Annotated in this window: 117 protein-coding genes and 2 CRISPR repeat arrays (2 of these 119 cut by a window edge); of the genes, 13 read left to right on the top strand and 104 right to left on the bottom strand. The window is 41.1% G+C overall.

Translation table 11 applies throughout. From position 1 onward, the window contains the following. The 4 genes from ACDE64_RS12685 to trxA all read right to left on the bottom strand — a co-directional run. Window positions 1-734, bottom strand: partial view of a flavin monoamine oxidase family protein gene (locus tag ACDE64_RS12685; protein ID WP_411347009.1) — the 5' portion only. The gene continues 379 nt to the left of window position 1, outside the view; the window shows 734 of its 1113 coding nt (coding positions 1-734); the start codon lies at window positions 732-734; its stop codon lies beyond the left edge, outside the window. Window positions 735-763: 29 nt separating this feature from the next. Further along, a complete protein-coding gene (locus ACDE64_RS12690) occupies window positions 764-1099 on the bottom strand; it encodes an ArsR/SmtB family transcription factor (RefSeq protein WP_411347010.1) in 336 nt (111 codons plus the stop codon). 102 nt (window positions 1100-1201) lie between these two features. Next, window positions 1202-1972: an SDR family NAD(P)-dependent oxidoreductase gene (locus ACDE64_RS12695; RefSeq protein ID WP_411347011.1), complete on the bottom strand. Its 771-nt coding sequence runs from the start codon at window positions 1970-1972 to the stop codon at window positions 1202-1204. A 72-nt stretch (window positions 1973-2044) separates the two neighbouring features. After that, on the bottom strand, window positions 2045-2365 hold the full coding sequence (gene trxA / locus ACDE64_RS12700; protein ID WP_411347012.1) for a thioredoxin: 321 nt from the start codon (window positions 2363-2365) through the stop codon (window positions 2045-2047). 241 nt (window positions 2366-2606) lie between these two features. Here trxA and ACDE64_RS12705 point away from each other — a divergent pair, with 241 nt between their 5' ends. Then, a complete protein-coding gene (locus ACDE64_RS12705) occupies window positions 2607-3275 on the top strand; it encodes an ArsR/SmtB family transcription factor (protein ID WP_411347013.1) in 669 nt (222 codons plus the stop codon). 80 nt (window positions 3276-3355) lie between these two features. Here ACDE64_RS12705 and ACDE64_RS12710 read toward each other — a convergent pair whose 3' ends face one another. From ACDE64_RS12710 to ACDE64_RS12735, 6 genes are all read right to left on the bottom strand, one after another. Further along, the gene (locus ACDE64_RS12710; protein WP_411347014.1) at window positions 3356-4324 is read right to left on the bottom strand and encodes a zinc-binding dehydrogenase; all 969 of its coding nucleotides are present in this window, start codon (window positions 4322-4324) and stop codon (window positions 3356-3358) included. Between the two features lie 153 nt (window positions 4325-4477). Beyond that, window positions 4478-5050, bottom strand: coding sequence for a TetR/AcrR family transcriptional regulator (locus ACDE64_RS12715; protein ID WP_411347015.1), 573 nt, complete (start codon window positions 5048-5050; stop codon window positions 4478-4480). A gap of 500 nt (window positions 5051-5550) precedes the next feature. Further along, a complete protein-coding gene (locus tag ACDE64_RS12720; RefSeq protein ID WP_411347016.1) occupies window positions 5551-6507 on the bottom strand; it encodes an IS30 family transposase in 957 nt (318 codons plus the stop codon). 297 nt (window positions 6508-6804) lie between these two features. Continuing rightward, window positions 6805-7023, bottom strand: a complete 219-nt coding sequence (locus ACDE64_RS12725; protein ID WP_411347017.1) for a YolD-like family protein — start codon at window positions 7021-7023, stop codon at window positions 6805-6807. Beyond that, on the bottom strand, window positions 7020-7724 hold the full coding sequence (locus ACDE64_RS12730; protein ID WP_411347018.1) for a DNA polymerase thumb domain-containing protein: 705 nt from the start codon (window positions 7722-7724) through the stop codon (window positions 7020-7022). The genes ACDE64_RS12725 and ACDE64_RS12730 overlap by 4 nt, the downstream gene beginning before the upstream one ends. A gap of 48 nt (window positions 7725-7772) precedes the next feature. Continuing rightward, window positions 7773-8285: a hypothetical protein gene (locus tag ACDE64_RS12735; RefSeq protein WP_411347019.1), complete on the bottom strand. Its 513-nt coding sequence runs from the start codon at window positions 8283-8285 to the stop codon at window positions 7773-7775. A gap of 311 nt (window positions 8286-8596) precedes the next feature. Between ACDE64_RS12735 and ACDE64_RS12740 the strand changes: the two genes are divergently transcribed. Beyond that, window positions 8597-9193 (top strand): hypothetical protein, encoded by a 597-nt coding sequence (locus tag ACDE64_RS12740; protein ID WP_411347020.1) that lies wholly within the window; start codon window positions 8597-8599, stop codon window positions 9191-9193. A 448-nt stretch (window positions 9194-9641) separates the two neighbouring features. On the opposite strand, the gene ACDE64_RS12745 is transcribed toward ACDE64_RS12740, so the two are convergent. The 5 genes from ACDE64_RS12745 to ACDE64_RS12765 form a co-directional block, all read right to left on the bottom strand. Continuing rightward, window positions 9642-9824: a hypothetical protein gene (locus ACDE64_RS12745; protein ID WP_411347021.1), complete on the bottom strand. Its 183-nt coding sequence runs from the start codon at window positions 9822-9824 to the stop codon at window positions 9642-9644. Between the two features lie 81 nt (window positions 9825-9905). After that, window positions 9906-10286 (bottom strand): hypothetical protein, encoded by a 381-nt coding sequence (locus ACDE64_RS12750; RefSeq protein ID WP_411347022.1) that lies wholly within the window; start codon window positions 10284-10286, stop codon window positions 9906-9908. A gap of 90 nt (window positions 10287-10376) precedes the next feature. Continuing rightward, on the bottom strand, window positions 10377-10616 hold the full coding sequence (locus tag ACDE64_RS12755) for a hypothetical protein (protein WP_411347023.1): 240 nt from the start codon (window positions 10614-10616) through the stop codon (window positions 10377-10379). Between the two features lie 30 nt (window positions 10617-10646). Then, the gene (locus ACDE64_RS12760) at window positions 10647-11201 is read right to left on the bottom strand and encodes a hypothetical protein (RefSeq protein WP_411347024.1); all 555 of its coding nucleotides are present in this window, start codon (window positions 11199-11201) and stop codon (window positions 10647-10649) included. A 491-nt stretch (window positions 11202-11692) separates the two neighbouring features. Beyond that, window positions 11693-12199, bottom strand: coding sequence for a TetR/AcrR family transcriptional regulator (locus ACDE64_RS12765; RefSeq protein ID WP_411347025.1), 507 nt, complete (start codon window positions 12197-12199; stop codon window positions 11693-11695). Between the two features lie 294 nt (window positions 12200-12493). Between ACDE64_RS12765 and ACDE64_RS12770 the strand changes: the two genes are divergently transcribed. Both ACDE64_RS12770 and ACDE64_RS12775 read left to right on the top strand, forming a co-directional pair. Further along, window positions 12494-13468: a prolyl oligopeptidase family serine peptidase gene (locus ACDE64_RS12770; RefSeq protein ID WP_411347026.1), complete on the top strand. Its 975-nt coding sequence runs from the start codon at window positions 12494-12496 to the stop codon at window positions 13466-13468. 134 nt (window positions 13469-13602) lie between these two features. Beyond that, window positions 13603-14571: a prolyl oligopeptidase family serine peptidase gene (locus ACDE64_RS12775; protein ID WP_411347027.1), complete on the top strand. Its 969-nt coding sequence runs from the start codon at window positions 13603-13605 to the stop codon at window positions 14569-14571. A gap of 212 nt (window positions 14572-14783) precedes the next feature. Here ACDE64_RS12775 and ACDE64_RS12780 read toward each other — a convergent pair whose 3' ends face one another. The 13 genes from ACDE64_RS12780 to ACDE64_RS12840 form a co-directional block, all read right to left on the bottom strand. Then, window positions 14784-15098, bottom strand: a complete 315-nt coding sequence (locus tag ACDE64_RS12780; protein ID WP_411347028.1) for a zinc-finger-containing protein — start codon at window positions 15096-15098, stop codon at window positions 14784-14786. Window positions 15099-15316: 218 nt separating this feature from the next. Further along, window positions 15317-15697: a hypothetical protein gene (locus ACDE64_RS12785; RefSeq protein ID WP_411347029.1), complete on the bottom strand. Its 381-nt coding sequence runs from the start codon at window positions 15695-15697 to the stop codon at window positions 15317-15319. A gap of 78 nt (window positions 15698-15775) precedes the next feature. Next, on the bottom strand, window positions 15776-16075 hold the full coding sequence (locus tag ACDE64_RS12790) for a hypothetical protein (protein ID WP_411347030.1): 300 nt from the start codon (window positions 16073-16075) through the stop codon (window positions 15776-15778). Beyond that, window positions 16072-17052: a DUF262 domain-containing protein gene (locus tag ACDE64_RS12795; protein WP_411347031.1), complete on the bottom strand. Its 981-nt coding sequence runs from the start codon at window positions 17050-17052 to the stop codon at window positions 16072-16074. The genes ACDE64_RS12790 and ACDE64_RS12795 overlap by 4 nt, the downstream gene beginning before the upstream one ends. Before the next feature lie 16 nt (window positions 17053-17068). Then, window positions 17069-17440 (bottom strand): hypothetical protein, encoded by a 372-nt coding sequence (locus ACDE64_RS12800; RefSeq protein WP_411347032.1) that lies wholly within the window; start codon window positions 17438-17440, stop codon window positions 17069-17071. Continuing rightward, window positions 17424-18818: a vWA domain-containing protein gene (locus ACDE64_RS12805; protein ID WP_411347033.1), complete on the bottom strand. Its 1395-nt coding sequence runs from the start codon at window positions 18816-18818 to the stop codon at window positions 17424-17426. The genes ACDE64_RS12800 and ACDE64_RS12805 overlap by 17 nt, the downstream gene beginning before the upstream one ends. A 4-nt stretch (window positions 18819-18822) precedes the next feature. Next, the gene (locus ACDE64_RS12810; RefSeq protein WP_411347034.1) at window positions 18823-19917 is read right to left on the bottom strand and encodes an AAA family ATPase; all 1095 of its coding nucleotides are present in this window, start codon (window positions 19915-19917) and stop codon (window positions 18823-18825) included. A gap of 86 nt (window positions 19918-20003) precedes the next feature. Then, complete coding sequence (locus ACDE64_RS12815) at window positions 20004-20294, bottom strand: hypothetical protein (RefSeq protein ID WP_411347035.1); 291 nt, start codon at window positions 20292-20294, stop codon at window positions 20004-20006. Window positions 20295-20387: 93 nt separating this feature from the next. Next, a complete protein-coding gene (locus ACDE64_RS12820) occupies window positions 20388-20747 on the bottom strand; it encodes a DUF4258 domain-containing protein (protein ID WP_411347036.1) in 360 nt (119 codons plus the stop codon). Window positions 20748-20768: 21 nt separating this feature from the next. Continuing rightward, window positions 20769-21671, bottom strand: coding sequence for a DUF6744 family protein (locus tag ACDE64_RS12825; RefSeq protein ID WP_411347037.1), 903 nt, complete (start codon window positions 21669-21671; stop codon window positions 20769-20771). Between the two features lie 201 nt (window positions 21672-21872). Next, a complete protein-coding gene (locus tag ACDE64_RS12830; RefSeq protein ID WP_411347038.1) occupies window positions 21873-22034 on the bottom strand; it encodes a DUF6906 family protein in 162 nt (53 codons plus the stop codon). Between the two features lie 54 nt (window positions 22035-22088). Further along, complete coding sequence (locus tag ACDE64_RS12835) at window positions 22089-22574, bottom strand: hypothetical protein (RefSeq protein ID WP_411347039.1); 486 nt, start codon at window positions 22572-22574, stop codon at window positions 22089-22091. Between the two features lie 335 nt (window positions 22575-22909). Continuing rightward, window positions 22910-23482: a hypothetical protein gene (locus ACDE64_RS12840; RefSeq protein WP_411347040.1), complete on the bottom strand. Its 573-nt coding sequence runs from the start codon at window positions 23480-23482 to the stop codon at window positions 22910-22912. Window positions 23483-23583: 101 nt separating this feature from the next. Here ACDE64_RS12840 and ACDE64_RS12845 point away from each other — a divergent pair, with 101 nt between their 5' ends. Beyond that, the gene (locus ACDE64_RS12845; protein ID WP_411347041.1) at window positions 23584-23769 is read left to right on the top strand and encodes a hypothetical protein; all 186 of its coding nucleotides are present in this window, start codon (window positions 23584-23586) and stop codon (window positions 23767-23769) included. Between the two features lie 55 nt (window positions 23770-23824). Here the strand turns inward: ACDE64_RS12845 and ACDE64_RS12850 are convergent, their stop codons facing one another. From ACDE64_RS12850 to ACDE64_RS12980, 27 genes are all read right to left on the bottom strand, one after another. Next, on the bottom strand, window positions 23825-24346 hold the full coding sequence (locus tag ACDE64_RS12850; protein ID WP_411347042.1) for a hypothetical protein: 522 nt from the start codon (window positions 24344-24346) through the stop codon (window positions 23825-23827). 40 nt (window positions 24347-24386) lie between these two features. Continuing rightward, the gene (locus tag ACDE64_RS12855; RefSeq protein WP_411347043.1) at window positions 24387-24995 is read right to left on the bottom strand and encodes an LPD29 domain-containing protein; all 609 of its coding nucleotides are present in this window, start codon (window positions 24993-24995) and stop codon (window positions 24387-24389) included. Then, window positions 24982-25299, bottom strand: coding sequence for a hypothetical protein (locus ACDE64_RS12860; RefSeq protein WP_411347044.1), 318 nt, complete (start codon window positions 25297-25299; stop codon window positions 24982-24984). Before ACDE64_RS12860 ends, ACDE64_RS12855 begins: the two co-directional genes overlap by 14 nt. A gap of 47 nt (window positions 25300-25346) precedes the next feature. Further along, entirely contained in the window at window positions 25347-26243 is an 897-nt protein-coding gene (locus ACDE64_RS12865) for a hypothetical protein (protein ID WP_411347045.1), read from the bottom strand. Window positions 26244-26354: 111 nt separating this feature from the next. After that, complete coding sequence (locus ACDE64_RS12870) at window positions 26355-27245, bottom strand: hypothetical protein (protein ID WP_411347046.1); 891 nt, start codon at window positions 27243-27245, stop codon at window positions 26355-26357. 119 nt (window positions 27246-27364) lie between these two features. Then, window positions 27365-27820, bottom strand: a complete 456-nt coding sequence (locus ACDE64_RS12875; protein ID WP_411347047.1) for a hypothetical protein — start codon at window positions 27818-27820, stop codon at window positions 27365-27367. A 29-nt stretch (window positions 27821-27849) separates the two neighbouring features. Next, on the bottom strand, window positions 27850-28557 hold the full coding sequence (locus tag ACDE64_RS12880) for an MBL fold metallo-hydrolase (protein ID WP_411347048.1): 708 nt from the start codon (window positions 28555-28557) through the stop codon (window positions 27850-27852). After that, window positions 28557-29642, bottom strand: a complete 1086-nt coding sequence (locus ACDE64_RS12885) for a hypothetical protein (RefSeq protein ID WP_411347049.1) — start codon at window positions 29640-29642, stop codon at window positions 28557-28559. The genes ACDE64_RS12880 and ACDE64_RS12885 overlap by 1 nt, the downstream gene beginning before the upstream one ends. Then, window positions 29639-31624: an AAA family ATPase gene (locus tag ACDE64_RS12890; protein WP_411347050.1), complete on the bottom strand. Its 1986-nt coding sequence runs from the start codon at window positions 31622-31624 to the stop codon at window positions 29639-29641. Before ACDE64_RS12890 ends, ACDE64_RS12885 begins: the two co-directional genes overlap by 4 nt. Beyond that, window positions 31621-31833, bottom strand: coding sequence for a hypothetical protein (locus ACDE64_RS12895; RefSeq protein ID WP_411347051.1), 213 nt, complete (start codon window positions 31831-31833; stop codon window positions 31621-31623). Before ACDE64_RS12895 ends, ACDE64_RS12890 begins: the two co-directional genes overlap by 4 nt. A 105-nt stretch (window positions 31834-31938) precedes the next feature. Beyond that, entirely contained in the window at window positions 31939-32421 is a 483-nt protein-coding gene (gene ssb, locus ACDE64_RS12900; protein WP_411347052.1) for a single-stranded DNA-binding protein, read from the bottom strand. Between the two features lie 12 nt (window positions 32422-32433). Further along, on the bottom strand, window positions 32434-33069 hold the full coding sequence (locus ACDE64_RS12905) for a hypothetical protein (protein WP_411347053.1): 636 nt from the start codon (window positions 33067-33069) through the stop codon (window positions 32434-32436). Then, complete coding sequence (locus ACDE64_RS12910; protein ID WP_411347054.1) at window positions 33059-33409, bottom strand: hypothetical protein; 351 nt, start codon at window positions 33407-33409, stop codon at window positions 33059-33061. The genes ACDE64_RS12905 and ACDE64_RS12910 overlap by 11 nt, the downstream gene beginning before the upstream one ends. Next, on the bottom strand, window positions 33406-33711 hold the full coding sequence (locus ACDE64_RS12915; protein ID WP_411347055.1) for a hypothetical protein: 306 nt from the start codon (window positions 33709-33711) through the stop codon (window positions 33406-33408). Before ACDE64_RS12915 ends, ACDE64_RS12910 begins: the two co-directional genes overlap by 4 nt. A 335-nt stretch (window positions 33712-34046) precedes the next feature. Beyond that, a complete protein-coding gene (locus ACDE64_RS12920; RefSeq protein ID WP_411347056.1) occupies window positions 34047-34769 on the bottom strand; it encodes a hypothetical protein in 723 nt (240 codons plus the stop codon). 11 nt (window positions 34770-34780) lie between these two features. Then, window positions 34781-35602 (bottom strand): S1 RNA-binding domain-containing protein, encoded by an 822-nt coding sequence (locus ACDE64_RS12925; protein WP_411347057.1) that lies wholly within the window; start codon window positions 35600-35602, stop codon window positions 34781-34783. 67 nt (window positions 35603-35669) lie between these two features. Next, window positions 35670-37433: a type IV secretory system conjugative DNA transfer family protein gene (locus ACDE64_RS12930; protein ID WP_411347058.1), complete on the bottom strand. Its 1764-nt coding sequence runs from the start codon at window positions 37431-37433 to the stop codon at window positions 35670-35672. Further along, on the bottom strand, window positions 37430-37918 hold the full coding sequence (locus ACDE64_RS12935) for a hypothetical protein (RefSeq protein ID WP_411347059.1): 489 nt from the start codon (window positions 37916-37918) through the stop codon (window positions 37430-37432). The genes ACDE64_RS12930 and ACDE64_RS12935 overlap by 4 nt, the downstream gene beginning before the upstream one ends. Continuing rightward, window positions 37915-38970 carry a Rha family transcriptional regulator gene (locus ACDE64_RS12940; protein ID WP_411347060.1) on the bottom strand — a complete coding sequence of 352 codons (1056 nt, stop codon included), beginning with the start codon at window positions 38968-38970 and terminating at the stop codon, window positions 37915-37917. Before ACDE64_RS12940 ends, ACDE64_RS12935 begins: the two co-directional genes overlap by 4 nt. Before the next feature lie 90 nt (window positions 38971-39060). Then, window positions 39061-40128 carry a hypothetical protein gene (locus ACDE64_RS12945; protein ID WP_411347061.1) on the bottom strand — a complete coding sequence of 356 codons (1068 nt, stop codon included), beginning with the start codon at window positions 40126-40128 and terminating at the stop codon, window positions 39061-39063. A gap of 242 nt (window positions 40129-40370) precedes the next feature. Beyond that, on the bottom strand, window positions 40371-41003 hold the full coding sequence (locus ACDE64_RS12950; RefSeq protein WP_411347062.1) for a hypothetical protein: 633 nt from the start codon (window positions 41001-41003) through the stop codon (window positions 40371-40373). Window positions 41004-41143: 140 nt separating this feature from the next. Next, complete coding sequence (locus tag ACDE64_RS12955) at window positions 41144-42412, bottom strand: plasmid replication protein (protein ID WP_411347063.1); 1269 nt, start codon at window positions 42410-42412, stop codon at window positions 41144-41146. Next, complete coding sequence (locus ACDE64_RS12960; protein WP_411347064.1) at window positions 42406-42768, bottom strand: hypothetical protein; 363 nt, start codon at window positions 42766-42768, stop codon at window positions 42406-42408. Before ACDE64_RS12960 ends, ACDE64_RS12955 begins: the two co-directional genes overlap by 7 nt. An 88-nt stretch (window positions 42769-42856) precedes the next feature. Continuing rightward, entirely contained in the window at window positions 42857-43483 is a 627-nt protein-coding gene (locus tag ACDE64_RS12965; RefSeq protein ID WP_411347065.1) for an IS3 family transposase, read from the bottom strand. A gap of 197 nt (window positions 43484-43680) precedes the next feature. After that, window positions 43681-43911, bottom strand: a complete 231-nt coding sequence (locus tag ACDE64_RS12970) for a hypothetical protein (protein WP_411350290.1) — start codon at window positions 43909-43911, stop codon at window positions 43681-43683. Between the two features lie 255 nt (window positions 43912-44166). Beyond that, complete coding sequence (locus ACDE64_RS12975) at window positions 44167-45303, bottom strand: hypothetical protein (protein ID WP_411347066.1); 1137 nt, start codon at window positions 45301-45303, stop codon at window positions 44167-44169. Between the two features lie 177 nt (window positions 45304-45480). After that, entirely contained in the window at window positions 45481-49998 is a 4518-nt protein-coding gene (locus ACDE64_RS12980; protein WP_411347067.1) for a fibronectin type III domain-containing protein, read from the bottom strand. A 259-nt stretch (window positions 49999-50257) separates the two neighbouring features. Between ACDE64_RS12980 and ACDE64_RS12985 the strand changes: the two genes are divergently transcribed. Next, a complete protein-coding gene (locus ACDE64_RS12985; RefSeq protein ID WP_411350291.1) occupies window positions 50258-50341 on the top strand; it encodes a putative holin-like toxin in 84 nt (27 codons plus the stop codon). Window positions 50342-50512: 171 nt separating this feature from the next. Here ACDE64_RS12985 and ACDE64_RS12990 read toward each other — a convergent pair whose 3' ends face one another. The 3 genes from ACDE64_RS12990 to ACDE64_RS13000 form a co-directional block, all read right to left on the bottom strand. Then, window positions 50513-50935: a prepilin peptidase gene (locus ACDE64_RS12990; RefSeq protein ID WP_411347068.1), complete on the bottom strand. Its 423-nt coding sequence runs from the start codon at window positions 50933-50935 to the stop codon at window positions 50513-50515. Next, window positions 50935-53262 carry a CARDB domain-containing protein gene (locus ACDE64_RS12995; RefSeq protein WP_411347069.1) on the bottom strand — a complete coding sequence of 776 codons (2328 nt, stop codon included), beginning with the start codon at window positions 53260-53262 and terminating at the stop codon, window positions 50935-50937. Before ACDE64_RS12995 ends, ACDE64_RS12990 begins: the two co-directional genes overlap by 1 nt. 63 nt (window positions 53263-53325) lie before the next feature. Continuing rightward, window positions 53326-54204 carry a copper amine oxidase N-terminal domain-containing protein gene (locus ACDE64_RS13000; protein WP_411347070.1) on the bottom strand — a complete coding sequence of 293 codons (879 nt, stop codon included), beginning with the start codon at window positions 54202-54204 and terminating at the stop codon, window positions 53326-53328. Window positions 54205-54735: 531 nt separating this feature from the next. Here ACDE64_RS13000 and ACDE64_RS13005 point away from each other — a divergent pair. Further along, the gene (locus tag ACDE64_RS13005; protein ID WP_411347071.1) at window positions 54736-55923 is read left to right on the top strand and encodes an AAA family ATPase; all 1188 of its coding nucleotides are present in this window, start codon (window positions 54736-54738) and stop codon (window positions 55921-55923) included. Continuing rightward, a complete protein-coding gene (locus tag ACDE64_RS13010; RefSeq protein ID WP_411347072.1) occupies window positions 55916-56668 on the top strand; it encodes a hypothetical protein in 753 nt (250 codons plus the stop codon). The genes ACDE64_RS13005 and ACDE64_RS13010 overlap by 8 nt, the downstream gene beginning before the upstream one ends. 73 nt (window positions 56669-56741) lie before the next feature. On the opposite strand, the gene ACDE64_RS13015 is transcribed toward ACDE64_RS13010, so the two are convergent. From ACDE64_RS13015 to ACDE64_RS13095, 17 genes are all read right to left on the bottom strand, one after another. Next, window positions 56742-57443: a Flp pilus assembly protein CpaB gene (locus ACDE64_RS13015; RefSeq protein ID WP_411347073.1), complete on the bottom strand. Its 702-nt coding sequence runs from the start codon at window positions 57441-57443 to the stop codon at window positions 56742-56744. A gap of 11 nt (window positions 57444-57454) precedes the next feature. After that, window positions 57455-57883 carry a hypothetical protein gene (locus tag ACDE64_RS13020; RefSeq protein WP_411347074.1) on the bottom strand — a complete coding sequence of 143 codons (429 nt, stop codon included), beginning with the start codon at window positions 57881-57883 and terminating at the stop codon, window positions 57455-57457. Window positions 57884-57887: 4 nt separating this feature from the next. After that, a complete protein-coding gene (locus ACDE64_RS13025) occupies window positions 57888-58334 on the bottom strand; it encodes a hypothetical protein (RefSeq protein WP_411347075.1) in 447 nt (148 codons plus the stop codon). 19 nt (window positions 58335-58353) lie between these two features. Beyond that, on the bottom strand, window positions 58354-58638 hold the full coding sequence (locus tag ACDE64_RS13030) for a hypothetical protein (protein ID WP_411347076.1): 285 nt from the start codon (window positions 58636-58638) through the stop codon (window positions 58354-58356). Between the two features lie 34 nt (window positions 58639-58672). Further along, window positions 58673-59518: a hypothetical protein gene (locus ACDE64_RS13035; RefSeq protein WP_411347077.1), complete on the bottom strand. Its 846-nt coding sequence runs from the start codon at window positions 59516-59518 to the stop codon at window positions 58673-58675. Window positions 59519-59559: 41 nt separating this feature from the next. Continuing rightward, a complete protein-coding gene (locus ACDE64_RS13040) occupies window positions 59560-60447 on the bottom strand; it encodes a hypothetical protein (RefSeq protein ID WP_411347078.1) in 888 nt (295 codons plus the stop codon). Beyond that, a complete protein-coding gene (locus tag ACDE64_RS13045) occupies window positions 60444-62486 on the bottom strand; it encodes an ATPase, T2SS/T4P/T4SS family (RefSeq protein ID WP_411347079.1) in 2043 nt (680 codons plus the stop codon). Before ACDE64_RS13045 ends, ACDE64_RS13040 begins: the two co-directional genes overlap by 4 nt. Before the next feature lie 145 nt (window positions 62487-62631). Further along, entirely contained in the window at window positions 62632-64023 is a 1392-nt protein-coding gene (locus ACDE64_RS13050) for a hypothetical protein (protein ID WP_411347080.1), read from the bottom strand. Continuing rightward, the gene (locus ACDE64_RS13055; RefSeq protein WP_411347081.1) at window positions 64020-64418 is read right to left on the bottom strand and encodes a hypothetical protein; all 399 of its coding nucleotides are present in this window, start codon (window positions 64416-64418) and stop codon (window positions 64020-64022) included. The genes ACDE64_RS13050 and ACDE64_RS13055 overlap by 4 nt, the downstream gene beginning before the upstream one ends. Window positions 64419-64430: 12 nt before the next feature. Continuing rightward, complete coding sequence (locus ACDE64_RS13060) at window positions 64431-66173, bottom strand: M23 family metallopeptidase (protein WP_411347082.1); 1743 nt, start codon at window positions 66171-66173, stop codon at window positions 64431-64433. A 14-nt stretch (window positions 66174-66187) separates the two neighbouring features. Then, the gene (locus tag ACDE64_RS13065) at window positions 66188-68353 is read right to left on the bottom strand and encodes a hypothetical protein (protein ID WP_411347083.1); all 2166 of its coding nucleotides are present in this window, start codon (window positions 68351-68353) and stop codon (window positions 66188-66190) included. Continuing rightward, the gene (locus tag ACDE64_RS13070; protein ID WP_411347084.1) at window positions 68346-70316 is read right to left on the bottom strand and encodes a VirB4 family type IV secretion system protein; all 1971 of its coding nucleotides are present in this window, start codon (window positions 70314-70316) and stop codon (window positions 68346-68348) included. The genes ACDE64_RS13065 and ACDE64_RS13070 overlap by 8 nt, the downstream gene beginning before the upstream one ends. Next, window positions 70313-71122 carry a hypothetical protein gene (locus ACDE64_RS13075; RefSeq protein ID WP_411347085.1) on the bottom strand — a complete coding sequence of 270 codons (810 nt, stop codon included), beginning with the start codon at window positions 71120-71122 and terminating at the stop codon, window positions 70313-70315. The genes ACDE64_RS13070 and ACDE64_RS13075 overlap by 4 nt, the downstream gene beginning before the upstream one ends. 340 nt (window positions 71123-71462) lie before the next feature. Continuing rightward, window positions 71463-71879, bottom strand: coding sequence for a hypothetical protein (locus ACDE64_RS13080; protein ID WP_411347086.1), 417 nt, complete (start codon window positions 71877-71879; stop codon window positions 71463-71465). A gap of 26 nt (window positions 71880-71905) precedes the next feature. Continuing rightward, window positions 71906-72364 carry a metal-dependent hydrolase gene (locus ACDE64_RS13085; protein ID WP_411347087.1) on the bottom strand — a complete coding sequence of 153 codons (459 nt, stop codon included), beginning with the start codon at window positions 72362-72364 and terminating at the stop codon, window positions 71906-71908. Beyond that, window positions 72361-72915, bottom strand: coding sequence for an HD-GYP domain-containing protein (locus ACDE64_RS13090; RefSeq protein WP_411347088.1), 555 nt, complete (start codon window positions 72913-72915; stop codon window positions 72361-72363). Before ACDE64_RS13090 ends, ACDE64_RS13085 begins: the two co-directional genes overlap by 4 nt. A gap of 19 nt (window positions 72916-72934) precedes the next feature. Continuing rightward, complete coding sequence (locus tag ACDE64_RS13095) at window positions 72935-73195, bottom strand: stage V sporulation protein S (protein WP_411350292.1); 261 nt, start codon at window positions 73193-73195, stop codon at window positions 72935-72937. Window positions 73196-73806: 611 nt separating this feature from the next. Here ACDE64_RS13095 and ACDE64_RS13100 point away from each other — a divergent pair. Then, window positions 73807-74847: a beta family protein gene (locus ACDE64_RS13100; RefSeq protein ID WP_411347089.1), complete on the top strand. Its 1041-nt coding sequence runs from the start codon at window positions 73807-73809 to the stop codon at window positions 74845-74847. Here the strand turns inward: ACDE64_RS13100 and ACDE64_RS13105 are convergent. From ACDE64_RS13105 to ACDE64_RS13135, 7 genes are all read right to left on the bottom strand, one after another. Next, window positions 74817-75692: a sce7726 family protein gene (locus ACDE64_RS13105; RefSeq protein WP_411347090.1), complete on the bottom strand. Its 876-nt coding sequence runs from the start codon at window positions 75690-75692 to the stop codon at window positions 74817-74819. The genes ACDE64_RS13100 and ACDE64_RS13105 overlap by 31 nt on opposite strands. Before the next feature lie 326 nt (window positions 75693-76018). Beyond that, a complete protein-coding gene (locus ACDE64_RS13110; RefSeq protein ID WP_411347091.1) occupies window positions 76019-76228 on the bottom strand; it encodes a hypothetical protein in 210 nt (69 codons plus the stop codon). Window positions 76229-76386: 158 nt separating this feature from the next. Further along, on the bottom strand, window positions 76387-77052 hold the full coding sequence (locus ACDE64_RS13115; RefSeq protein ID WP_411347092.1) for a hypothetical protein: 666 nt from the start codon (window positions 77050-77052) through the stop codon (window positions 76387-76389). Window positions 77053-77268: 216 nt separating this feature from the next. Further along, window positions 77269-79509, bottom strand: a complete 2241-nt coding sequence (locus tag ACDE64_RS13120) for an ATP-dependent RecD-like DNA helicase (RefSeq protein ID WP_411347093.1) — start codon at window positions 79507-79509, stop codon at window positions 77269-77271. After that, window positions 79509-80297 (bottom strand): transcription termination/antitermination NusG family protein, encoded by a 789-nt coding sequence (locus tag ACDE64_RS13125; protein ID WP_411347094.1) that lies wholly within the window; start codon window positions 80295-80297, stop codon window positions 79509-79511. The genes ACDE64_RS13120 and ACDE64_RS13125 overlap by 1 nt, the downstream gene beginning before the upstream one ends. Window positions 80298-80365: 68 nt before the next feature. After that, the gene (locus ACDE64_RS13130) at window positions 80366-80638 is read right to left on the bottom strand and encodes a group-specific protein (protein WP_411347095.1); all 273 of its coding nucleotides are present in this window, start codon (window positions 80636-80638) and stop codon (window positions 80366-80368) included. Between the two features lie 37 nt (window positions 80639-80675). Further along, window positions 80676-80822, bottom strand: a complete 147-nt coding sequence (locus ACDE64_RS13135) for a hypothetical protein (protein WP_411347096.1) — start codon at window positions 80820-80822, stop codon at window positions 80676-80678. Between the two features lie 406 nt (window positions 80823-81228). On the opposite strand from ACDE64_RS13135, the gene ACDE64_RS13140 reads away from it, so the two are divergent. Further along, window positions 81229-81555: a helix-turn-helix domain-containing protein gene (locus tag ACDE64_RS13140; protein WP_411347097.1), complete on the top strand. Its 327-nt coding sequence runs from the start codon at window positions 81229-81231 to the stop codon at window positions 81553-81555. A gap of 590 nt (window positions 81556-82145) precedes the next feature. On the opposite strand, the gene ACDE64_RS13145 is transcribed toward ACDE64_RS13140, so the two are convergent. The 17 genes from ACDE64_RS13145 to ACDE64_RS13225 form a co-directional block, all read right to left on the bottom strand. After that, entirely contained in the window at window positions 82146-82625 is a 480-nt protein-coding gene (locus ACDE64_RS13145) for a Pycsar system effector family protein (protein ID WP_411347098.1), read from the bottom strand. A 26-nt stretch (window positions 82626-82651) separates the two neighbouring features. Beyond that, window positions 82652-83914: a nucleotide-binding domain-containing protein gene (locus ACDE64_RS13150; protein ID WP_411347099.1), complete on the bottom strand. Its 1263-nt coding sequence runs from the start codon at window positions 83912-83914 to the stop codon at window positions 82652-82654. 391 nt (window positions 83915-84305) lie between these two features. Next, window positions 84306-84563, bottom strand: a complete 258-nt coding sequence (locus tag ACDE64_RS13155) for a hypothetical protein (RefSeq protein WP_411347100.1) — start codon at window positions 84561-84563, stop codon at window positions 84306-84308. Between the two features lie 603 nt (window positions 84564-85166). Continuing rightward, window positions 85167-86042 carry an Rpn family recombination-promoting nuclease/putative transposase gene (locus ACDE64_RS13160; protein ID WP_411347101.1) on the bottom strand — a complete coding sequence of 292 codons (876 nt, stop codon included), beginning with the start codon at window positions 86040-86042 and terminating at the stop codon, window positions 85167-85169. A gap of 393 nt (window positions 86043-86435) precedes the next feature. Then, window positions 86436-87136: direct repeats of the CRISPR family, unit length 33 nt; unit sequence TCTTTCAATCCACACTCCCGCACGGGGAGTAAC. A gap of 317 nt (window positions 87137-87453) precedes the next feature. Beyond that, window positions 87454-88260, bottom strand: coding sequence for a type III-B CRISPR module RAMP protein Cmr6 (gene cmr6, locus ACDE64_RS13165; RefSeq protein ID WP_411347102.1), 807 nt, complete (start codon window positions 88258-88260; stop codon window positions 87454-87456). After that, entirely contained in the window at window positions 88257-88691 is a 435-nt protein-coding gene (cmr5, locus tag ACDE64_RS13170) for a type III-B CRISPR module-associated protein Cmr5 (RefSeq protein ID WP_411347103.1), read from the bottom strand. Before cmr5 ends, cmr6 begins: the two co-directional genes overlap by 4 nt. Next, window positions 88691-89605 (bottom strand): type III-B CRISPR module RAMP protein Cmr4, encoded by a 915-nt coding sequence (gene cmr4, locus ACDE64_RS13175; RefSeq protein ID WP_411347104.1) that lies wholly within the window; start codon window positions 89603-89605, stop codon window positions 88691-88693. The genes cmr5 and cmr4 overlap by 1 nt, the downstream gene beginning before the upstream one ends. A 59-nt stretch (window positions 89606-89664) precedes the next feature. Then, window positions 89665-91014 carry a type III-B CRISPR module-associated Cmr3 family protein gene (locus ACDE64_RS13180; RefSeq protein WP_411347105.1) on the bottom strand — a complete coding sequence of 450 codons (1350 nt, stop codon included), beginning with the start codon at window positions 91012-91014 and terminating at the stop codon, window positions 89665-89667. Continuing rightward, window positions 90983-92821, bottom strand: coding sequence for a type III-B CRISPR-associated protein Cas10/Cmr2 (gene cas10, locus ACDE64_RS13185; protein WP_411347106.1), 1839 nt, complete (start codon window positions 92819-92821; stop codon window positions 90983-90985). The genes ACDE64_RS13180 and cas10 overlap by 32 nt, the downstream gene beginning before the upstream one ends. Next, window positions 92791-94233 carry a type III-B CRISPR module RAMP protein Cmr1 gene (gene cmr1, locus ACDE64_RS13190; protein WP_411347107.1) on the bottom strand — a complete coding sequence of 481 codons (1443 nt, stop codon included), beginning with the start codon at window positions 94231-94233 and terminating at the stop codon, window positions 92791-92793. The genes cas10 and cmr1 overlap by 31 nt, the downstream gene beginning before the upstream one ends. 44 nt (window positions 94234-94277) lie before the next feature. Continuing rightward, on the bottom strand, window positions 94278-95216 hold the full coding sequence (locus ACDE64_RS13195) for a DUF6602 domain-containing protein (RefSeq protein WP_411347108.1): 939 nt from the start codon (window positions 95214-95216) through the stop codon (window positions 94278-94280). 277 nt (window positions 95217-95493) lie between these two features. Further along, window positions 95494-97075: a CRISPR direct-repeat array (repeat unit 32 nt; unit sequence CTTTCAATCCATACTCCCGCACGGGGAGTAAC). 310 nt (window positions 97076-97385) lie between these two features. Beyond that, complete coding sequence (locus ACDE64_RS13200) at window positions 97386-98114, bottom strand: DUF6602 domain-containing protein (protein WP_411347109.1); 729 nt, start codon at window positions 98112-98114, stop codon at window positions 97386-97388. A 160-nt stretch (window positions 98115-98274) separates the two neighbouring features. Then, window positions 98275-98466, bottom strand: a complete 192-nt coding sequence (locus tag ACDE64_RS13205; RefSeq protein ID WP_411347110.1) for an excalibur calcium-binding domain-containing protein — start codon at window positions 98464-98466, stop codon at window positions 98275-98277. Window positions 98467-98526: 60 nt separating this feature from the next. Then, window positions 98527-98901, bottom strand: coding sequence for a hypothetical protein (locus ACDE64_RS13210; RefSeq protein ID WP_411347111.1), 375 nt, complete (start codon window positions 98899-98901; stop codon window positions 98527-98529). Between the two features lie 498 nt (window positions 98902-99399). Further along, window positions 99400-103194, bottom strand: coding sequence for a 5'-nucleotidase C-terminal domain-containing protein (locus ACDE64_RS13215; protein ID WP_411347112.1), 3795 nt, complete (start codon window positions 103192-103194; stop codon window positions 99400-99402). A 289-nt stretch (window positions 103195-103483) separates the two neighbouring features. After that, on the bottom strand, window positions 103484-104632 hold the full coding sequence (locus ACDE64_RS13220) for a hypothetical protein (RefSeq protein ID WP_411347113.1): 1149 nt from the start codon (window positions 104630-104632) through the stop codon (window positions 103484-103486). A 22-nt stretch (window positions 104633-104654) separates the two neighbouring features. Continuing rightward, window positions 104655-107063 carry an ATP-dependent helicase gene (locus ACDE64_RS13225; RefSeq protein ID WP_411347114.1) on the bottom strand — a complete coding sequence of 803 codons (2409 nt, stop codon included), beginning with the start codon at window positions 107061-107063 and terminating at the stop codon, window positions 104655-104657. 274 nt (window positions 107064-107337) lie between these two features. Between ACDE64_RS13225 and ACDE64_RS13230 the strand changes: the two genes are divergently transcribed. Continuing rightward, on the top strand, window positions 107338-107670 hold the full coding sequence (locus ACDE64_RS13230; RefSeq protein WP_411347115.1) for an N-acetylmuramoyl-L-alanine amidase: 333 nt from the start codon (window positions 107338-107340) through the stop codon (window positions 107668-107670). A 338-nt stretch (window positions 107671-108008) separates the two neighbouring features. On the opposite strand, the gene ACDE64_RS13235 is transcribed toward ACDE64_RS13230, so the two are convergent. Beyond that, complete coding sequence (locus tag ACDE64_RS13235) at window positions 108009-108419, bottom strand: hypothetical protein (protein ID WP_411347116.1); 411 nt, start codon at window positions 108417-108419, stop codon at window positions 108009-108011. Beyond that, a complete protein-coding gene (locus ACDE64_RS13240) occupies window positions 108404-108754 on the bottom strand; it encodes a hypothetical protein (protein WP_411347117.1) in 351 nt (116 codons plus the stop codon). The genes ACDE64_RS13235 and ACDE64_RS13240 overlap by 16 nt, the downstream gene beginning before the upstream one ends. A gap of 463 nt (window positions 108755-109217) precedes the next feature. Between ACDE64_RS13240 and ACDE64_RS13245 the strand changes: the two genes are divergently transcribed. Next, complete coding sequence (locus ACDE64_RS13245; RefSeq protein ID WP_411347118.1) at window positions 109218-109979, top strand: hypothetical protein; 762 nt, start codon at window positions 109218-109220, stop codon at window positions 109977-109979. Between the two features lie 178 nt (window positions 109980-110157). Here the strand turns inward: ACDE64_RS13245 and ACDE64_RS13250 are convergent, their stop codons facing one another. From ACDE64_RS13250 to ACDE64_RS13260, 3 genes are all read right to left on the bottom strand, one after another. Continuing rightward, window positions 110158-110787, bottom strand: coding sequence for a hypothetical protein (locus ACDE64_RS13250; protein WP_411347119.1), 630 nt, complete (start codon window positions 110785-110787; stop codon window positions 110158-110160). 59 nt (window positions 110788-110846) lie between these two features. Beyond that, window positions 110847-111068 carry a hypothetical protein gene (locus tag ACDE64_RS13255; protein WP_411347120.1) on the bottom strand — a complete coding sequence of 74 codons (222 nt, stop codon included), beginning with the start codon at window positions 111066-111068 and terminating at the stop codon, window positions 110847-110849. A 61-nt stretch (window positions 111069-111129) separates the two neighbouring features. Next, a complete protein-coding gene (locus tag ACDE64_RS13260; protein ID WP_411347121.1) occupies window positions 111130-114381 on the bottom strand; it encodes an S-layer homology domain-containing protein in 3252 nt (1083 codons plus the stop codon). 423 nt (window positions 114382-114804) lie between these two features. Between ACDE64_RS13260 and ACDE64_RS13265 the strand changes: the two genes are divergently transcribed. Further along, window positions 114805-115343, top strand: the 5' portion of a protein-coding gene (locus tag ACDE64_RS13265; protein ID WP_411347122.1) for a tyrosine-type recombinase/integrase. 589 nt of this gene lie beyond the right edge of the window; 539 of the gene's 1128 nt are visible here — the first part of the coding sequence; its start codon is at window positions 114805-114807; the stop codon falls past the right edge of the window.

The following is a 115343-nucleotide window of genomic DNA, read 5'->3' on the forward strand; positions in this document are numbered from 1 at the left end:
GCGTCGTGAATTTCCTGTAAGGGTCCTACCCAGCTGGTAGCCAGTCCAGAAAGCCCTTGTTCTCGCCAAAAAGGAGTTTTATACACAGCGACTACTTTTGCCTGTCCTGCCATCCAAGTTGGCTTTGCCATTAAATCTTTCTCCAGCCTAGCTGGAAGTGCTGGAAAAAAAGAAATAGAGCGCGCAGCAACTCTTGGAGGCAAAGCAATCATGACAGCGCCTGCTTGAATAGGTACTTCAAGCCCTTGAACTTCTAGACTGAAACCTTCTATATCTCTTGCAATGGTCTGAACACGATGCTGAAGAGAAATTGTTCCTTTTGGAAGTCTTGCAGCTAAAGCGTTGGTCAAAGTTTCTACCCCACCTGCAAATCGCATAGACAATTCCATTCCAAGTTCAGGTAGCATATGGCGCTGTGGGGGCTGGTTGATTGCTCGCTCTAATACCATATGTCCTGTGCGGAATTGTGGAAAGGTATCCAATCCGAGTTCTTTAGCAAGCTCCGTAATATACGGTTCGGAATGCGGCCAAAACCAGGTCGGTCCTACATCAAAAACACCCAATTCTGGATAATCCGGTACATGTTGACCAAGTATCCTTCCGCCTATTCGTTCTCTCGCTTCGAGAATACGAAAAGGAATTTGGCGTGCTGCAAGTAAAGCTCCAGCTTGTATTCCACTAAGCCCTGCGCCCAAAATCACGACTGGTCGTTCTTTTGTTATCATGAATGTCATGCGTATGCTCCTTCATTATCACACCTTGTTTATAGTTTGCTTGGTTGTATATGTGAACGATTCATCGATTGACTTTGATAGAATATAGAAAATGACAATATAAATCCTGTAATAATTGGATCTTTCAAACTATATAGAGTAGACGTTCCATGTTGATGAACTTTTACAAAATCAGCTTGTATCAATGTCGTTATGTGTTCAGATATCGTAGAAATATCGATATCCAGTTGAGAAGCTAGATGTTCCAATTGCTCCGGGCCATGAGATAAAACGTTCATAATGTTTGCTTTTTCTGTACTTTCTAAGCAGGTTCTCATTCGCTGATAAGGTTGATACAATTCATCTTTTTTGGATAGATTTGGCATCCGATCACCATCATCTTCGCGTTATATCTTTTTACACGAATCTTCTATTTATAATAGAGAAGAGCCAATTGGTAACATTGACTCTTCTGCTTTGTATAGTGATTATCTCAAGCGAGCAGTTACGCCGCCATCCAGTGGCATAATAACACCAGTGATCCAAGCAGCCGAGTCACTTGCTAAGAACAGAATCGCATCGGCAATATCTTTTGGAGCGCCATTGCGACCCAATGGGTGGAATGCATTAAAGCCTGGTAGTACTTCAGCTACTTCTTCTTCGGTAAGAAACGTATTGTAAATTGGTGTTTCTACTACAGCTGGTGCTACTGCATTGACGCGAATACCATCAGCAGCAAATTCAATTGCCATATTGCGAGTAAGTGCATGGCGACCTGCCATTGCTGCAGAGTATGCAGAAGATGGAGTCGCTTCGACAGCTTGAATCGCCCACATCGAACCGGTATTGATAATTGCACCGCCGCCTCTTTTTTTCATTTCAGGAATGACAGCCTGAGATGGGAAGAAAGTACCTTTTACAATCGTATTCAAATACGAATCCAAATCTTCAGCTGTATGGTCCAAAAATGGAGTTGGATTGAATTTACCGGTATTATTGACAAGAATATCGATACCTCCAAAGGCTTCTACAGCTACAGCAACCAGTTTTTTCGCAGTGTCTGGTAAGCTGATATCCCCTACCGCAATACGTACTTTTTGACCAGTTGGGTCGATTTCATTTGCAGTTTGTTTCAACACATCTTCACGACGACCATTAATGACTACATTCGCACCTTCATTAAAGAAACGTTTTGCTGTTTCTTTACCAATACCTGTTCCTCCGCCGGTTACGATTACTGTTTTGTTTTCAAATGTCATAGTTAATATCTCCTTTTTCTTACCTACTAATAGGTAGATTATATAATACAATGTATTACTGATTTATACATTTTAGTTATGCAAAGCATTCACAATTTTACTCGCAAGTACTGATTGTTGTTGAACACCACTCATTTGATCGATGAGCTGTCCGTCTTTAAACAAAAGTAAGGTGGGGATACTTCGTATACCATAATGGGCAGCCAATGTTGAATTTTCATCTACATTTACGGTAGCAATCTGAGCTTGATGATCCATAGTTTGAGCGAGTTGTTCCACAATCGGCAATTGAATTTGACATGGACCACACCATGGTGCCCAAAAATCAACTAAGGAAACACCAGATTGAATGTATGTTTCAAATGTATCATGATTTAATGCTGTCGCACTCATATCCATACTCTCCTTTACTAAGATTCATTTTTAATTCAATATTCAATTGAACGATTGAATAATATCATGTGTAGGAGCATTCGTCAATAGCCTTTTCTCCTTCTTGAAAATTATTCTATTGATTAATTGAATATTGATGTGAATATGGTATGATATATATACTAATCTGAATACGTATATTGCTATTTCTATTATATTGTTACCATGAATGATTATTATCAAAGAATAGAGGTTGACATACATGAATACTGAGTTTGATTCTGCAAAAGCTTTAAAAGATGATCTGTACAAACAATTGGCTCGAATCGGAAAATGTTTATCTAGCGATAAACGATTAGAGATATTAAATATACTAGCAAATAGTCCCAAAACCGTAGAAAATATTGCCACTAGCACAGATATGAATATAGCTAATGTTTCGCGGCATCTTCAGATTCTGCTTGATGCTAAACTAGTAAAATTCAATAAAAAAGGAACATATGCTATCTATTCTCTAGCTGATCCAGAAATTATTCATTTTCTGTCTTCTTTATGGCGCATCAGTGAAAAACAACTACCGGATATTAGCAAGTTAAAAGAAGATTTTTTAAATAATCTAGATGATGTCAAAACACTTTCACTGGAAGAAGTAATGGATAAAAAAAATACATCGTCTATGATTTTGATCGATTTGCGTCCTCAGAAAGAGTATGAAGAAGAACATATTCCTGGTGCAATCTCCATCCCCATAGATGAATTAGACGAATCCATCCGAACATTACCGAAAGATGCAGAAGTAGTTGCATATTGTCGGGGTCCAGTTTGTGCCTACTCTGCTCTTGCTGCACAAAAACTTCAGGCGCAAGGTTATCACGCTTATCGTATGGATGAAGGCATTACAGAATGGAAAGACTATGCTCTCAACCACTGAACAACACAATTCATCCTACACGATATTCAGATGTATATCAAAAACCATGCGAATCGTATCGCATGGTTTTATAATGTGTATTAAGAACCAGATAGTTTTAACACCGCACGAAACTTTGTCTGCGAAGCCATCATTTTATCATAGGCTTCCTGCGCTTGTTCCAGTGTGAATATTTCAATTTGTGGACGTACATCGGTAAGCATACTAAAACGAATCGCTTGTTCAATCTCTTGCGCATGACCTGTAAATGAACCTTTTACCGTATATGGTCCTCGTAAAAAATCCATCGTAGATAATGAAAGAGGCTTACCGGAACCGGCTACGATGATCATCTCTCCTTTTTCGCTTAACCCATGAATAAGCGAAGAAATCAGTGTTGGATTAGGAGCTGTGGCTAATATTACTTTGGCGCCTCCTAATCTTTTTAGCATTCGAGCTGCATCATCCTGTTCAGAGTCGATATAATGATGTGCACCTAGAGTCTGTGCCAATTCTTGCTTCTGCTTACCGCGTGAAATAGCTACTGTCTCATACCCCGCTTTGCGTGCATATTGCACAGCTAAATGTCCCAATCCACCAATACCTGCAATAGCCACTAGATCGCCTGGACGCGCAGAGCTGTTACGCAAGGCACTGAAAGTAGTCTCGCCTGCGCACATCAGTGGAGCTGCTTCTTCAGACGATAATTCATTCGGAATATGGACGAGATGATCTTCAGAAATGATCATATATTCCGCATAACCTCCATCTATTGTTAATCCAGTAACATGATGGTTTCCAGCATGCCATCCTGTACCAACACGTTGCCCACATGTCCAGCGCTCAGACTCTGAACCCAGCTGCTCAATCACACCGATCACTTCATGTCCTGGAATTCGTGGATAATGCGGAGCTCCTCCGCGAATAGTGGTAGAATCACCACTACACACTCCACAAGCTTGTACGCGAACCAACACTTGATTTGTATCAGGCATGGGGATCGGCAGTTCTACCATTTGCATCGATTCCCCTTTACTACCAACCTGCATTGCTCTCATTGTAGTTCTCATCGCTACACGCTCCTGTTCTAAAACTAATCCAAAGCCTTTCAACTATCTACTAGTAGATAGTTGAAATAGTAAATATAATTCATGGTAAAGATGTACGTCCTGCCTTGCATACATACATCTTTCGTTAATTTCTTTTCATCTTAACAAGATTTATTATGTTAGGCTCTGCATATAATGTTGAACAAGAATATTATATTGCTTGATCTCGCCTGTTGATTTTGCTAATATTTGTGCTCCTTGAACAAAAGCAACGATCATTTCCGCTTGTCCTTTAGCACAATTGGAGAATCTAAATTCTCCTTGTTGTTTTCCTTGATCTAGTACAGGTTTCAACCAATCCACGTTATTTTCAAAAAAAGAATTTAATTTATCTCGAATTTCAACAGGAAACGAATAAATCTCTGCTGCCATCATGGAGCATAGGCATAGTTTGCTGTTATCTTCCAATGTAGCTCGATAGAGTCCAAAATAGGCTTCCAACTTTTCCAAAGGTGTTGGATAGTGAATATGAATTGCTCTCAAATTCTCATCAAAATCTCTTTCATATCGATTAAGAATAGCATGAACTAAATCGGTTTTTGTAGCAAAGTGATAATGAATACTCGCTTTTCGAATACCAATTGCTTCCGATATATCTGCATAGCTAAAACCGTTATATCCTCGTTCTTGTATAAGTGCAAGTCCAGTATCCATAATATCTTGTAATGTATTTTTTTTAGTCGTCATAAAATGAAATTTATCATTCGATATTATGAGTGTCAAGTAATAGTTCACTTCCTCTTCTTCTTTATAGATAAACTAAAAGTATGATTCTTCATTTACATATCAGCAAGATTCTAGCGTCGAACAAGTGGAGATAACATTGAGATTTCGTATATTATCTCGATTCAGTAATATGAAATTATTCAAAATTTGTCGATTAGATACAAGGGATTGGATGCAAGATCATATTGATCAAGAGTACAAGTTCGAATCGTGTAAGCAATATCTAAATTCATTGAAAAGTATTTTTCACTTCTTCATTTATAGTCTTAAGATTTTAGAGAAGAACCCTGCTGATTAACGTATGTATTCCGATAAAAAGCGCCCTCAATTCTAAAATAAAAGAACATTCTATCTGTAAAATATGAAATGTTTCCGTAAAGTGATTAAGCCACAGCGTTATAAAACAGGAACGATACCATGATCTCATTTGTTCTATCAATAGGTATATACTAGACGAATTGTCAATCCAAGTGCAACAGTTCGGCTTGAAACGATTCGTGTGCTGATTTCCAGCCTAAACATTTGCGAGGTCGGTTGTTGATCCGAGCAAGAGCTTGTTCAAGTTCAGCATCGCTCACCTGAGCAAAATCATAGCCTTTCGGGAAAAATTCCCGAAGCAGGCCGTTCGCATTCTCATTGGAACCACGTTGCCAAGAGGCATATGGATCGGCAAAATAAACCTCTATGCCATGCAGATGCTCAAGGGCTTCATAACACGCGAATTCTTTTCCTCGATCGACAGTCGCAGTGACAATGGCTGACTCTGGATATTGACCAGCCAGCACACCGAACGCGATTTCCATCGACAAAGCGGTTCGATCGGGCATCTTAATGGCTTGGTAAAAACGTGTTTTCCGCTCCATAAAGGTCGCAACGCATGCTTTGCTTTTTCCTCGGCTGGAGACCATGGTGTCCAGTTCCCAGTGACCAAAGGTTTCCCGGCTACGAATGGCTTGAGGACGCTGCTGAATGGATTTCCCAATCGTAAAACGACCTCGTTTCTCTGCTGACTTTTGACGCTTGCCTTTGTGCCGGAGAACCTGAAATTCACCCCGGCTCAGCCGACCGGCGTAGAGCCAGTTGTACAATGTTTTAAAGGAAACGGTAGGAAGTCCTTTCGCTTGGCGGCTGTATTGGATTTGCTCGGGCGAATAGTTTTTTTCAAAGTCGGTTTCGATTTCATGAGCGAGTTCCGGGTTCCATTTTCCAAGCGGCTTCGCTCTTTGTCTTCGGCATGCGTAGGTATTTTGAGCTTCCTGAGCCTTATAGGTCGAAGTCGCCCCATTACGTTTAAGCTCTCGACTAACGGAACTTGCCGATGTTCCAAGCATCCGACTGATGGCTCGGACACCCGCTCCTTGACAGAGTAGAAGTTCTAGTTTGCTGCGTTCAATTATGCTAAAATGAGTGTAGCTCATGGTCGATTCTCCTTGTAGAAGGTGTTGTGGTGACTTCATTCTACACGAATCTGGCCATGAGCCTCTTGGTATTCAGTTCGAGGTGTTGCACTTCATTTGACAATTCGTCAAATAAAAAGGTAACTACCTTATAAGTAGCTACCTTAATTTCAATATCATCTTGCTATGTCAAATATCTTCTAATAAAATCTCTTCAAATTGAGCATCACTTTTTATATATAGAATATCACTTAGCAAAAGACGCACTGCATACAACCAATACATGAGCAATCAGATCGTAGCTATGGAGAATACCCTTCAATTCACGATTTTTCCGTTTTTGTAATAAGAAATAATTACAGATGAATGATCCAGCAAGTATCGTTCTATCACATAGTTTAATTCCTCAAGTTGATCTGCACTGAGAATAGGACGTTCAACATCTTTTTGTGATAAAGCCCATTCATGTAGCCGATCTCGATGCTCTGATAAAAACATAGATGTCCACTTTTTATTTCCACGATCTTGATAAGTCATTCATAATGTCCTCCTATTTTATGCCCACGATCTAACCAAGTACCAGCAGATGTGTTTGATACAGCGCGATAGATAGCATTGGATCCGTAGCGATGCGTTATATAGTCAATGGTTTTACTCAAGCGAAGTAACTTCATATGTTGCTCTCTATCAAATAAATCAATCTGTATAGCCGACTCGTCAACCAAATTTGTAAATGAGATACCTATGTGTCGTATTGGTGCATCTGTTGCTTGTTCCAGTAGCTGCTCCAGAACACCAACAAATGGGCTGGTTAGGTTATTTGCGGCATACAGGGTATGCGCCTTATGATAACTTTTTAGTGGGGTAACATGACTATAGCGAAGTGACAGCGATACCGTGTACGCAGCAACTTTATAGCGTCGCAACTTTGCTGTCAGATGATCCGTCAATTCAATAATCACGGTACGGGCATCCTGTTTATTGTAGTCACTCATTAATGTAATTCCAGAGCCAATGCCTTTTCTCACTTCCGCGAGTGGATCGACGAAAACAGGACTAAGATCGACGCCCCAAGCATGCATGTAAAGCTGCTCACCCATGATCCCAAAGTGACGTTTTAAATGAGATAATCGGGTTTTAGCTATATCGCCTAGCTTATATATGCCCATGCCATTTAGACGTTTCTGCATACGACTGCCAATGCCCCACACGTCGATTATATTCAGTGGCCAGATCATTTGTTGGATTTGCGAGTATGCAATCTCATAAATACCGGTATTTTTTCCTTAATTATCCAGAACAACTTTTGCCAAAAATTTATTTGGTCCAATGCCAACACCAAGCAATAATCCAAGCTCTCGATATACCGATCTTTTCAAAGACATTGCGACATCATATGTAGATCCGAAAATCCGTTCCATCCCTAAAGTAGTAAAAAACACCTCGTCAATTGAATAGGGTTGGATAGCTTCGATTGGTGCAAAACGATTTATTATTTCGAGTATTTGCATAGACTGATCTATATATAAGCTCATCCGAGCAGGGACAATATGTATACGACGATCATCTGGAATTTCGTACAACCGGCTGCCCGTCTTTATGTGGTAACGTTCCTTCAGCGCGTGACTAGAGGCTAGCACCACTGATCCACGTCGGCTCAGGTCTCCAACGACTGCCAACATTGATTTCATAGGATCAAGTCCTCTGCTGAATATTTCAACAGTAGCAAAAAAGGACTTAGCATCTGCACAGATCACTTTGTTGTCTTTTAATTTTGTATAATCAATCTGTATCTGCAAATATTCCACACCCTCTTATAAGAACGTTTGTTCCTATATTACCATGCGTAGTTATAATTGACACAGACATTTTTAACCAAAACTCAGAAACTTAGCGATACATCTAAATTAAAATTTATCGAATGGAAATGATTACTTCTTAACACTCACTATTTATTTTTAATATGTTATGTAATATTTTTTATAGTAAATTATGTAATTTATACATAATAAATTAAAAATTCAAATTATTGTAACATTTTTAAATGTATTTATTTGGCATTAATTCTATAATAAAGAAGCAATACATAATATACTAGGAGGTTTTAAGTATGAAAAAAGGCTTTGGAATATTGTTATGTGCAGCAGCTGTCTCACTCTCTCTTACATCTGCTGTACCCGCATTTGCAAATGAAGTGATATCCAGTCCAGCAGCTACAGTCGCTACCCCAGATGTGAATGTACAAAAGGATTTAAACAAGGTCAATTTTACTCTTCCTTTTACCGAAACTAAGCAATATAGCGACTCTAAAGGAAATGAGTATACGGTGACCAATACATTCACTCCAATTAAATCTAGTATTTCTACACAAGGTACAGAATCAAACCAAGCTTATACAGGAACATGGACATCTAAAGTTACATACGGTATTTCTACAATGAGTTACCGATTCGATCTCACTAAAACAGGATCACAATTTCAAATCACTAATGCACGTAACCAAGAATACTGGGGGCTATTTACTCAATTTTCTGATCCATCTTTGACTATTACTCGTGGTACTTCAACTGCTAATTTCCCAGCAGAAATCAACTCTTCTGTCACTGCAAAAATGTTCGATAATGCTTGGGTACCTCTTGGAAGTTCAAGATGGATAGCTTATACAACCGTAACCAGCTCTGGTTGGATGACTCTAACTTGGAACTAGTATTGAGTAGGTTCTAAAAATAAAAAGGCTGTCCCACATTGTTTTCGGGGACAGCCTTTTATTAACTATTTTGCAATTCATAAAATGAGCTATTTTTCTTTATGAGAATTGAATGCTAATTGCTGCTCAGAGTGATTCTTTTTATTTTTGCGAACATACCTTATTATGAAAAAAGCTGCTGTAGCGACAACGACGAATAAAAACAGTAAATAAAGTACCATCATAATAAATGAAGCAGTCATATAAATAATCTCCTCCCCATTTTAGTTTGTATCATGTTCTCTATTTCTATTATACAATTAATACGTTTTTATTGTAAATTTTTTCTTTTTTTCATAATTTTGTATTTTTTCACTTCGGATTATTCCTCTTTACTTACTATACATTCTAGCTTTAAATAATGCTTAAAATAGCATCTCCAACTGATAAGACCCCTCACATAATTTCGTTAACTGTACGGGCGATGCTGCTTCTTTAGTATCTTTTCTTCTTCACGTTTAGCATGAGCGGCAAGCTGTAAGCTTTTTGTATGGAGTCGCCCTGCACGATCATGATCTCCTTTGGCTAGAGCTTGTAATGCACGTGTCTGCCATAGACCAGCACGATCATACAGTTTACTATGTTTGCTCATATTGTTCCTCCTTCATAATACATATAGCGCAGAACTGCGTATAAAAAAGGCAGCCACCTTATAGGTAGCTGCCTCTATTTCTTAATTTTCTAAGTCAGGACTGTAGCCAGATAAACTCAGAATAGATGAGCGTCGACGAATCTCTATCATTTGTAAAAATACAAGGTAGAGGGTTTGATCTGCTCCACCGAGGAAATGCATTAAATCAAATTTGAAATCACCACTGGTAAAAAGTTCAACAGCTCCACGAACCAATTCTTGATAGATTCCCGAAAGACCTTTCATGATTTTAGATTCTGCATGGTATCCGTCCTCATCTCCATACTCATCTGTTCCCGTAACCACCCATTCAAAGTACCAGGCAACAGGCGAATCTTGATCATCCCAATTAATCCGATAATAGATTTCCGGTAATGAGGCGACATAAGCAGCCGCTTCATACTCGCTTGACCAATAGCGCATATATTTTGCTTTTATCTGTTTTTAATTTTTCAGGTGTTGAGAAGACATAAAATATTTATTCATAGCTTACATTCCCTCCGTATTTATTGTTTATTGAATCAGTTGAGAATTTTCTTCTATTTCAGGAGCAACCCATACTGGCTGCCAACTGAGCGTAAAACCTACATTCGCGTCAGCTTCAGCTGCTGCTAAAAGTAGTACATTTCCCATTTCTTCTTGGGCTTCTCTCGGCACTGCATTACCAATATACTCGCGTGCTTTCTGGTCGCTGCAACCTTCCAATTGAAACGGACGACCATCTGGAAGATGCGTAGGAAAGCTTTGTAGCATCGCCAGCTCGTAAGTTGTGAGTGGGCGATGCTATGTACCATCAAGGGAGATAATTGTCCAGACTCCTTGCTCTTTGTCAGAAGGTATACGCGGATCGGCTATAGCTGCTGCTCCAGCATGAACATCCATACTGCCTGTTACTGTCTTCGCTGTACAATTCCAATTTTGCATGCCCATTGTGTCTGATCGTGGCGCGCTATTAATGCGCGGATCAGCGATAAGCTGGGCACCGTTTTGTACATCTGTTGCTCCTGTTACTGTACCTGCTGGACTGTCAACAGACTGCATAATCCGATTAGCAGATCGCACCGTCTTAGCGGTTGTGTCCCACTCTTGCACGCCGTAACTATCAGGCATCAACTTGGGGTTGACGCGAGGATCGGCAACAGCAATTGCACCGCTGCCAAACCGTGTGCCTGTTACGCATGGAGCTGGCTCATCAGCTCGCACAATTTGATATACGCCAGGATGTCGGTTCGATCGAACCGACAAGTTAGGATCTGATATACAACCTGCACCTTGATTGACACCAGCAGATCCAGTCACGCAAGTTGCTGCGTCTTCGACAGACTGAACACGATACAAGTTGATTTTACCTTCTCCAGATATTGCAAGCGTGGCCAGATGAACCTGTTGCCCTTCGGCTCCTTTTATTCTAATCCTCCACCGCATAAGCTCCAGCTCGTGGAGCGTGTGTCACCCGGAGATTTTCGCAATCAATCTTATTGAGATCACGTTAGTCGCCACCAGCTGGAATTAAAGCTAGTCTCATTCACGTTTTCCATTGGAGACGCGGCAACTTATGCAATAGGCCTCCTGCTAGGATATCACTTGGTGCAGGAAGGTCAGAAAGAACATCTCCGATCGTTCGAAGTGGCTTTCGTTCAGGGTAGTAGACGTACTTTAGTTCGCAAAAATTGAAGAATTCGAATTAATGAATCGTGAAAAAGAAACGTCAGCTCTTGAATCAAGGAATAAAAACCGTGAAAATCGACTAAAAGCAAAGTACCTTTGCAAATGATAAATATCGATCATCATACTTAGACAGGGCAGTACATCAAAATAAGCTTAGGCGATTATGTTTGCCCTTGAGAAGATAAAAGTGTTGTCATGCTTTCTGCCGACTCTTGCATCCCTCTCGCAATCCATTCTTCGATCCAACCATAAGTTCCGTATGCTATAAATGACACAATATAAGCAGACAAATTGTCCTGATCAGGTTTCGAACCAAAGATAGCCAAAAACTCTTTAAGAAATAAATGGAATAAATTTTTATTTTTAAGAAGAATGTAAAAATCACTGTTTGCCTTTAAGTGAGCAAAAAGACTCCCATACATTTTTTCGTTTGTCTGATTCTCCTCACGATTATCAAGAATACGCCACTCTTGAAGCAGAGAATGAATATAATTTAAAAGAATATCTTCTTTCTCAATGTAATTTCTATAAAAAGAATTCCGACTTACTTGAGCTTCATTTGTAATGTCACTAATGGATATATTTGAAAATTCGTTTTGTTTAAGAAGCTCAATGAAGGCATTGGTAATCTGTTTTTTTACATATGTGTTGCGCTCTTCGTTCCCCATGCTGGTACACTCTCCCCATTTTTGTACCATTTCCCACTATATATTGATTACATATTTGATTGATGGTACATTCGATACATTAGATGGTACATCTGTTAAGTCTAAATATCAAGAGAAAAAGTCAGGAGGATCGTTTATGTCAGATCAAACTAGTGAAAAACAGAAGTTTCTCACAAAAAAGAGAGTTATCATATTGTTATTAGTAATTATTCTAGGAGCAGTTTTGGGAAGGTTGATATTTCGGTTTGTATTGAATGCTCTACTCGGTGGAACTATGTTTGGAGGTAACATATTATGAGCCATCACATAAATAAAAAGAAAAGCACTTGGAGATTTATTCTACTGTGTATTGGTGTGTTTATCATATCAGTGGCTTTTTCCATTTTTATCAAATCCAACTCTGATCCATTGCAAGGTGCAACAAAGTTTAGCTGGAATGATTCAATAGGAAAAGTATATACAGATATCTCTTATGGCAATAATGATGCAAATAAATTTGATTTATATGTACCAACAAGTATAAACAAGAAAAATTATGGACTTGTTGTTTATCTTCATGCAGGTGGTTTTAGAACTGGTGACAAACAAGATGATCAAACAATGCTAAAATGGTTGACTTCTCGAGGTTATGTAGCGGCAGGTATCAACTATACACTTCTCACAGACAAAAATCCGAATGTCAGTGTTTATTCACAATCCTTAGAAATCAAAAAAGCTATTCCCTCTGTTATAAAAGAAGCTGCCAAACTTGGATATCCTATTAATAAAATGGCAGTGTCTGGAGGTTCGGCTGGTGGAACACTTGCTTTGATTTTTGGACTTCGAGATTCAAATACAGCGCCTGTACCAGTAAAATTAATCTTTGAAGCTGTAGGTCCAGCAAGCTTCTATCATGAAGATTGGACAAATTATGGGTTGGATCAAAATTTAGAAAGTGCAGCTGGTTTGTTTAGTGTCATGTCAGGAAAAACAATCACGACTAATATGATTAAAAATCATACTTATTACGAGGCAGTCAAACCTATTTCGTCTGATATGTGGGTCAATAAAAACTCTCCTCCCGTTATAGCTGCTTATGGGGCATATGATAAAATTGCGCCATTTAAGTCATCAGAACGCTTAGTGAAAAAACTAGAGGAGTACAACATTCCGCATGAATATATTGTTTTTCCTCATTCCGGTCATGGTTTACAAAACGATAATAAAGAAGCAGTAATCTACCAACAAAAAATTGAAGAATATCTTAAAAAATATATGCCTGTGGAGTGATCTTTACCATGAAAAAAGAAATCAAAATTAGAGTCTGGACAAGCATTATCTTGATTATTTTAGGCATGGCCACAGGATATTTTATATTTAATACTTTTATCAATTTAATCGTTGGTGGAAGGTGGTTTTAAAACATGAGAAAAAAATTGCTTTGGGGATTTATGTATACAGTAATATTTGCATTATCTACGGTATTCGGCTCCGTAGTCATTACTGATTTTACAACTGGAGACGGTGGACTATCAAAAATCAAATGGGATCATTCTGTAGGCACTATACAAAAAGATTTTTCTTATGGAGATAAACAATCCAACAAATTTGATTTGTACCTACCTGCTAATCGATCAAAAAAGAATTATGGACTAGTCGTTTACACGCATGGCGGAGGTTTCACAGGAGGAGACAAAGCGGATGATTCAGATATTTTAAAATGGATAGCATCAAAAGGTTATGTTGGGGCTGGAGTTAATTATACGCTTATTGACAAAGACTCCAATCACCTTATAACGATTTACGAAATTACTGAAGAAATTAAAAAAGCAATTCCTATAGTAATTCAACAGGCCAACAAATCAGGATATTCTATTAATAAAATGGCAACGGGCGGTGGCTCAGCCGGCTCACTATTAGCTATGGTCTATGCATACCGAGATTCTAAAAACTCATCTATACCTTTAGTGTTCACATTTCAAGCATCTGGTCCGACATTAACAGAACCAAAAAATTTTGGTATAACTACGGATATAGCATCTTATAAAGGTATAAAAGAGCAATTGAACTTTTTCAATGGTTTTTTAGGTGTTGATGTAACAGAACAGGAAATTAAAAACAAAAATTATAAAGAGAAGATAAAATCAGTATCTCCAACATTATTAATAAATAAACATTCAGCTCCAATTTTATTTGCTCACGGTAAAGAAGATCGCATTGTTCCTTATCAACAAGCTGAATCATTATTAAATGTACTGAATAATAATAATATTTCTTACGATTTTATAGAATTTAAGAAATCCGGACATAGATTGAATTGGCAACCTAAAAAAATGACTGAATTTATAAATAAATTATCCGATTATCTTAACAAATATATGCCTATCAATTGAAACAACTCACTCTTTAAATATCTTCATTCAGAGAATCTCTCGTTTATATTAGAAAATACTATCACTTTTTAATAAGGAAAGTTATGGTTTATAAAAAAGCAGCCACCGTAGAGGTAGCTGCTTTTAAATTAGGTCCTTTATTCTTTCCTCTTCAAATACCAATCTGGATATGGAATAATCTGGATGTCTTGCTTTAATTGTTGCTCATCGAATCAGCCAAAATAGCATTCCTTAATTGAAATATTCAACAACTCCGAAAGTTTTTCATAGGCATAGCTTCGAAGCCGCTTTTTCTTCTTCCAAATAGGATCAAACAAATGATGACACTGCTTTTTCAACTGTCTCAGTTGTCGATTAGCCAAACGCCCTAATGGAATCTTGCTACCATCATGAACGCCTACATAGGCATCACAGCTTGTACATTTGTAACATTTGCCGTTCCCGTATTCTTTACCATACATTGCAGCATTACTGGTGTAGATTACTTTGCTGCTACAATATAGACAATATTGAGGGATAGGGTACATGTTGATTTTTTTCGGTTCATCATGCTGTCATCCCTCCTAATCGTTCTACATGTTAATGTAGATCATTCTCATTGCCCAACTCGATGCAGTTGGTTTCGAAACATTCGGGACAGCCGGGTTCATCGAGCCGATCATTTGGATCTTCTTCAATTTGAAATGTTCGTCCACATTCTTCGCATTTAAATTTCGTCCATACTGTTTTCATTTTGCTCACCCTTTCATTTGAATTTTTTATCATACCATTCTTGAAAATCGTCGTGGTCTGCATCCGACTTCCAAAACCAACGTCCACGTTGGTTCTCAATGATCCATTCCAGTGTCCAAAGTTTTTTAGATGATAGCTGAAAGTCTCTTGGCACCGGCTCTTTATTTATGGTTGTCGCATTTGGACCCGTGCCTCCAAGGTGATATGGATTTCTTCCCGTCTCTTTTATAATGAGATGATAGGACATAATCTCTTCTGTACGAAGATAGTGATAGAGTGGAGCATACGCAATGACGTTTGCCAAAACCCAGCTTTCCATATTGCATACGTCGAGTGCCGAGTCATTCCATTGTGGTGCAATATAATCATTGTATAAATCGAGTTGCTTGCCCAAGTGCGCAATCTCTCCTTTACATGACAAAAGGACTGCTGGTATTACACCGCAGTCCTTTTGAAATCATACATTCTATTTTTATACATTCCACTTGAAAGAGTCTCTATAGAGTTCCGTTACATCTTCTATCTCAACCTCTCCCACATGGCGTTTCTCACCTGTAATCGTAATCGGTTCTTCTTCAGGAATCGCATTCCAATGCTTCTTCAAAAAAGCAAGAAGGTCTTGCACGGTTTGAAACTCGTACTCCGTATTCAAGCGTTGCTCCATTTCTTGTACTTCTTGTTCGTCCGCAATGGTTTCGTCGATCTCCATTTCTACCAACCGACTCACTTCGATATATTCCTTTATTTCTAGGCGAAGGATTTTTTTACTCATTTCGTCACCTCTCCTTTGAACGATTTCAAATCTTCCAGCATACAGTGTTTTCGTTTTAAAATAAACTGCTTACTTGTCGCGCCTTTTTGACAAAGTTGTCCATATGGACTATCGACTTTGTACCGATCAATGAGAAAAGAAGCTGCCCATTCTCCGAATCGTTCTTCTGTAATTGCATAGTTCTCAGCATCTTCCACGATTTGAAATAACGTATCTACATGCACCTTTTTCAGGACTTTCCGCTGCTTGCTACTCCAGTTTCGAAATGCCGCATCCAGAAACTCCAATCGATGCTCGACTTGCTCCGTAATAGCCACCGGAACTTCATCTAGATTAGAAATAAATGCGTTCAAGGTTGCTCCACTATAGTCGATATCTGCACCTGACAGATAGGCTAAAAACTGCCAAATCAGCTTCTCATCGACATAGCGGTTACGATCTGTTTTTGTAAAAGCAACCTTCTCAAAAAACAAGTGACTGCCTAGCTCTTGTACGACTTCGCGAACGTCTGGACTTACTTTTACACGCGTTTTTTCAGTGGAAGTAAGCGGCTCTGCCTGGTTGACGCGATAGAACATTTCTTCGACTTCTTCAAACGTGCATTCGCTGAACTCGGTGACAGTAAAGTTGTACGTCAAAAATTCAAACTTGGCATCGTCTGATAATTGCTCATGCTTTTTATTTGCAATTACTTCATTTTGAAAATCGGCTGTACCTTTACTCAGGCGATAATCTCCATCATGAAACATGAAGATAGATTCCCAACGCTGCTTTCCATCAACTACCCAAACATATCCGTCACCATTATTCCAAACGAGGATATTGGGAATATATTTATCCCGAATAACGCTATCAATCAGATAGGACCTCCGATCTTTCTTCCAAACGCTATTACGCTGGAACGGTAAGTCAAAACGAATACGATCCCTCATGTTAAGCAAGCTTTTTACCGTACGTTGAATACTCGATCTCTTCATTGTCTTATCCTCCCCATCATGATTCAAATATCAATTCAGCGTCTTTTGGAATGCAGTTGATAAGATCAATATTCCAATCCAAATCCACATCATCACATTCCATTGCAGAGAGCAATTTCATCGCATCATCTTTTATGCACTGAACGGCAGCTCTATTCTGAAAGTAGGATGCCCAGTAAATAGGCTGTCCTACTTCCATTTCGCTCCATTCTGGATCAATACTGTGCAGTTGCCGATCTTCATTGAACTTTTGCAGACGACTATTCCAATCCTTCGCATGAATACATTCAATTAGCACGCTATATTCGCCAATCTGAACCAATGCTTGGTGAAACAATTCATGTGCAGCCTCCAGTTGCTCGGCTAATTCATTAGGACTCAGCTTCATTCTTTTTTCCTCCAATGGTAAAAACTTCGTGTATGGCATCGTCTTCAAATGAAGATGCTTTGACAATACGATCAGAAAAGGCTTCCACACCGGAAACAGACTCAACTCCAAGCAATAAGGAGAGAACCGAAACGTGTTTCTTCTGTCTTAAATGATTCCAATCGTTCATAAATGTCGAATCAATGTCATCAGAACTTCCATCTGTCACAAAAACGATATCCGCTTGTTTAAATGGATGATTATTCAGAACATCAGCAGCTCTTAACAAAGGTGGTTTAAATTTTGTTCCACCTCCGACAAAGGATGTTGCTAATCGCACCATATCCTCCACCTTAATGTTCCCACGCATATAGAAGAACGTCTGCTCTGCTGTATCAGAAAAAGGGATCAGTGCAAAATCTCTTTTTTGTTTTCGAGCAATGCTCATCAGGGCTAACGTGAATCCCTTGGCTGCGGCGTCCAGTGTGGACATACTACCGGATTGATCCAGACACAAAATAATGGGTCCTTTTGCAAGAGATTCGGGTCCTTTCGTATCGTATTGGAGCGTCTGACCTTCCACATATCGGCGAAGAAAATCCATTTTCGTGATGCTACTGGCATAGTATCCTAGTTCCATAGGAAGCAACTGTGAAATATCTTGTCCTTGCTTTACGCCACTCCGAGCCATACTTGCCGTATACGTAGAACGCTGCTTGCGATAAGCAATTTGTTTCATACGCCCAGCCCATTTTGCAATTTCTCTCATCTTGGGATGGTGGCTCAAATGCTCGGCAAGAATTAATTTTTCTTGAAGAGGAATGCGCTGAAGTTCACCTGCTCGGTTTCCTGCTTGCAGTCCTCCCAGCAGAAGTTCCACATTCTCCTTTGTTGTCATTGCCTCTTCTGTCGCCTTTGCTAGCATGTTAGACAACGCATGACCTTCGTCGTTTAGGGCTGAGGATATGGCTTTAGCTACAGCCTGAGACGCATCTGGTAAGCCTTGCGCATATTGATCACAAGCATCGAATACATCTTGACGTTCATCCATTTGCTGAGTAATCCAGCGTAATGTTGTTTCGCTGTACTTGGTTGTTCCCAAAGCGGAAGCAAAATCGTCCAGCCGAGTAAATTCTCTTAAATCGGTATAATCACGATCCTCCATTATGTGCTGCATCAATTGCTGATTTACGCTGAGGTCCGAGGGTACTTCTTCTAGCAGCCGTGGCTGCATCTTAAATAAACCTGCCCACATATCACCCATCAAGTGTGAAAACAAGGGGATGTGCTTTTCCCCTTGCTCCTTCACCGTTATCAGTTTTTCCGATACATTAAGAAGTTCGTCAAATCGTCTACGGTCATACTGATCTGTATTTAAAACCGATTGAGTTTTATTCATATGCTTATACGCCCAGCACATTCGTAGTAATGTGAGTTAGGGAAGCTTGAATACTTTGTAGAGCCTCCCGAATATCCAAACGTGTAGGGGTCTCCATTTGTAAGACTTTAAGATCAGCAGCGATGCTCTTTATTTTTTTGATGGCTTCTAATGCAGCATCCGTTGTATCTCCTTCTTTCTTCAGATTGTGGAGAACATCTGCTACTTCAGATAGCGCATCTTCGACTTTTGTCTTAATCGCATCTTGCGCATGGAAGCGAATGATTTTAGCTACTTTGTCTTGTTGATCCGGCATCTCCCAAAGGGAATGCTTGAGAATCAGCAGATCTTCTTCAACAACAGAAGTTCTTCCAGCTAATACTGCTTTTGCTCGAAGAATCGATAAGATCTGCTTAAAACGACGATCCGATGGTTGAATGCCTTGATCTCGTAGTTCACTTCGAATCTGGCTCAAGTTGTCATACATAGCATCAGAGATGGTTACCGTGTCGCTTAAAGACTGAAGCTGATACAGATCCTCCATTGTCATATTCACTGGTAAAGAGGTTTGGCTTTTTAACATATCTACAAACGCTCGATCTTCACCAATGTAATTCACTTCAAAACGCAAAAGGAATCGATCAAACAGTGCTTCAAGTCCTTCGCCTTCTTCGGGATACTCATTGGAGCTACCAACAAGCGATATTAACGGCACCTTTGTTGGTGCACTATCGTTATAAAACAATCGCTCATTGATCAGCGTTAATAGAGCATTTAGGATGGCACTGTTGGCTTTAAAAATCTCATCCAAGAAGGAAGTATGCACTTCTGGCAGTTTGCCAACTGTATTGCGCTTGTATACCCCTTGCTCCAATTCTTGTAGCGAGACGGGACCGAATAACTCTTCTGGAGTACTGAAGCGTGTAAGCAGCCATTGAAAATGCTTTGCACCAGTAATACGTCTGATAACCTCAGTCACTAATGCACTTTTCCCTGTCCCTGGTGGTCCAATCAGCAGCGCATGCTGCCGAGCAATCAAAGCAATCACCAATCCTTCAATTACTTCTTCACGTTCAGCAAATTCTGTATTCAATTGTTTGACTACATCCCAAATTTTCATGTGTATTCCTCCTGTTTTAAAATAAAAAAGAGCTGAAGCTCCCCATCGTAGGAAGTCTTCAGCTCTTTTCTTTATCAATACTTCATTTAGTTTTTGTGGTTTGGAAACGCTCCAGCATGATTCAGCATGTCCAGCAGTTTTTGCTCATGCTGGGCTGCCTTCTCGTGATCGACCGCTCGGATACCCAGCTCTTGCTTTACTTTCAAGAAGTAATCGGCTGGGATCTGTTCGTAATCGATGGTAACAGAAGCTTTCACCTCATCGGGAATCGCATCCGCGATACTTTCAACAACAGCAGCCGAATGTAGAGGGTACTGTTCCTCCCCATCTATCATTTCAACCGGGAAATTGATTGTCACCACATTATTAATCATCATGGTCTTTTTTCCTCTCATTATCGATTTCACCGCCTAGTCTGAAGTGTTGTGTACTTTAGTATACACCAAATACTAGGGATGGATGCTTGATTCTTACTCAACATGTCGTCCAGATTCCGGCGCTAAGGCAGTCACAACAGTGAATTGAATACTGGAGGATCGCTTTTTAATAGCCAGACCGATTGCTACGACACGCTCTTCATAGGAACAAACTACAGTCAATACGGGATCTCGATTACTCATAGGATGTGCGCCATATGGATACTTACCGGCTTCGCGCATTTCAGTCGGTTCATAATGATATAAGATAAACTCGACCATCCGCTTGGTAATACTACGTTCTTCCATGCGTTCCCCTGCATGTTGACTATACCTTACTTTGTCCAGCTCAATATGATGTTGCAACACTTGGCGAATCAGTGCCCAGTGTTCCATATAGGCTTGTCCTTCCATATCCAAACATCCCTTCGTTCTTTAATCATCCGCCATATTCTGCAAAGCGGTAGCCACATTTTGTCGGATCAATAAACATAGCTCATCCATACTTTGTAGATCACCGGTGACAATGCTCTCGTACTGTTTATAGTCCTCAACAATCCGTTTAGCATCGTCTAAAATCACTTTCAGCTCTGACTTTTTAAGTTGATTGTCGACCCCTGTCTTACAGGCACTCAGTGTTCCTTTTAAATGCTCCAGCAACTTTCTCGTGATCATTCCGCGCATATCATTGGTGTTAATCACTGGAATGTTTTCCGCTTCGCCCTTTTCGAGTGAGCGGATAAACGCAATATATGCGTGCAGCTCTGGATCAAATTGCTTCGGAATAAAATAAACACCGCCCGACTGTCGGACAGGTGTAGGCGACATACTTTTTAAAACGTTCGTCATCACGGTACGCAGGGTCGTGCTTTCGTAATGGTTCTTGCAAATGTCGAATCGCGAGATCACATTTTGAGTCATCTGGCTAGCTGTAGGTGAGGTATGACTGGTATCAATCATACCGGTATGTTTGTCCAGTACAACAACGCCAGCGGTCCCATCATAGCTAAGCCGTCGTCCCTTGGTATCGACCGTTTCGCAAACCAGATTACGTTGTACCGTCTGCTTGTTAGAAGTGACTTCTCGGAACATGTAATTTTCGAATATCCCTTCAGCAACTTCCTGACGAAACTTAGCTGAGGTTGCTCGGCGAAACGCATCTGGCAGCCGAATCGGTTTGGGCATCCATCCTTCACCCAGTCCAGAATCGATCAACTGTTGCCTGAGTTCATCAGGTGTGATGATCATGGCGCCCACTCCAGACCAAGTTAAGTGACCAATTACCTCTGCTGTCGCTTGACCTGCCATCGCAGCCATATCGTTTAAAATTGGATTCATCTTCTTTACCTCCTAATGTAAATCAGATAGCCCAAACGCGTGCAATACTCTGTGCGACTGATCTTACCCAGCACAAAAGCACTGTACATACGCTCCATACTGTAGGATACGTAATCATTTGCTATCATATGCTGCAACGCTCCTTTGAAAAGAAATAGAACTCCAATGCAGTCTTATGAGCTGCTTGGAGTTCTGTACGAGCTAGCAAGAAAGCTTACGAGTGTTACCAGAGACACGATGAACAATGATAAGCTGTCTAGCAGTATGACAACGCACCAACCAATTCTTTGTGTTCAACTTCGCTTGCATCAGCACCTTTTTTTGCTTCAGTGTTGGCTTACGATCATTTTTCATGCTACTCATCCTCTCACTTCTGAATAGAAATAAAATGATCTCTGCTTTCGCAGAGATCAAAAATTAGTTTGTTGGGCTATTTTTCAAAAATACCGGTTCTGTAGGAACAAATGCCTTCGAGGCTTTGCCACCGACAGAACTATTGCTCATTTGCTCACTCAATTTGTTCAGGTCAACCAGCAATTGTTCTCTTCCTTCTTCGCGTTTGGTGATATCTTCTAACAGATCATGAGCAAAATTCATAATCTCTTGAACTGTTGCCCAGTATGCTTGACCACGTAGCTCTAGAACATGAATTTCAGTAAACTGGGTTTTCATGACGACAAAGGATGTACTGTCTGTCTTGAATAGCACAGTTTCGCCAATGACAATTTTAGGGTCCGTGATGCCCCATACTTCTTGCATCGCATAAGGAATCACATTCTGCATCATACGTACAAAAGCATCTGCCTGTTGCCGACGCTTCTGTTCTTTCTGAATAAACACTGTTACCTCTTGTTCGATATTTTTCTCCTGTTTGTTCTGTTTTTTAAATACGTTGAATAGCATAGCAATCATCCTCTCAGTTTTGAATGTAAACGCAAAAAAGCCGATTCTCGCATAATCAATCTATGCAAAAATCGGCTTTAAAATACGTTTATTTAGTTTTTAATCAGAACTTCCTTTTGGAGAGCCTTTCGGTACTCTGTTCCTTGTCTCCGGCAAAATGGGAGTGACGGACAACTTCTTTTAGCCTGCTTTTACCTCACTCTTCCTCATCTTTCGATAAGTCAGCAGGATCGAGGGTATAACACACATTTCCTTTGTCTCCAGCATTGGGAGTATAAGGGTGAAACTAAATTACAACCTTACTGTAGCATACATGATTTTGGCTTTCAACTATTTTATTCAAAACATGTTCCATAAAGCGCACCAACGCCAAAAATACTCAGCCCTGTCTGAATCAATTCCGGGCCGGCCTCTTTCGCTGCATATTTAATTCCATATTCGATCGCTTTAGCTTTAGTGTAACCATCACCGCGAGCGATTTGATAAGCTGTAATCATTGTGGAAGCAAATGTTTTAACACCTCCGCCAGCTTTGATCAATTCCTTAAACTTAGCTAATTTTGCGATAGGAATCGCATTTGATAAAATTAATGTTGCAATCGCAGAGCCGCATGATACTGGATTAATTGCTTGAATTTGAAAGTCTGATGACGCTATGTACTCTTGTCCAGTATATTGACTAATCCATTGTGCTGTAGCTTCTGAACCTTGCTCCAATACTTCTTCTGGTATAGCATCAATAGCATACATAAATTTTTCGATATCAGCGTACTCTGTTCCTTCAAATTGGTAGTTTGCTTCAGCATGAACCTGCCCCAAACTTTCACCTATGACTGTAGCGAACAAAATCATCACCATAAATAAACATGTACTTTTTTTAATTAAAGATTGATGCATTAGACGAATCATACAATCTTCCTTTCTGCATTTTATTTTTTTTGTTTCCATATGTTACAATTTTAGGGTAACATACATTTTTCTGTGATACAAGGCTAGGAGGTGAGTGTACAATGAGTTCTTACAAACGAGATATTTTATTATTCGTTTTAGCAGTAGTTGCATTTTTGGTAACTTTTATACCCAACGAAAACTTTAAGAGTATTTATTTTGTTTGTTATTTAATTATTGTTGTTGCGGTAACCATCGTTTTTTTTCGTTCAAAGAAGCGAGGAGAGCGAAAAAAAAATAGTGAATGATAAGAAAAATGAGCATCTTCTATATTTATAGAAGATGCTCATTTGGACTCACTTATTATTTATGCAAAGTGACTCCGATATTTTTGTGTGTCGAATTCAAATTTTTGAATTGAATTTCACTATGCTGAAAAATCCAACGTGCGCGGGTAAACTTTTCTTGATATGGCTGAATGTTTTCTTCTTTCATTTCTTCTCCGGGTACGAAATCGCCCACCTTAATCTCAATTATAGTTCGCTCGATGGCTTCTTTCAGTCTACGATAGGCATGGAGTTTTTCCTCCATGCGTTGCGGATTTGCATACGTTTGTGCTTGTGTAAACCACTCCCCACCGCGATAAATACCAATCAGAAGATGTTGACGTGTTGGCATAGGCTTCATTCGCTGTCTCATTTCTTTTTTAAGCAGAATAAACATTGCATCTTTTCCTTCATTCATTCGTTTTGTGATTAAATCGCTAATCACGCACGCAGGAAGCAACACCTCAAAGTCACCCATCATAATTTGAGATCGCTTTGGATTTGTTACATTTAAATGAGTGTGTAAGTAATCATACATCGTATTTTTTTCATTTTTCATATTCGTTTTCTCCTCCTTTTGTTTAGTTTTTTGGATAAAGCTACTGTGCCATCGCTGAAAATGTGGCGTCAATAAAATGGCCGTTTCGTAACAGCAACTTCTCTACACCGGGTATCGTTTCATCTTGGCTTAAAATGTTAAGAAGGAGGTCGTATTTAAACCTTTGATCAGGGGTCAGCTCATCTTGATGTTCCACAAGAAACAACCGTTTCGCTTCTATTTTCGGAACTGGATCAGTATCTGAAGCCAAGCTTTGGGTACCGGCATTGTTCTTCTCCTTTAATTTCAACTCAGCTTCTCTCCACTGCATCACGGTATACCCTGCAATCGGTTCTTGTACTGATTGCTGAAGATAATCCAAAATCTCTGATCGACGCGTGTCACTGAGCGTGCGGCTTGTAAAGATGTACTCAGCACCAACATACGCTTTTCCTTCCCACACATACCCCACGTCAGGATGCTGCGTGCTTTGAGTGCTTTCCATCCAGCTCACTTGGCTCTCCACATCAGGCACAGTTGGACCATCTTGCCACTCAACACGAACGGCATTGGTAGACGTATACACCTTAAACCGCTGATCAGGAAATTTCTGCCGTAGCACCTGTCGTACTTTTTTAGCAGTAGCACTCGGTTTCTCATAGATTCGCATCTCTATCTCTCCCTTTTACAATCGGAATGACAAAACAATTGGGCTGGTAGATATCTCCCTGTTGATGGACATCCAGCACCACGTCTTTATAAGGCTCTGGTACAAGCAGCCAAGATAATACTTGTCTTAAACTCACCGTACCTGCTCCGTAATAAAACCAACTTAATCCGGTGAATTGAAGCTGCTCCGTTGTCGTTCGGATCGTAAGACGATACCATTTCTGATCGCTAAAGTTTCCCCGAATGGTGACAATATCACTGATACGGATACGTCCAGATTCAATGAGCCGGCGAATGGTTTTCATGCACTCATCCGGGCATTTTTTATAATAGTAGCGATATATCATGGCTGTTACACCTTATCAATCGGTTGAAGGAAGTCCATGTATTTTACTGCCTGTAGAGCATTGGAAGTAAGCTGCCGCTGCCAAGCTCCTTGACTTGGCGCCCATTTAAAACCACGCTTTTTAAGCACATTACGCTGCTCGTCGGACGGCTTTTCATCAAATAAGATTTGTAGGCGGTTGGCTTCCATATTGCTCAATACCTTCCCACCTTCAAACTCCCATTCATCAGCAGGTTTCTGCTTCAGATCGTTCAGACGCTGCTTCAGCCGTTTAATATTTTGCAAATTATTCGTCAACTCGAACGATGGAAAAGGCACAGGAGATGTCCGCCAATCATTTGACATGGACATCTTCAGCTCCTCTACCTGTTGATCGGTAAGCTGCGGGCAGCCATCAAGTGTCTTATGCTTGCGGTAATAAGCATTGACCGCCTTCATATGATCTTGATCTGCTTGCATAGCTTCGATCTTCTTCTCTAGCTTAATCCTAGCGTCTGGATCGTCTGCACTGATTCCACCTCTACCAACAGTTCGCATTTTATCCAGCAAATTCTCGATCTCTCGGTATTGCTGCATGTTTCGATCTCGTGCTGCATTCTGTTTTTCTTTCTTCCGAACAGGGAAATTTCCTCCACCCGTTATCAAAAGGGACGGAACGCGAGCATCGATAGCATTACGCTCATTGAAGTTTTCAGCCAATTTGCGAGCGTAAGTATCCGTCAGAGCATCTAGTTTTTCATAATACATGGAGTCAACTGTTGCTTTACAGGCTGCTGCCACTTCGTAAGCATGGTTTACCATCGCTTGGTATTCAGCAGTTGCACTACCTTCTTTGTAGTCTGAAAAGCTATTGGCTTCTTTTGCACGGCGCGCTACTTCTTCATTGATAGAATAGTACTTCATCTTTACATCCTCCGTATGTCATAAAAAAAGGCGAACCTTTCCATAACAGAAAGGTTCGCCTTTTAAATGAGTTTTATTTTATCGTCTTATTCCTTTGATCAGTCAACATTTTTAAATATGGCAGTCTACAATAACCAAGTAATGTTCTGGATTGGCATTTTTAATGAATGTATCGTAGTAGGAGGTACTGAAGTCTCTTGCTGCTTCTGGAGTCTCGGAACCTATACCAAACCATCCCATTTCTCCTGAAGCATGCCAAGCACCGTCTGGTGTAACTACGGCGTACGTTGATATGCTCACCAAATGACGGAAAAATCCTTGTTTATCGACATACCGTTTGAGATATGATGCTGGATTAGAAAATTTAAAAAATCCTTTTCCAGCCATAACTGCATCCCATTCTTCCGAAGCTTCGGCTGCACCGATTTGGAACTTAGGTGCTAAGGCTGCGGGTATACGCATTCCTTCTACTTCAACAGTAACTCCTTCGCATGTATCTTGTTCAACAAAGAAGATATCTTTCAGCTTAGCCGCATTGACCTGCTCTCCTGTTCGAAGCAGCAGCATATTAGACCAGCGTCCTCCAATTTCCCACCAGTCCCACTTAGCATTTGAGTTTTCCCAATAGCCCCATGTACCGGTCTTCTGATCTTTAGATCGATAACCGATGAACTGTACCATAAAATCATCAAACGAAGCATATACTTGAGTATGAGGAATTTGAACTCGTTTTAATTGGGTGGGTACTTCTTGAATACTTATCAATTCCCCAATAATCGGTTTACGGAAAATAGGATCATCTGGTGAAACTAGCTCACCTTTTTCCAGTTCAATATACTCTGCTGTTTCTGTTTCATATCGGAGTCTATATTCCGGCTCTATATCGACAAATGTAAGATACTCTTTAGGGCAATCACTCAGATTGTTTTGTTGAAATGGCGCTAAAAGATGTTCTACATCGTTCAAAGACGGTGTAATCACTGCAACAGTATAATGACTCATAGTCAGCATCCTCTCATAGATATACTCAAATTTTCATTCCACTCATCATGGATTTCATTTAGATCATAAAAAGAGTTCACATCTGGATAATTACCAGACATGAACTCTTTTTTCATACGTTATTTTTCGATGGCACTAGGCAAAATAGTATCCTTCAATACTCGTTGATACAATTGCTCTGCTGCTTTCCAATCACGCTTTCCTCCATCACTCCGAATGATCAAATCATCCTGTAGATGATGTTTAGCAATCAGCAAAAAGACAGCAACGGCCAAATCATACGGACGTCTATTGGTTTTGCAAAATTCAAAATGATGTCCTTTTTCATTTGGCATTTCATCAGGATGAACTGTCATGACGCGAGGGAAGTTCATACCCTCATATCCTTGTGCTCCGGGTCCATTGAACAGGATCGTCTCTCCATTCAAGATCGGAAAGCCGATACCATATCCATTACCAAGTGTAATACCCTCTTCAGTCAAGGCTGGCAACATACGTTCAAAATCCATTTTGATCTTCACAAATGTATTCGCATCGATTTCTTTTGTTCTGTACCAGTAGTGAGTGTATCCCATTGTTCATTTCTCCTTTAAATGGCTTATTTTTATTTTTGGGCAACATGTACCGGCAAGCCGGTTAGTTCCATGACTTCACGTTTGAATCGTTCTTCGTCGCTATTATGATCACTCAGATGTAGGAGATGAATTTCTTCCACACGACTCAGATCATTACTCTTCAAAAAATCTTTTACATGTTCCAGCGAAAAGTGGGAAGAGACGACGCGGCTTTTTACAGATTCGGATACTGCTCCTGAAGCAACATTCTCATATAAAATATCAAGTGCGAAATTGCACTCCACCATAATATGAGTGAGTCCTTCAAAGCGGTAACGTAGGTAATACGTATCCGTCGCAAATAGGAGTTTGTCACCCTCTCCATTGACCATAAGGAAGCCCAGTGGCTCCGCTGCATCATGCTCCACTTCAAACGGAAGAATGGTCCAAGTTCCTACAACAAAACGCTCTTGCGCCTGTATCGGCTTGATGCGGTGACTACTCAGTTGTAACGACTCAGCCGTACCACGACTCGTATAGACATTGACTCCCGATTTAAGCAGATGTGGAATCGACAAGCTATGATCTTTATGCTCGTGTGACACCAAACAGCCAGCCAAACGAGCAACCTGAAAGCCAAGCGCCCGCTGAATCTCTTTGTAATGAATACCTGCTTCAATCAGTAGCTCGGTTTGCCCATCTGTGATCAGATAGGCATTACCGGAACTACTGGAAGCAAGTGTACGAATATGAATCATCAGAAGCCGGGTCCTTGGTCAGATTCGTTTTCATTCTCCGGCTGATCACTGCCAGTTGTAGGTTCATGTGCGTCATCCAGATCTTCTACTTCCTCCGATCTTGCTGGAGCTGGCGAAGGTCTAAGCGGTTCTACATCAATCACCGTCTGGTTCGCGTGCTGGGCAATTTCTTTTTTTACTTCACGCAGCGCTTCATCACTCGCTTCTTGGTAGGAGCGTTCAATTAAGAAGTTTCCAAAATCCTTGGGAATTTTCTTAACGACATTGTTTCGCATTTTACGAATCAACATGGATTCGCGACTTTGCGGCTCAGTCCAAGCGGGACTCATATACACTTGCAGTTCTGCATCATCCAAAGCAGCTAATCCTTTCTCACTTGCTCGTTGAAGGACATTCGCTTTTCGTGCAGCAATTTCTTTTCGCTGCTCGGCTGTTGCTTTGTATCGATCTTCACAGACACCAAACGTCTCATTCATCATTTGGTTATTCATGTGCGCAACCAAATTTCGGATCACATCATCACGCTCTGCAATATGGTATTCGACGGTGCCGTCTACCTTGAGAATCGGATAGACCACCCGGATCACATTTCCTTTTCCGGTCGGTGTCCATGTTGGTGCGACTACATCAAAACCTGTGTATTGTGGATACGTGAACGAATCATGTTCCCGCACGAGCCAGAACTGACCCACCTTTTTTACATCGCGACCAAAACGAGCAAGGATGGCATCATTGCCATCTCCCTCGATTCCCATCTCAATCTGCTTTTTCCAGATATCCTTATTGTCTGCTCCTTTGACCTTCATGTTCCGAAGCTGAAAATAAACCTCTCTAGGGCTGGCGGCAGCATTGAGTTTGAGCGATGCAATTTGGATCAAGGTTTGCGTAATATTGCTGCGATCCAGTTTCTCATCATTCCACCCAATGCTTTTGCTATCCAGCACCGTGTTGATGGCAGAAATGGCATTGAGTACACAAGACTTCGAATACTCATCCATTTCAATTCCATTACCAGTGAGCTGCCGCTCGATCATAGGGAAATAATTATCGTTCACTTTTGTCAATACAGTGGAAAAGTCGCTCATACTTGTACAGCCTCCTGTTCTTCCATCCGCAATGCGGTATCTGCTTTACTCACAATCAAACGAATCATTTGGGACCGCGTATCAATTGACTGGACAACGGATTCTGCATTATCAAAAAAGATGGGTGCAGTCACGCTGCAATGCTCCGCGAGCGTATTGATAATATCCAGTCCCACATTGATTCGAGCTGCATGGTTGAGTCCAGAGCTATACGGCACACCGTTATAGGTTGTTTCGCATACCTCTTTGAGTCCGCCATTGATCTGCTTGTCGAAAAGCTTGAAGCGAGCAAATTTGAATTTGCTGTTGATTTTCTCCTCCAACATATTCACTTTCGTCCGAATAAAGGTTTCCATCAGGAACACTTGATATTCGAGTTGCTCGTATTCTTCTGCTAACCGAGATTCTTGCTGTTCCAGTTCCGCGATACGCGCTGTTACAGCTTCTGCTTGTTTAATCTGTGCGCGCTGCTGTTCTTGCTGCTTTGCTTCAGCACGTAGGGTTGCAATGCCCTCTTGAATGCTCGACGCGCGATCTTGCTCATGACTCCGAAGATTTGTGAGATTGTTTTTCAATTCTGCGATCTGCTCCTGAATAACAACATACTCTTCATCTTGTTGCGGATCAGTCATTGCATCCTCACAATCACTCAGTTCGGCTTGAGCAAATAGAATCGCGACTTTTGTATCGGACTGCTGTTGCTGTAAGGATTCCATTTCAGCAGTCAAGGTTTGGTTACGTGCTTCCAGATCATGGACGACTTTCATGGCTCCTTTGCCGTCTATATTGATTTGTTGCAACGTTTGGGCACGTTGTACATTGAACTCCGCTTCTGCTTTGTCATGTGCTGCTTGTACTTGGTCGGCAGGCAATGACTGACCACACGCTGCGCAAACATCGTCACCCTCATGGTTATGTTCAAACACAATGGATTTGACTTCTGTCCAGCGTGTTCGAAGCGTATCGGCTGTTGATTTGCTTGCATCGATCTGGCGCTGATTGTTTTGGATCTGACTACGCCGACTCTCTAGTTGCTGAGTCTGCTTGTCATATTCCCATTGATGATCACTGAGAGCCTTACGAAGCGTCGATATCGACTCCAAGCTACCTGCCCGATGCTGGTTCAACACGTCCAATGCTTGACTTTCAAGTTGACGAATCTCATGTTGTAGATTCACAGCTTCCGTTCCTGATTGGAGATGCTGAAGCTTATGATTCTCTTCTGCTATACGATTTTGTAGCTCCTGAATGGAAGCATCCAGCTTCGCCATATCTACATCAGAGATGTCCGGCGCGCTTCGACGCACTTCATCAATTCGAACGGGAATTTTGTCAATTTCCTGATTGAGTAGTCGCTTTTTATTCGCAACCACTTTTTGATGGTCTTCAATGCTGCGACCATTCAAGATGGAAGGCAAGTTTGCCAGCTCCGTATTGCTTTGAATCACATCCGTATCGGTCACATCTCCACATACTTCTAGCAGTAGTACACGGCGTTTTTCCGCGTTCAAATGCTCATTAAAGAAGATGGGATTCGTCAGTAATCGAAACAGATCTTCACGAATGATTTGCGCCACTTCCTCTTTATACGCAGCTTCTTTCAGCGGCACATCATCAACAAAATATGATGTTTCATGACCCGTAAATTCTTTCTTTACCGATCCGCGCTTTTTGGTCCATTTTTCAGCAAATACCCGGCGAAAGGTGCGGGTAATGCCATCAATATGCAGCACTGCTTCGACTTCATGATCCAGCATGTGCTGCATCACTTCACCCGACTCGTCCAGCTTTTTAATTTGAAAATCAGTGCGGTTGTTGCTGTCTTTACCGAATAACAGCCAGTAAAATGCGTCAACAATCGTTGTTTTACCAGTCGCATTCGTTCCCAGTACAGCTACATCTTTCCCGCCAGGTATAAGCACAAATTCATCCAACCCTTTGAAATTCCGGAGTGCCAGACGCTCTAACGTAATGGTCGTCATGCCTGTACACCTGCTTTCGCGAGTCGGCTTGTTTTATAAGCTGCCAGTACCTCTTCTACTGCTTCCATCTGTTCATCCGTCAAGAGCAATTCAATAGCCATTGCTGCTCCTTCAATGCGCAAGACAGCAGGCGTATAGTGCATTGCCTCCTGCACCTGTGCTTGAATACCTTCATTGGATAGATCGCAAGTAAAAACTGTTCGTTTCATATTCAAATTCCTCCTTATTTAAAATAAAAAAGGCGAGTGAATCCCCAAGAGGAACCACTCGCCTTTTCATCATTTCCATTCATTTTTTAATAAGATTATTATCCGTTAAAATGGCAAATCGTCATCCGAAATATCAATGGGTTTACCATCATCCGAAAACGGATCTTGGTTCGTACGCGAACTACGGTTGCCACTTTGACTCCGGTTATTGCCACTACCATAGGAAGATTCTTCGCGATTGCCTCCGCTACTACTACTTCCGCCTTCACGATTCGACTCCAAGAATCGAACATTATCGGCGATCACTTCCGTCACGTAGACACGTTTCCCTTCGTTATTCTCATAATTCCGTACCTGAATGCGTCCTTCAACGGCAGTAAGTCGACCTTTGCGTAAGTAATTTGCGCAGGCTTCTGCCTGTTGTCTCCAACTCACAATAGGAATGAAGTCCGCTTCACGTTCTCCACCTTGATTTGTGAATGGGCGATCTACAGCTAATGTAAATTGCGCCACGGCTACACCAGCCGGTGTATACCGTAGTTCTGGATCTTTGGTCAACCGTCCAATCAAAACTACGTGGTTCAACATTGAAAAAGCCTCCTAATTTGTATATTGTTCTATTTTTTTCTCAATTTCTTCTGTCCATGCTGGACGTGAGGATGCTGAGTACCATTCACAAGCGGGTTGGAGCAGCGGTACTTCCATCTGCTGCTCCCGCTGCTGGATGCGCTCTACATACTTTTCCAGCTTCTGCGTTTTGATGCCAAGCAGTAGCCAAAAATAGGCTTGTTGCTCTTCGCGCTCAACAAACGCCTTCCACTCGCCCCATAACCATTCCAGTGAACGTTTATAGTAAGCCATATCGCGTTCCCTCATTCGTCTCCAGTCTGGATCGTTGCCTCCGCCCAGCGATTGCCGAAGCAAATACCGCTGATTGCGATTCAAACGTTCAGCGGGATGAATGATTTTGCGCTTGCGATAGCGCTGCGCGATACTATGTTCGTCCACTTGCTCCAGAAGCGAAATAAAGCGAAATACGCCCCCTCGTTCTCCGCAAAACCAGCATTTAAACACCTGATCTTTACTATTGAGTGAAAGGTAATATTTTCGCTGTTTTCCTTGCTTGGTGTCTTCATGGCAGAATGGACATTTACACTTCACTTCCTCTTTATTTCGAGAGGAATGATCCATGTGTAGTCCATGCTCCTGCGCAATATCGACGATATTAGGTAGCATCTCTCATCACTTCCATGATTCGTTCTTGTGGACTCTGTGACAGCTCAATCTGCTTCCAGTTGGGATCAAGTACAATCTTCTGAGTAACCCAGTGTACCGATTTATACGGTTCTTGCCATTGCCAACGACGATAAGCAGCTACGGCTGCTTGGATGTGTTTACAAGGTTTGTTGTAACGGCAAGCCGGGCACTCATGCGTAATCACCAAGTCCTTTTGAAATGGCTTAATCTCAACGAGATACACGCCATTGTCTTTACTGGAGGGAAACGCACAAATAAGCCGATTCTCATTCTGAAACGTAGCATTGGGTATCAGTTGATGGTTATTGGCTTCACTCATTGTTTGTGCTCCTCGACAACTGCCTGAAGCTTCTGCCACATTTGAAAAATCTCGGTTTGGAGACTTCCTTCCGATGCAAGGTACGCATCGTCTAAGAGAGACAGAATCTGATTCAACAGCGGTAACAAATCTTCTACATCTTTGGAGTTTGACCATTTCGAAGCAAATTGTTCTTGCACACCTTTAGGTAGCATGTACTCATTTACAACTTGGTCCATTTCGATCACCTGTCCTTTTTTCATCGTATCGATGTTGTCTACATTGTCATTGCAATTTGTTTGTCCTTGATGGTTCACTACCATTGCAATCATCCTTTCGACTTTGAATGTAAACGCAAAAAAGCCGATTCTCGCATAATCAATCTATGCAAAAATCGGCTTTACATTACGTTTATTTGGTTTTTAATCAGAACTTCCTTTTGGAGAGCCTTTCGGTACTCTTTTCCTTGTCTCCGGCAAAACGGGAGTGACGGACAACTTCTTTTAGCCTGCTTTTACCTCACTCTTCCTCATCTTTCGATAAGTCAGCAGGATCGAGGGGTGTTACACATTATTCCGTATCTCCAGCAAATGGGAGTGTCGGGGTGGAGCTAAATTACACCCCTACTTTAGCATAGCTGATACGGTCTGACAAGATGTTATTCAGCTTTGTTTAATTTACGCTGCCAAATTCCATCGTTCTGACGATAAAACGTATACTCTTTACGTAAATCCTGATCTATCAAAGCATGTGCGTGCGTCAAAACATGATTTAACGGTTCGATCTCCTTCAAGTTCTCTGCTATAACGATAACGGGAAATTGGCTACGCCGCAGCTCTCTCTCAATGTTGTTGGTATCTTGTCCACGCAGAATGAGTACATAACGTGTATGCTCACCCATTTGGATCTTACCAGCAAACGGAGAAGCCGACGCTTGGATTTGAAAGCCTTTTTGCTTTTCATGCAGCGCACAAGCAAATTGAAAAAATACCAGTTTACTCAGCACGTCTGAAACGTCCCAGTTACACCAACTGTTGACCGTTTGGTAAGGCTGTAGTAGCTGAATCGCTCGTGTTCCCAACGTATACACTGGTATTGTAGTCCGGTTTTTTTGAAATTGATGCTGCACCAGTTTATTCTCTGCTAGCATTCGGCGAATATGCGGACGCTTCCAAGCAAATAAGCGTCCAAGCTGCACGCTGCCGATACAGCCAATCGCTCCAATAGCCTGTAATCCAACCTCTTCCATGGGTAGACGAAACGGTGCATGACTGGCTTTTTCGTTCGGTTCAATCTTAGTTGGCTGCCACACCCAGTCATGGGATAATGAAAAAGAAGACCGGGACATTGCCCGATCTTCATGAACGTTTTTCATGTCCATAACTATGCTCCTTAGCGCTTACGTGTAATTTGCGCAAAAATTTGTTGTTTTTTTACATCCAAGCGAAGAATGCGCACGGTGACCTTATCGCCAACAAGCGGTCGATCAAATGCCATATGCCGCACCAGTGCATCAACCCCGCGCTCTAAATTAACAAATACCCCGTATTCTGCAATACCGGATACTCGACCGACATATTCTCCGCGTACGTTATACCGTTGACTGCAATCTGGCCACGGGCTTTTCTCTAATACTTTTCTGCTAATCACTACGCTTTTATTCTCTTTATCCAGATGGATCACCTTCACTTTAAAGTGATCTCCAATCTCCACTTCTTCGCGCAAGTCTTCGGTCCAACCGTGTGCGTAATGCTGCACCGGCAGCTCTACTTCGATTCCTCCAATATCTACTTTCATTTGCTTGACGTTCACGGAGCGTACGACTGCTGTAATAATTGCATCGTTCTCTAACCATTTCCATGTTGCTGTCTCCATATGCTCAATCGCTGCTTGCCGTGAAGCAATAAACGTCTTGCCATCTCGATCATACGATACAATTTTAAAGGCAACCGGTTCACCTAGCATCCGCCGAAACGCATGGGAATCATTTACACCCGCATATTCTTGTGGGATCAATCCACGAACTTCGCCTACCTGCACCACCCCGCAAAGCTTGTTCAGTTTGGTTTCCATCCCAATCAGTTCTGCCTGCAAAATCAGATTATTTTGCTTCGCGCTATAAATTTGCGCCCAAGCTTCATCGTATCCAGTTTGTTGCAGCTTGCTTTCATCGTAACCTTCAATCAATACTCGTTTCAGTTCATTTTGGCTCATGGGTGAATCCTCCTATGGGTTTATGTGTGTGATCAATACAAAGAACCTCACCGATCTCAGTGAGGCATTACTCAAATGGGTCATTTTCCATTACGGTCTGTATGGCTTGTTGCTTACGAAGCTGAAATTCATGGTGCAGTTTGTTTAAAAATGGGTGCTGTCTTCCATGAAGCTGAAATAGCCTAGTAAAGGCTGCTTCAGCACCTTCATGTTGAATGATCTCATTCCATACATCATTCTCATTGCAGGCAAGGTTTAACTCATTCGCTATCCATTGCAATGATTCTTCAAAATATCTCGACTCTAGGGACTCCATCTCCGAATTGTCTAAGTCCGTACTATCGTTTGCCAACACGTCTTCAGCATTTCCTAAATCTGATGGTTCCATCGGTTGTTCTGCATCAACAAAGGTCAACCTAGATGAAGGGATTGCCTTCTCTTCATATGCAGTATCTGTTTGCTCTTCAACAATTGGCTCTGGATTATGCTCTTTGTGTTTGCGTTTAAAATGAAATGTAAACGACAACTGCTTTTTGCGAACCTCCCACTCTCGACGCTCGCGCCAGTCACGCGGAATAAAGTTGCCCTTGCCGATCTTCGGCGGCAACGGTGTACCTTCTTGCTGCAATCGCGCTACATAGTAAAACTTCGGAAGTCCGTCCATGAGCTGCGTATAGTAAATGCGGTCTTCCTCCTGCTCTGTATCGCGGTAATTCTCAGGTAGCAAATTGGGCATAAGCATTTGCTGCTTAAACGTACTTTGTCGGCTGATGATTTGCTTCTTGCCAAACTCTCTTGAAAACTCCAGTGCATCCTGATACGAAAGTCCACCGAACGAAATTTTGTTGCGGCAGCTCGTCAAGATCGCCTGCTTCATCGCTTTCGCACTAAATTTCCCCGACTCTACTTCTAATTGACCCAATGATTGCGCAGCTAAAATAACAGCAGTTCGGAACTCCGGTCCAACGGACAAGAATCGTTCCACTTCTGGATTGATATAGCGAGCATATTCATCTGTGAGCAAAAAGTGCGGGATACGAGTCTGTTCTGTACCTGGTCGCCGGAAGGTTCCGTTTTGAAGGTGCATCAGGGTAAACATGCCAAACGCGTCACCGGCACTTTTGAGTTTGCCCATCGCTGTATTAACAGCTAGAATCCCTCCCTCCGAATAGTGTCGATCCATATCAAAGTCCGATTGCCCCATTAAAATAGGTTTTAAAAGCCGATTGGATGTGATGTTTTCCAGTTGTGCTCTCAAACCAACTACAAACTGCTGATACTTCTCTTTTTGCGCACCAAGCAGCTCTGCTTGGAAAAACTGTACCAGATCGGATTCTCCCTCTTTGAATCGCAGTTCTTTAACCCGATCTTCCAGTAACTGCTGATCCCGCATCGCACGTAATACATCATCAAGGTTCACATCATCACCATATAATCGCTTGAGCAGCTTCGTGATGTTTCTACCAGCCAGTTCCTGCACCGTAGCAAAAAAGGCTTCTTGCTTGCCAAACATAGACTTTAACACCGATACCATCGCCTCAGCTACGTCGTCCTCATCACCTTTCATGACCGGAAACGATGCAGAGTTTGCTTTAAGCGGATCGATATAATGACAAGGCAAATCCATTTCCCCACACATTTCCGCTACCATTTCAGCCGTATCTCCTTTAGGTTCTACAACAGAAATCCCCAGCTTTACGCCTCGTTTTTTCGCAAGTAGGAGTTGATAGATAATAGGCTTGAGTATCGTTGCCGTTTTGCCGCAGCGCGGCGGCCCTATGACAAGCATATTTGTAAAGCAATCCATACCGCCCCATGTAACTTGTTTCATTCCAACGGATGCTCCTCTCCCAGATATAATTCAAGTTCTTGGCTTTTCTCACCGTTGAACATTCGTTTGATAGCTTTCCATCGATCTTTCATAGTCGGTTTCACGATGACTAACTGCTGCTTACTGACATTGCCACGACGTGATTGTAAATTATGCTGCATCCGGTGATTCGCGAACGTCAAAAACAGCGATGCCAATAGCCCGATCACAAGCAGCACATGCAATCCGGTTACGGATGAAATTGGAAAGGTCGGCTGCTGGATCAGCCAGACCTGTCCTTTGAGCGCCAATGCTGCTCCGCTCCATAATAGACCAGTGAAAAATACCAGTACCTGATTGCGCTGCTCCAGCACCCAGCCGTGCAAGTACACGAGTAAACTAGCCAGAGCAGGTAACCACGTCCACCATCCCAACCAATCGGGCGTTTGCGCATACAAATAAGTCCAGCCACACAAGCTGAACACAAGCCATATAAACCGGATCATCGCAAACTGTCCAACAAGTCGAATGGATCAATATTCGGTTGCACCGATTGCGGCAAGATCTCTTGATCAGACATAAAGCTCGCAAATTCATACACGGTTACTTGCTCTTTCTGCTTTGTGAGCTGCTCTGCATATTCTAACTTGCGTGCCAATGCATAGATCGGTATACCGTTATCGTCTGGAATCTCAAACTGACCCATCAGTCGTTGCAATACAAGCACCTGATACGCTTCCTCTGTTTCATCGTAGAGAAGTTGACCGATGAACGGCGGCTTGGCAGCTTGGATCGTGAACGCTGGCAGTTCGCCTTGCATATGCTTCACAAATTCAAAAAAGACCAGCTTGGATAGCCAGTCTTCGATGCTCCAATATTGGATGTGTTGCGGCTCCTTTCTTACATGTCCGGTAGCTCCAAGCCCTAGCGTATATACAGTCATCTGACGACCTGCCAGGTACAAATCATGTGCTATCAATTCGCCGGTATTTAGCAGGGAATGAATATGTTGTTGCCGAACGCCAAACAAATCCATCATTTGCCCCTGCTCAATCGCGCCGATATCATATACCGCATCCAGCAGCACATCGAGTGTGGGAAAATCGATATCCACACTCATGTGATGCGGGTTCAGCTGGATTCGCCACGATTGATGTACATCATAGAGTGGCACTATGTTGATCTGTGGTTCCGGTAGCAGCAGTGGATGATCGATAAGCAGTGACTGTTCTCCTCTTTCGTACTGAAGTTGTTGGCTCATACGATTGAATGCTTCGATATATCGCTCTTTAAAACGAGCCGCTTCCTTTCCCCGATAGCCCATAACGAGAAATATAAATCCATCTTTCGTCATCTCATAGTTAGGATAAGGACGTTCCCGATCATTCCTATATTCTGACTCCCCAAAATTGAGGAGTGAAAATTCTTTGCTGCAATCCAGATTACGAATATCACGTATAACATGATCATGACGCTTTCCAAACATCTTCGCCACTTTCAAGCTATCTGTCTTGGGCTGCCCATTCACCAAAAACACCATACCCTCCATGTCTTCCATCTGTTCTCCTCCTAATCGTGATCGATACTCGGTGCAACATTGTGCTCAGTACAACCCATAATGCCTTCTCATGCTCTACGTAATACAAGTTCATTTCTGTTCTCCACTACCTTCTTTTTCTTGTAGTCGTTTAAAATGATGTTCAACGGCGATACGTGGTATACCGAGCACATCAACGTGTCGTTCGTGTTCCATTAGGTTTTGATAATGCTCTACCTCTTCTTCAAAGCAGATCACCAGCACCCGATGCCCTTCTCTGCGGCTCCTTTCTGGCGTGTAAAACTTCAAATTGCGCCTTAACGTAAGCATATCGCCCGTTAGCTGCTCTACCAGATACGGCGGTTTCCCTTCCCCTTCCCTTCGTAGTCCGTACAAGAAACCGTACTTATCACGCTCTTTAACACGTACAAGTTGCCCATAAGAAGCCAGTACTTGCTGCAAATGAGCATATCGATCACTCGCTAGAATATACCAACGTGTCAAGTCGATCCCCAGCTCATCATACGGCAGCAGATAGATTGGAATACCTCCTGTAACTAGTCCCTCTTGCTCGCATAGTTCTACGAAACGTCTTTTGACAGAAATATGCTTATAAAAAATTAAATATCCTTTGACTTGTAATTGTTTAGATGAGCGGATTTCAGTCACGATTTTGATTAATGTTTGTGGCTTCGTTTCGGCATTAAGCATATATATCGTATAGTCTCCTTGTGTAGTCTCAAAACAGCCAAGCAGTAAATCTCCTCGATTTAAGTGATATTTTTTTTTGATCCTTCTGGAATCCAAAAAGGGGATTTCAGGTATTCTCAGATGCAACTCATTCGCGTCGATAATATATTGCCGCTGTTTTGCAGTAAGTCCCATATCTCGCGCACGGTAGCTACTTACCTCTATTCTTTTCTTAGCTACCAGCAATTCCATCCCGCGCTCTGTGATTCGTATATAAGCAGCTACTCTAGTATGTTGCTCTATTCGTCTACCGTATACTTGCGTCACAATCAATCCCTCACATCTCATAATGTATAGCCGCTTATTCGCATATTTTACATTCCCATTAAAATATTTAGCTGTAACCTGCTGCTTCGTCAGCTCACGCAATTCATACAATGCCTGCAAAATTAATAAATCCCGTTCTGTCCATTCTCGCTGTTTTGGCACTCTTATCCCTCCTTCTTTTTGGAAATTCCTTCGCCCTTTCTCTACTCACTATCTGCTCATCCTCACCTTTTCTTTTCTGTGTATATTTTCTGCTAATGCAGGGTGCTCCGAAGCCACCACTCAACTGCGTTTCGCGGTAGCTTCTCCTCACCTTCTCGCTTTTTATGACTTACTCCTTTCCTTATTGTCCTTTTAAAATCAATGTATTTAGTTATTTTTTAGCATCGATTACCGGGTTCAAATCAAAAGGTATTAGATTCAGGTTCAAATGAACCCGATTTCCCATTGGTGATTCCATATTTATTATTTACATATATAGATAAATTTCCAATATTTAACGTTGGACTAATTAACACTTTGATGTGATTTTTACCTGCTTCGTCTAAGAATCCAGCTTCCAAATTAACTATTTCTTTCCACGAGTCATCTTTAATCATTTGTGCATGTCTAACAGCGTTAATTAACAGACTACGATTTCGATTATCTGTATCACGAATGATTAAATTTTTAAAAAAGTGACAGATATAAATACAGGCATGATCTAACGTTGGATATTCAGCATTACGCACAGCTTCAAAAGTAGCATTCCGATAATAGTCGCGAACTGCCTTAAAATATTTGCGATCTTGACTGTACAAAGGCAGCATACCTTCATAAGACAATTGATATACAGGATATCCATTCAATTCAAACATTTCGAAAGAGCAGGGTGGATAAGATAGCGGATCAAGAGACCAACTCTCTGGTAAAAACGATCTTTTATTTGCAATTGCCTCACTCAGATCATAAGAAAGCAAAACAGATTGAAAATACATTCGTTCTAAATTCAAAAGTTCTCTTTGTTCTTCCTTCTCACGAAAATTTAAACCTTCCAACTAAATCACTTCCTTTTTACGTTTGTAAATCACTAGATCATACGTGCATCACACACTGATGCATTTGGTATTGTTATGTGCGGCACGTACTGATGCACTTAACGATAGTAAGTGCATCACATAATACATTGTGATGCGTATCACTTCAACTCGTTTAAAAAATCAAACGGATCTTTCGGTGTATCGCGATCTGGCGCTGGGGATGAGTCATCATCAAACAATAGCGATTCCAGATCAGCAGTTTCCTTTTTAACCTGTTTGTTAAACCCAGCCAGAGCAGTTGCGATTACATCCGGTTTTTGATTGCGTTCCTCCGCTCGGCGCTCAAGATCAGCTTGAACTTCCGCTAATTTGCCTACGCTATTCGGGAAGTTCAAGCCGGAAAGAACCGTATATATCGTTACTAAACCAGGTTGATCCGCTCCATACGTAGCTACTGGATTTTCATCCAGTGTAGGCGTAGTGCTTTGTAAAAAGGATTGAACTTCCTCTACAAAAGCATGAGTGAAAAGCTCATTTGTATAGGACTGATCCGCTACAATGCTTACTGCACTACTAGCTGTATCGGAAAGATCATAGCCTGTACTCAGTTCTCCATTTAGAACACTTTGCTTGAGCTTATCCATGTACGTAACTGGAGAGGATACGTCGATATCTTTGATTGGTAATACGCACTTAGCAATATGCAAACATCCACTGCTGCGTAGCATGTTCAACCACTCTGAAGCATCGAAATGATAGTTACCAACAGGGATATAGCTTGAAGTCACTGTGTTGAGTTCATGAAGTAGCTTCGCAATATGACGATTGCAAGATTTCATAAATTCTTCTACACTAGAAGGTTTTTCTTGAGCAAGTCCAACTTGGAAGAGCTGTTCGTTGTCCACTACAACAATTGCTCCGAGCCCTGCCATTGCTTGCTTAATGGTTTGTAAACGCTGGAGCGCATTATTCAGCACCTTGCGTCCTTCATTTTTACGTGGTAGCGTCAATAACAGTCCAAACCGACCAGCAAAGCCTGAAGCATGTAGTAAGCGTATAGCTTCAATAATCGCCCCTGTTCCAGTTCCACCCCCAAGTCCGCAAGAAATGAATATGAAATCACGATCTCTGAAGTAGCTGATTACCTCTTGCGTGATCATCTCTTTATTGTCCTCAAATGCTTTTTGTCCCAGTACAATATCTCGTCCAACTCCGCGGCCGTATCCTTTTAGCAAGAGTTTTTTGGCATTAGGAAGATTGGGTAATTTGTCCAAGTCGATTTCATTACTATTAATCAGTAATGCCGTGTACGGACGAGTTGGATCAGCAGATGACATTGGAATATCTGCACAATCAACGGCAATGGATGTTCCGCCCATTCCCCAGCCAAAAAAGCCATATTTCAAACTAATTTTCATATCTAACATGTAGAAGTTTCCTCCCCTTTTGATTTCTCCATTTGTCGTTGATCATGCCGATACTGAAGCAACTCTTCTCCTAAAACAGATACAGTGTACTGTTTTGTTTTAGCGATTTCTGCTACATCAACCAGTGCAGCTCCTTCCAGCATGGCGGCTGCTTCATCTAGTAAGTGTCTTGAGCGGATCGGTAATTGCTCGGCTTCAGGATGAATTTTTTTGTAGATCGTATTCGTGACATTGCGTAATTGCTCTTTTTGTACTGGACGATTTGCCATTTTAAGTCCAGCAAGCATCCAAATCATATTCTCGTTTTGAACAGTAGCTGATAATAATGCTTTTAAAATTTGTTCGCGGTTTAGCAATTTTTATAATCTCCTCTCTTAATTTATACAAAAAAGCCCTCACCTTGTAGTGGTCAAGACCCTATTTTATGGACAATGAAAAAACACCCTAAGAAACGAACTGGCGTCGGTACTCTACCGGCGTCAGTTTGTTTCGTTTTCGCTGCGGTCGTTTCGTGTTATAAAAATGGATATACTTCTCGATTCGTCTTTGCGCCTCGCTCCAAGTTCGAATAGAATACAAGGAGAGCCCTTTCGTTTTGAGATGCGAGAAGAAACTCTCTATGGAGGCATTGTCATAACAATTGCCCCCGCGAGACATGCTGATTTGGGCGCCAACCTTGGGCAGCATGTCGTGGTACAGACGAGACGTGTACGGGGCTCCGCGGTCGCTATGAACGACCACGCCTGTCGCGTCTTTTCGTTTGCGAAACGCTTTCTCAAACGTACGTTGTACCAGTTCTTTGTCAGGACGTTCGCCTATTTCATAGGCAACAATTTCGTTGTTGAATAGATCTTTAATCGCCGACAGATACAGCCAACGCTCCCCGATTCGGTACTGCGTCATGTCGGTCACCCATTTTTCGTTTGGTTTTGCGGCTGCAAAGTTCTGCTTCAACACATGTTCTGCGACGAATCCAGCTGCACTGGCTGTGTACGCATACCGACGTTTTGTACGGATCTGAGATCGGATACCCAGTGTCTGCATGAGTCGAAGCACCTTCTTGTGATTCATCTAGACGCCTTCATCTTGCCAAAGAAAGAGTTGAAGCTGACGATAGCCGTAAACGCCGTCGTACTTCGTATAGATCTTGCTCACAAGCTGTTTGTCTACCATTTCTCGGTCACAATTTCGCCGATTCAACTAGGCATAGTAGCCGCTTTTCGATACGCGAAACAGCTGGCAGAGACGCTGAATCTGTCCCTTCTCATTCACCTGCCAAATGAACGCATACCGCGCTTTTGTTCCTTCTCCTTCCAGATTTTCAAGTACTTTTTTAGCAACGCATTCTCCCACTGTAACTGCTTGATCTTCCGGTCTGTATCTATATATTCTTCGCGTCGTCCTCTTTGATCCAGCAGTCCAAACTCGCCTTGTTCTCGGTACTTCCGCATCCATTTCTTGACGCGATCCAGATCGTGAATCTGAAGATGATTTGTAATTTGACGATATGTCTATTGTTCTTCCACATGCAGCCGGATGGCTTCTTTCTTGAGCTCTAACGAATAGGTTTTAAACTTCTGTCCTTTTTTTGCCATAAAAAACACACCCCCAAATGCTCATTAGTTTACCCAAGGGGCTTTCTAATGTCCATTTTAAGGGGTGCAGTTCAGTAGCAGGTGAGGGCTTTTTTGTATTGGAATCTTCTTACTAATATTAATTTTTTAAATTAAAGATTCAATTTAAACTTCATTATTTTATTCATATAAATTATATTTTTTGTGTTTAAGTTCATATACTTTTGACCGGATATTTATAATTTTCTTTTGTTCTACAATATAAAGCATGGGATCTTTAAAGTCCAATTTGAAGTCTTTCTCTTCTGGTTTAGATTGTGATATTTCCAAACAGTTCAAATCGTTGTTTAACTGTTCTATATAAGATTTGTCGATAAAAATAGTTTTTAATAAATCTGTGTTAAAATCTTTATCAATTTCTTTTATTAATGACATCGGATAGAAAAAGTCATTTAAATAATCCTGTATCCATTCTATATAAAAAAAAGGATAATTCATTTTTCCATTATGGATATAATTATTGAGCCATCTATTTATAGTTATTAACATATCAGGATCGATAAATAAACCTATTTTCTTTTGATGCCATTTTTCTTTCAAAAAGTGTAGTAAGTTAGAAATAGTTAATCTAGAATCTTTTTCCTCTAGACCATCAGTATCTAATTTCAATCCCGTCAAACCAAGCGACAGTTTCACTTGCACTTCTATAGATTGTCTCAACAAAAAAATAGAAGATTCCACAACTGGCATTTGATAATTAAAAGTATAATTGATCATATTTTTTGCCAAACTAAATATCTCAAGATTGGCATGTTTTTGCGTTCTCCTTATTGCACCTCCCACTAATATATCCACATCAAATAGCAAGTTACAGTAAAAATGAATACTATTTTCAAATAAAGGTGAATAAAAAAAGGTTTCTTTTATCTGATTTAGTAACAGAGCATGCGCTCTGTTCAATGATACAAAAGCTGCTATACTCTCTAGATTAATATTTTTTTCTCTTCTATTCAAAATATCTTTTAAAACAGAAGATTTGCAATATTCTGTAGAAGTCATTCTAGATTCAAGCTCTTTTTTAGCTTGTTCATGAATATTCTCTAATTCTTCCTTGAATTGTTCAATTCCACTATAGTAAGCTACTAAAAGTCTCATTGTTTTACTAGGATAATTATTATACTGTTGTGTAATTGTAAGACTAGCTCTTTCTAATAAGTATTGATTTACAGACTCCAAAATGTCATCTTCATTACTCTCAACTTTTAAGTTTGAAGATAGATACTTTGACACTATTTTCACTACATCTTGTGGCTCCATGTTATAGTGACTCAATAATTATTCACCCCATTTTATAAATTATGACCGCCTAAATATTGTCTCATAAATCCAATTTTTATAATATAGAATAATTTGAAAATTTTTAAAAGTATGTTTTAAAATATAAGCCCACCATCCCACTATAAATTAGTATGGCGGGCACTAATTATTTATGATTTAAATTTTAATATTTAAAAGATTTCTTTTTATAGCTCTATCAATCATGGCAGCAGTTTCAGCGCGATTTAATTTAATATTAGGTCTGAAAGTTTCATCTGGATAGCCTTTTATAATTCCTTTAATAGTCAATTTGTTTACATCATTCAATGCCCACTGAGATATTAAATCAGTATCAGAGTAAAGTCTATGACTTATCTGAACTATCGAGTTAGACAACATATTTCCTAACATCTTTACTGCTTGTTCACGATTAATCACCTCATTGGGAGCAAATTTATTTATACTGAATCCCTTCACTATACCATTTTGGTAAGCTGCCCGTAATTCTGGCATATACCAGCCGATATCATCTATATCTTTAAAGCTTAATGGCTCGTCTCCAGCTTTTTTGATTTGCTCAGGAGTCAATACCAACCGAGTCAATATTGCCATAAATTCGGCGCGTGTTGTTCCTACCGACGGAGCATAGAGATCATCAGAAATACCTTGAACGATACCCATATCAGCTAAGCGCGTAATCGATTCTTTAGCAAAGCTGTGATCAATGTCAATGAAGCCTTTTTTAGTACTTGTATGCGGCTCATCTTCATCTGAAGGAGTTGAATCGCTAATCACTGGCTCTTCTGTTACTTCGGGTGCAGGCATTTCTTTCGCTGGTGCTTCTGTAACAAGTTCTTCGCGCTCCTTCTTCGTTTTAATCGGAAGGGTTAGCACTTCGGATCGATCACCGTTCTCGTTTTCAGTCCAGACATTGAAGGTATAGATTGAATCTGGTTGCAAACGATCCTGCACATACTGGGCATAGCCATTGATCGTTCCACGATACAACTCCTGACTCTGAGCGGCAATGACCAAAATTTCCGCGGTCAAATCATGCTTCAAATTTAATGTAATACTGGTTTTTGTACTATCATAACTCAGCGCGATTTCCCCATCTGGCAACGTTTCTACTGTTGGTACTAGCATTGCTTTCCCCTCACCAGTGCTATTAACAGGCACGACAGTGTAGTCGCTATAGCGAGTTGCACTGTGGAGCTGTTTGATGACTGCGGCATGCTCCGTTGTTTGTGCGATCAACTGCTGATCTGCATCATATACGCGATACTGATCCGCTCCCGGTACTGCTGTCCAACGGATCTGCAAATCGTGTACATTCACATGATCTACACGGACCAATTTGCTATAGTCGGGGCTATCATCCTCGAATCCAGGTAGCGTACGGAATGTGTACAAAGATGCTGTACCAGTTCCCGAAGCATTTTTTGCAATGACTCGGTACTGTACGGTTTCCCCCGGTTTTAAACCAGTTGTACTGTACGCCGGCATGTTCACCGTAGCAAGTAAAATACCGGTAGAATTACGGATTTCGTAGGCTTCAGCACTCTTCACAGCCGCCCATTCAAGGTTTATAGATGTTGGTGTGTGTTTAGTGACTGTATAACCAGTTGGGGCTGATGGAAGTGTAAGGAAGTGATTCGTATACGCTTCACCATAACCTGCTGCATTTCCGGCAGCCAGCGAATAATGATATATGGTTCCGCCTTGCAAGCCGGAGACTATAGTTTCTCCCGCAGCTACCTCATACTCTTTGCCATTTACCGTCAATTTGTACTTGGTCGCACCAGGTACATCATAGACATCAAACGTTGCACGGTTCTCTTGAATATTTGATACAGCGATAGTGCCACTGGCTGGTAGATCTGGAAGCGTCGTGCCAACCATGCTGATGGAACGCCCTACACCGGACTGATTATAGGCAGCTAGTTCAAGCGTATGGCTCGTACCCGGTTGGAGTCCAGTAAACGTGTATTCACTGAGTACCGAACCCAGACGGATTACTTTGGTTCCATCCAATGTAGCTTGGAATCCTTTTGACCCGTGCGGAATATCAACATGTACTGTAAAACTGGTTGGCGTCGCCTTCACCTGTTGGAGTTGTTTTGGTGCTGCTGGCAGTGTCCAAACTTGGCTCAGGGTCGCTTTACTTCCCCAACTGGTGCTATTACCAGCAGCGACATCATAATCGTATGCCGTACCGGAAGCTAGCCCCGTATCTTGAAATGATGGTGCAACACCAGTAAAAATCACCTGATTGTCCCGGCGTAGACGATAGTACGTATCATCCGTTACGCTACTCCAGTCATACACGGCGCGCGTGACGCTGTTCCAACTTAGCGTAATGGTATTCTCTGTCATTTGCACTGATTTAAAGTTATTTGGCTGATCCGGTAGCGATAAAAAGGATATATGATACGCTGCGCCTTCCCCGCTGGCATTCACTGCTCGCACGGAAAAATCATACATCGTGTACGGCTTGAGACCAGTCACCTCCTGATAGGTAGTACCAGTGACCGTCACATCAGCATCCACCTGCTGATTGCTCCAGTTGGTTGCTGTGATTCGGTAGCCGGTCGCGGATTGTACCGGTGTGATGCTCAGTAACGCCGTACGGTAATCCTCACCGCTTGCATATACCGAAGCATTCACCGTTGCTTCCGGCAGCGTCATTCCCGTTGCGGGCGTACTGCTAAGGCTACTTCCTACATGATTTTTCGCTGTAATGGTATACTTGTATTCATTTCCCCCAGAAAGATCTGTATCGAGTAGTTGATTGACCGGATAGTTTATCGTCCAGCTTTTGCGAATTGTTTCATTACGAACAATATACTGCCATCCATCTGTGTTCGCTCCATTTGTTGGCAGTGACCAGCTGAGTAACATCTGATCGGTTGCTGTCCCGATTACGGATAGCGTTGGCGCTTCCGGTTGGCGCTGAATCTGATAGGCATTCGACGTAAATCTGACCACATTGTCTGCAAGGTCGTAACCTTTCAAATGTAGATACCAGACCCCTTCCTGACTGAGCGTAGTCGTCTGCTTTGTACCGATTGCTTGATCCCAAGCAGTCGGTTCCGCTGTCGATTGCGTCCACTTGTAGTAGAGTTTGTTTGTGTTTAGCCCCGATTCAGCATCTTGAAAGGTAAACGTTACTGGAATATCCTGATCCGTCCATGTCGCTCCATTTTTGGAGATAGTCACGCTTGGCGCTACATCATCGATATTACGAATCGTGATTGACTTGGACGCTATGTTTCCTGCTGCGTCTTCAAAACCAAATGTGTAAGTCCCGTTTGATGACACCGGATAATCGTAGTGACTGCCCGCATGGGCAACATTACCAGGCAAACGGATGTACTGGAATCCAGATGCGCTGTCCATGCCGTCTGCGCTGATGGTCACCGACGTTGCCCAGCCCTGCGGCGCCGTCAGTACACCCACCGGTGGCGTATTGTCGATGTTGATTTTTCCACTGATTAAGTCGCTCTCCCAGCCGACGTTATCAACAGTCGTTGCAGTAACGATTGTTTGACCTTCAGCGGTGATGGATTGAACGTAACCGCTGCGTCCACCAGTTGCTGCTTTGGTACGTGCCTGCTCAGTGGCACCGTACAGCGAGTAATATACGCCATTTACGCCTGATCCTTCGTCGGTGCCGGGTAGGAATGTAAGATCAAACGTGCCTCTATACCATTTTGTAGAATCCAATCCGACAATAACCGGCACATGAGGTTTATTCCGATCTAATCGACTGTATGCAGTCCCGTATAGACTTTCTAAAGTATCCCTAGTGAGCAATCGAGACTCAATCTTCACTTCACCCTCTGCTGAAATATTGACAGCCCCTGTATAATTGATCCAGCTACCATTAGCAATTCGGTATTGGAGCATACCATAAAATTGCTCGTAATAATTTCCATAGTACGTGGGTTTCGCAATCGTGAAGCTATTATTGCTACCTGTATGATAGGTTTCGCTTGGGGATACGGTAATCACTGGAGCAGACGTTGGTGGAATATCTTTACGATATACTCGGTATTTGAGAGATTTCATTGTTTCATAGTATCCTGAATCCCATGCATAATAAATCTGCATGTTAGTTAGCTTTTTCTTATAATATTCCGCGTAGGATACACTTCCTTTTTGGTTATCGTAAATACCATATCCAGCTGGACCGTTAATTTTCACCACTTTGTATTCGGTATAGACGCTGTAGTTGCTCGCGCCTACTGCTTGACCATTTCCAGAAGGCGTCCAAATAGTAGTGTACGTATTTCCCCCATCATCACTGGCATTAATTTTACGGTTGTATGAAGTGACACCATTTCCCCCTACGCCAGCAACGGATGTTTCTGCTTCGACAACTACATAATATTCTGCTGCACCAATATCATTGGGAACTGGGACAGAAACATTGGCTTGAATGGATTTAGCGTATCGATAATAAGTACCTGCCGAATATCCCCAGTAGCTGCTTGCTCCAGTTGTTGTACTCCCAAGGACAGGATTTTCTACATATCCAGACGCGACTAGGCTCCCGTAATTCGCTTGTTCAAATGCTAAATCCGACGATGAGGTTGCTTCTGCACCTGCCTGTTTAATAATGCCGATCGGTAACGTTAAAGAACCCAGCAGCAAAACCACTGCTAGGCACCCATGAATATATTTTTTACACATATTCCTCCTCCATCCATACATCTTACAGCTCAACTTCGCCACTATACGTAATTTAGCATGCATACTCGTACATAGATTCGCCTCCCTACAAAATAAAATGCAAGCAACGCCTGCTATATAGAATAAGAAAAACAAAAAGCCCGTCACTCCCCCTGAAAAGGAAAATGACGGGCTTACTTTATCGTGATATACTTGGATCTAGTACAGCAGAATAGGCTAAAGGGCGGTCGGCTAATCTCCCGGAAGGGAGGTGATGCCAATGGAAGTCTATCAAGCGTTGACCCTGATGATATCATTTGCAACATTAGTTGTATTGATACTTTCATTCAACAAAAAGAAATAGACCGCCCTCTTGAAGGGTAGCGGTCTATTCATCGTAGATCACCCTAAAGCCTACCGCCTTTTCAAGCGGCTGTTGTGCCGGAGAGTCGTGTTAGTAGCACGGCTCTTCTTCTATCTTTATTATACTGATTAACAATGAGTGAATCAACACCAAACCGATTGCTAATTCAAGTTAAATTAGCACGATGGCAAACCACAAGCCTGCTGCAATCATTGGAGCAAGTGGGAACTGATGGCGAAGTGTCTGTCTCCGTACAAGCCTTATTCCTACGTAAACCATACATAACAACCCCATAGTAAAAATTGTGCTGAGTACGATCGGCAATCCACCCACCAATCCGATAATTCCCAGCAGCTTAATATCTCCTGCACCAATTACTGATGGAAGGATCATAAAAATAAGAAGTAATATAAGCGCCGGAATCAGCCCATACAGGTACATCCACTCCATTGTGACCAATCGCCATAGTAATAGGATACCCATCATCGGATGCGTCCACTGGTTCGATATAACTTGATAGCGGATATCCGTATACGCAAAATAAAGGCATAGCAATGCTAGTGTCTCCAGCAGTATATGATTAAGTAAATCCATTATTTGCTATACACTCGCAAATCTTGCGTATCATCGTACATGCTGCCGAAAATAGTCACTTTTTTACTTGTGCAGGCAATCAATCCATGCTTACCTACTGCATCGGTTGTGATCTTGACTGTGTAGTCCCCATCTCGCGTATTTTCATCAATGTACCACTTGCGATCAGTATATCGTTCCCCAGTCACTGGTGAAACAGTAGTATGTTTTGGAAATATCCATGTTGCTTGATCTTTATCTCCAGCAATTTGCTCCATGTCTACTGTGTCCACTTTCTTACCTTTTGTGTTATAAATGACGGCTACCACTTTCGTCGGTCCATGGTAGATTCCGCCGATTTTTTTCGCAGTGCCTTCATATCCATGGGGCACTTTGGTTTCCCAGTTGGTATCATACGTTGTCGTTACATTCAGTTCAAAACCGTAACCAGCTCGAGTCACTGCATTGGGATTCTTTCCGTTTTTCTTCGCCCACGGAATGATTTCCCAGCTTCCTCGCGATTCATTGTCACTAGCTTTTGGATTGTTCGGGTCAGTGATAATCCCCTGTTTTGTATTTACCTCCGCCGACATTTGTAATGACTCATTGTATGTCACTCTCTTATACTCCCACACTGGTCGACGTTTACCCTTACTATTTTTTTTGTAACCGGTAATGGTGGGATAAGTGACACTCCAGCTTTTCGATACATTGGAACCACCACATGTACCCGTTGATCCGTCTTTTCCAACAACCAAACAAGTACCCACAGCAACATTGTTGGAGTAATCTATATCATCGGTTTCCTCTTTCGGATCAACATCAACCTCCAAATTGTGGTTGCCCTCTCCCTCGCCTTTCCAAGAAAAAGGTCCGACTGTCGTAACATCATTGGCAGGCAAGGTTTTATTCACTTCATATACGGTCTTTCCATTGTCCGAAAAACGGATCAACACGCTGCCTTGTGTCGTCGGTCCGACATTTTTAACTTTGGCAGTCACCTGAGCACTGTCGCCATCGATCAATGCATCAGGATTCACCGTTACTGACTGTGCAATCAGATCGGTAACATCGCGTGTCCATTCATGGGTAATGGTATTGTTGTTGTACGCCACTGCCGGGTACTCCAAAGCTCGGTCTTCATGATTCGGGTTGTTTATCGTGACCATGGCTTTTATTTTGTATCGCCCAGCTTCTTCAGCCAGATTGACCTTACCCGCATAGAACGAATATGTTTGACCATTCGTCGTCTTTTTGCTGCTTTCGGTGTACATACCTTGCAGTGTTTGACTGTCTCCATTTGGACCAGTGATTGTGACTTTGGCAATCATCGGTATCCCGCGCTCATTCACATAATCCGATGTTGTGAAATCATCACCAACATATTTAAATTTGACCCAAAGCTGGTTGCTGTCGGTCAGACTCAGGGACGTTGGAATAAAATCGAGATTGGACACTGCTGGCAGCTTCACGGATTGGATTGCTGTACGACCATATCCATCCTCCAGCACAACATCGACCTCATCGCCGAATTCTTCTCGGAGTCCAGCAAAGTCAGTGACCTTGATGCTGTCCGATTCCATTTCTTTCGTTGCAGCGATCAGCTTCCCATCCGTCAGCGAAACGACACGCTTCAGATCCGGGAAGGCTCCCTTCGCTGTTGCTACCAATCGTAGCTTGCGATCTGAGAACCCGTATGCTGAATAATTGATCGTAAAGCTTTGTGCCGATTGGATCACTTTTAGTTCTGGCCATTTCGATGCAGCGTAGATGGCTTGTCGCTCATCTTCGCTCACTTTTTTAGTTTGGTCGAATTTATAGCCCATCCTCTGAATAATACCGGCGGTACGCAATAATGGTATTTCTTTTTCCAACATGTAGAAAATCTTATTACCGGTTTTAAAATTTTCGTCATTAGCATTATCTGCAAAAGTACTTCTAAAGTATTTTATCTGAGCTGGTGAAACTTTAGTTTTGTCTCCTTTGGTAAAAGCATCAAATAATTCACCTAACGCGGAAGAATCTTTGTAAACCAAACCAAAACCATTCTCTTTATCAAAATTTGTATCGCCGATAGCTTTTTTTACATTAAAAACATCATAGTTATTGATTGTAGTAGAAGACCCATCAGAGTAGTTGATAATGCCAGTCCATCGAGCAAACTCCCACGGTCTTGTAAGTGTCGAGTTTTCATCTAGTGCGGGAAATGTTCCAGTTAATCGCTCACCAGAACTCCCATATTCAACATCTTTGAACTTACTGAGCATTGGAGTGTCTGCTGCATACGCCTGAAAAGGCAAAGTTAACAAACAGGTCACTGCAAGACCGAAGAACCATTTCAATTTCATTTGACACCTCCATTTGAGCAACAAAAAAAAGCCCATAATATGCGCTCTTTTTTGTGGAATTTATTAAAGTGATTTTGCAAGTTTAGTTACTTCTTCAACTGTCCCATACGATTCTTTCAATTTAGAATCTTCAACGGATACAATTGCTTTGTTTGCATTAGTGAAACCCCATCTGGTTCCATCCAAAGAAATTGTATAATATTCAGCTTGTTTTGGAGCGCCAGGAACGATCTTTGAACTATCGATATATGTGAAGTATAAAAGTCCTTCACCTTTACCAACATTGTATGAATATTGTTTCCCTGTCACCAAATCAGTTTTAGCAAAATTAGCTGCTCGATAATATGCTGTTGCACCTTCAGGAACGGTGAACGTTACCTTGCCATTGGCTTCTACCAGGTTATTTACGAACAACTTTTTGCCCATCGTCGTAAAATTCTGATCAAACTTGAAATTGCCTTCCGTTGTGGTTGGCGTTTCTGGGACCGGTGTAGTCGTTGATCCTGTCGTGATCGCTACCAGGTTACGTGCTTGCTGCCAATCAACTGTTGCACCCATTGCTTCAGATACAAAGCGTAGCGGCACCATGGTACGTCCCTTGACGACCTTAGCTGGGACATCAAGCGTGACCACTTTGCCACCGGCAGTTACTTTGCTGCTGTTGATCTTGAGCGTAATGGTCTTGCTATCTTGCTGGATTATCACCGTTTTAGTCGCGCTGTTGTATCCTACTTTACCACCAAGCGACTGAGCTACGAAACGCGTCGGGATCAGCACTCGGTTGGCATCCATCAATGGCTTTTGATCTGGGAACTGTACGGTTGATTGGTTTACCGTCACCTTAATATTCGCTTCTGATGCAGCATAGCTCGTTGTTTGCAGCCCTACCACCGTACTAAATAGCGTAGTAACGGCTACGATTGACAATTTTTTCGTTAACATCGTATTCACCTCGTTCTTCTAGTTTACTTCACTTACACAAAAATCCAGCTATTCCTTAATTGTAGTATACCTGATCTGTCTAACTTGCTCATTCCAAATTTCGTTAGATAGCATCTGCCTCCTTATCCTTTATAAAATGCGAAAAGCCGGTAATCGTATGAGATTCATACAATCACCGGCTATAGGGAAAAATACATATAAAATAGCAATAAAAAAGCCTTTTATCGGCTTATTAGATAACCAAAAGTAATAGGCGCTTTTTAGGCTAACTCCATTATAACCCTAATTGCAAGCTCTAGCAAGAACTTTTGTTCGTATTTTAAAAAATAAAAATCATTCTAGATGATCTTTAATTTAATATCATATATTCTATAACTAGGGATATTGAACTTACATTTTTTAACCAATAAAATCCTTAATTGCTATTAACCTTATATTTGGATTATTATTTTACTAATTCTACTAATATAATATCATTACAATATAAATTAAATATAACATTAAATATCATCAAAGAAAGGATGTTTTATTTTGAAATTGAAAAATATATATATTAACGCCATTGGAGGTATACAAGAATTAGAAATTAATTTCAACCCTTACATGAATATAATTTGTGGTCCTAATGGCATCGGAAAAACAACTATATTAGAATGTATCGCACAAACATTTACATATAATTCTCATTCTTTTGTTAGAAAAAAAGCTGATCGTCCTTATGGAATGTGGGTATTAACTAATGACAATAACCAGAGTTTTGAAGTGCGAAAAAATAACTTTCATCCAGAAGATATGATGGCACCACAATTCACTCAACAACCTCCATCACCCTCTAACATTATTTTTATAAAGACAAATCGCTATTTTGATTATGTACCTCTTACAAGTATTTCTAAAGACAATGCAGATTTAGATAGACAATACAAAGATGCAAATTTATTAATTTCAGGTTTACAAATTTCTGATGCTAAGAACTGGTTTATACATCGTCATCTTTGGTCGGCCCATGATAATTCACTCACACAAGAACAAAAACATAATTTCGAAGTTGCCAAAACAATTTTTGGGAAGTTAGATGACTCATTTTCTTTTTCAAAAGTTAAAGCTTCATCTTATGATATCCTTTTAAGACAAACAGATGGATCAGAGATATATTTTGAATATTTATCTTCAGGATACAAATCTGTAGTTTTTATACTCTTAGGACTAATAAAAGAATTAGAATTAAGATTTGATAATCCTGGAATTAAAGTTGATGCTTTTTCTGGGATAGTATTAATTGATGAATTAGATTTACATTTACATCCTAAATGGCAGTCTCAAATACTAAAAGTATTACGAGAAATATTTCCCAATGTGCAATTTATTGCTTCTACGCATAGTGCTCATATAATCCAATCCGCAAATTCTGATGAAATTATTCCATTAGTAAGGGATGAAAACGGTAATGTCAATAAACGCGAATTAGCCTCTAATCGATTTGGTTACAAAGGTTGGACTGTAGAAGAAGTATTAAAAGATGTAATGGGTCTTGAAGATACTCGTTCAATAGAATTTAATGAAGCTTTGAATACGTTCGAGTATGCTATTGACCAAGAAAATTTAATTATAGCTAAAGAAAATTATGCAATTTTACAGGAAATGCTCCATCCTACTAACCATATAAGAAAGCTGTTGAAATTGCAGCTAGCAACTTTAGGAGAACGTATAGATGATTAAAATAGCTAAAACTTCTCAACCAGTTGAATTAACAAAATCAATAATTAAATCATTAACAAAACAATTCAAAAGTACAAAAAAAGCAGTATGGAAAAAGCAATTTATTGAGGATGCTCTCTTAGAAAGCTCGCACTCAAAATGCTCCTATTGTGAATGTAAATTAAATACTGAATCCAAGTATATGGAAGTTGAACATTTCAGAGATAAGTTTCACCATCCTAATCTAGTAGTAGTTTGGGATAATTTGCTTCCCAGTTGCAAACGGTGTAATGGTTTAAAGTCATCTCATAATGTACGGAAATACCCCATTATAAATCCAACTAAAATGGACCCACGTGATCATTTAGCTATGAACTCGTATAGATTTTTCTCAAAAACAATAATTGGCCAAACAACCATAGATCTTTTACTTTTGAACGATACTAAAAAAGTAGTAATGGCTCGTTTTGAAATTGCTGAGCAAGTTATGACTAGTGTGGATGAGATACTAGAAAAGTGTGACCGATATCTTGAAACTAGATCAATAATAATGAGAAATAAAATTGTACAAGGAACGAAAAATATACTTTACGAAGGATCGCCACACGCTGAATATTCTGCATCAGTTTCTACTGCGTTACTACAAAATACAAATTTATATAAAATTATAGATTTTTTAAAACAAGAGAAATTATGGGACTCTGAATTACAAAAACTGTTAGATGCGCTTAGAGAAACAGCTTTCTATGAAGAACCCGTTAGATAATATTATACCAATCCTATCAGCCTTTCTTGCTGTATAGACTAATAGGATTGGATTATCAACCATATTACTCTACCTAATTATTTTTTGGTTTAGTTGGAGTCAGATACACTTTGCCACTCTCCTGATATTTTACAATTAAATTGCGCTGCTCCTCATTAACACGTAGCACTGCGACACTCGGTACTATTACACTCGCATCTGCACCTACACTATCAATAATGCCACCTTGAGAATCAAGTACCTTTTGAACTTCAATGCCTGATAATACTGGATCGCTACGTACAGTTCCTTGATTATCATGCCCTACATAAGCAACTACATCTACTTTCGTACCAGCACGCACTTCACCGCCTGCACTGGTCGGCAAGTCCACTTTAACACCAACCTGATATTCACCCTGACGTAAAGCCACGCTACTTCCTTTTTGTGATTGGCTCGCTGTAGTCAAATGATTCTGCCGAATCATACTCCCTTCGACAAATCCAACAGCAGAAGCAAAGTTTTGTCCTGTGTCTAGTTGAGATGCATCTGTTACCGCATCGGACGGAATATCACTTTTTACTCGTTGTTGGATCTCCGTATTGCTCTCATTCAATTCTTGGAAAGGCAAAATATCCATTTTCGCTACCAGTACCGGTACAGTCAAACGTTGATCGGCAAGCTTGGATTGTAGATAGTTCAAACTCAGTAAAAATACAGCTACTGCCAAAATTAATAAGAAGATGAGTTTCATTGCAGGCGACCATCGACGCTGGAATAATTGTTTCAAACTCATTCGTTTCTCCTTTAGTTATATTTGGTTTCTACAGGAATCCGCCGAACCACTGAGACATCTTCACTCCAACCAGGTATAAGCATCTTTACCTTTGTTGAAAATTGACACGTCACGATTGTGCTTCCAGACGAATTCGTCGTTATGTCTGTAATCAGTTGACTGTCCTTCATCCGACTACTTTCTAACATTTCATTGAATTTCATTTGCGAACGAAATGAAGCCCGGATTGTGCTTCGTAGCACATCCGGGTCCATCATTGCTCTCCCTCCATGACTTGTATCCACTGCCGCTAACGCATGAATGACAGCGATATTCATCGCCATTTCAAGGCGGTCACCGCCCCGGTGATGAACCGTTGTGAGAATCACGATACTTCCCAGCACCGGCACAACAATCGCAAATAACAAGATTGCCGTCCATATTTTAAGCCAGCCCATCATTGCTTCAGTCGCCTCCTCGTAGCAGTACACGAGCAGTACCGGGTATCGTCTCATCAATCTTTACCGTTTCATCCGCGACTCCCAGCAGCTTATACGCCCATAAGGGATAAGTTGACGTGTAATGGATCGATAAGGGATCATAGCGTTGGACTAATCTCGGTGTCGCCGTGAACGTAACTTTGTTGGGATCGTGTCCCATCGTTCGAATCATATCTCGAAATCGTTGTTCGCTTTCAGCATCTGCTCCATTTTGCACTGTCATCACGCCCATTTCTTCTTTGGCCGCATAATTCAAATCGCCCTGATACAGAGATGCCATAAGGAAATTGACAACGAATGCGACCATCACGACCGCAAAGTAGCCAAAGAAAAAGAGACCAATAATATCGGCTGCATTACCACGTTCTTGCCGAAAAAAGAAGCGGAAGCGGCGTCGAATGTATGCGACCATACCTTTTCCCTTCTTTCAGTTATGAAATTTGGTCCATCCAACCTTTCGCTTTCGTAAATCCAGCTGTAATCAGCTCTTTGGCTTGTGGAACGAACATGACGATGAGTACCAGACCAACAATAATGATGGCAACTGTCTCAATCGAACTAAGACCTTTTTGCGTTCTAGCAAACAAGTGCATACGTCCAGTTACACCTATACTCACAGCAGTAGCCTTTTGCTGCATATGATCCAGTAAAGTATTCATTGTTTGTTTTATAGATTTCACCAGAGACGTTACGTTAGTTTTAAAAGATTTCAGCATCAGAAAAACTCCTTTGTCCTGTATGGACTATTTTTTAAAATCCATTGACCAATACCAAAATTTTGCTTGCCATTAATATCATGAAAATGATACAGATCAGAGCAGCTATACCAAAAAACAGATTCAATAATGCAGGTTTGGAACGATTCTTTTCTTGTAAGCGTGCCCGGCGTAAGGATCGCATATCCATTTGAATCGACCGCAACGCACTCTCGGATGCTTCAAACCCAGAGTCACGTACCATCATGATGACAGAAACTAGATTGTAGACAACAGGATGTCGGATACGATCGGCAAATTGCTGTAGCGCTTCATATTCGCCATAAGCAGAGTTGGTGATCAACTCTTTTAGATGACGAGCCAGTGCCGGTTTACACCGCTCACTTACTTCCAACCAGATGCCCTGAAAGCTTTTTCCTGTTTCCAGAGCAATTTCCATCCGATCAAATAGTAGTGGCAGATCACCAAGAATCAAGTTTTCATTCTTTTTCGATAGCGTATCAATATTACGGATGCCGACCCAAATCATAAGGAATAGAGCCAACACTGCGATCAGATACATTAATGGTAGATGCCGCACTTGTGCAGCAATCACACAGGTCATGCTAACCAAAAGCGACAATAAAAAAACGCGTGTGAGATACGACTCCAGCGTTTTGTTCTCACCCAGATCCTCATATTTTCTTCGTAATTCTTCCGGTATGACATGATCCAGCAACTGATAGATCATCCGCTGCAATCGTGACTGGGGTTGATGCCGGACACGCTGAAGGGCTTGAAAAGCACGTAGCGTGTCTTTCTGACGCGAAAATCCCGGCAACAGCAAAAAAGCCAACAGAAAAACCATGGTGGCTGCGGATAGAGAGATGAGGATACTCATGTTTCGATGTTCACCTCCTTTCGTGACATCATCATATGAAATTAAGCATCGCGCATGTCAAAGCGTGTAAGTCGGTTTAAGTATAGAATGGCAAACAGTGTATTTACGCATAAGGCAGCAAGTAGAGCTTGACCGAAGAAGGTATTCATACTCAGCGTCATCGCAACGGTATCCGCCATATTCATTTCCATCCAGCGGAATAGAAAGGGCAGCGTCCACAGCATCAGATGTAGCGTAATCATATTCCAGCGTTTTCGTTGATTGACGAGTTCCACTTCTTGAATATCTAAAATATCGAGTGAAATATCATCTACGGTTTTAGCTATACTGCGTACCATCCGAAAACTATATCCTTCGCTGCGTCCAAGCAATAGTTTCTCACACAAATCTTCGATCCGCCGAAAGGTCAGTTGCTGCTTGAGGTACTGCAAAGCTCGTGCCGGTTCTCCCCGATCAATAGAGATGATCTGTAGCATTTCCAAGAAAATAGGTTTGGTTGCTCCATTCATGAGCGGTACTGTAATATCCAGTGCATACTCCAAACTTCCACCTTCTTGCAGCTTCGATGTCAGAAGTCGTAAATTAGGAACACAGCTCATCAAGACACGTCGTTTGCGACGATACATCACATCTTCCATGACCAGTGTAGGAATTACCCAACCAGCGATTACGCCTACGAGTATGAGTAATACATGATGCGTGAGCAACACCAGGAGCGCTCCTATAGCAAATCCGCAAATCCCCATAGCGACATAGTGAAACACTGACCATTCGAGTCCCAGCTCCGAACCCTTACGCGTAGTAGAGAGAATCCCAAGCTGAACGTGCCAAAACCGCTTTTTTTCACCAAAAGAAGTGCGTTTAGGCAATACAAACGAAATGCCCCATATTACCAGCAGCGTAACGATCATGGAAACAATCACGGTCATCGTTCTACCTCCTGATACGAAATATCTTCTGTCTCAAATCGGCACCAACGCTGAATTTCGTCCTCCGAAAATTGATCCTGATTGTAAATCTTGTCCCGCATCCGATTGGTTTTCAAATGCCCGACTTGAATATGACGTTTGGAGTTCCGATCAAATCGGAAAATCACATTCATGACTGGCTTTTCTACGCCTTCATATCGAACCAGCTCACCAATCCCCATAATCGGGCGACGACCATCTCGCTGCCGCTGTAAAAACAGAAACAAGTCTAGCGATTGACTGATTTGAGCGGCGGCAGCTTGCGTATTGCCGCATAGCTGCAAGATACGGGTAGCGCCTTCCTCCATGCCATTTCCGTGCGTAGTGGTCCAAACCACATGTCCAGTATTCGCTGCTTTCAGCATTTCACTGGCACCATCTTCATCCCGACTTTCTCCGATCAAAAAGCCCCATGGATTCAAACGTAGCGACGTTCGAATCAATCGACTCGGTGGATAACTTTTTGCTGGATCTTCAACAATCTTGGTGAGCAACGAGATCAGATTGGGATAATCCAAATACTGTTCTTTACTACTGAGCATTGCTTCCGGCGAATCCTCAATACTGATCACGCGTGTTAAACGATCCAAGTATAGTAAAAAGCGAATAATTGCCGTTGTTTTACCAGCATTGGTTCCACCGACCGATACAATGCTTGAGCCAGCTCGGACAGCAAATGACAAAAATGCCAGCATGTCGGGCGATGCGGTGCCGCTGGCGATATATTCTTCGTCCGACAATACACGTGGTGGGAATTTCCGGATGGAAACAATGGGGGAACCCATACTCAGTCCACTGCGGCGTTCCCGGTCTGCTACGGCACATACCCGCGTCCCGTGATAAACCGTATCAATGACCGGCTCATTACTGGTCAGTTGCTTGCCCATCACATTGAGCATTCGGTTGATGATCCGATACAAATGGTCAATATCTTCAAATGCAACATCCGTCACTTGCATGACCTGTCCACTTTTTTCAATGACAATCTGTTTTGGTCCATTGATTTCGATATTGACTACACTCGGATCATCCAGTAATGGTTGCAGTATACCCAGCTCTGTGATTTCTTTTTGCACAAACTGTGTCACGTCTTCCAGTGCGCCCGGTAAGCTACCGGCTGGAGACATACGTAGCAGATCCGAAATATAAAATCGAACTCGCTGCCGCGCCTCTGCATCCATCAAAGAAGCCACAAAATCATCCAGATGCTGTTCTTGCAATTGCTGCCGGATGCGCTCTGCAACCGCGACCCAATCTTTCGTTTGCCTCACCGTGGAACGTACTGGCTGCATGACCACTTGCCTTCCATCAGGGGCAGTCAAGAAATCAATCGGATGAATATATCCAATGGGATACTGATCCGATACCGCAGCCTGCAATGAAGACGATAAATGGCGGGATAGCGGAATGTCCTTTATCTTATTCCATAGCACTTTAGGAGATACGATTAATGGCTCTTTGAGTGTATGAGCGATGGAGCGATTCGTCGTATAAAAAAAGAACTGCTGTGCAGGAAATTGATACTCCTCGATCAGCCGTTCCATGGTTAAGCGATTATACGTCCAATCTCCAATATCTCCGATCATGAACACACAGGCATCTGCTTGCTGTAACGAAAAAAACGTAGTCGCCATATCCAGTTTCCCTTGCGTTACTAGTAGAATCACATCGTAATCATCGCGCGCTTCGTTCACTACCCAGCTGGGCAAGTCCATCAACGTTTTCGCGTGCTGCACCTGCTTCATCAATGACTGATCTAGTAGTACATGCGGATTCAGTAATACATAATCGGTTTGACCTTGCCGAGAGAGGTAATCAGACAGTGGTTTTAACTGTTTTCGATCCATATCCAGCACCAGTTGATCCATGCTTTGACTGGATGACAGTTGTCGCAGCTGTTTATCATTCCAAATCGGTATTGCTAGTCTTGGTAAGCTTAGACAAGGCATCTCCACAACTAGCGTTTTCATTGTAGTGGGGAGGGATTGGACAAATGCCATGACACCCAAGCTAGTATCATTCAAATTGAAATTCGAAATCGATATAACTCTTCCCCGCTGAGTGGATTCTTCCTGTCCCTTATTTGTCTCTGATTTTTCTTTCGATATCCACCAGTTCAATCTACTCTTCCTCCTTACCATCTGTTTAGAACCAGAATTTCTTACGTGGTTTTGGTGTGAATTTGTCTTGTAATAGCTGACCTGCTTCGTTGAAGGGATGCGATAACACATTATGAATTACCGACGCGCAGCTTTCTTTCAAAAAAGTCATGCACAATGCGGCTTCCTCTTGATTGGCATAATTCAGTACGCAATGCGCACGTTTTAATAGGAGCTGGGAGTCATGTAATAACGGAATCCAGCGAGCCATATCCCACGGGGAAGCCGGAAACGCAAGCATGGGAATCTCGCTACGCATCAACCAGTGAGCAGTCGGCTTCATTTGGATTGCACCATTTTCACGCATGATCAACACACCCAAATCAATCACAATCATCTCGTAATCTCCGCTTGTGGAAATCTCCAGCAATTTCTGTTCATCCGATTCTGGAAAGATATCGATGTTTTGTATGCGAACAGGAATTTTCTTTTCTGATGTAGGCACAAGGTAACGCAGATCTGAATGCTTTTGTGGTTCAGCGATTTCAATAAGCGCTGTTTTATGCGTGCGAGAAGCCTCATATGCTGCTTGTATGGCTGTATGCGTCGTTCCGCTTCGTCCAACAAGTGCACCCACAGCAATCATAATCGTTTGAGTTGTTTGCCTTGTACCTACAGAAGCAACTACGGCTACATGTTCTTGGGATGGTAACGCCTTTTCCCTAGTATCTACAGTCGGTACTTCATCAATCCATACTTCCTCATGCGATCCGCCATCAGGCTCCAACTCTTCGTCAATCTGTGAGCTTGTTTCTTCAACCGGCACAGGCACATGTATGATCTCTTCGATTGCCTGCTCTGCTGGATCTTCCTCAGCTTCCGTATTGAGCACTTGCTCATTCTGCTCTGCCATTTCAGTAGATGTCACAGCTTTTGCTTTCCGTCGTAGCCAAGAAGGTAGAGCGGACATTCGTTCTCGTCCCTCTTCTTGAAACGAGGATTGCCGGGTTAATCGAGAGTCTCGTTTTGACGATGGCGTAGTAACATCAAGCTTAGGTACATCAGCAATCGTTTTTTGAGTCTCGATCCAAGATACGATATCTTCAATAGCAAACTGCTCTGTTACATAGACATCATAAATTCCATACATCCCCAGTGCTTTTTGCCAATCCAAATCTGCCTCTGGCAAGATGACAATCAGCCTCGTCTGCGGAATACTCAGACGAATCTTTTGGAGAAGGGAAATACTTTCGCGTTTGGTAGCAGCACCTGCTGTGGCATCCAAAATGGCAATATCCGCTTGTAATCGTCCTGCATCGGCGGCAATATAACATTGTTCTAACGTCACATCGGTTCCGGCAACAATGTAATCCCGATTCCGTAAGGAAGTAGCAAGTGGTCCAACAATGGCAGTATGGAAAACCAAATGCAGATTCATATAGATTCTCCTTCTGGCTTTCGCGAAAATAGCCATTGCAGTATTGATATTACGAAGTCGCTCAGCGGATGCCAGTACTGGATGATGCAATATCCAACAACAGCAAGCAATAAGGTTACAAATGCAATTGCCATCACCTTTTTAAAAAACAGACCTACCGTTAATAGGATGAGGAATATTAGCAAAGCGATGGCAATATACAGCTTGCCTCCCGATTGGGCTACACTCAGCAGCTCTTCTCCCTTATGCTCCAAATTGGTCTCCACTTGTTCTGGATCGAATTGTTCCATTCGCTCCGTTATACTACTGGATGGGGATGTTGTTGCTGCCCAAGACTGAGTAGGCAGCAACATGAAAAGCAAGAGTGCAATGACGCTGATCGTACATCCTTTCATGATATAGCTCCTTTACTTGATTGTAGATAACTGATCGTATAGCGCACTTACATTTCGCGTCCAATTGTCTCCGTCACCTGCATAATAACCACTCGGATTCTCCCGACTACTCAGCCATTCAATCGGATTGACGTTCGCTGGACGACCTTTGGACAACTTGATAATCGTATTAGCGGCAATGCGCGCCGATTCTCCCGTCGTCAATGTTGAACCTTTGCCTGTATTCCACGAACCAAATACGTTCCATGGATTACGAATCATTCGGCTCGCTTGCGGATGGTCGGCTGGAACAAAAGACTGCTCGGCACCCGTAATAGCGAGTAACAAATGAGGATCTACATTTTTGGCTTTACCAGCCGCATCAATCATCTGCAATGTTTTCACATTCGCTAGTGCAGAGTTTCGTGCTTGAAGCCATGTTTGAATGGCTTTAATGTGCAAGGCACGGTATTTGAGCGGATCGCCGGTATAACCGAAAAAGTCCATTGGATCGACGGGATTCCCACTGGTGCGAACCTCAAAGTGTAAATGTGGTCCGGTGGAACTTCCGGTCGTTCCTACTTCGGCAATCGCTTGTCCCACTTCGACCTCCTGTCCGCTTTTCACATAGATGCGGAATAAATGATAATATCTCGTCTGCATTCCATTTTGGTGCTGTAAGATAATCGCATTTCCGGCACTTCCCATAGCGGCTGCATAGACCACGGTTCCATCTGCCGCTGCTAGCACGGTTGTGCCCTCTGGTGCGCCAATATCAATCCCATTGTGCATTTTCCGAACGCCTGATATGGGATGAATACGTACTCCAAAACTGGACGTGATCTTATGTGATGCTGGAACGGGCCATCGTAATGTTCCGTCTTCGGCTGGTGACCACGAATCATCTGGCAAGAATCCACCTTCGCTTTCATCTGCAACGAGGTATTCCTTCCAGTAATCCATCAGAAATTCTTGGTCTTTGTCACTGACATTCCGTTTCACTAACAGCTCGCGCATCGGCTCCCAATCTTGCTTTGTTGTCTCTACACTTGTTACAGCAAACCAATATACGGTTTTCGTTAACGTTCCACATTTGGAACTTTGCGTTTTTTTCGATGTATTGACACTTGGTTCATACGCATACACAAACTCGTTTTGCATCGTGTTGGCTTTCATCAGCAGTTCCTTATTGACAATCGTCGTGCGTTCTTTGACAACATAGGATTTCTTGCCTCCAGCATTCACTCCGCCACCAACAGCAACACAGATCTGCTCCACTGTTTGTTCCTCACGCGTTTCCCAAGTGAATACAGGTCGAACTTCTTCAAAGATCTCGTCAGGCTTTGGAATAAAATCTTTTTGTTCGATTCCTTCTGCTTCTTCATCATATGTTTTGAGAAACTGCGGATCATTCAGCGTTCGATCCACAATGGCAAGCCAGCCCCACGGTAGCTCATAGGGATCAACTTGAGACAGTTGATTGTCATTTAAATCCTCATTCCACCGCGCGGCAACCGTCTGATAATCTTCTAGCACATCTGCTTGCTCCTCTTTGGTACCAGAAAAGAAGGCTTGCGCCGGGTCCGTTGCCGTACCGAGAATCGCTTCTTTCGGCAGTTCAAAGATGGCATAGTATGCGACAATGCAAACGATTAGAATCGCTCCAATGCCGAGTATATACGGCCATGTAGATGACCAAAGCGCACCCAGTGCCTTCATTAGAAGACGTTGCAGCACCATTTTGGCAGCGCGTTTCCCCCACTCTCCGAAGTCCATGAGACCACCTCCTGCTACAAGTCATAGTTGTAGTGGCGAGATCCTAAGCGAGTAGGCGGCTGCTCAACCTCTGCTCGATTGGTGATAACTGGAATCGGACGTACAGGCTCTTGCGTTGCCGAATTGGATCGCTTGCTTGGAGCAGGTGCCGGTGGTCGTTCTCGTTGCTTGAGAAACGGCGGTATTGCTGCGTTTGCATCAGAACGGATATCCGACTCTTGGTTTCCTACCGGTATATGACCTTTCGATTGTCTAGGCGAAAAAATTACGGGTGCTGGCTTCAAGAAGCGGGGCGAAGCTGTGCCATTTGCTCTGTCCTCCGTTCCCGAATGTGGTAACGCACTAGGAAGAGCATGATGCCCGCTTTCCGATTTCGGTTTATTGTTAATCGGTGTAACGGGTACATGCTCCGATGCAGTGACCGATTCTTTTGATAACGTCGGGATCGTTACAAATGGAGTCGCTCCTGATGGTACTGCTCCTAAAGAAGAAGAACTCGATTGCGGTTGATCCGAACGAAACGGATGAACATTTCCCTGTGTAGGCTGCATCACATGATGCCCAGAGGCTGTACCGGAAAGCTGTGCTGATTCGTCCGAAGTTGATCTATCCTTTTCCACTTGTGGAATCGAGGATATGGTATCTGCCGCTTTACGTTGTTCTTGCCAATGCTGGATGCCTTGCACAGCAGCTTTGGATACTTGAATTCCACCCTTTGCCAGCATTTCGGTTCCTTTCCCTGCCCATCCGCCTACTTTTGCACCTAATGCAGCGCCAACTAGCGGATTCCCTGCCATCAGTCCAATGGACGTACCTGCCACCGTTCCTGCGGCTTTCGCTCCATAATTTAGGGCAAAACCAGCGACTTTTCCGCCACTCTGCGCTGCTCTACGTTGCCAAGTCGGAGCAGCCATTGTCGGTGCTCCTGTACCGTTACTTGCAGCAAACCCGCCTTCGGATTCAGACAGACTACCTTCTCCACCCGATCCATTTTGCTGTCCTTGTCCTGTCTCTTTTCCGCCCTTCATTTTCTTGCCAGCATCTTTGGAGCGAAACATACGTCCGAGTGCCATCATACTTCCAACGCCAAACATGGAACCGAGTCCACCACGCTGTTGCTCTTGACCACCCATTACCTTGTTTAACAAAGCATAGATGCCTGAGAACCCAAATAAGTACGCCACAATAATCCAGTTGGACACGCCGTCTGAACTGTAACGTAGAAGCAAGAAAAATAGCCCTAACGCCAAAGCATGGGCGCAGGGCATAATCATATGAGACCAAAACAAATCCCACCACGTTTGCAAGCTATGGCGGTATTTCGGGAAGATCGTGAGTACTGCCGAAACAACAAAGCTAGAGACAAGGATCATGAGTATGATGGTACGCATGGTGTACTGATAATTGAGTATCGCTGTCATGATCGCTGCAAGTAATACCAAAATACCGACAACGAAGCCGCGATACTTGATCATGTCTCCGTAGCCTTCCGCGCCATTCCCCCAGATCATATTCAAAAATTTGTCCATCTGTACCCCATGATCGACGAGTGTACTCCAGACAACGTTAGTAAACGTTTCTACTATATCGGCTACAAATTGCCAAATATAGTATCCAAATCGGATCGACAAGATAGCGATAAAAAAAGCGGAAACATAATCTTTCCATTGGCTGCGTGTTTCCGCTCGTGTACTATTCCAGAGGGATAAGAAGGATAGCACGATGACAATCATCACAACAGGGTATGGCATGAAATGCTCAAACGCAGAGTATAGCGCATCAACTGCACGCATCATCCCTTCATTAAAGACACCCAGATACAAATGATCTTGTACACCATCGCCTTGTAGAAAGCCATCGCTTGTCGGGTTCGGATTCTTATTAAAGACCAATAAGGTTACATCTTTCATACCGAAGGATTGAATTAGAAAATTGGCTGTTCCAATCAGTACATCGGAAACATTTCGTTCAAGCAGTCCAGGTTGGTTATCCTCATTGGAGTAATACGAATCCATTTGCTTGCCAATAATGCCACTGCTTCCAGAGGATTCCGATGATTCCGACGATGCTTTTCCCTCATCCTTTTGCTGTGTTATAGCTCCTTGAGCGTGCACAGATGCAGGTGCAACGCTCATACAAAAGAGTGAAACAACCCATAAGGCAAACAGCCACTTACGCATGACCCACACCCTCCAACTCGCGAATGTACTGTTTACGCTGCGCATAGGCGGGATCATTTGGGTCTGTCGTGAATAACATGTGCTCCATGGAAGACGCATCCACATGCGCAATCACCGACTGATTATCCACTTTGATTAGCATATCGCCTTTTCCTGCTTGATATACAAGGAAATCTGCCTCACCTTCCGTCAACGCAAGCTTCCCTCGTACCGCATCAATATCCAGTGACTCTTGTATACCAATAATCTTGATGGGACTATTTTTGATCGCCGCCATGCCTGCCTGCGAACGGGTAAATACCTCCAGCCCTTGCGTGACGGATACAATTCCTGTATTCGTAGTCCGACCTTCGCGGTAAGCACGTTCTGCCCAAACCGCACCAAAGTCTTCATCCAGAAAGATATTTTGACACTCTTCAATAATTAAGTGCTTTTTCATCTCTGGGAACTTTTTGCACCAGCGTTCCATAAGCCAGTTTTCGGTAACAAATAGAGCAATCGGACGCATGATTTCCGCATCCAGTCGATTGATAGCAAAGGCAAACAAAGGAGCGCGTTTGATTTCCACTGTCGTTTGCCCATCAAAAATAGCATAGGACTTCATCGTTCCTTGTTGTGTAAACGGGCTTAATAGCTCTCCTGCTTTCGGAATAGCTTCATTTGCGTGTGTAAGCATTTTTTTAAGTAGACCGGAAAGGGTTGGCATGGGTTTACGCTTCAGACGTGTACGGAAATTTCCATCATTTCTTGTGTCTGCTTCAAGTAAGCTGCCCGGATCAGATGTAATGCCTGCTTCCGCATATTGCTCACGAATCGCCTTACCAATAAACACTTTGACACTACCGGTCAATGCCGAGCGATCATATACGGAGATCATTTTAAACACAACGGCTTGTACTGCATTGGCAGCTTCTTCAATGTCGACAAACTGTGTACCGTCTGCAAGTTCCGTAATATCAACATCATACGGATTCAAGCGGTACTTACTATGCTCACTCAGTTCCATATACGGACAGCCCATCGCTCTAGCAAAATCGCCATATTCGCCCTTCCAGTCGATGGCCCCCACTTGGCGATTGATATGTGTAGAACGATGAGCGAGAAGCATCGTTACATAGGTTTTGCCGCCGCCTGACCTTGCCATGATGCACATATGGTAATTCACAAGATCTGGATGCCAGCAGTCCAGCCAAACGGGGCGACCTTTGCGATCTTTGCCGACAATCACACCAGAGCGATGATTCAAGCTTCCACCACTGAACGGGAACAGATCCGCTACATTGGAACTTTCTAAAGATAATACATGTTCTGTAGCTGCGTGGTAGACAGAAGACGTCGGTAAGATTCCTTGCAGTGCTGCAAGCTGCTGACCATCTGCGGAACGCAAATACAATGACTTGCCTGAAAACCGTTGAATCAAAGACCGACAGAGTTTCATTAACGATTTCCAATCTGTTGTACTGACAATGACTTGGATACTGACACGAAAACTCCGTTCAATATTGAGTCGAATGCGTTTTTGACGCTGCTTGAGGTCTTTGATCTCGTCTTGCATCGCATCCACTTTGCGAACATCTTTTTCGTCCGCTAAATCCGATAATAGCCCAGCAATGCGCCGCCCGATTTGGTTGAGTTCCGCATGATTCGCTGATGGAAACACATGGAGTACTAAATCAATATCTCCTTGTCCATTCTTGTTTTGAATCAACGAGTCTAGCATTCTAGCCCATGTGTTCCCGGAAGCCACTTCAACAAAGAAACTGCGAAAGAAGCGTGTGGCGGTTACGGTACCGCCTACTTCTACTGCATAACTATCTATCTTCACGCCTTCTGCTGTGAAATCGCCAGGAATGGTTTCCTTAAGTAAAGAGGGAGCGGCAAAATCCATGCCGCTCGCTTTTCCCACATCCAACGAGGGTTCTTCAGCTGGATATGATGAAGACTTCGTCCATCTCCATTTCAAGCGAGTTCCTCCTCTGCTAACATGTCATTCTTCGACATGGACGTTTTGGTTCGTTTAAAGCTATCTGTTAGAATGGCATCGACCATTCTCGCTTGAGAAGACAGTTCTCGGTTCAGCGTCTGGTACGTATAGTTCCAAACACCGGCGCGGTCTAGCCGTAAATACCGCATCCCGATTTGTTCACAAAAACTAAAAACCGTATCCGCTGCTTCCTCCAACATTTGAAGAGCCAATTCTGCCTTTTCTTCATCGGATATTCGATGTTTTGACGATCCGAGTTGACCCAGTGCAGTATCCACTTTATCAATGCCAATCTGCATACCATTGACTTTAGCGGCTTGTACGGGATCATATTCAAGAATGAAATAGCCCCGGTAATCACGAATTGATTCATACTCCAAGCTTTCCTTCATATAAGCACTAACCATTCGTCCCGATTCCTTGAGTGCCGGATAATCATCCGACAACTGTTTCACCGACGCCTCATACTCTCGGATGTAATCCTGCATTTCAAACAGTTGCGATTGCATCACCATTTTGTACGGTAGCGATAGCGTATTGATCAGTCCAAAGAAATGAGACCAAATGGCTTTTTGCTCATCCAGTGATGCGTTATCTGTATTGATCGGCTCCACTTCCACCACCAGCCGAAACACATTTCCTTGTTGACTCATTCCATCCCAAGTTACAGCAGGCTGATTTCCACCGATAATATGCTGCACGGTCATCTCACCAGAAGACGTTCTTTTCGTCTTCCAGAACCATACAACCATTAAAAACAACACAATCCCCAAGATCTCAATCATTTAAGACCCGCCTTTCCGATACAAAAAGGTGCGTTTCTTGGTTCGTAATCGAGTCACCATCCAGTAATATTTCCAAATCGGCAAGTTCGTTCCCGTGTGTCGAAAATAGCATAGATACATCGACACGACAAAAGGAATCCCATAATGTAAACGAGAGTACAGCCAATCATTACCAATCGCTGGAACAGAAGCACTCATTTTAGCAGACACATATATCCCCGCTGCCCACCATAACGCGTCACTAAATGAAAGCCCGATACCCGCTACTTTCAAAAACTTTTCTTTGATTCGGCTTTGATATGGGATCGGATGAAAGTGTCCCCACATAACAAGCACTCCTTTATTTCAAAATCGTTTGGACATCAATTCCAAAGATACCAAACGCAAAACCTAAGATATTTTCCGTCCAAAATGTAAATGCTAAAAAGCCAAGGAAGGCCATCCAAATGATTTTTGTTTGACGAAGAGTATCTGGCGAGAAACCAGCTACCAAAAAGCAGTAGCCCAGCCATAAAAAAAGAATGACAGTAACAAAGATCCCAACATGACGAGCTTTGTCGATAAACGTGTTGGTACTCTTATCCACTTGAGTTTCCAATCCATCTGTACTCGTCAATTTATCTTTAATACTCGAAGTGCCACTTTCGGCTTTCGTGGCATGTGCAGTTTGCTGCGGGAATGCTACCCCCATAATCGATACCAGGAATACAATCAAAACCAATAGCATCGTACTTCTCTTACCTTTGCGTGACGTCATTTCACGTTCTTCCTCTCAATCAAATTTCAAAACAGAATTTGAAAGTATTGGTATCCACCCAATACTATCCAAGCTCCCCATCCTGCCAAACTCAAACTTTCGATAACTATTGGTGGGATACCAAATAAGGGAACGCCAAACCGACAAGGGAGGGGCCAAAGAAAAGCAATCCGCCCGGTAAACATGTCAAGGAATACATGCGATACATAGCCAATCAAAAAAGACCATTGCCAGCTTGCATGTAGCAAGCCAAGCAATAGCCATATTCCTAGCCCAAAACTTAGACTATGTGTAATGGTGCGCTTTCCTATTCCCTGCTCTAGCAGCGTTGGTATCAGTGGAATCCATCGCCCTAATAAACTGTTAGAGCGATCGATATCTGGCAACAAGGATGCAACTGCAACTACGAGAAGTTGTGCCGGCGAATGAACGCCCAATAGCATCGCAGCCGTCACTCCTCCGACCAAATGTGATGCGCCATTCATAATGCCTTACCTTCCAATACACCCTCACAGATCATTTCCAAAAATTTATCTGTCAGCTCAGGGTCAAATGCTTTTCCACGCTCCTGCCGAATATGATCCAGTACCTGCCCGAGCGTCCAAGCTGGTTTGTATGGACGCTCCGATGATAAGCTATCGAATACATCACACAGTGCAACGATCCGACCAACAAGTGGAATGTCTTCCCCCTTGAGTTGATTGGGATAACCCGTTCCATCCCATCGCTCGTGATGTGTTGCAATAATCGTTTTGGCAACATTCATTTCTTCGCTGTGGTACACAGATAAAATAGACAGCCCATATTCGACGTGTCGCTTCATTACCTCCTGCTGTTCTTCAGTAAGCGGCATGGGTGATTGCAAAATGGATAACGGAATCGAAATTTTTCCGATATCGTGATACTTTGCTCCCATCCCAATTAGCATTGCCTCGCGCTCAGGGATAGACAATGCTTGGGCAAAGTTTCTAGCTAATACACTTACGCGGCTGCTATGCTCTGGGTCTACCATACGAAGTACATTTTGTAAGATCACTGTGGTTCCTTCTCCTTTCTTACATAGACTGTACAAGCAATTTGATTGCTGTTTTTCGCTCTCCATCAATCTCAACATCAAAGAATGACGGAATGACGATCAAGCTGTACCCATTGGGTGCGGTCATCCCTCGCGCTACGGCTACAGATTTTACCGCCTGATTGAGTGCTCCAGCACCAACAACTTGTAGCTCGGTTACCTTACCACTCTGGATCGCAGAAGCGATGGCTCCAGAAAGGAAACTGACTTTCGATTTTGTTGATACCTTGTACACTGCCACTTCCTCCTGATTACCTGTTAAAGCCGATTCTCTTGTACGTGCCATTGCCATCTTGATTCCTCCTCACCTATTTATGGACACAAAAGCCCACACTCTTTGAAACACAAAAAAGCCAGTAGTTATATGAGAGTTCATATAACCACTGGCTTCGATGTTAGTTAGTCCATATAGCATGTTAACAATAAAAAAAACTCTAGATTGAGCTTAGTTATGACAAATTTATAATAGACGCTTTTTGGGCTAACTCCATTATAGTAACAAAAGCAAGCTTCAGCAAGAACTTTTGTTCGTATTCTTTGACATAGTTCTACGCATGAAATCATTTAACCATGGGGCTGAGGACAAAGAGGGAGCCGCTGTGTCGCTCACCTCTCACAGCAGCAGGCTATGTATCTATGTCATAATGCCGTCCATTCCCTCAGCCCTATATTAGAGTGACTATACCTTCATTGTAATAGGAAGAACAACTCTATCCGCCCTACTATTCATAGTTAACTTATTTCTTAGTATGATTTATAGAACAAAATCATTTAAATATGGTACTATTTTCTAAAGGAGTATAAAAAAATAAATTAAGTGAAATAACTAACCGCGTGGAAAGGAAGCTGACTATGAAGTATGTGCCTATTTTCAGATTTCGTGATAGCGAGAAAAAAGCACTTGAAAGTGTAGCTTATTCTAGCAAAATCATACCACTTATTGAAATTGTTCAAGAGAAACGACGCAGCAATATGAATGTGAATTGCTTTGATGAAATCAAATCTTATATTCAATTCACTGGCAATCGATTATTCATCGATGTTCCTCTGTACATTAAGTTAAAATCCAATACTGCACCAAACGTAGCTAATTTTCTTCGCCCGATCCTCGCTAATCCTTCTTTACGACTTTCCTATTTTAATCACTTTATTGGTGAAAATATTATTCCTGTTGTAAGCTACAATCCTCACACACCGCTGTTTCAACAAAACTTTATTTCTAATGAGATCATGCAGCTAAGGAACTCTTTTGATCAAATTGCGATTCGGATTTCATTAAACCATGCACAATCGGCTTTGAATGAAGCGTCCCCTTACTTAATTCCAAATGATATCATCATCCTTGATTTGGATACGACTTCACATACAGACTCATCTTTAGTACCTTTCTGTCAGTACATTCTTGCCTACGCTCAGCAGCACCAATGCCAAACCGTGTTAGTTCGTGCTGCTATTAGCCCAGATACGACTAATACAGGCCTAACAAATAATCAGGTTATCACCACACTGGACAATACTTTATTAACAAATTACAGCAATTACGGCTTTGGTGCTTTTGGAGATTATTGTGGTATTAAGAAAGACGAACTAACCGAAGGGGGAAGTATCAGTCCCGGCTGTATTTTTTATCATTGGTGGGACAATGCATACTATGGTCATAAAGGAATTTATAAACAAGCGCCTACATTTACATCAATGGTTGCCCCTTCTGTAATGTCTTCTATACCATGGAATAATTATCAAACTATGAGCAGCCAAGCTCATGAACACTCATGTCCAGGTTGTAGAATGATCAGCAATATAGCAAGAGGAATAGAAGCTGGTAATTCCGCTCCAAAGTGGAAAATTATTATATCTAGTCATTATCTATATACGATGGAAGAGTTCTTATAATATACCCAGTATGGATCAGCATTGGATTTAAAAAAAGATTGAATATCAATAGGTTCAATGCTATCTATATGACTACAAACAAAATCCCACCGTTTCTGGAATCGCGCCTTAATCTTTTCCTTGAAATGGTGGTTTATTTTTGCGCTTGATAAAGATACTGAGATAAGTTCTTGTTTAGACTGTCGATCCAAAGAACAAGTAATTAGATTCTCTTCTTTTAGAATCTTATCTAGTTCTTTTGCTGTCAAAGTAGATAATTGAAAGGGAGCATCAATATTCGGATTTCGTAATCGCTTTTGTTTAAAACTAAATGGGAAATCCGTTTTGCAATCATTATACGTAACGATTCCACAAAAAGAAGGTACGTTTTCTTTCACCTTTTTGTAGTGATACGGATGACATACAACCTGTACATATTCAAATGCCTTGCTATAGTCAGATATTTGTTTTTCCAACTTATCAAGTGAATCCAGTTCCGTTTTAATTTCATAGGCATAAGAGTGTCCATTGATACGTGCATAATCCAAACGACTAGAACCTAAATTCAATTCAAATATGGATACTTCATCTTTTCGGTGAAGATACTTTTGTGATAAATGATACTTCACTTTTTTTTCGCCAAAATACAAATTCATAACAATATTATTAATTAGCTTATGCCCAACCATATGCTCTTGGTATGGAGAAATAACATCCTCGTAAATCATTTCAGGAAGTGTTCGTTTTAATAAGTCCCAAACCTGATTATCCAGTAAAAAAGGATGATAATGATCATGTAATGTTTTGACGATATGCGTCAATTCTTCCGCTGTTGTTCGCTGTTTTAGATCACTATGGATATTCATTTCAACGCTCCTTCACCACGCAATTATAGAATAACTTTCAGTAAAATGCACGAATTCTCTCTTTTTACACTTTAAACATTTTATAAAAAAACGAATTTAATAACAAATATTAGTCGATTATAAAATCAATCATTCTCCGCTGCCTTTTATTTACTCTTCCTAAGAGAGTTTGGGTTTGATTCTATAACAGATCCTATCAATCAACTTGCTCCGCTTGGATGGTACATATCCAGTAACTTCTTACCACTATGTTCTTTTCCAGCTTTCCGTGCTTTCCATAGTGATTGAGAATATCCTCTACCTTTTTCACGTTTATCTACTCTTGTCTACACAGTATCATCCACTGAACATTCTTCCCATGTATAACTGACGTTTTGAGCAACCCAATGTTCGACAGCCGCTTGTAACACTTCTTTGGAACAAATGGGTTTTGCCTCTGATCCATGTTCTTTCGTCCATACTAACTGAAGGTCTACTTCGTATTCGTCTCCCTCTCCGAAATGAAACAGAACACGAATGTTTTTGACTGGTTGCATACGTTACCACCTTCGCCTATTTATAGAGTAAGAAGTACAACCCCTCCACCACATGCACCAATCCCTTGCTATGACAGCATGTATCGCCATTTTAGGGTGTCACCTTTTGGTGACACCTGTGTCCCGTTTTGGTGACACCCCCTGCACAAAAAAACACTCTATTTACTACCACTTTGTTTTCGCAATTGTTGTTGGAATTGCAAAAATTGTTTGCGGTTTACCAATCTTCCATACGTAGCATGAGGCTCAACGATCGCTTTAATTGGCAGTTTGATCCCTTTCTTTTCTAACAGATCATGATGAGTCATAAGCTGCGTTACGCCACTTTCTAACTTGTTTTTGTCCCCGCAACAAATGATCTCTGGAGATAAAAAAAATGGGCGCCTGCTCACTTGGCGTCCATAAATTCGGAGTTCATGAATATTTGCAAACTCATACATGATTCCTTTTTTAATCAGAGTCGATATCATCTCGCTTGTCTTTTGTCGGCTACGCTTTAACAGGAAAGCCAACTCCGCAACGGAGCAATACTGATCGGTATGCGGATCGACAATGGCGTTCACTCCTATTTTCAGTAAAGGCGCGAGCATAAACAGAAACCCTAACTCGGCAGCCTTTAAATAGCCCAACTCATTTAAACACAGGATATTCGGATTAATCGTTTGCGAAAAAGGCGTTCGATTCACACGTTTTTGCCTAATGATCGTGAATCCTTGTTCCTCGGCTTTCGCAGCCTCACGATTCATCAAACTCAGGTCAACTTCAGACTGGTGCTTCGCCTTCTGTTCCGCTTGATAGAGCCTTTTCCTAAGCTGATCTGACACTGTTGATATTCACCTCCTAGAATCGACAAAAAAGCGCGAACGCTACGCTCACCTGAACGCGCTGAGAAGTTCGCACTTTGGGGATTGAAATGTAACTTATGGGCTAGAAGCGCTAGCTGTCGCTCCTCATACAAGAACGTAGACTCAAATAGCGGTGTATAGAAATAAATAAAAACTAGTACAATACATACCACTGAGACTAATATGGTTGGATGTTCAATTTGCGTTCTCCTTTCTTGTGTCAGGGCTAGATGCAGACAGATCCACTAGATGCTGTCTCACTTTTTCATACAACCCTGTCTTACGCGGCAATTTATTTTTGTTTTGGATTGCATAGCGTAAAGCTTGGCGCGATCCAATCATAACGGCAATCTGCTTGGCTCTAGTCAATCCAGTATACATGTTTTCTCTAATCAGCATCGGTCGGTGCTCCATTGATACAGGCATGATCACAATTGGAGCCTCACATCCAATCGTTTTGTGGATCGTAGCGGCGTATCCCAAACCAAAATCACGTAATTCATGATGAGATAACAGCACCTCGTGACCATAAAAGTCACACAGTAAACCAATCTCATCGGTTTCTGTGCCTGCCTCATCTAATAAAGGCTTTGTGTCTATAACGGTGCCGATATCTCCATTTAATACGTGTTTGCGGTAATCATTCCGGCGTAATCGAAGAATCTTATCGCCCTGTCGGTAGACGATTTCCTGTATTTTCAATTCCACCTTGTCCTCTACTGGCGGATTAATAGCTGCTTGTAAAGCAATATTCAGCGCCTCCGTTCCAATGATTCCTTTTTTTTGAGGACTAAGGACAAAGATACTGTCCATCGGATACCCTTTCTCTGCAAATCGTAGAACACTTCGGACGATTAGCTCTTGAATTGCTTGGGGATTAGATTGATCAATAAAGTAAAAATCGTCTTTCGAACCATTAACTTGAATATCCTTACCGTCGTTGATTCGGTGAGCATTCATTGTAATTTGGCTTTCCCTAGAACGACGAAAAAGCTCATCCAAGCGAATATGGGGAACTCCCGCTGCAATGAGATCGCGTAACACATGACCAGGACCGACTGAAGCCAATTGATTGCTATCCCCGATCAGCACTACGCTTGTTTTTGAACCTACTGCCTGAAATAAATAATAGGCAAGCTGGACATCCATCATCGATGTTTCGTCCACGATGATTAGGTCAAACGGTAAGGGCAAACATTCTCCGTACTCCGGTTCTTCTCCCGGACGAAATCCAAGTAACAGATGCAATGTCTCCGAATCACGTTGAGTGATTTCGCCCAATCGGCGTACTGCACGAGCTGCTGGTGCACATAAGCCTATGTTGGCGTCTGGATGCTTTTGCTGATACACTTCCAGCATGGCTTGTACCGTTGTAGTTTTTCCTGTTCCCGGATTTCCAGTGACAATAAGAAGCCTGTGCGTAAACAGCGCATATATTGCTTCCCGCTGCTTCGCTGCCAATATGATTGTATGCTGCAACTGATATTCGCGGATCAGTTGATCCAAGTTAGGAGCAGCTTGCACCGAGCGTTGCACCATACAGCTCACCTTATACGCTAGCTTACTCTCATAAATATACAGCGACTTAAGATACACACGATCCCTTTCCCAAATTACCTGTTCATGAGCAGCCATCAATTGCAATTCGGTCCACACTTCGCGCTCGTCTACGCCATGTAAAAGATGTAGCGTGCGGGTAACCAGATGCTGTTCTTGCACATAACAGTGTCCGCCGCCATAACATAGTTCATTCAGTGTATGGTGTAACGCGGCATTGCAGCGACAGGGCGCGTCCATAGCAATGCCGATGCGTAGCGCAATTTCATCCGCTTTTACAAAACTGATCCAATGTAATGCTGTCAGTCGATATGGATTACGCCGGATCATGTCGATACACTCTGTTCCCCAAGCGGAATATACTTTAGTGACCAGTTCTACGGGTATCCCATAAGGCAGCAATGCCATCATTACCTGTTGGATGTCAAAATTGCATTGAATGCTATCCGCAATCTTTGTAGCATTCTTCCGTCCGACTCCTTTGATGCTTAGTAAGCAGTCAGCTCCTTCATGCATAATCTGCTCAACCGCCTGATCGCCCAAATGATGCACAATTAGCTCAGCTCGCTTTTTGCCGCAGCCCTTCACAAACTTAGAACTAAGGAAAGCAATCCCTTGTTGTGCAGTCGTCGGTAATGGACGTTCCCAATGTGTAATGACAAATTGGTCACCATGCTTGGCATGTGTTTCCCATCCTCCATACACAGTCATTCGCTCATTTTTTTGCATGCCAAATAGCGAACCTTTAATGACAACAGGTTCTTGTGAAGGAGCGTCTATTTGAAAATGAGCAATTCCGAAGTCATGTTCAGAACTCAATCGTCCGTTGCGAGGATAAATGAAGTAATCAATATGCCCCGTAAGTGCAGTTGTATTCATCAGGATGTACCTAGCCTACGGATAAACTGCCGCAATTGATTCAGGATTATATGAGCATACAGTATATCGTCGTCCGAAACTCCAATGCATTTTAGCGTCGTTCTTGGCAAGCGAACAATTTCTTTATTGCTCCGTACCATGCTCTTAATCGTACGGATGATGGGATGGGACTTCTGCTGCTCATCTAGCGACTCCAACTCAGCAGTGATCGTATCTAGTTTCTGTCCACCCTGTACAATCGCTTCTTCTTGCTGAATCATGTGCTCAAGTATTTGCTCTGCTTCATTGCGTTCTTGCGGATGTTCTGCTGTATTTGCTTGATGTAGAGCAAGCTTCACATTTACTTCAGCCTTAGCTAATGTTTTTGCTTCTTCTTGTAGGGTGTCTTCTCCTAATGGTGTAGATACTTCGATTTGATCGGTTACATCCAGTCCAAGCATCTGTTCAAACTCTTCTTCGCTAATGATTTGACCACTTCGGGTAAACTGTTTAAGTACGCCAGGGATACTTTTAATAAGATGCCACACATCATCCGCAATATAAGCAGATGTGTTGTCTTCGCCTACAGCATAATGCATCTCCAGAAAAATATAGCCTGGCATCGATGCTCGGCTAACCGGTTTTCCCAACTCTCCAGATTGGAGTACGCGCTGAGTAGTCTGTGAGAACGTATGAATCGCTTTAATCCATTTTTGAGCATTCACATTTTTGCTGAATGCCCACTCCATCAATCGTTTCACATTTGACTCTTTTCCCGTCATTACTTGAATCGCAAATGCAGCTCCCATCAGGATAACCTCCCTCATGTTTTTGCAACTTGTAAAACTAATATATTTATTCTGTTGTTATAAGAATACTATTCTTGTTCGATAAGCCATTCTGTAAGAAATGTCCGCGTTTCCTTCACCGGGAAATACCACTTGTTTCCGATCTTCCGCTTGATAAATCGTCTATCGTGAAAAAATGTATCCTGTATAAAGTTCCAACTCATGCAAGTGCGACGTTGTAACTCTTTGGCATCCCAAAAGATATACTCCGCATCGACATCTTTAACTATCTCAGCAATTTGCTTTCTACAAAGCTGTTGGATTTCACCCTTATCCAATTCAATTTTTATTAGACTGCTCATACAGACCTCCTTTAAGTTAAAGATAGATCTTAGGCAATTAACTGGACTTTGTAGCAGAATAACTGGTTGGCAGCAGCTTGGCATCTTTTAAGATCCTTAGTGCTTCGATTATTTTTTCGCGATTTAGGGCGTACTTGGGAATGTATTCGATATTCGTAGATTGTTTGATTAGTCTATAAGTCATATTTATTTACTCCTTTCGCATAATTAAACAAATTGTATAATTATTAACTAAAAAATTCTGGTTCTACTTCTAATACCTTCTCAATTTTTAAAATTCGTCTTTATTGATGTTACCCTCATCTTTCTCTTTATATGAATATGTACCTGATATGCAGCCAATTCTAGGTTCAATTAAAGCTTGATTCGTATTTCTAATGATTCAATCTCTCTGATTTTTTCACGTACATTCATTTTCTATCACCAACCACTTATACAAAGTGTATAATCTATAAATTGATTATATTTATACATTTTGTATATGTCAATCAATATTCAATGATTTGTATAAAAAAATATACTAATCATTGAATATTGCTATTATTAATTAATCGTTAAAATAAAAAGGGTTACATAGAGGTGCGTGGATAATGACTTTTGGAAAAAGATTAAAACATGAGAGGGAACATCGTGGCTGGTCACAAATTTATTTATCACAGAAAACCGGCATTAGCAATGCTGTTCTATCACATTACGAAAGAGGTATAAGAAATCCAGATCCTGACACAATAAAAAAGATAGCAACAGTTTTAGAGGTCAGTGCTGATTATTTGTTAGGATTGACTGACTATAGAAACGTTGAGGATTACAAAAAAGAAAGCAAATTTGCAGTTGATTGGACGGAAGAAGAAAAAACTGCCGCCGCCGCTTTTGTAGAACAAATGCGGAAAATGCGAGGCAATATGTATAATAATTAAATCATTCTCTTTGTTAGAGTGTGGATGAACTACTGAGGTGTAGAAGTAAGTTCAATCCATGTTCTATAGGGGAAGTTGATTCATATATTACTACTGTGGCAAAAAGATCGATAACCGACTCTTTTCCAACTCCAAGTTCTTGTTATATTTTTGCTCGGATGAAGTTAGTCTGAGAATATATAATCGCTCCTCCCTTGCAGAGTAGTATGAGTTAAAATCTCTTAGCTATACCCAAATTTGCTGCGCATCAAGCAATACGATTAGAGATCATTAGCTGACGGCTGGAATCTAGTAGCGTTCGTGCTCAGCCATAAATTTATTAGAGAATTATCAATAATATCATAAATATCAAAAACGCGAGCCCAACACAAGGCTCGCGTTTTTGATAAGCAATAATATGAGGCTTTTAATTGCTAATTGACTAGGTACTGGTTAGTCTATTTTCTACAAATGATTGTACTGATAAAAACTATTGCTGCTGCGGCATAACTCTTTAAACAAATCAATAATAAATATATCTTTATATAGCTATATATTGAGAAGCCAGCTTTATATATGACTTTTAAGCTATACTTAGTAAAAAATTTAAATTATATAAAGTAACTAAAGCAAAACCAACAAGAACTAAATAGCGCCCCAACTGTGCTGACCCAAAATCCAATAACAAGAAATAAATACTTTCTCGATGCAGTCTTAGCTAGATAAAAATTTTGCTCTGCCAATTTTTCACTAAGCTTTAATTCATCTAAAGCAATAATATCTGAAATATAATCACTTGGAGAATCATATTTTTTAATGTTATCCCAAAAGATAATTCCTTTCGATGCTTTAAAATTAGTTCTTGGAAGAACAACGCTAATTAAAAAACATATTCCAATTAAAAGTACCATTACTCCTAATAATCCTAAGAAGTCTTGTAGAGTATATAGTTGTTTTGGTTGAAATTTGCTGAATACTTCTTTTATTAGCAGAGCATTGATTCCAATAATCACTCCTGCTTTAGCATCTGCAAATTTAATATAATCACTGAGATAATTCATTTCATGTTTGCTAAATTCAATTCTATGCATATTATTCCTTTCTTTTCTTCATTATATTATTCAATAACAACCTTATAAGATATACTTTTTAAACTCTGTATATTATCATTAACAAATATGCCAAATTTACATTTTATAATTAAACTATTGTTTCTACCAAATATACTGCATATCATATAATGATATCCATTATATTGCGTAGTTTGAAAACATTCATATTTTCCTTCTTTATCAGGCATACTGAATTTCAAGTTCCCTGCAAGTCGAGCCTCTTGTCCTGTATTTTCAACTTCCCATTTGATATTAGTGGGTTTTAAAAATTTTGCCAAGAAAACAAATTTCAATTTTAAATTCTTTTTAAGGGCAAAACTACTACTATGATATTCTGTTTCAATATCATTCTCAATAATATAACATTTAAGTTCAAAATGATCTGGAGATATATAATTCGAGTTACGATCATTTATTGAATATGGAAAGTCTTCAAGATACTTTCCCCACTCAAACAACCTCATAGAGTAGTTAGGGTTTTTAATTATAAATAGTTCTTCGACTTGTTGAGAATTCTCTTGATAATTTCTTATTGTTAAATACTTATCTGGAAGGTCTAAATAACGAAAAATATTCTCGCCAATCATGATACTGTTCCCTTTGGCTTTTGATTGTAGCTTGGCTGCAAGATCAGTATGGATACTAGTTGTTGTAATTTCGTGTATGTCAGCTATTCCATACTTTGACCATAAAACATCAGGATCATCGCCAACATCGATTCCAATTCTTATTTTTAAAGGATCTAATCCATAACTATCAAAAAAATCATTTAATGAGTTTTTATTAAAGGATTGCATAAGCGAAGAAGCATTTAAAGCATTTATTATTGCATCAGCTTTAGTTACACTTTTGCTTCCAAAAAAAGCAAAGATAGCATCTCCTTGTAAGCGATGGATATGCCCATCAAAGGCTTGGAATATTTCAATAGCAGATCTTAAGATAGCATTTTTATAAAATCTAACCTGTGGAAGATCAAATTTAAGCCCTAGTTTTGTTGAACCAGAAATATCCATAAAAACAGAAACAATATATTGATATTCAAGGCTATTCTCTTTTAAATTTATGAAATCTGGATGACATCCGATTGACGTCGAAAAACAATTATCTGATTTCCCAAAAAGTTTTCTTAATTCTAAAAAAGGAGGTCGAATATAAGTCTCTATCTGATTTGAACGATTTGATGACTCCATAAAAAAACCTTTTTCAAGGCTGCCAGTTTTCTTGTTATATTCAAAGATCTCATTTAATATTTTATCTAATTTAGCCATCACATTCTCCTTAAAACATTATATTCATCAACTAAATTATATAATAAAAACAACAATCTTCCAATTCAAATTTATTAAATAATAAAGTTTGAAACTATATTTAAATCTATAATTTTCAAGAAAAAAAATAAACTGATGAATCAAAATTTCTTCTTATGCTAAAAATCGCATAAAATTCAAACGCTGATAATAAGTTCATTAGTACAGATTATTACATCTATGAAAGGACTAATGAAGTATACAATCGTTTCCCTTAAAAAATTACAAATTGAGAATAAGCTATAAATTATTCTGGTGAATATTTTACGTAGAAGATATGAATACAACCTGATAAAGAAATTTTCTTAATCTTGAAAGTTTTCTACGTTTTATCAATTTTGCATTGGTAGCTCTATACTTTATAAAAAAATGTAAACAATTTGATCGCATCTTCAAATCCTATACGATAAGTAGGACCTATTTCATCGGTTCGCTGTATGTACATGGTCTCTAGTTTACTTACATCGTCTCGTAAATGATCTGGAATATGAGATTTTATATTACTTAAAATTGCATCAAACTCGCTATACTGCTTTTGAAGCTTTTTCTCATTTTCTTGAGTTATAATCTCAATCCGTTTTTCAATAGAAGGTCCAATAAATTCAAGCATTTTTTATACTCCTTCCTATGTTTAACGAAGTTTATACCACGATCAAAATTCTTGATTACTTTTGTACACAAAATTATACAGAACAAACGTTCTCTTTTCAAGATATTACTGAGTAAAAAGTAACAATTTATAATTTAAACTATACTAAAGCAGGATTAAAGTCTTATACAGATCCCCTCTTAGTGATAGTATAGTCAATGTTAGAAAAAACCGAGATTGAGATTTTTACAATAACTACATATGACACTTATAATCCAAATTTACGGATAAAAATAGTTGATTTTATAACTAACAAAAAGACTTTTAGGACAGTCTGCATTAGAAATGTTAAATTCCCACCTATATAATTTTTTAATGTTCTTCATGATTCCGATTTTTACTGTGATAGCTGTCTTACTCTTGTATCTGTCAGCCTATTCTCCATTTGTATATTGTTAAATTAGTAGCTACAATCTTTTGCGTTTACAGTCCTCTTCGAACTTCCACTATACCTAACTTGTAACGCTCTAATTTTAACATTCTTCTGAATATAAAATGCAAAAAAAGCCGCGTTCGATCAGGGATGACCTGTCTAGGCGGCTTCATTCTTCGATATCAAGTTGTTTATTTCAACGATTCATATAAAGCAGTAACTTCCTGTTCGGAAAGTCCAGTTGCCGTAACAACATCGGGAATAGCTAATTGCAGACGAAGCAAACGCAAGGCGGTTTGTTTCTTTTCGTGCTGAATTCCTTCTTCCATTCCTACGCGAAAGCCATACTTCTCTGCATTTTTAGCGGCTTCCATCAGCGATGCCTGATCATGCAGATATTTTTGTCTTGCTTCATACTGCATCCGTGCCTCCTGATCCTGACTCAAAAATTCCAATGTATCCATCGCTTTTTTCAACTTCGGTTCATTCATGGTCAGCACCTCCCATTGATCGGGTGTTGCGCCTTTCAGAAACAACAGCCAATTCGCGAGTCCACCTTGTTCAATCGGAATCGACTTCGCATTCAGTTTAGGTAACTCCAAACAATGAATCTCGATATCATCTGTTAAGGCGATGCCCGTCTGATCTTCGCGTAAGTGAAACACACTATGGTACAAATCATTGCGTAACAGCTCAAAATTCAAAATGTTAATCGTAACGCATCGTTGCAACGTACTATACGACTGCCCTTGAACAAGTTGGGACGCATATAACTTACTCCAATAAAACAGCGTTCGCTTTTCCATATCATACCGATTAAACAGTTGCATTTCCACATTGATTCGTTCGCCTTCCACCGTCCGGGCGCGAATATCTAAAATGGATTGTTTATCACTCGGTGAATCTTTATCGGTGTACGGGTTCAAAAGAAGAATTTCGCTCAGTGGCGGTCGCCCTGCTTCCGTGAACGTCCGGTTCAAAAATGCTAGCAACACATCTCGGTTTTCTTCACTACCAAAAATACGTTTAAACAAGAAATCATTTCGAGGATCAAGCAATTCCGTCATGATACATCCTCCACTGACTACGCTTCATCTTCCTCTACAACTAAAAATAACCTCAAGATTGAGGTTATAGATCGTAAATAAGACGATGGGCGCTTTTTGAGCTAACTCCATTATAACGAGGAAATCAAGAACTAGCAAGAACTTTTGTTCGTATTTCATGAAATATTGTAGGCTGTGAGATCATTTAAAGATGGGGCTAAGGACAAGAAATCTATGAACCGCCATACCAATCCACCTACCACGTTAGCAGCATGTGCAGCCATGCCCTGGTATTATTCATTCCCTCAGCCCTACGCTACAATAGCTACATCTGCATTATGGCAGTTCTAGCTAGATTCATTCTCTCGCGCGGAGAGCGACAACAAAAATCTCTATTGATTGATTCAATCCTCAACTTTCAATCCACACTCGCGCACGGGGAGTAACCTTTGTCCCAGATTCGAAATATGCTACAGACCTTCTTTCAATCCACACTCCCGCACGAGGAGTAACTCGACACTGTGTTATCTGATTTGGCGTCAATCGGTTACCTTTCAATCCACACTCCCGCACGGGGAGTAACTCGACGTTGAGCCGGTTCATGGCGCTATACTTCTCTTTCAATCCACACTCCCGCACGGGGAGTAACACTTGATCAAAATCGTAAACAGCAAGCAGTTATTTTCTTTCAATCCACACTCCCGCACGGGGAGTAACGCTGGCGAGATCCAGCGCTTCACTTGGGCATCGATCTTTCAATCCACACTCCCGCACGGGGAGTAACATATCAAAGCTTCGTGGCATAGGCACGGTGACCCGTCTTTCAATCCACACTCCCGCACGGGGAGTGACTTTAGCGTTTCCGGAATCGTCGAGAGGATTCATCTTTAAATCCACACTCCCGCACGGGGAGTGACTTCGGCGAGATGTTGTTAAGTAAAGTGGTTGACCTTTCAATCCACACTCCCGCACGGGGAGTGACGTACGTCATAAGCGCAAACCACGCTGTAGCTAGAACTTTCAATCCACACTCCCGCACGGGGAGTGACGGGACATGATCCAGATGACGTTGACTGAGACGAACTTTCAATCCACACTCCCGCACGGGGAGTGACTGCCTGCCTTCTCAGCCCTTACCCTTCAAGGCAAAAACAGGCGATTTCCGCGAACCTCATTTTTAGACTACTTTATAACGGACAAAAATACAACAAAAACCCCGAAATCCCTTATGTAGCAAGCAGCGCGAACCTCCTAGAGATTTTATGTGTGCTTGGGGTTCGCGCTTTTTCATTTTCCTCTTGTCATTTTTTCTATAATAGCTTCCTTTACTCTTACCTACAGAAAAGGCTTGTGACGGAAAGCCCGTTATGATCCTTCCCGATTGTAATTTACAATCGTGCGTAAGAAGCTATTGTTCACTTCTGAAATCAGTTTATGAACTTGTTACCATCCGGCCATATCCTGCATTCGTTTTTCCACCTATGCCTTCATGCTCTAAAGCAAACTGTAGGATCGAGACCGCTAGTTTCAACCAATCTTTTGCTACCGAAGCTTCACCTTCACAGCTAAGAGCCACTTTATAAGTACCTTGTGCATGGAGAAAAGGAACTGGCACAGGAGAATCATCATCTCTTGGTGCAGCATAAAACGTTTCCTTCTTTTCTCCCTTCACTGAAATCTGATTATATTCCTGATGATGCGGCGTTAACACATCCAATTGAATAGCTTCTTTTGCCGTTCCAGGTGTAACCAGTGCATCATGAAAATGAATAAAGCCCGCAGCTTCCCGAGTACCAAATAACGTCCTATACTCTACTCCGTCCTTTGCCAGTTCAGAGCGTGTATGAAGCTCAGCCAATTGATTCGCAGCTCGAACAGCAAGTCCTTTTAACGCTGTACCTGGCAGATACGGAACACCATAGGTAGGATGTAAAGACAAATAGGTTTCCAACACCGAAGTCGTTCCATTACCGATCACAAGTGCTGAGCTAGGAGCGTTCGATACTTCAAACGTAACATGCTCCTGTAATCCAAATGCACTATTCTCATAGTAACGATTAAAACATACCTCATAATCTTTTTCATACGACGTATCTTTCAATTCGTTCTTATATTGCTGTAGTGCGACTTTATAAAAAGAACCTTTACTATCGCCCTCTTTGAATAACGCCTGAGCCATTGCATGTTCTCGGCCAGTCACATCATAGTGCGATTTGGTGAGTGCCAGGTACATATTCATGTTTCCCCCTCCAAATCAGACATATCGTTACGTTGCTCTACCTTTAAAATCGCCTCCGCATATCGTTTAAACCAAACCGAAGCATTGAGTGCATTACGCGAAAGATATAGATATGAAGTTTGAGAGGAAGCACCGGATAGTACCTTGCCATGCCGATTTGCTAATCCAAGCCCCTTCTCCCAATTATCCATCTGTAATGCTTCTTTCATATGAGCTAAATACAACCGATAGGCATTAGGTTTAGCCTCGTTCGATAGTGCCGCCTTTTTTGCAAAGAAAATATAAGCCAATCGCAATCCGTTCGTTAACACCAACGATGGAAAACGATGGCATAACTGACCATACTCGTTCACCAGATCAGCATGCGACTCTTTCACTTCTTGAATGCCCTTATACGCTTGTTCCGCATAGTGATGCTGAGCCGATTGCATTAGCGCTCCCCTCCCGCCCGGTAGTTCACTCTACCTTTACCTACGGTCGCATTGCCACCCATTTGAATCACCGTTTGAGTTTCCAGATGGCGCAGCAATGCGTCTTTCGTTGTGGTCTTCTCCTGCGCAGGTATCCGATCACACCACATCATTCCATAAAATAGAGCTTCCGTTGGTACATACTCTTCATACCACAGTGCGCCGTCTACGGTCGTCTTCGTTTCTTCATTCAAACGAATACGCGGCGTCACTTCACTACACATCGTGACCAGATATTGAAAGACTTCATCGGAAACAACAATACAACGTTCCACAAATAAACGCTGGGATTCGGTATCTCCAGCAAAGCATTGCTGACCTAGCCACGTAGCGAACGTATCCCATTCGGTATTCTTTTCCGCATTGCCGACAAATTCATCGATGTATACCGTAAGAGAAGTTTTGGATACCTTATCAACAAGCTTGGAATCCTTTGTGATCCAAGCTTGTTCGGCTGTAAAGGAACTCATGTCTGGCATCGTCACATCGATTCCCATCGCCGTCGCATCTCGTTTGAAACGCTCCAGTACGAGTGGACTTGTCACATAGGCAAAAATGCCATAACGACTGGCGACAGGAAACGCCAGTAATCTCCCATCAGAAAATACCACTGCACCAGCTAACTCTTCCTCTTTCCCTTTACCTCTACCAAAGGCTTGATCTATCCAGGCAAAGTCCCCCTCTGCCTGTTTGCTCTCCTCTTGCGAGATGAAGTGATTACGCAGAACACCTTTCACCGTACTACCTGGGATAAATGGCCACTCGGTGACTTTCTCTCGGATAATCGGTTGATCAATGATACCGACTCCATCGCCAGAGCCAATATGTAGGGGAGATAAACAGTGAAGCCAATACCAACGACTAGCATTATTCATGGACGATACTCCTTTACATGTAAAATTGTAGATTTGTTATGCTTCTATCTAAAGCCGAATTATAGGTCGGGATGCCATACACCCCAGAGTGCTAATCCACAACCATCTTCTTGATCAAAAGCTTCAAAGCGCCGATTCGTATCCGATACAGATTGAAGCCACATCGCTTTGGCTAATTCAGCCGGATTGCCTTTTACACCTTGTGCATCTTCGATAACCTCAAAGAAATACACACTGCCTGCTGGAACCATACGACGGATCGCTTTTTCGTGACCTTCCCCTCTATAAGGTTTTGTGGATGTCGGTTGGTCAGTAGCCTGATCTTTCTTATCTTTTTCCGTGGTCTTCTCCATACGCCAACCTGATACCGCTTCCCATCGTGGTACACAAGCCCAGCGTAATCGCACCCGTAGGGTCGTGTTAAACAATTTCGCAAACAAATCATTGGATTCCATATCTTCGTTCAGCCAGCTTGGAAGCCAGCCTCGACGGAAATACGCAGGGGTCGCTAACACGATCCGAAAATACGATTGATTTTCTAGTGCTTGTGCGACTTCGTCCGGACATTTCCATTGATCTTCATGCAGTGTATGCTTTTCCATAAAATGAGCAAGGCGGCGTTTGCCACCCATGGGATGAAGTTCAGACAATCCTTCACGCCACAGCTCTTGTTCTGGTAATATCATTTCAGCTTGTAAGGTCAAATCTTTAGGAAGAATGAGCGATTGGGTGTTAAACAATTGTTGATCTTTGGCTCTGGAGGTGAGGAGATCACGCTCAATATGGGTTCGTTCCTCTTTCTGAAACAAAGGCAAAAAGGCATGGTGCTCTGGCTTAAGAGTAGACTTCTTTAGTTCTTCTTGCCATACTTTCACCTGATCGGCATATTCGTTTTGGAATGATGTGGTAGGATGACTTAACCATTGGTACATATACGCTGCACTCACATGGGTTGGCTGCTTCGATGCTAGTTTGTATTCTCCGCTCTCTGCTTCAGCCACTTGAGATACAGCGACCTTCGGTAACCAGAGATCATCATAGAGTCCCATTTTACCCGTGCCGAAAAACCCGCTATCTTCACTAGGCTTTGGCTGTGGTTGAACGGGCTCAATATGCAGATGTTCTCCGTTCTCATACACTTGAGCATCTTGAGGCACAGCAAAATACATCTGATCCTTCCACACATACACTGGACCCCGAATTTTCGTTTTCGTAAAGCGTTTAAAATCGATGGAAGCTTCTTCGAAAGCCTGCGCTTGTTTGGTTAGCAGAGTACGAATCGAACCCGCGAGTACACTTGGCGAAATGTTGTTTAATGTATGTGCACGAATGCCAGGTGTCCGAGTAAAGGGGCGCCCATCGCGAATCATGATCGGATCAAGGGGTTGGACTCGGATGAATGTCTTCATGGGCTGTGCGTACCTCCTCTAGCTGAATCGTCAAAATAAGTTGCTCGGTAAGTTGTTGTAACCGAAGCAATGGATCAAGTAATACGATGGAAGACTCTCCTTGTCCGTTGAAGAGGCCCAGTAGTTTAGTACGGAAGGCTTGATGTAGCTCTTCACTCATCAACGTTGGTTTTTTCTTTATAGCCAGGCGTCTAATTTCGTCATATAATACCTCGTGCAAAACAGAATCTTCATTTAACCATGAAGATGACTTAGCTAACTGGCGATAGGTAATATACAGATTGCGCAATTCATACGCCAATTGTGTCGAGAAATAACCCTGACGGAAATCGATCAGTAAGCCTATAAGCGTTCCAATTGGATCATGGTTAAAGGAAAGCGACATCTGCAATTGGTCGCCTCCGCCACGTTTATGAACATGGATCGCTAAAGAATTCCGCTGTTGTTTCGCATGTTTCTCAGCCGCCTGTGCCCACTGGCGTACTTCTTCTAGCGGTTCTAACATGTGTACAATGACCATACCGACAGATAACGTTGCGGATTGTCCTGTTGTGTTAGAAGAAACCTTCCCCTGAAATGCCTGGCGTAATCTCTCGGCTGCTTGAAGACAGGTATGCACAGGGACATACGCCATCACATCGTCGCCGCCGCCATAGATCAGTTGACCCTCACAATCGGCTATAATCTGCTGAGCTTGTGCTGAGAAGGCAGATAGTTTTTCAGAAAATGTAATGTGTTGTTCATCATTTTGAATGGATCGAAGCATATGCCCCATGCGGTCACCATCCGCGACGATAAAGGCATAGTACGGTGTAGGTTCTGGAATACGTCGATAGAGCTCCTCCAGCCACTGGATGATCTGCTGAACCCATTGTACTTTCTCTGGCAGCGTACCCTTCGTATATTCATCGATATACTCTTCAACGCGACGAACATAAAACAGACGCGCATCCAGCGGCTCATTGAGCATCGAACCGGCAGATAACTTATCTTTTATGTAGACGTTTACTTGGCGCTGGTAGGCATGGGCAAGCTCAGAAGTAGCGCTATCTTCTTTTAAACTCTGCTTAAAAGGACGAAAGGCCATTTCACACACAGAAGGAAACGTATGTTGATCTGATAACGCCGTTTTTATTCGCTTCACGACGGATATCGCATCCAACTGCTCATTCTTCTTCACACCTAATCGAAGGAGTTGTTGCTGTTGTTTGGCAGCTTCAACATCATGACGTGGTGTTAACCACACCGATTCTCTACCGCCATCCAGTGTGGATTTTACTTCACCATACAGTACACCGGGTTCATTTTGCCTGAAATCCCGTAAGGTTTTGCGAGCCATCATGTCGTGCTCTACTTGAGCTAGGGTCTGTGCATAAGATGAAGCGTCTACATCGTATCGCCTCCACACCGCATAATACTCGATTAGATCGGCTACCTGTCGATCCCAGGTGTTCTCCTTAATCAGGCCCTTTACTTGAGCACGGGCTTGTTTGACATGCTCCATCCAGACACCACTCATCGCGTGTCTGACGTTAAAAGCTATGCGCTGCGGGTCTACATCCGCTCCGATAATACCCAGGATACGGTTGGGTGCACTTCCCTGGTCTAAGCCGACATTTGTAGCTAGCACGGGATAAACAACCTTTCCTCCCAGCTCTTGGAACGCCATCGCACCTGCCCAGCTCAGTTCAGATAGCAGATGTGAACCAAACCAGAGGTCCCTTGTACGTCGGGCCTGAGCAATAAATTCTTGAACGGGTCCGATGGAGAAAAGCATCATGATTTTCTGTTGTTGGGATGCTGACAAAATTCTTTGACCTCCTCGCTATTTAGAAAAGCTTGTATAGCCGATTCAAATAATTGCTTGGAATCATTTTTATTTATCAATGGACTGTTTACATAATTCATCTGATCCATATTCATTCGAACTAAATACGTAGTATTTTTCTTACTTCCTTCTTCTACTTTCAATATCAAATTGGTGATAGGAGGTTGATGAAGAAAGGCGATTAAACTGATACCCTTTTCTTCACTAAAAGCCATTGATTTTAATAATAAGGGAGAGGACAGACGATCTTTACCTTTTATAGTCAACTTAGTCCTGTAAGGCTCACGACTAATTTTTTTTAAATAATTATTATTCACAATGTATTTTTCGACACTTTCTTTAACAGGTCTAAATTGAAAAATGATAGGTAACCCAAATTGAGCTCTTGGAAATCCCTTTACTTGCTTCTTAGAATTAGTTCTTGAAAAATGTAAGGGTTTAGCATGTTTAGGGTGCGCACTATTTAACAGGTCACGAATCGAATCTGCTTCTGGCCAGTGGCTCCTTCCAGCTTTGCCATTACTTTTTAGATTAGAGCGCTTGCGAAAAGAACTGTAGGAATGAATTACTGTTTTCCAACTTTCGGTATTCTCATTTGCACTGGTTGAGTTTATACCGACTCGAATATCTGTACTTAACGTCGGCCATTCTCTGGTTGGACTTTTTGCGAGAAAACTTAAACGATATTTTTTTTGAATAGCTAAGTCAAACCATGCGAAAAAACGAGTGAAGCTAGAGCAATCGTCATCATTCGGTGAGAAGTCTTCACAATATAAACTGCCCCCACCTCTTCTAGTTCTTGCCCCAATACCACCAAAATTTATCCACGCCCACAAAGCACTTTTAATGTCTATTTGTAAATCGTTCATAGTTTCGGCATCTGTATTGTTTATAGAACCTAAAAGAGGAAGCTGTATGCATAATGTAAAATAGCTTCCCTCTAAATAGTCTTTAGTAGTACCGATTTTTTGTTGAAATAAGTACAAAGGATATGGTAGCTCTTGCGGTTCCGATTGTTTTTGAGAGCGATTATCCTTTGAACCGCCCTCTACTGTATAAGAAGCTTTATTAAATTCACCAACATGTTCTACCCAAACTTTTACGTTACTAGGATGTTCCGTATCTCCAAAAATCTCAACTTCGCGTTTACGCAGATCATAGGCATTATCAAATATGGCTCCACGCGTGGCGCGCCACCAAAAACGTAATTGTCCTCGTATGGAGCTGATACGAATCGGATGGTTCACATCCACTTCTGCCGCTTGGACACCACCACCAAATATCGGTGTCACTACGTGAATTTTGTATCGAAACACTTGATGAAGTGAGGGTAGATCAGTATGAATATCAACGATAGAATTAGACGATTCTAATGGAGGTAACTTTCTCAATCTTGTAACTCTCCCTTCTCATTTTGAATGATTCCTACTATATTTTATTCATATTTTGTTATTTGTTTAAAAGCTTCAGCATACGCAAAATGAGGGAACAACATAGGATTATTAATCAGCATCAGCAATTGATTAAGCTGAAAGTTAAGCGTAAGGAGCGGATTATTCGGTATTCTAAGGTCAGCAAGCGTATTGTCCAAAGCCACTTGCTCCTCATTAAACCTCAGCTCTGGATGACTCTCGGTTATTCCTTCAAATAATGCAGGGGTAGTGGGATGCAATTTCAAGATTTCTTCGCCTTCTTGTTGAAGAGGTAATCCATTCAACGTGTCCCCCCACCAACCTAAGCTCTTGGTTTCGTTAGGTACAATAACCTCAAACAACGTATCTTCCTTCGGCTGTTTAAGTATCACAAAATCAAAGCTACCTTGAAGATTCGTAATATGATTTTGGATCGTTGTATCTTTGACTTTGGTTAAATTGGTAGCCAGGATACGAATCGGCCGTGATTTTTTCTGCGTAGGGTTTGTAAAGCCTACAGAATATCCCGATAGAGTTCGAGCAATGCCGGATGCTTTAGGTTCTAATTGTGCAATACTGTCTGCCCAAGTGATTAAAGCTTCTTCATCTACTTCAGTGCTTTTACATTCAATTGCTACGACAACAGCTTCAATCGGAATAAATTTAAGCGTGTTGTATTGAAATACATACGGCGTGTACTGATCGTCATAGATCGCAATGTCGACTTCGCGAGACACTCTTTTTTCGGAATCGATAATCAGGACACCTTGTGCAATAGAATATTTGAGTGGAATGATACTCCGAAAAAACTTGATCCACATTTCCTCTCGGTAATCACCAGTCAACCCACCATGCACAGCCGCAATATTAATTTCTTCAACCATGGTCTTGTTTAAGTAGCGGTAGTTCTTTTCAATTTGCTCAAATACTTTTTTATCTTCACTAGAAGAATTCGCCATCATATGATTCCTTTCTACTATACGATATATAACAGTAATAAATATACATAGTAAAATATAACTACCATTTTTACTGATTATAGTAAAAAGAACCTGAATAGTCACGTTATATTTAAATTATGCTTTCTAGCTTGGTTAGCGAACTTCTATATATCCGTGAAAATAAAAAACAGACCTTCGATTACAAGGTCTGTTTTTTATTGATTTTATAAATGATAACTATGACTTCACTGCTTTTTCTGTGTAAAGAGCAATTGATAATTTAGAAGAGCAGCAGCGGCTTTCAATCCACACTCCCGCACGGGGAGTAACGGCAAAGGGGCTGTTCGATAGCCCAGAGTATACCTTTCAATCCATACTCCCGCACGGGGAGTAACCTACAAATATGTATAGTGCAATTAACGCAATTCGACTCTTTCAATCCATACTCCCGCACGGGGGGTAACCTGATCTACAGCAACGAATCCAACCACAGACAGTAACCTTTCAATCCATACTCCCGCACGGGGAGTAACGCAAAGGGCAGAGATGCCAGCAATACCATCACCAACTTTCAATCCATACTCCCGCACGGGGAGTAACTTTACTCCACTGGTAGAGGGGAATTATTCTCTACGGTTCTTTCAATCCATACTCCCGCACGGGGAGTAACAAGTGTCCGATCTGTCGGGATTCAGAGTTTGTCATCCTTTCAATCCATACTCCCGCACGGGGAGTAACTTTACTCCACTGGTAGAGGGGAATTATTCTCTACGGTTCTTTCAATCCATACTCCCGCACGGGGAGTAACAAGTGTCCGATCTGTCGGGATTCAGAGTTTGTCATCCTTTCAATCCATACTCCCGCACGGGGAGTAACGATCATGATATTGTATTATTCGCTATTCTTAAACCCTTTCAATCCATACTCCCGCACGGGGAGTAACTTAGTCGCTTGGATCTTTTTCATTAATTTAGGTACTTTCAATCCATACTCCCGCACGGGGAGTAACTTAACCCACTTGTTTTGCTCATTTAAATCATACTCTTTCAATCCATACTCCCGCACGGGGAGTAACAATTTCCAACTAAAGAAGAAGGATGGAATGATGTTCTTTCAATCCATACTCCCGCACGGGGAGTAACTGTATTGTCCCTTGATCACGATTTAGGTTGTAACGATCTTTCAATCCATACTCCCGCACGGGGAGTAACTAGTTCATCAAAATCGTCATATAAAGATTTATATCTTTCAATCCATACTCCCGCACGGGGAGTAACTTAATAATGTTGGAATGAAACATGTTAATTTTTCCTTTCAATCCATACTCCCGCACGGGGAGTAACTATTTCACCAGCAGCTGGTTGTCGCACTCAGCGAACTTTCAATCCATACTCCCGCACGGGGAGTAACGATTCTGCTTTCTGCCGATTTTGTTTGATACTTTCACTTTCAATCCATACTCCCGCACGGGGAGTAACAGAAGAACAGTTTTTTGTTAAGCCACCGAGTTTCTTTCAATCCATACTCCCGCACGGGGAGTAACCGTAAGCGTGCGATGGGCGACGGAGGTACATTTATATCTTTCAATCCATACTCCCGCACGGGGAGTAACTTTGGCGCGGTGGAATTACGCGTATTACCTGGAACTTTCAATCCATACTCCCGCACGGGGAGTAACTCATTTAACAAAATTGACCACAACCTTATCAACTCTTTCAATCCATACTCCCGCACGGGGAGTAACCGCTTTAATCGTGAAGTCTGCGCCCAGACGTTTAACGTCTTTCAATCCATACTCCCGCACGGGGAGTAACGGGAGAAGATGACGAGTATTATGACGTGCCTATTCTTTCAATCCATACTCCCGCACGGGGAGTAACTGCCCGCCTTCTTAGCCCTTACCCTTCAAGGCAAAAACAGGCGATTTCCGCGAACCTCATTTTTAGACTACTTTATAACGGACAAAAATACAACAAAAACCCCGAAATCCCTTATGTAGCAAGCAGCGCGAACCTCCTAGGGATTTTATGTGTGCTTGGGGTTCGCGCTTTTCCGCTAAAATGATGCTTATATATTGGTGACTCAATGTGATCTGTTATACGCTACAAGCTACAGCATTAATTCTCGATTCATGCTTTTTCTAAATTTCCAGTATATAGTATTCAAGTAACATTTTAGTCCATATAATAACTACATTGAATCCAATGCTTTAGCATATTCTTCAATATCCATAGCGGGAGCAGTTCCAAGCTTTTGAAGCTCTCCCACTAACCTAAAGAAGAAAGAGATTAAAGCTTCTTCTTCTGTGCTGAATTCAATTCGTGGTTCAGCATCGTAATTTACCCAGAACGAACCTTTTTGGAGTACACATGCCAAATCAAGCTGTTGCAAATTTTTTAAGTCTAATATTTTTTTTTGGCTTGTTTCGCTGAATGCTGGACTAAAATCGCTATCCAGACAAACTAAACCAGACAAAATCCGGAAATGCTCTTTTTTCCCTTTACCGCCGAGGTGATAAATATCTGCGGAAGTTCGATACAATCTTCGTACAGTCTCAAATTTCTCACCAGCATATTTTATATTTTTAGTATTGAAACTCTGCTTAACTTCAAAAACTGCATATACGCTTTCCGCAGGAATGTAGGAGGTTCCTTTTGTAACGTATACAAAAGGCGTATATTGTTGATCATAGATCACAAGATCAATTTGGTCACTGATTTGATTAGTTGAATCTATGACAAAAGCTTTTCCAACTTTGTAACGCTTAGGTAAGTATGTTTCTAACCATTCGATCCAATCCAGTTCAGAAGCATCTCCTTTAGCTCCTGGATGATCTATATTTTCACGATTAGACGACAAAGTATGAATCATCTGATTTTGCAAGCCATGAAAAAGATTTTTCAAATTTGTTTTTTTCACTTTAACCATACTCCTTAGTATCTATTTAAGTCATATAACATTTTTGAAATTGGTATACTAAAGCCAGTTCACTACTTAGACCGCGTAAAGCTGAAAGTAAATTTATTAACAATTTATATTATTACTTCAACTAATATGGGACTATTCTGCTACTCACATGCTACTCCATCACGATCCGATCCAATTTTGTGCTATAGCCTGGCTCACCTTCAAGCAATGGAGCTTTCCCGGCTGCACGTACTGCCGAACAATTCTTGTATGACACATATTCCTCCGGTTCCTCTACCACTACTGGCTCGGTCTCGACTATCGGCTCTTTCTTCGTCTCTACTTTTTTCGGAGCTTCAGTCACAACTCCGGCTTTCTTCTCAGTTACTTTATTCGTTTTTTCCTGTGCATCCGTACTTGCTGCCTACTTCTCTTCAACAGCCATAGTAAAGAGAATACGCGGTCCATCTGGATAGTCACTCAACTTATTTCCCACCCATGATCCTGCATCGCGATTGTCAGAAGACGCCACATAAGCCACATCTGCACCAGCTCGATCAATCGTGCATACGGCTGGCTTCCCTTTTGCGATTGCTGTCATGATATGACTTGCTGTTTGAGGGTACTTTGCTGCTGGAAACTTAACTACAGCATCGTACTTAGCATCGTCAATGACGGCTGCTGATTTAGATGCGTCTTCTTTTGTCGATGTATCCACCAATTCGACAGACGGCTGCTTGACCTCGGCTTGAACAACTTGAGTGGAGTTAGAGCTTGGATCCGCTACCAATGAGTTCATTTTCGCTTATTCAGTTTGACCATTAATGATTCCTAAAATTAAAGAGATGATCGCCTAGGTCATACCAAACCCAAGCTGCATTTTGTTTAGTTTTCTCCATCGGAAGAAGATTATAATGTACGGAATAAACATCCAACGATCTTCTACGCTTTTTTTCTTTTCAGTGCCAACACCACCTATTTGCATGTTAGGATCAAATAGAGCTCATTATTCACTCAACTCATATGTATATGGAGTCCTCAAATTCCAAATTATCCCTCATTAGTATAACGGAATACTAAGTCACTAACTGTATAACAAAATTTATCCTTAAATGTCGAAAATTGATTGTTTATGCCGTTTGATTTTCTAACTTATATTTTTTTCTTGACCATCCTATGTAAAGGTCTACCTCGTTCTTAAAGAAACAAGAAAAAGTCCAGCTTCCTATTGATAGAAGCTGGACTTTTCTTCGTATGATAAAACAAATCGTTGAATTATTACTTTCCTATCCGATCATCATGAATTGATAAAACCGAATGATTTGAGCATCCGACTAACCATCACTGCTGCTTCAGCGCGAGTCGCTGCCGATGAAGCATGAACGTTCCTCTCTGGTATACCGTGCATCCATCCAACTGTCGTTGTCATTTGAATAGCATCGCTTGCCCAAGCAGGTAAGTCGCTAGCATCTTGATATGGCACAGGCGTAGATATAGCAACCGGCTGCTGCCCTGTCAATTGCGCGGCGCGCTGTACCATTACAGCCATTTGTGCACGTGTAATAAAATCTTGTGCTCGAATAGTGTGATCCTCAAAGCCCTGCATCAAGCGCTTTTCAACCGCTGTCGATAGGGCGGAAGCGTACCATTCGCTCCCGTTCATATCTTTGAACGTTGTCGAAGATTTTGCAGTCAATTCTAGTCCCAAACTGCGAACAAGCATGGCGGCAAATTCAGCTCTTGTGATCGATGCGTTTGGCGCAAACTGTTTAGAAGATTGCCCATTGATAATCCATTTGGCGTGAAGCAACTGCACATCTTGTTCCGACCAATGCCCGATCAGATCACTCCATGGTGCCGTCGTCGTTTGTATCACTCCATACATACTATTACTACTCGATTGAATAACTGCTGTAGTCGCGCCATTGGCAGTTGAAAATACAGCAGGAACAAATGTCATTTGTCCCGTACTTGCATTTAAACGCACAGCAGTTAATGAAGCCGGATCTAGGACACGATCCAATACGAGCGTACGCGTTACATAGGTTTTGCCAAAATCATTCATCTCATAGACTTGTCCATCCGCTTCTACCGTTACTGAGAACTGCATAGGATCAGCCATGAGAGTTGCGTGATGATCCGCAACAATGGTTTGAAGCGTTGATGTGAGCGAATCGTCGGTGTGTCCCATCGTTACGGTAAGCTTAATGTGCTGTGGATTGAGATTCCATTGAGCTGCTAACGTGTCTGGCGAAACAACGCTAGCAGGCAACTCGTAGGTCAACCCCTTGTTTTGTATAGCAATGATGCCCTGATACTGTGCCCATGCCGTAGCCGGCATTCGAATTTGAATAGACTTCGCGTCCACATCTGGCAATTTGATCCATGCTTTGCCCTGATCAGCAAGCTCTACTGCCTGTCGTAATGTATCCCCATCCAGTTTCAATATCCCTACGTTGGATGCTCCATCAGGTGCAGGTTTCATTACAATATCTGCACGCGGAATGTCCCACTGGCTGCCTCCACGTATCGCTACAGGGGGCTGAGGCGTTGGAATATTCACCGGCGGTGTAGGGGGCGGATCTGGTACCACGACTGTTCCTCCGCCTGTATTCCCACTGCCTCCGTTCCCACCATGTCCACCGCTGGAATGATCGTCTGACGGTGTACGTACAGAGACAATCAATCGGTCTTCAGTAACAAGACCACTACGATCCAGCGCTTCTACAGAAAAGGTATAGGCATGGTCTGGGAGCAGATCACGTATAGTGTAATTGTAGTATACATTTTGACGTACTGTAACATTATCATTGGTATAGGTAGATGCGGTCACCGTTCCATCTGGTACATGCAGGGTACCCTTCGTATAAGTATCATCTTGTACACGCGCGATCTGCTCGTGTCCATCATAGATACGATATTCTGAAATTCCAATGTTATCCGTCGCCGCAGGCCAAGACAATTGTGCTTCCGTCTTGCCAATATGAGTTGCTTCTAAACGAGCCGATGCGGGCCATGTTGGTGGCGACTGATCGGAAGGGTCTACTGTATGAAATTGAACTGTCAGTGCATGTGCGGTAACTCTTTGCGCCGAATCCACTGCTTCCACTGTAAATGTATACTCGGTCGCCGGCGTGAGACCAGTAACAGTATACTCATAATACGGTTCATAGTTGTTTAATTTGTAATCGGAAGCATCCCATTGCGCAATTTGTCGGTCACCTTGATAGATACGATAGCTAACAATTGCAGCATTATCTTCAGCTGCTGTCCAGTGCAGCGTCGCGCGATCTTGTCTTACGTCAGTTGCAATTCCCTTCGCCGAAGACGGCCATTGGGGCAGCTCAGAATCAACAATAGGCGTTTTGCCAACTAAATCTGTAATTCGTCCAGTAGTACCGGTATTTTGTGTAGTCAATGTACCCAGCTTATGCAGATAATCAACCAAGACTTGAAAATCCGGCTCATACGGATGCTGTTCATTCCACAGCTCCACGATCCGACCTTGCTCATATGCGTTTTGGAGGACAGTGTGTCCGTCTCCTCCTTTTGCCATATATACATTTGTCGCTATCCGATAGTTTGCTTGTGTATTTAACGGAACATACCGATTGGGTCCAATCTGGACGCTGACTGAAAGCAGCCGCTGTCCCGATGGACGATTGGAGTCGTACGTAAATTTCATACCGGCTACATTGGGAAAGCCGCCAAACTCGCCGGGTCTACGAGACACTCCAATTTCAAGCGTATCCCAGATCTCTTGCCCACTCATCTCCAGTACAACCAGGTCGTTACTAAAGGGCAACATTTCCTGAGCAAGTCCTGTTGTTAAATTGCCTTTAAAAAAGTTAATCCGAACCCCGCCGCCATTTTGGATCGCCATAAGAGCTCCTGTTTGTACCTCTTTCACTTTATCCAACATAGCATCCACGACTAGATTACCGATCGCAGTTTCTTCTTTTCGTACTAAGCGCGGAACGCCCCAACCTGAAACAGCTCCGAGTAAGTCGACTTCAGATTTGCCAATGACGGTGTTGTATTCTTCAGCAATTCCTTTTTTATACTGCTCTAATACTGTTTTCGTAGCAGCATCTTCAGGTTGCTTACTCACTTCAATCAAATTCTCCTGCCACTGAATCAGTTTACCTGTTGCATCAAATTCAACTTTCAAATTGCCGACATGAACGGACTTATCTTCGGTTTGAACAATAATTGTCGGGTTACCACCATCATGTGCAATGACAGTCGGTGTTTTGAGTAGCGTGTGACTGTGTCCACCAGCAATGATATCGATATACGGCACCTGACGCGCGAGTTCAAGATCAAGTCCGTATCCTAAATGAGATAACACGATCACTTTGTTGACTCCCTGCTGTCGAAGTTCAGCTGTTACTGCCTTGGCGCGAGCTATCGGTTCAGAAATCATGACTTTCCCAGGGGACGAGGTCAACTTGGTATCTTCTGTCGTAAGTCCAAATATACCGACGGGTTCGCCATTGATTTCTTTGATTAAATAGGGATGGATCTGCTTAGGAGTCAGTGTCGTATCATTCACTTGGAATGGACTAAGCAAGTCGTCATTTGAGAAATCAACATTTGAAGCTACAAACGGAAATTGTGCGCCTTTGATGAAATTAGCGAGCACCTCAGGCCCTCGATCAAATTCGTGATTACCAAAAGTCATGGCATCGTACTTCATTCGATTCATAAAATCCAATTCAGCCTGTCCGAGATATTTGATAAAGTACATGGTACCCGTCATCACATCTCCAGAATCCACTAAAATGGAAGGTACGTTTTCCTTTTCTGCCTGTTGTCGCGCCTGATTAACCGCCGTAATCCGCCGTGCTACATTATCAAGACTCGAATGCGTGTCGTTCGTATGTATGATCGTCAAGGGAAAGCTGTTATTTCCCTGCTGTAGTATCGCATTCTCATGTGGAATTTGAACATCCGCTGCTTGAACAGTAGACGGAATACTGGTACTTGTTATCACTAGCGAAAAACAAAGAGCGATGTGTATCCATACCCTACTGATTTTTTGACTTCCTTGCATCTGTTTTCCACAACTCCATTTGGTTGTACTGTCCATGGTTTCTCTACTCCTTATCCTTAACTTTGATTTTATTCAAAACTGAGTGTTGAATGAAGACCAGAATTCTACTATACCTGCTAGTTGTTAAATGTTACGCATAAGTATGTTAAAGATAGTGTAATACAATCAATCTAGCTGCCTATTGACCATGATCTATCATTTTTTAGCTATCGATTTCATCACTAACACAGTAACGTTACAAGAAATACTTGCATAATATACAAAATAAGCAGCCTGATGTAGGCCGCTTGTTTGCTTGCTTATTTACAAAATGAAATCTTATTTGTTATACACTCTTGTCTTTCCCATAATCTTCTACAGCTTTAACTTCTAAGTAAGTACCTAAGATCCAAGAGCTGAATCCCATCAAACACCAATAAAAAACAGCCCAGAATGAAAAATTCCAGAATATTAACCAAGCAGCAAGTAAAATTTCACAAATAATGATTCCAAATGCATTACCATGTTCTCTCAAATGTTTATACGATTCAATATATTCTTTATTTTGATTCGTTTCTATTTTTGAGTTTTTTTTCCTCGATTTTTTTTCTTTTTCCCCTATCTCTGTTTTTTCAGAACGATACTCAGCTAAACTAATATAGAATTTTTGATTTTCCAAATATACCAATTTAAATAAATAGATAGCTAGCATCAAAGTAGTAATAGATAAAAAATGCTTATATAACTGATTAGAAATTAAGAATGACCCTATGAATATAATTAATAAAATGAATATTAGAGTTCTAAGATTTTTTTTGTAATAAGTTTTTTTAAAGTGAAAAAGTTTTTTTAAGCGAACAAGATTTTTTTTGTAATAAGTTTTTTTAAAGTAAAAAAGTTTTTTTAAGCGAACAAGATTTTTTTTGCAATAAGTTTTTTTAAAGTGAAAAAGTTTTTTTAAGCGAACAAGATTTTTTTTGCAATAAGTTTTTTTAAAGTGAAAAAGTTTTTTTAAGCGAACAAGATTTTTTTTGATTTTATCCTCTAATTCATTCATACTATTTTTGTCGAACCTAAACAATATAGATCTAAGTCCATGCATTACGAGAATAAGCATACTTGACAAATACATATAAAAAAATCCAGCTACTATTATTATGATCATAGTTAAAATAGAAATTCCTGACTGTTCAAAGTTGATCTCTAATGCTTGATCATTATTGGGAATTGAATGACTTTCAATTCCAATAGGCTCTAATATACTCTTCATAACCTGTACGATTTGATTAGGTTTTTCTTCTGTAAGTGTATAGCTAGTATCAAACAAAAAACTACTCACTGTTGCTTGAGCATTTTGAGGAGATTCTTGGCTCCGAAAGAATGAATTGCTGATTTCATTGTTATAGTTATAAAAGAGATAAAATAAGATAACAATTGCAAAAATGGTACCAAGCAAATAACGTACCAAATAAAATTCCCAAAACCGATTCCCCAATTTAATTACTCCTTTGTTTGCTTCATTTATTTTTTAATGGAAGCCCTAATTCTTTAATAAAAATAGATCGTTTGACTGGCTGATTCTGGCTCATTTGTGGAAAAGTAATGTATACATTATGTTTGGCTCGTGTCACCGCGACATACATTAGTCGACGTTCTTCTTCAAGTGTAGTTACAGGTTCTGCTTTTTCGCGACACTCATCCAAGTTCACTTGGCTAACCGGTAGTGCTCTAATTGAAGGAAGTCCACCATGATACACACCAATTACAAATACATTATCAAAGGCCAATCCTTTACTTTTGTGAATAGTCATGAAGCACAGAGCATTATATTCCCCTTTGCGATATGCTTCTACATTTTTCTTCATCTCTACTTTTCGTTTTTGCAACCGATCATGATAACCGGTTAAGCTTTCCCAAGTTGCATACGATGTACATTCTTTGGTGATCCAATCCAATTCTTCATTAGTGAGATTTTTCTTATTTGCGGGAAATTGAAGGAATGGATCAATAAAATCCATAACATTCACAAATTCACCTTCATCTTTAAACAATTTAAATAAGCCATTGAAATAGGCTTTTAGTAATGCTATATCAGCATACGGCTTTTGAATTTGTATAAAATTCACAAATGATTGAAGGAGCTGTGAGATAGAATCTGTAGCCTGATCTTTAATAAAGTGTTTAAAATCATTTACTTTCACAAAATGAGCTAAAGCCACTTGTCGAAGAATAGTAGTCCATTCTGATGAATCATAACTTGCATTTTCCTTCACTAATCTATTCCACGATGAAAAGGCTTGTTTAAATTCGTATAGATTAAATATTCCCATGATGTCTTCATTACTTTCAATTACAAAAGGAATATTGAGCGTATCCAATACTTGATACATACCTTGAAGCTGACCGGCAGATCGATACAACACTGTTGACACTGTATAATTGATAGGCTGGGCGCTTGGATCTTTTTCATTTGTAGAAACAAATGGTTTTCGTTTTCCAAGTGATTGTACTTTTTCAATGATCCACTTTGCTTCATCATTCACATCAGCAGCTACCCACACATAAGCATCACCATCTAGTTCATGGTAAGGATTCATTTGTTTCTCTATTCGATCGTGTTGGTTATGCAAAATCACTCGATTGCCAGACTGTACGATATTTTGCTTAGAACGGTAATTTGTCATCAATTCCAACGTATACGTATCATACATAGAATGGAAGTCTTTAATATATTCTGGACTTGATCCACGAAACGCATAGATACTTTGACCATCGTCTCCGACAATGATCAGTTTTGCTCCGCTACCATCTAGTGGAGCAATCAATTTAAGTATCGCAACTTGAAGTGGATTAATATCTTGAAACTCATCGACGAAAATATACTTATAATTATTTTGGATAAACTCACGTGCAGACTCATATTGCTGTAAAGCAGTGTATAAGTTTAGTAAATAATCATCAAAAATAACAATATTCTGTTGATTTCGTTCTTGCATAAACTCGGTATACAAATTATAAAAACGTTCTTGAATCGGAGGTTCGATTTCAGGTCCCACTCCACTATAATATGTAGCAACAAATCCTTTCATTTCATCTAAGGTATAATCTAAGTTTGTCCAATAATCGATACGTTCACGAATAGTTTTCTCGCCTTCTCGATCAAGTGAAGACAATTTATTTTTCTTAACAAGATTTCGAAATAAAATACTAGCTTTTGAGTCACTATCATCCTGTTTATGAACAACAATACCTACAGATGCAAGCCCTGGCTGTTCTTTGAGCAATCGTTCAAACATCGATTTAAAGACACTGTGAAAGGTTCCAATCGTAACTTTAGACTTCTCTTGATTTAAAAAGGTATGAACACGTTCTCTCATTTCGTCAGCTGCTTTTCGTGTAAATGTAACCATACAAATATGAGAGGCAGACACCCCTTCCATCAACATTAAATAAGCTGTTTTAGCGCAAATCGTTTCAGTTTTACCACTCCCAGCTCCAGCGATAATTCGGAGGTTTTGTTGCATATTATATCGAATAGCTAAAACTTGATTAGTATTAAACGCATTTCCTTTGATTCGCTCAATGTGATCAAAGAAACCTTTATCCTCATCTAAATCCTGAACCAAATTTCCATTCGTATCAGGATCTTTGATTTCCCCATACTTTTTTTTATAAAGACTGTCTGTATGAATAAGTTGTTGATTCTGATATTGAATTGTTTTCATCTGTTTAAGATTTGATTCATGACTTGTTCTTAACTCTTTGTACAGACGAATCAGTTCAATCAACTGCTCCGTTTTTTCATCATTATCTTTTTTCAGCAAATTATATTGATATTGTAATTGCTGAACTTCTTGCTCTAAATTTTGAGTCACGGTTAGTAATTTATCTTTTCCCGTAAGTCGATCTATTGTCTTCTGAAGCATCTATATCCTTCTCTCTACATAATATCAGTGTATTTGTGTTGGTTATACAAAAGTAGATATAATCGATTATCAATATCCAATATACAAGATAAATGTATTTATAATCCATAAGATATTATGTCGGTTCGTTGATTGATATGTATTAATTTCCCAAATGAGTACCTATTATATTATTTTGTTAATCGGTTGTATAACGGTCTAATATTTTTCCTTCATAAGTGTAAGCATTCTATGGCCATAGAAACTTAACAGTGTAATTAAAAGGAGACTTATTATGACAATTAAAGACAGACGTTTCATTATCGATGCAGGGCATGGCGGACGTTATGACGGAGCAGTTGCATCTCCATTACTTGGTTCCAATGTATCCCGTAAAGAAAAAGATGTTACTCTTAAAGTGGCGCAACGTGTAGTATCAAAGCTTCGTGCTTCTGGAGGTATTGTTTGGCCGACGAGAACGATTGGTGACGATATCAATAAACGTGTAGCATCTATCAATACACTACCTGCTATAGATTACTTGGTTAGCATTTATGTAAATAGACAGGGATCAGGTAAAGGCGTATTTTATCAAGAAGGCTCTATTGCGTCTAAAGGTTTCGCATAGGTAGTTGCCGTTGCATCAGATAGTCACCATGAGGTAGCAGACTACGCGATACTAAAAAAACAAGCCATCGCATTCTAATTGAGATCGCTTCCATTGAAGATAGTCGGCTAGATTTGGATGACTAACTAAATGGTATTGTGAAAGGATTATTTGCTCATAATATTGCATAATACACTCAAAAGAGCGACTATGATTTATACTCTGGTCGCTCTTTTGAGAATTTGTCATTAGTACCTATAAAGTAAATAGATTTCATCCTCATAATTTATAAAAGTATAACTGAATGAATTTAAGATAACTCCTAAGTAAACTTTTCATTCATTCAAATGATCATTCATTTATATTCGTTGAATAACATTATTTACTTTCTCTAATATTTTCCCTGTAAAGAGTAACAAAGTTTTAAAGTTATATCCTACAACAAAACACAGAGTAGAAGACATATTTAAAGCATAAGATTGAGATATATCCTTAAACAAAAGTGCAAGAATTACCGGGAAGAGAATTGCTAGCATCAATTTAGCATGTAAAAGGTCTTTTTCAGTTGCTATTTCTGAGAACAAATATGTTAGAAAACCAATCATTCCAGCAAATATAGTCAACAAAAAACTTAATACTCCCATACTTATCTCTGTTGCAGGAAATATACCTAATCCTTGTGCTTGTAATGGATTATTTATGTTACTCGATATTGAAACTTTTATACATACTGACATAATACCGACTATTAAAGTTATATAAGCAAACATAAAATACAGAGGAGTCTCACTGATACGTTTTCGTTTTTGAATATTTGATTTGAGCAGCAACAATTTTCTTTAATATTAAGAATTTTCTTAATGTCCTTTTTAGCTCGTAGTTTATATATCCAAAACCTTTTCTCAATTTTAGATACTTTTTTAATGCAACTAATTGATTGCATTTCTTGCGCTGACAGCAAAATCTCTTGAAGCAAAATATAAACTTCAGTACTTAATTTATTTAGCTCATTTTCTTCTTTATTTGCATAAGTTTCACTTTGATTCTTTTTTTCCGTATTAAATTCCAAATCCAGATCGCTAGTTGCGTGTATGATTTTGCTCACTATCTATTACTCCTCTTAAATAAAATCTTTCTTATATATCGATTGTTATATCGTTGACTTGAACTTTTTATTCAAAAAGTATTGAGTACCAAACATATAGCTTAACGCAACCTCTGATGAAACCATGATTGAGGATAAACAGGTATTTTATTAACATATTGCTTGTTTAGATTAATTGGCAAGTATTTATTTTAGCAGATAATATTCAAATAAAAGCATATGATCGTCAAGTTACTTGGCTGGGCACAAATTAGTTACTAATGAAATTAAAAATCGTACAGAGAGGCGGGCATCAAATTTTACCATTTGGGAGAACGTCAAAAGCGTGTCATCCTAGTTAATTATTCAATTATAGACAGCCTAATAGGTGATGTATGCAGAAATGAATTGACACTTGTCTATCCATTGTTTATATTAACAATAAGATAATAACAATAAGATAATAACAAAAAAAGGAGATATTATGTTGAAGACACAAACGGGTACTATAAAAAAAGATAATACGGTTATTTGGAGATATATGACAAAAGACAAATTTCAATGGTTAATCGAGAATAGTGCGTTGTATTTCCCAAATATCAAACAATTAAAAGACTCTACCAATGATCCTAATGATAGTTTGCCGAGTGCTGAAACATTAACTTTACTAAAAATGTTTAAATGGCCTCCCAACCATTTAGAACTATTTTTGAGAGAACAGTTACAATATGGCATATCATGTTGGTCGGCCCGCAAATACGAATCTGAACATCTTTGGTCTAAATTCAATTCTTGTGAAGGTGTGGCTATTAAAAGTACTGTAGGAAAGTTAAACAAAAGTTTAGATAGTATTGAATCTTTAGCTAAAGCTATAAAATACCTACCTGTATCTCAAGATAAACAACAATCTTACGCTCCTGAAGATTTTTTATTTATCAAAGATCCATATTATAGTGACGAAAAAGAATATCGTGTTTTAATTAAAAATGAAAATCAAAACTCAATTACTATAGATTTAAATTTACTTATTGATGAAATAGTTGTAGGAACTGAAGAAGATTTTAATTCCATTTTAGATATAGCAGCTACTTGCAACATGCAAGATAAAGTTAAGCACTCTTGTGTATATGTCGATAGAAGTCATAATATTCATAACACAAAATCTTATTGGCATACTTCTGAAGGTTTAAGTGAAATTGAAAATCTTAAAATTGTAATAGATAATATTCTTAAACAGCTAGATTAGCTTTTAAAAATAGAAATTAAATCCAATAAAAAGAACTCGTCCATGAACAAAACTCTTAAGTAATGGGTGATTCTTTTTATTGATGAATGTATTACTAACACCATTCATATTAAAAATCCAGAAAAATTAGTGATTCAAAGGTAATAAGATTATTATCAACCCAATTTCATTTATCTATTTACATATTTGATTGTAATCGATAAAGCCGAATAGCTTCTTGAAAGTGCAGAAGCACATTATACGTATGCCTATGATGCGCTCCCATCGTTGAGATACATATAAGTAGCCACAATATAAGACTAAATATAGCATCTGTAATATTCGAAATTAATGCTACATCTACACCAATAAACTTTCCTAATATACTGACAAACAAAGAAATAGAGAAAGACACAATTACAGATACATACGTGGTTGTCCATGCTGTATTTTTCTTTTTTTCAACTGCTATTTTTACAATAGACTCTACATAATCTATATTAATGTTGGAAGAAGTTCTTAGCATTTTCATATAAAGAGCCATCATATCACTGTTATTTAGTCTAAAACTCCACACAGCTCTTTGATAAACTTTGCTTGCAAATAATTGTTCATTGTCTTTGAAAAAGTTCTTTATATTATTCGTAGTATTCTTCGGAATAAGGAATAATACTATTGGGAAGAGTGGGCCTAATACAAAAGTCCACCATGCTAAGCGAGGCGATCTATTTTTATAACCTAAAATAGAAGGAGTAATTACAATAGCACTGACCCAAATAAAAAAGAGAGCGTTCAAATAGAAAAAATGACTTTGCAATATTGATAGCATGTATTCTCAACATCTTTCTTCTAAAATATAGAATTTAAATTTCTCATTCGTAAATTGAACTATAGAGATCGTAAATAATTTTCAGTAGTCTTCACTACACAATTATCTCTTAAATAAAATCCATCTGCTGTCTTAATTGCTCCATCACTATACTCCAAGATCTTGCCTGTATAATCTTCTTCGTCTCCAATATAAATCGTCACTTCAATGCCTGATCGTGCAGCATTATACAACTGCTCATCTGTTGTTAAAGTCATCATTCGTTTTTTCTTTGGGTACATTGCACTCATCCTCTCTGTAATTGCGATCCGACTTTGTTTTCAAAGCCGGATCTGGTTTCATTTAATATGATTTTGGGAAATGTTCATAGAAGCTCGAAATTCCGTGACGTTCCATTGCACTACCGGAACTTGGGAACGGCTCATGTACTTTACCTAAACGAAGTCCTAGAGTTACATTTGAAATGCTACTTAGGAACTCGCCTTCTGTAAAGTAGTTATCTATCACGTTTGCGTATTTTGGATCCATTACGGCATTCGCTGGCACTGTAGATTTAAAAAATGCTAACACACGCGACAGTCCAGTTGCTTCTGGGAGTACGTATCCAGAAATGAAAAATGGTGCTGCATTAAAATTAATGCCCTGCTCAAATGTATAATCCGCATTTCGAATCGTACTTCTCGCACCAATATTCTCTAGTGAGATATCCTGCGTGATCAATTCATAGGATGCAGAACTTGCTAAGAAGCCACCCAGTGAATGTCCAATGCTATATACTTTGGCATGTGGCTGTTCTTTAAGTACCGCTGCCATAAAGTTGTCCATCTGCCAGGTCATCTGATTATTATTGTAGAAGAACAACGCTAAATCTGCGCCGATATCATTTGGTTTCGGGAACTCGGTACCTCGGAACGCAAACGCAATGGTATCTCCACGTTTCAAAGCAACAGCAGCAAACCCACTCAAGAACATGTCTGTATCCTGCGCGCGGATAATCTTCCATCCATTCAGTTCGGTATACGGGTTCGGATTCACTAGCGACTGTGGATTGTATTGTGCCATTTTAAAGCGAGTATCAATGTCTGTATTTCCTTTTAAGTCCTCCATTGCTTGCCCTTGTTCTGAAGACAAGTTGACATAGGAGAGATCCGCCATAATTGTAGCTAAGCGATTATGCAGATCGTAACGCAGTGGATGCGGATCAAATCCATCCAGCAGCCCATCCTCATCGGTATCCTTTTTCGTTGGGTCCGATTTGAGGGTGAAGTAAACAAGTTTGGGCTGATCTTGATCCTGAAGCCATGTGAGTTCTTTTCCGTCTGGAATGCCATCGCCATCCGTATCCGGATTATGTGCATCCAGTCCTTGAATCCATACCCCATTACCTAGGCGAACACCATTGTCCTCAAAATAGTCTGGCAGTCCATCTTGATCACTGTCGGCGGACAAATTAATCGTTTCACCTGCAATCGCGTTATAAGCCATGTCAACCATTTCGGCTGCATCGATAGCGTAGTATTGGCCACCTGTTCCCTGCGAAATTTTTTCAAGCGTTGCTACTCCTGCACTTGCCCCTAGCCCAATTGTATATACCTTGATGTTCAGACCAGCGGCACGAGCAATTTGACCATCGATTTTTTTATTATTGGAATTTCCTTCTCCATCAGTCAGTAGAATAATCATCTTCGCATTGTTTGCTGTACCATTTTGTTCAATTTCGTCGATCGAGCGAGACAAAGCATAGTAAATGTCCGTTCCCCCTAGGCCTCGCACCCGTGCCACAGCATCTTGAATTGCTTTTTTATTGGATGTTAGCGATGTCCAGCGGCTCGCATAGTCATTAAAACTATACACAGCTGCTCGATCCAATTCTCTCATCTTGTACACAAAATTGGTTACCGCCGTTAACCGCAAATTTTTCGGATCGTTATCTTCCATGCTACCGGACGTATCAATCATAAATACGATATCGGTTTGTTTTTGAAGTGCGTTTGGTGCCAGCATTTCCTTTTGCCATACCTCGTCCCACTTCTTCCCATCCAGTAGTAAATACGTACTGAAGTGATGCACTGTCGCCGTTACAGAATGCGTCTCTGAATGATGTACTTGATCTGGCACACGCTCTAATAATTGCTTGTCTTTGTTATAATAGTAAATCGCTGGCTCAAAGTCAGTCGTTACCAAGTTTGGATCGTACGTAAAAGTCATCTCTGCACTGTCAAAAGCGACATCTGTTTTAAACTCATACGGCGCTCCGAGGTAACCAGGGATATCTGAGTTAATAAAGGCATCTTCGCCATATACATTTGTAATCACGGTGCTATCGGCGAGTTTCGCTTTAGAAGCAAGTTTAACGGTAGGTACGACATTGGGATCAATATCATAGGATGCTGCCTTTGTCGTATACACGACCTTCTCATCGCCATCTTTGATGCCATTGCCATTCGTATCGGCAAGTAGCGGATTCATCCCTACCGATTCTTCGATACCATCTTCTAGACCATCCTTGTCCGTATCGGCTACGAGTGGGTTTGTACCCTTTTGGATTTCAAGACCATCCGCCCAGCCATCAAAGTCGGTATCGGCATTTTTAGGATCGGTATGATGACGCAGCTCTTCCGAATTGCTCAGCCCGTCACCGTCTCCATCTTCTTTTGCATCCGAAATGCCGTTCTTATTCGTATCGACCTGGAGAGGATCGGTACCAACCGTATTGACTTCTTCCCCATCGGATAGACCGTCTCCATCCGTATCTCGATTATATTTATTCGTACCAAGTATATCTTCAATGTAGTCAGGTAAACCATCTTTATCGGAATCTAGCTTTGCATCTAGGGTTGTCGTTGAGGTTTTCGCTTTAGATGATGTGTTTTTTAATCCGTCTCCAGATGAAGTTGTCAGATTGCTTAGTTCCGTCCCGGGCTGATTAGGAGCCGTAGGTGATTCGTTACTTTCTGTGTTAGTCTCATATGTATGTGCATGATTGACTAAGGTCACTGCTTCTGCTCGTGTTAGTTGCTTTGTTGTACGTAATGTTTGATCCGGATAACCTTGAATCAGTGAGTGATTGAGTAGTGTGGCTACACTCGGCTGTGCCCAGACTGGAATCTGCTTGTAATCGTGATAAGATTCTAAAATGGAGCTCTCACTTGCCGATAGTCGCAGTCGCTTTACTAAGATGACTGCTGCTTCTTGTCTACTAATGAGTGCATTCGGTTTAAAGCTGCCATCTGGGTAGCCTTTTATGTACCCTGCGACTACTGCTTGTTGAATTTGCGTATAGTACCATTGCTCTTTATGTACATCGGTGAAAGAAAATTCTGCTTTCGAGGACGTAGACGATTCTTCTAGAGGTAGTACTTTTGTTAGAATCGTAATAAACTCTGCACGTGTTATTTGCCGATCAGGATGCAGTTGCCCATCCGGGTAGCCTTTTAAATTTCCTTTCGCCACCCAATCTTGCATGAGCTTTCCTGCCCAGTGCTGCTCGATAGTTTCTTTTGCAGGTGCAGCTCCCGCAAGTTGATTGGAAGGTATAATCAACCCAACCACTAAACATAATACACATAACTTTTTGAACCAAACGACATTCATTTAATATCCATCCTTTAAAATTGATTCTATTAGCCTAAGCCAAAAGTTATATTATCATATTATTTTTTTAATTTTTGTCTTTTCTTGTCGAATAGATAAAATTAATTAATTTTTTGATCATTGAAGATTATTTTCTTATTACTCACGTATAAATGTTTTGCATCGTTAGCAAAAGATTGAGGACTTCATGTTCTCATGCTAAAATTAAGAACAAAAGTTCCCAACAATACGTTATCGTTTCACGAAGCCCTTTCTGCTTGTTACTATTCCGAACACTCTATATCTTAAAAACGATATAGCGATCTATCGAAGATATTATGATAAACATAATCAAAAGCAGATATTAAAGATGGATTTCATAACACTGGGAGCCATCGGGTGATTCACATCCCCGATCATCACATCGTAAAAGGATGATGATCTATGGCGACCTTTCGTAAACTTCCAAGTGGTAAATGGCAAGCACGCGTTTCACGTGATGGCAAAGAACAGAGTATTGGAACATTTCGTTCTAAAAAAGAAGCAGAAATCGAAGCCCATCGGGTAGAAGAACGAATTTACTATGGACATATTCTCAATCAACGTCATCTCTTGTTTGAAGAAATCGTCGATTCATGGTTTCGCCACAAACAAAACGAATTAAAAGACTCTAGTGCAGAGCAGCTAGAAGTCACATTGCGACTGCATATCTTACCTCGATTTGGTAACATGAAACTATTCAAAATTCGTCGATTGGATGTCAAAGAATGGATACAAGATTGTATCGATCAAGGGTATGCTTTTCCAACGTGTGACAAATACCTCAGTACATTAAAAAGTATTTTTCATTTTTGTATACATGAGCTTGAAATTTTAGAAAAAAATCCTGCGGATCGTTTGCGTGTTCCAATTAAGGATGCTGTCGATGCCAAACGAAAAGTGAAATATTTTACGTATCATGAACTTCATCAACTTCTATCATT

The sequence above is a fragment of the Paenibacillus sp. WLX2291 genome (genome assembly GCF_046603665.1).
Classification (GTDB): domain Bacteria; phylum Bacillota; class Bacilli; order Paenibacillales; family Paenibacillaceae; genus Saccharibacillus.

Excerpts from the sequence above, each read along its gene's own strand:
- ACDE64_RS13075 (WP_411347085.1), bottom strand. The coding sequence starts at position 71,122 with ATGATTGAGATCTTGGGGATTGTGTTGTTTTTAATGGTTGTATGGTTC.
- ACDE64_RS13210 (WP_411347111.1), bottom strand. The coding sequence starts at position 98,901 with ATGAACTCATTGGTAGCGGATCCAAGCTCTAACTCCACTCAAGTTGTT.
- ACDE64_RS13010 (WP_411347072.1), top strand. The coding sequence starts at position 55,916 with ATGATTAAAATAGCTAAAACTTCTCAACCAGTTGAATTAACAAAATCA.
- ACDE64_RS13215 (WP_411347112.1), bottom strand. The coding sequence starts at position 103,194 with ATGGACAGTACAACCAAATGGAGTTGTGGAAAACAGATGCAAGGAAGT.
- ACDE64_RS12730 (WP_411347018.1), bottom strand. The coding sequence starts at position 7,724 with ATGATCTGGCCACTGAATATAATCGACGTGTGGGGCATTGGCAGTCGT.
- trxA (WP_411347012.1), bottom strand. The coding sequence starts at position 2,365 with ATGAGTGCGACAGCATTAAATCATGATACATTTGAAACATACATTCAA.
- ACDE64_RS12925 (WP_411347057.1), bottom strand. The coding sequence starts at position 35,602 with ATGAGCCAAAATGAACTGAAACGAGTATTGATTGAAGGTTACGATGAA.
- ACDE64_RS13025 (WP_411347075.1), bottom strand. The coding sequence starts at position 58,334 with ATGGTCGCATACATTCGACGCCGCTTCCGCTTCTTTTTTCGGCAAGAA.
- ACDE64_RS12825 (WP_411347037.1), bottom strand. The coding sequence starts at position 21,671 with ATGAATCCAATTTTAAACGATATGGCTGCGATGGCAGGTCAAGCGACA.
- ACDE64_RS12935 (WP_411347059.1), bottom strand. The coding sequence starts at position 37,918 with ATGATCCGGTTTATATGGCTTGTGTTCAGCTTGTGTGGCTGGACTTAT.
- ACDE64_RS12955 (WP_411347063.1), bottom strand. The coding sequence starts at position 42,412 with ATGTTAGATATGAAAATTAGTTTGAAATATGGCTTTTTTGGCTGGGGA.
- ACDE64_RS13135 (WP_411347096.1), bottom strand. The coding sequence starts at position 80,822 with ATGACTTATAGACTAATCAAACAATCTACGAATATCGAATACATTCCC.
- ACDE64_RS12810 (WP_411347034.1), bottom strand. The coding sequence starts at position 19,917 with ATGAAAATTTGGGATGTAGTCAAACAATTGAATACAGAATTTGCTGAA.
- ACDE64_RS12940 (WP_411347060.1), bottom strand. The coding sequence starts at position 38,970 with ATGGAAGACATGGAGGGTATGGTGTTTTTGGTGAATGGGCAGCCCAAG.
- ACDE64_RS12820 (WP_411347036.1), bottom strand. The coding sequence starts at position 20,747 with ATGGAAGGACAAGCCTATATGGAACACTGGGCACTGATTCGCCAAGTG.
- ACDE64_RS12770 (WP_411347026.1), top strand. The coding sequence starts at position 12,494 with ATGAGCCATCACATAAATAAAAAGAAAAGCACTTGGAGATTTATTCTA.
- ACDE64_RS13155 (WP_411347100.1), bottom strand. The coding sequence starts at position 84,563 with ATGCTTGAATTTATTGGACCTTCTATTGAAAAACGGATTGAGATTATA.
- ACDE64_RS12790 (WP_411347030.1), bottom strand. The coding sequence starts at position 16,075 with ATGAGTAAAAAAATCCTTCGCCTAGAAATAAAGGAATATATCGAAGTG.
- ACDE64_RS13020 (WP_411347074.1), bottom strand. The coding sequence starts at position 57,883 with ATGATGGGCTGGCTTAAAATATGGACGGCAATCTTGTTATTTGCGATT.
- ACDE64_RS12895 (WP_411347051.1), bottom strand. The coding sequence starts at position 31,833 with ATGAAACGAACAGTTTTTACTTGCGATCTATCCAATGAAGGTATTCAA.
- ACDE64_RS12890 (WP_411347050.1), bottom strand. The coding sequence starts at position 31,624 with ATGACGACCATTACGTTAGAGCGTCTGGCACTCCGGAATTTCAAAGGG.
- cmr6 (WP_411347102.1), bottom strand. The coding sequence starts at position 88,260 with ATGAATATGTACCTGGCACTCACCAAATCGCACTATGATGTGACTGGC.
- ACDE64_RS12835 (WP_411347039.1), bottom strand. The coding sequence starts at position 22,574 with ATGCTATTCAACGTATTTAAAAAACAGAACAAACAGGAGAAAAATATC.
- ACDE64_RS12780 (WP_411347028.1), bottom strand. The coding sequence starts at position 15,098 with ATGTACCCTATCCCTCAATATTGTCTATATTGTAGCAGCAAAGTAATC.
- ACDE64_RS13100 (WP_411347089.1), top strand. The coding sequence starts at position 73,807 with ATGAAGTATGTGCCTATTTTCAGATTTCGTGATAGCGAGAAAAAAGCA.
- ACDE64_RS13000 (WP_411347070.1), bottom strand. The coding sequence starts at position 54,204 with ATGTTAACGAAAAAATTGTCAATCGTAGCCGTTACTACGCTATTTAGT.
- ACDE64_RS12865 (WP_411347045.1), bottom strand. The coding sequence starts at position 26,243 with ATGAAGTACTATTCTATCAATGAAGAAGTAGCGCGCCGTGCAAAAGAA.
- ACDE64_RS13080 (WP_411347086.1), bottom strand. The coding sequence starts at position 71,879 with ATGACGTCACGCAAAGGTAAGAGAAGTACGATGCTATTGGTTTTGATT.
- ACDE64_RS12965 (WP_411347065.1), bottom strand. The coding sequence starts at position 43,483 with ATGAATCACAAGAAGGTGCTTCGACTCATGCAGACACTGGGTATCCGA.
- ACDE64_RS12840 (WP_411347040.1), bottom strand. The coding sequence starts at position 23,482 with ATGATTCGTCTAATGCATCAATCTTTAATTAAAAAAAGTACATGTTTA.
- ACDE64_RS13245 (WP_411347118.1), top strand. The coding sequence starts at position 109,218 with ATGTTGAAGACACAAACGGGTACTATAAAAAAAGATAATACGGTTATT.
- ACDE64_RS13045 (WP_411347079.1), bottom strand. The coding sequence starts at position 62,486 with ATGGCATTTGTCCAATCCCTCCCCACTACAATGAAAACGCTAGTTGTG.
- ACDE64_RS13060 (WP_411347082.1), bottom strand. The coding sequence starts at position 66,173 with ATGGACTTCGGAGAGTGGGGGAAACGCGCTGCCAAAATGGTGCTGCAA.
- ACDE64_RS12995 (WP_411347069.1), bottom strand. The coding sequence starts at position 53,262 with ATGAAATTGAAATGGTTCTTCGGTCTTGCAGTGACCTGTTTGTTAACT.
- ACDE64_RS12755 (WP_411347023.1), bottom strand. The coding sequence starts at position 10,616 with ATGCTACAAAGCTTTCCTACGCATCTTCCAGATGGTCGTCCGTTTCAA.
- ACDE64_RS13065 (WP_411347083.1), bottom strand. The coding sequence starts at position 68,353 with ATGCGTAAGTGGCTGTTTGCCTTATGGGTTGTTTCACTCTTTTGTATG.
- ACDE64_RS12740 (WP_411347020.1), top strand. The coding sequence starts at position 8,597 with ATGAAAAAAGGCTTTGGAATATTGTTATGTGCAGCAGCTGTCTCACTC.
- ACDE64_RS12920 (WP_411347056.1), bottom strand. The coding sequence starts at position 34,769 with ATGGACATGAAAAACGTTCATGAAGATCGGGCAATGTCCCGGTCTTCT.
- ACDE64_RS13260 (WP_411347121.1), bottom strand. The coding sequence starts at position 114,381 with ATGAATGTCGTTTGGTTCAAAAAGTTATGTGTATTATGTTTAGTGGTT.
- ACDE64_RS12855 (WP_411347043.1), bottom strand. The coding sequence starts at position 24,995 with ATGCGAATCTATGAGAAACCGAGTGCTACTGCTAAAAAAGTACGACAG.
- ACDE64_RS13125 (WP_411347094.1), bottom strand. The coding sequence starts at position 80,297 with ATGGGAGCTGCATTTGCGATTCAAGTAATGACGGGAAAAGAGTCAAAT.
- ssb (WP_411347052.1), bottom strand. The coding sequence starts at position 32,421 with ATGTTGAACCACGTAGTTTTGATTGGACGGTTGACCAAAGATCCAGAA.
- ACDE64_RS12985 (WP_411350291.1), top strand. The coding sequence starts at position 50,258 with ATGGAAGTCTATCAAGCGTTGACCCTGATGATATCATTTGCAACATTA.
- ACDE64_RS13110 (WP_411347091.1), bottom strand. The coding sequence starts at position 76,228 with ATGCAACCAGTCAAAAACATTCGTGTTCTGTTTCATTTCGGAGAGGGA.
- ACDE64_RS12850 (WP_411347042.1), bottom strand. The coding sequence starts at position 24,346 with ATGAAAAATGAAAAAAATACGATGTATGATTACTTACACACTCATTTA.
- ACDE64_RS12765 (WP_411347025.1), bottom strand. The coding sequence starts at position 12,199 with ATGGGGAACGAAGAGCGCAACACATATGTAAAAAAACAGATTACCAAT.
- ACDE64_RS12875 (WP_411347047.1), bottom strand. The coding sequence starts at position 27,820 with ATGGGATACACTCACTACTGGTACAGAACAAAAGAAATCGATGCGAAT.
- cmr5 (WP_411347103.1), bottom strand. The coding sequence starts at position 88,691 with ATGCAATCGGCTCAGCATCACTATGCGGAACAAGCGTATAAGGGCATT.
- ACDE64_RS13055 (WP_411347081.1), bottom strand. The coding sequence starts at position 64,418 with ATGAAAGGATGTACGATCAGCGTCATTGCACTCTTGCTTTTCATGTTG.
- ACDE64_RS13140 (WP_411347097.1), top strand. The coding sequence starts at position 81,229 with ATGACTTTTGGAAAAAGATTAAAACATGAGAGGGAACATCGTGGCTGG.
- ACDE64_RS13150 (WP_411347099.1), bottom strand. The coding sequence starts at position 83,914 with ATGGCTAAATTAGATAAAATATTAAATGAGATCTTTGAATATAACAAG.
- ACDE64_RS12930 (WP_411347058.1), bottom strand. The coding sequence starts at position 37,433 with ATGAAACAAGTTACATGGGGCGGTATGGATTGCTTTACAAATATGCTT.
- ACDE64_RS13105 (WP_411347090.1), bottom strand. The coding sequence starts at position 75,692 with ATGAATATCCATAGTGATCTAAAACAGCGAACAACAGCGGAAGAATTG.
- ACDE64_RS13180 (WP_411347105.1), bottom strand. The coding sequence starts at position 91,014 with ATGAAGACATTCATCCGAGTCCAACCCCTTGATCCGATCATGATTCGC.
- ACDE64_RS12795 (WP_411347031.1), bottom strand. The coding sequence starts at position 17,052 with ATGAAGAGATCGAGTATTCAACGTACGGTAAAAAGCTTGCTTAACATG.
- ACDE64_RS12720 (WP_411347016.1), bottom strand. The coding sequence starts at position 6,507 with ATGAGCTACACTCATTTTAGCATAATTGAACGCAGCAAACTAGAACTT.
- ACDE64_RS12880 (WP_411347048.1), bottom strand. The coding sequence starts at position 28,557 with ATGATTCATATTCGTACACTTGCTTCCAGTAGTTCCGGTAATGCCTAT.
- ACDE64_RS12845 (WP_411347041.1), top strand. The coding sequence starts at position 23,584 with ATGAGTTCTTACAAACGAGATATTTTATTATTCGTTTTAGCAGTAGTT.
- ACDE64_RS12745 (WP_411347021.1), bottom strand. The coding sequence starts at position 9,824 with ATGAGCAAACATAGTAAACTGTATGATCGTGCTGGTCTATGGCAGACA.
- ACDE64_RS13160 (WP_411347101.1), bottom strand. The coding sequence starts at position 86,042 with ATGACGGAATTGCTTGATCCTCGAAATGATTTCTTGTTTAAACGTATT.
- ACDE64_RS12705 (WP_411347013.1), top strand. The coding sequence starts at position 2,607 with ATGAATACTGAGTTTGATTCTGCAAAAGCTTTAAAAGATGATCTGTAC.
- ACDE64_RS13040 (WP_411347078.1), bottom strand. The coding sequence starts at position 60,447 with ATGACCGTGATTGTTTCCATGATCGTTACGCTGCTGGTAATATGGGGC.
- ACDE64_RS13130 (WP_411347095.1), bottom strand. The coding sequence starts at position 80,638 with ATGAGCAGTCTAATAAAAATTGAATTGGATAAGGGTGAAATCCAACAG.
- ACDE64_RS13015 (WP_411347073.1), bottom strand. The coding sequence starts at position 57,443 with ATGAGTTTGAAACAATTATTCCAGCGTCGATGGTCGCCTGCAATGAAA.
- ACDE64_RS13030 (WP_411347076.1), bottom strand. The coding sequence starts at position 58,638 with ATGCTGAAATCTTTTAAAACTAACGTAACGTCTCTGGTGAAATCTATA.
- ACDE64_RS13225 (WP_411347114.1), bottom strand. The coding sequence starts at position 107,063 with ATGCTTCAGAAGACAATAGATCGACTTACGGGAAAAGATAAATTACTA.
- ACDE64_RS13250 (WP_411347119.1), bottom strand. The coding sequence starts at position 110,787 with ATGCTATCAATATTGCAAAGTCATTTTTTCTATTTGAACGCTCTCTTT.
- ACDE64_RS13120 (WP_411347093.1), bottom strand. The coding sequence starts at position 79,509 with ATGAATACAACTGCACTTACGGGGCATATTGATTACTTCATTTATCCT.
- ACDE64_RS13255 (WP_411347120.1), bottom strand. The coding sequence starts at position 111,068 with ATGTACCCAAAGAAAAAACGAATGATGACTTTAACAACAGATGAGCAG.
- ACDE64_RS13085 (WP_411347087.1), bottom strand. The coding sequence starts at position 72,364 with ATGAATGGCGCATCACATTTGGTCGGAGGAGTGACGGCTGCGATGCTA.
- ACDE64_RS12715 (WP_411347015.1), bottom strand. The coding sequence starts at position 5,050 with ATGACGACTAAAAAAAATACATTACAAGATATTATGGATACTGGACTT.
- ACDE64_RS12775 (WP_411347027.1), top strand. The coding sequence starts at position 13,603 with ATGAGAAAAAAATTGCTTTGGGGATTTATGTATACAGTAATATTTGCA.
- ACDE64_RS12690 (WP_411347010.1), bottom strand. The coding sequence starts at position 1,099 with ATGCCAAATCTATCCAAAAAAGATGAATTGTATCAACCTTATCAGCGA.
- ACDE64_RS12975 (WP_411347066.1), bottom strand. The coding sequence starts at position 45,303 with ATGGAGCCACAAGATGTAGTGAAAATAGTGTCAAAGTATCTATCTTCA.
- ACDE64_RS12910 (WP_411347054.1), bottom strand. The coding sequence starts at position 33,409 with ATGAGTGAAGCCAATAACCATCAACTGATACCCAATGCTACGTTTCAG.
- ACDE64_RS13050 (WP_411347080.1), bottom strand. The coding sequence starts at position 64,023 with ATGAATCTGCATTTGGTTTTCCATACTGCCATTGTTGGACCACTTGCT.
- ACDE64_RS12990 (WP_411347068.1), bottom strand. The coding sequence starts at position 50,935 with ATGGATTTACTTAATCATATACTGCTGGAGACACTAGCATTGCTATGC.
- ACDE64_RS12695 (WP_411347011.1), bottom strand. The coding sequence starts at position 1,972 with ATGACATTTGAAAACAAAACAGTAATCGTAACCGGCGGAGGAACAGGT.
- ACDE64_RS12830 (WP_411347038.1), bottom strand. The coding sequence starts at position 22,034 with ATGAGTAGCATGAAAAATGATCGTAAGCCAACACTGAAGCAAAAAAAG.
- ACDE64_RS12750 (WP_411347022.1), bottom strand. The coding sequence starts at position 10,286 with ATGCGCTATTGGTCAAGCGAGTATGAAGCGGCTGCTTATGTCGCCTCA.
- ACDE64_RS12980 (WP_411347067.1), bottom strand. The coding sequence starts at position 49,998 with ATGTGTAAAAAATATATTCATGGGTGCCTAGCAGTGGTTTTGCTGCTG.
- ACDE64_RS13035 (WP_411347077.1), bottom strand. The coding sequence starts at position 59,518 with ATGAGTATCCTCATCTCTCTATCCGCAGCCACCATGGTTTTTCTGTTG.
- ACDE64_RS12800 (WP_411347032.1), bottom strand. The coding sequence starts at position 17,440 with ATGAAGCTGAGTCCTAATGAATTAGCCGAGCAACTGGAGGCTGCACAT.
- ACDE64_RS12915 (WP_411347055.1), bottom strand. The coding sequence starts at position 33,711 with ATGGTAGTGAACCATCAAGGACAAACAAATTGCAATGACAATGTAGAC.
- cmr4 (WP_411347104.1), bottom strand. The coding sequence starts at position 89,605 with ATGAATAATGCTAGTCGTTGGTATTGGCTTCACTGTTTATCTCCCCTA.
- ACDE64_RS12725 (WP_411347017.1), bottom strand. The coding sequence starts at position 7,023 with ATGACTTATCAAGATCGTGGAAATAAAAAGTGGACATCTATGTTTTTA.
- ACDE64_RS13195 (WP_411347108.1), bottom strand. The coding sequence starts at position 95,216 with ATGATGGCGAATTCTTCTAGTGAAGATAAAAAAGTATTTGAGCAAATT.
- ACDE64_RS13230 (WP_411347115.1), top strand. The coding sequence starts at position 107,338 with ATGACAATTAAAGACAGACGTTTCATTATCGATGCAGGGCATGGCGGA.
- ACDE64_RS12815 (WP_411347035.1), bottom strand. The coding sequence starts at position 20,294 with ATGATGATTAATAATGTGGTGACAATCAATTTCCCGGTTGAAATGATA.
- ACDE64_RS13235 (WP_411347116.1), bottom strand. The coding sequence starts at position 108,419 with ATGTTTGCTTATATAACTTTAATAGTCGGTATTATGTCAGTATGTATA.
- ACDE64_RS12905 (WP_411347053.1), bottom strand. The coding sequence starts at position 33,069 with ATGCTACCTAATATCGTCGATATTGCGCAGGAGCATGGACTACACATG.
- ACDE64_RS12805 (WP_411347033.1), bottom strand. The coding sequence starts at position 18,818 with ATGAATAAAACTCAATCGGTTTTAAATACAGATCAGTATGACCGTAGA.
- ACDE64_RS12710 (WP_411347014.1), bottom strand. The coding sequence starts at position 4,324 with ATGAGAACTACAATGAGAGCAATGCAGGTTGGTAGTAAAGGGGAATCG.
- ACDE64_RS13145 (WP_411347098.1), bottom strand. The coding sequence starts at position 82,625 with ATGCATAGAATTGAATTTAGCAAACATGAAATGAATTATCTCAGTGAT.
- ACDE64_RS12885 (WP_411347049.1), bottom strand. The coding sequence starts at position 29,642 with ATGAGCGACTTTTCCACTGTATTGACAAAAGTGAACGATAATTATTTC.
- ACDE64_RS12870 (WP_411347046.1), bottom strand. The coding sequence starts at position 27,245 with ATGAGTCATTATACTGTTGCAGTGATTACACCGTCTTTGAACGATGTA.
- ACDE64_RS12860 (WP_411347044.1), bottom strand. The coding sequence starts at position 25,299 with ATGAAAACCATTCGCCGGCTCATTGAATCTGGACGTATCCGTATCAGT.